The sequence below is a fragment of the Moorena producens 3L genome (genome assembly GCF_000211815.1).
GTDB classification, from domain to species: Bacteria; Cyanobacteriota; Cyanobacteriia; order Cyanobacteriales; family Coleofasciculaceae; genus Moorena; species Moorena producens.
This window is the reverse complement of record NZ_GL890940.1, coordinates 100,122-184,539: the sequence shown is the minus strand read 5'-3', so window position 1 is coordinate 184,539 and position 84,418 is coordinate 100,122. Positions and strand designations below refer to the sequence as shown.

71 protein-coding genes and 1 pseudogene are annotated in these 84,418 nt (G+C 42.5%); 36 read left to right on the top strand and 36 right to left on the bottom strand.

The genetic code is table 11. The features are described 5' to 3' along the window. Positions 1-268: 268 nt before the first annotated feature. Positions 269-469 (bottom strand): hypothetical protein, encoded by a 201-nt coding sequence (locus tag LYNGBM3L_RS20425; protein WP_008187318.1) that lies wholly within the window; start codon positions 467-469, stop codon positions 269-271. A gap of 530 nt (positions 470-999) precedes the next feature. Between LYNGBM3L_RS20425 and LYNGBM3L_RS20420 the strand changes: the two genes are divergently transcribed. From LYNGBM3L_RS20420 to LYNGBM3L_RS20350, 18 genes are all read left to right on the top strand, one after another. Continuing rightward, on the top strand, positions 1,000-1,995 hold the full coding sequence (locus LYNGBM3L_RS20420) for a M23 family metallopeptidase (protein ID WP_008187317.1): 996 nt from the start codon (positions 1,000-1,002) through the stop codon (positions 1,993-1,995). A gap of 252 nt (positions 1,996-2,247) precedes the next feature. After that, positions 2,248-5,496, top strand: a complete 3,249-nt coding sequence (locus tag LYNGBM3L_RS20415) for a CHAT domain-containing protein (RefSeq protein ID WP_008187316.1) — start codon at positions 2,248-2,250, stop codon at positions 5,494-5,496. Positions 5,497-5,507: 11 nt separating this feature from the next. Then, on the top strand, positions 5,508-5,864 hold the full coding sequence (locus LYNGBM3L_RS34135; protein ID WP_008187315.1) for a hypothetical protein: 357 nt from the start codon (positions 5,508-5,510) through the stop codon (positions 5,862-5,864). Next, positions 5,864-7,342 (top strand): hypothetical protein, encoded by a 1,479-nt coding sequence (locus tag LYNGBM3L_RS20405; protein WP_008187314.1) that lies wholly within the window; start codon positions 5,864-5,866, stop codon positions 7,340-7,342. The genes LYNGBM3L_RS34135 and LYNGBM3L_RS20405 overlap by 1 nt, the downstream gene beginning before the upstream one ends. Before the next feature lie 445 nt (positions 7,343-7,787). Further along, positions 7,788-8,951 (top strand): Na/Pi symporter, encoded by a 1,164-nt coding sequence (locus LYNGBM3L_RS20400; protein ID WP_044494057.1) that lies wholly within the window; start codon positions 7,788-7,790, stop codon positions 8,949-8,951. 237 nt (positions 8,952-9,188) lie between these two features. Next, positions 9,189-9,425, top strand: coding sequence for a hypothetical protein (locus LYNGBM3L_RS41295; RefSeq protein WP_143764226.1), 237 nt, complete (start codon positions 9,189-9,191; stop codon positions 9,423-9,425). A 762-nt stretch (positions 9,426-10,187) separates the two neighbouring features. Next, positions 10,188-10,325, top strand: coding sequence for a hypothetical protein (locus LYNGBM3L_RS45960; protein ID WP_008187310.1), 138 nt, complete (start codon positions 10,188-10,190; stop codon positions 10,323-10,325). Between the two features lie 220 nt (positions 10,326-10,545). Beyond that, positions 10,546-11,076, top strand: a complete 531-nt coding sequence (locus LYNGBM3L_RS20395; protein ID WP_131827138.1) for a hypothetical protein — start codon at positions 10,546-10,548, stop codon at positions 11,074-11,076. Positions 11,077-12,163: 1,087 nt separating this feature from the next. After that, entirely contained in the window at positions 12,164-13,777 is a 1,614-nt protein-coding gene (locus LYNGBM3L_RS20390) for an NAD(P)-binding domain-containing protein (RefSeq protein ID WP_008187305.1), read from the top strand. A gap of 37 nt (positions 13,778-13,814) precedes the next feature. Next, on the top strand, positions 13,815-14,684 hold the full coding sequence (locus LYNGBM3L_RS20385; RefSeq protein WP_008187303.1) for an amidohydrolase family protein: 870 nt from the start codon (positions 13,815-13,817) through the stop codon (positions 14,682-14,684). 95 nt (positions 14,685-14,779) lie between these two features. Beyond that, positions 14,780-16,123 (top strand): coproporphyrinogen-III oxidase family protein, encoded by a 1,344-nt coding sequence (locus LYNGBM3L_RS20380; RefSeq protein ID WP_081431896.1) that lies wholly within the window; start codon positions 14,780-14,782, stop codon positions 16,121-16,123. A gap of 24 nt (positions 16,124-16,147) precedes the next feature. Further along, positions 16,148-17,452 (top strand): ATP-grasp domain-containing protein, encoded by a 1,305-nt coding sequence (locus LYNGBM3L_RS20375; RefSeq protein WP_008187301.1) that lies wholly within the window; start codon positions 16,148-16,150, stop codon positions 17,450-17,452. Between the two features lies 1 nt (position 17,453). Next, entirely contained in the window at positions 17,454-18,911 is a 1,458-nt protein-coding gene (locus LYNGBM3L_RS34130; protein WP_008187300.1) for a pyridoxal phosphate-dependent decarboxylase family protein, read from the top strand. Positions 18,912-18,943: 32 nt separating this feature from the next. Next, a complete protein-coding gene (locus tag LYNGBM3L_RS20365; RefSeq protein WP_008187299.1) occupies positions 18,944-19,954 on the top strand; it encodes a methyltransferase in 1,011 nt (336 codons plus the stop codon). A 16-nt stretch (positions 19,955-19,970) separates the two neighbouring features. Continuing rightward, on the top strand, positions 19,971-20,966 hold the full coding sequence (locus tag LYNGBM3L_RS20360) for an SMP-30/gluconolactonase/LRE family protein (RefSeq protein ID WP_008187298.1): 996 nt from the start codon (positions 19,971-19,973) through the stop codon (positions 20,964-20,966). A 180-nt stretch (positions 20,967-21,146) separates the two neighbouring features. Next, positions 21,147-22,013 carry a DNA alkylation repair protein gene (locus LYNGBM3L_RS20355; protein ID WP_008187297.1) on the top strand — a complete coding sequence of 289 codons (867 nt, stop codon included), beginning with the start codon at positions 21,147-21,149 and terminating at the stop codon, positions 22,011-22,013. Positions 22,014-22,071: 58 nt separating this feature from the next. Continuing rightward, complete coding sequence (locus tag LYNGBM3L_RS43995; RefSeq protein ID WP_008187296.1) at positions 22,072-22,215, top strand: hypothetical protein; 144 nt, start codon at positions 22,072-22,074, stop codon at positions 22,213-22,215. Between the two features lie 379 nt (positions 22,216-22,594). Then, complete coding sequence (locus LYNGBM3L_RS20350; RefSeq protein ID WP_008187293.1) at positions 22,595-23,578, top strand: sulfite exporter TauE/SafE family protein; 984 nt, start codon at positions 22,595-22,597, stop codon at positions 23,576-23,578. Positions 23,579-23,621: 43 nt separating this feature from the next. On the opposite strand, the gene LYNGBM3L_RS20345 is transcribed toward LYNGBM3L_RS20350, so the two are convergent. Next, positions 23,622-24,197: a Uma2 family endonuclease gene (locus LYNGBM3L_RS20345; RefSeq protein ID WP_008187292.1), complete on the bottom strand. Its 576-nt coding sequence runs from the start codon at positions 24,195-24,197 to the stop codon at positions 23,622-23,624. Positions 24,198-24,634: 437 nt separating this feature from the next. Here LYNGBM3L_RS20345 and LYNGBM3L_RS20340 point away from each other — a divergent pair, with 437 nt between their 5' ends. Then, positions 24,635-26,830: a lytic transglycosylase domain-containing protein gene (locus LYNGBM3L_RS20340; RefSeq protein WP_008187291.1), complete on the top strand. Its 2,196-nt coding sequence runs from the start codon at positions 24,635-24,637 to the stop codon at positions 26,828-26,830. A gap of 305 nt (positions 26,831-27,135) precedes the next feature. On the opposite strand, the gene LYNGBM3L_RS20335 is transcribed toward LYNGBM3L_RS20340, so the two are convergent. Both LYNGBM3L_RS20335 and LYNGBM3L_RS20330 read right to left on the bottom strand, forming a co-directional pair. After that, positions 27,136-27,771 (bottom strand): hypothetical protein, encoded by a 636-nt coding sequence (locus LYNGBM3L_RS20335; protein ID WP_008187290.1) that lies wholly within the window; start codon positions 27,769-27,771, stop codon positions 27,136-27,138. 446 nt (positions 27,772-28,217) lie between these two features. After that, a complete protein-coding gene (locus LYNGBM3L_RS20330; protein WP_008187289.1) occupies positions 28,218-29,249 on the bottom strand; it encodes a bifunctional heptose 7-phosphate kinase/heptose 1-phosphate adenyltransferase in 1,032 nt (343 codons plus the stop codon). A 609-nt stretch (positions 29,250-29,858) separates the two neighbouring features. Here LYNGBM3L_RS20330 and LYNGBM3L_RS20325 point away from each other — a divergent pair. Together LYNGBM3L_RS20325 and LYNGBM3L_RS43990 are read left to right on the top strand one after the other, a co-directional pair. Then, positions 29,859-30,422: a PEP-CTERM sorting domain-containing protein gene (locus LYNGBM3L_RS20325; RefSeq protein WP_008187287.1), complete on the top strand. Its 564-nt coding sequence runs from the start codon at positions 29,859-29,861 to the stop codon at positions 30,420-30,422. Positions 30,423-30,469: 47 nt separating this feature from the next. After that, complete coding sequence (locus LYNGBM3L_RS43990; protein WP_154659863.1) at positions 30,470-30,616, top strand: hypothetical protein; 147 nt, start codon at positions 30,470-30,472, stop codon at positions 30,614-30,616. A gap of 261 nt (positions 30,617-30,877) precedes the next feature. Here LYNGBM3L_RS43990 and LYNGBM3L_RS20320 read toward each other — a convergent pair whose 3' ends face one another. From LYNGBM3L_RS20320 to LYNGBM3L_RS20300, 5 genes are all read right to left on the bottom strand, one after another. Next, complete coding sequence (locus tag LYNGBM3L_RS20320; protein WP_008187284.1) at positions 30,878-31,828, bottom strand: glycosyltransferase family 2 protein; 951 nt, start codon at positions 31,826-31,828, stop codon at positions 30,878-30,880. A gap of 94 nt (positions 31,829-31,922) precedes the next feature. Further along, positions 31,923-33,206: a pentapeptide repeat-containing protein gene (locus LYNGBM3L_RS20315; RefSeq protein ID WP_008187283.1), complete on the bottom strand. Its 1,284-nt coding sequence runs from the start codon at positions 33,204-33,206 to the stop codon at positions 31,923-31,925. A 285-nt stretch (positions 33,207-33,491) separates the two neighbouring features. Beyond that, the gene (locus tag LYNGBM3L_RS20310) at positions 33,492-34,118 is read right to left on the bottom strand and encodes an ABC transporter substrate-binding protein (protein WP_044494051.1); all 627 of its coding nucleotides are present in this window, start codon (positions 34,116-34,118) and stop codon (positions 33,492-33,494) included. Next, positions 34,033-35,523, bottom strand: coding sequence for an ABC transporter substrate-binding protein (locus LYNGBM3L_RS20305; protein ID WP_008187279.1), 1,491 nt, complete (start codon positions 35,521-35,523; stop codon positions 34,033-34,035). Before LYNGBM3L_RS20305 ends, LYNGBM3L_RS20310 begins: the two co-directional genes overlap by 86 nt. Positions 35,524-35,818: 295 nt before the next feature. Continuing rightward, positions 35,819-36,097, bottom strand: coding sequence for a hypothetical protein (locus LYNGBM3L_RS20300; protein ID WP_008187268.1), 279 nt, complete (start codon positions 36,095-36,097; stop codon positions 35,819-35,821). 1,039 nt (positions 36,098-37,136) lie between these two features. Here LYNGBM3L_RS20300 and LYNGBM3L_RS50850 point away from each other — a divergent pair. The 3 genes from LYNGBM3L_RS50850 to LYNGBM3L_RS20290 all read left to right on the top strand — a co-directional run bounded on the left by LYNGBM3L_RS50850 (position 37,137) and on the right by LYNGBM3L_RS20290 (position 38,301). Beyond that, a complete protein-coding gene (locus LYNGBM3L_RS50850; RefSeq protein ID WP_499881631.1) occupies positions 37,137-37,301 on the top strand; it encodes a hypothetical protein in 165 nt (54 codons plus the stop codon). A gap of 5 nt (positions 37,302-37,306) precedes the next feature. Further along, a complete protein-coding gene (locus LYNGBM3L_RS20295; protein WP_008187263.1) occupies positions 37,307-37,636 on the top strand; it encodes an efflux RND transporter periplasmic adaptor subunit in 330 nt (109 codons plus the stop codon). A gap of 92 nt (positions 37,637-37,728) precedes the next feature. After that, positions 37,729-38,301 (top strand): DUF1131 family protein, encoded by a 573-nt coding sequence (locus LYNGBM3L_RS20290; RefSeq protein ID WP_008187261.1) that lies wholly within the window; start codon positions 37,729-37,731, stop codon positions 38,299-38,301. 40 nt (positions 38,302-38,341) lie between these two features. Here LYNGBM3L_RS20290 and cimA read toward each other — a convergent pair whose 3' ends face one another. Next, positions 38,342-40,381, bottom strand: a complete 2,040-nt coding sequence (gene cimA, locus LYNGBM3L_RS47670; RefSeq protein WP_008187258.1) for a citramalate synthase — start codon at positions 40,379-40,381, stop codon at positions 38,342-38,344. 453 nt (positions 40,382-40,834) lie between these two features. Here cimA and LYNGBM3L_RS20280 point away from each other — a divergent pair, with 453 nt between their 5' ends. The 5 genes from LYNGBM3L_RS20280 to LYNGBM3L_RS20265 all read left to right on the top strand — a co-directional run bounded on the left by LYNGBM3L_RS20280 (position 40,835) and on the right by LYNGBM3L_RS20265 (position 42,716). Then, entirely contained in the window at positions 40,835-41,167 is a 333-nt protein-coding gene (locus LYNGBM3L_RS20280; RefSeq protein WP_008187257.1) for a 2Fe-2S iron-sulfur cluster-binding protein, read from the top strand. Between the two features lie 191 nt (positions 41,168-41,358). Next, the gene (locus LYNGBM3L_RS47665; RefSeq protein ID WP_008187254.1) at positions 41,359-41,517 is read left to right on the top strand and encodes a hypothetical protein; all 159 of its coding nucleotides are present in this window, start codon (positions 41,359-41,361) and stop codon (positions 41,515-41,517) included. Continuing rightward, complete coding sequence (locus LYNGBM3L_RS20275) at positions 41,514-41,711, top strand: hypothetical protein (protein ID WP_008187253.1); 198 nt, start codon at positions 41,514-41,516, stop codon at positions 41,709-41,711. Before LYNGBM3L_RS47665 ends, LYNGBM3L_RS20275 begins: the two co-directional genes overlap by 4 nt. A gap of 41 nt (positions 41,712-41,752) precedes the next feature. Further along, positions 41,753-41,968: a ParE family toxin-like protein gene (locus LYNGBM3L_RS20270; RefSeq protein WP_008187250.1), complete on the top strand. Its 216-nt coding sequence runs from the start codon at positions 41,753-41,755 to the stop codon at positions 41,966-41,968. A gap of 178 nt (positions 41,969-42,146) precedes the next feature. After that, entirely contained in the window at positions 42,147-42,716 is a 570-nt protein-coding gene (locus LYNGBM3L_RS20265; RefSeq protein ID WP_008187248.1) for a Uma2 family endonuclease, read from the top strand. Between the two features lie 319 nt (positions 42,717-43,035). Here LYNGBM3L_RS20265 and LYNGBM3L_RS20260 read toward each other — a convergent pair. Both LYNGBM3L_RS20260 and LYNGBM3L_RS50470 read right to left on the bottom strand, forming a co-directional pair. Continuing rightward, a pseudogene (locus tag LYNGBM3L_RS20260) lies at positions 43,036-43,781 on the bottom strand (Uma2 family endonuclease). Positions 43,782-44,262: 481 nt separating this feature from the next. After that, positions 44,263-49,059, bottom strand: a complete 4,797-nt coding sequence (locus tag LYNGBM3L_RS50470) for an SdrD B-like domain-containing protein (RefSeq protein ID WP_008187244.1) — start codon at positions 49,057-49,059, stop codon at positions 44,263-44,265. A 1,035-nt stretch (positions 49,060-50,094) separates the two neighbouring features. On the opposite strand from LYNGBM3L_RS50470, the gene LYNGBM3L_RS43985 reads away from it, so the two are divergent. Next, entirely contained in the window at positions 50,095-50,262 is a 168-nt protein-coding gene (locus LYNGBM3L_RS43985) for a hypothetical protein (RefSeq protein WP_008187239.1), read from the top strand. A gap of 14 nt (positions 50,263-50,276) precedes the next feature. Here the strand turns inward: LYNGBM3L_RS43985 and LYNGBM3L_RS43980 are convergent, their stop codons facing one another. From LYNGBM3L_RS43980 to LYNGBM3L_RS20240, 4 genes are all read right to left on the bottom strand, one after another. Next, positions 50,277-50,444: a hypothetical protein gene (locus tag LYNGBM3L_RS43980; protein ID WP_008187237.1), complete on the bottom strand. Its 168-nt coding sequence runs from the start codon at positions 50,442-50,444 to the stop codon at positions 50,277-50,279. Positions 50,445-51,077: 633 nt separating this feature from the next. Next, positions 51,078-51,584, bottom strand: a complete 507-nt coding sequence (locus LYNGBM3L_RS20250) for a DUF3172 domain-containing protein (protein WP_008187233.1) — start codon at positions 51,582-51,584, stop codon at positions 51,078-51,080. Positions 51,585-51,773: 189 nt separating this feature from the next. Further along, positions 51,774-52,832 (bottom strand): N-acetyltransferase DgcN family protein, encoded by a 1,059-nt coding sequence (locus LYNGBM3L_RS20245; protein WP_008187231.1) that lies wholly within the window; start codon positions 52,830-52,832, stop codon positions 51,774-51,776. After that, positions 52,816-53,931, bottom strand: coding sequence for a dipeptide epimerase (locus LYNGBM3L_RS20240; RefSeq protein ID WP_008187230.1), 1,116 nt, complete (start codon positions 53,929-53,931; stop codon positions 52,816-52,818). The genes LYNGBM3L_RS20245 and LYNGBM3L_RS20240 overlap by 17 nt, the downstream gene beginning before the upstream one ends. 444 nt (positions 53,932-54,375) lie before the next feature. Here LYNGBM3L_RS20240 and LYNGBM3L_RS20235 point away from each other — a divergent pair, with 444 nt between their 5' ends. Continuing rightward, positions 54,376-54,924, top strand: a complete 549-nt coding sequence (locus LYNGBM3L_RS20235) for an NUDIX hydrolase (RefSeq protein WP_008187228.1) — start codon at positions 54,376-54,378, stop codon at positions 54,922-54,924. 731 nt (positions 54,925-55,655) lie between these two features. After that, positions 55,656-56,960 carry an MFS transporter gene (locus LYNGBM3L_RS20230; protein ID WP_008187222.1) on the top strand — a complete coding sequence of 435 codons (1,305 nt, stop codon included), beginning with the start codon at positions 55,656-55,658 and terminating at the stop codon, positions 56,958-56,960. Between the two features lie 129 nt (positions 56,961-57,089). On the opposite strand, the gene LYNGBM3L_RS20225 is transcribed toward LYNGBM3L_RS20230, so the two are convergent. From LYNGBM3L_RS20225 to LYNGBM3L_RS20215, 3 genes are all read right to left on the bottom strand, one after another. After that, complete coding sequence (locus tag LYNGBM3L_RS20225) at positions 57,090-58,595, bottom strand: MBOAT family O-acyltransferase (protein ID WP_008187219.1); 1,506 nt, start codon at positions 58,593-58,595, stop codon at positions 57,090-57,092. A gap of 9 nt (positions 58,596-58,604) precedes the next feature. Next, entirely contained in the window at positions 58,605-59,735 is a 1,131-nt protein-coding gene (locus tag LYNGBM3L_RS20220) for a hypothetical protein (RefSeq protein WP_008187217.1), read from the bottom strand. Between the two features lie 807 nt (positions 59,736-60,542). After that, positions 60,543-61,622, bottom strand: a complete 1,080-nt coding sequence (locus tag LYNGBM3L_RS20215; RefSeq protein WP_008187212.1) for an LLM class flavin-dependent oxidoreductase — start codon at positions 61,620-61,622, stop codon at positions 60,543-60,545. Positions 61,623-62,091: 469 nt separating this feature from the next. Between LYNGBM3L_RS20215 and LYNGBM3L_RS20210 the strand changes: the two genes are divergently transcribed. Continuing rightward, the gene (locus LYNGBM3L_RS20210) at positions 62,092-63,087 is read left to right on the top strand and encodes a glycosyltransferase (RefSeq protein WP_008187209.1); all 996 of its coding nucleotides are present in this window, start codon (positions 62,092-62,094) and stop codon (positions 63,085-63,087) included. A 202-nt stretch (positions 63,088-63,289) separates the two neighbouring features. Next, positions 63,290-65,287, top strand: a complete 1,998-nt coding sequence (locus LYNGBM3L_RS20205; protein WP_008187207.1) for an ABC transporter ATP-binding protein — start codon at positions 63,290-63,292, stop codon at positions 65,285-65,287. Between the two features lie 300 nt (positions 65,288-65,587). Here LYNGBM3L_RS20205 and LYNGBM3L_RS20200 read toward each other — a convergent pair whose 3' ends face one another. After that, positions 65,588-66,253 carry a sulfotransferase family 2 domain-containing protein gene (locus LYNGBM3L_RS20200; protein ID WP_008187206.1) on the bottom strand — a complete coding sequence of 222 codons (666 nt, stop codon included), beginning with the start codon at positions 66,251-66,253 and terminating at the stop codon, positions 65,588-65,590. Between the two features lie 44 nt (positions 66,254-66,297). Beyond that, the gene (locus tag LYNGBM3L_RS20195) at positions 66,298-66,819 is read right to left on the bottom strand and encodes a class I SAM-dependent methyltransferase (RefSeq protein WP_008187204.1); all 522 of its coding nucleotides are present in this window, start codon (positions 66,817-66,819) and stop codon (positions 66,298-66,300) included. A gap of 34 nt (positions 66,820-66,853) precedes the next feature. Here LYNGBM3L_RS20195 and LYNGBM3L_RS45955 point away from each other — a divergent pair, with 34 nt between their 5' ends. Next, positions 66,854-67,069 carry a hypothetical protein gene (locus LYNGBM3L_RS45955; protein ID WP_131827137.1) on the top strand — a complete coding sequence of 72 codons (216 nt, stop codon included), beginning with the start codon at positions 66,854-66,856 and terminating at the stop codon, positions 67,067-67,069. 337 nt (positions 67,070-67,406) lie between these two features. Here LYNGBM3L_RS45955 and LYNGBM3L_RS20185 read toward each other — a convergent pair whose 3' ends face one another. From LYNGBM3L_RS20185 to LYNGBM3L_RS20130, 11 genes are all read right to left on the bottom strand, one after another. Then, entirely contained in the window at positions 67,407-67,721 is a 315-nt protein-coding gene (locus tag LYNGBM3L_RS20185; protein WP_008187200.1) for a hypothetical protein, read from the bottom strand. Between the two features lie 33 nt (positions 67,722-67,754). Further along, positions 67,755-68,708, bottom strand: coding sequence for an O-fucosyltransferase family protein (locus LYNGBM3L_RS20180; RefSeq protein ID WP_044494046.1), 954 nt, complete (start codon positions 68,706-68,708; stop codon positions 67,755-67,757). Between the two features lie 41 nt (positions 68,709-68,749). Beyond that, positions 68,750-69,478, bottom strand: coding sequence for a hypothetical protein (locus LYNGBM3L_RS20175; RefSeq protein ID WP_008187195.1), 729 nt, complete (start codon positions 69,476-69,478; stop codon positions 68,750-68,752). Positions 69,479-69,649: 171 nt separating this feature from the next. Then, complete coding sequence (locus tag LYNGBM3L_RS20170; protein ID WP_008187193.1) at positions 69,650-70,879, bottom strand: RNA-guided endonuclease InsQ/TnpB family protein; 1,230 nt, start codon at positions 70,877-70,879, stop codon at positions 69,650-69,652. Between the two features lie 996 nt (positions 70,880-71,875). Next, positions 71,876-74,185 (bottom strand): multicopper oxidase family protein, encoded by a 2,310-nt coding sequence (locus LYNGBM3L_RS20160; RefSeq protein WP_008187192.1) that lies wholly within the window; start codon positions 74,183-74,185, stop codon positions 71,876-71,878. Between the two features lie 439 nt (positions 74,186-74,624). Beyond that, entirely contained in the window at positions 74,625-75,218 is a 594-nt protein-coding gene (locus LYNGBM3L_RS20155; RefSeq protein ID WP_008187190.1) for an NADPH-dependent FMN reductase, read from the bottom strand. Positions 75,219-75,442: 224 nt separating this feature from the next. Next, positions 75,443-75,838 carry a hypothetical protein gene (locus tag LYNGBM3L_RS20150; protein ID WP_008187188.1) on the bottom strand — a complete coding sequence of 132 codons (396 nt, stop codon included), beginning with the start codon at positions 75,836-75,838 and terminating at the stop codon, positions 75,443-75,445. Positions 75,839-76,052: 214 nt separating this feature from the next. Continuing rightward, a complete protein-coding gene (locus LYNGBM3L_RS20145; protein ID WP_008187185.1) occupies positions 76,053-76,466 on the bottom strand; it encodes a hypothetical protein in 414 nt (137 codons plus the stop codon). A 445-nt stretch (positions 76,467-76,911) separates the two neighbouring features. Next, positions 76,912-77,697, bottom strand: coding sequence for an SDR family oxidoreductase (locus tag LYNGBM3L_RS20140; protein WP_008187183.1), 786 nt, complete (start codon positions 77,695-77,697; stop codon positions 76,912-76,914). A 499-nt stretch (positions 77,698-78,196) separates the two neighbouring features. Then, positions 78,197-79,318 carry an RNA-guided endonuclease IscB gene (gene iscB / locus LYNGBM3L_RS20135; protein ID WP_008187181.1) on the bottom strand — a complete coding sequence of 374 codons (1,122 nt, stop codon included), beginning with the start codon at positions 79,316-79,318 and terminating at the stop codon, positions 78,197-78,199. A gap of 220 nt (positions 79,319-79,538) precedes the next feature. Continuing rightward, the gene (locus LYNGBM3L_RS20130) at positions 79,539-80,219 is read right to left on the bottom strand and encodes a class I SAM-dependent methyltransferase (protein ID WP_008187180.1); all 681 of its coding nucleotides are present in this window, start codon (positions 80,217-80,219) and stop codon (positions 79,539-79,541) included. Between LYNGBM3L_RS20130 and LYNGBM3L_RS45950 the strand changes: the two genes are divergently transcribed. Further along, complete coding sequence (locus tag LYNGBM3L_RS45950; RefSeq protein ID WP_131827136.1) at positions 80,211-80,432, top strand: hypothetical protein; 222 nt, start codon at positions 80,211-80,213, stop codon at positions 80,430-80,432. The genes LYNGBM3L_RS20130 and LYNGBM3L_RS45950 overlap by 9 nt on opposite strands. A 134-nt stretch (positions 80,433-80,566) precedes the next feature. On the opposite strand, the gene LYNGBM3L_RS20120 is transcribed toward LYNGBM3L_RS45950, so the two are convergent. Genes LYNGBM3L_RS20120 through LYNGBM3L_RS20105 form a run of 4 tightly spaced genes read right to left on the bottom strand, consistent with a single transcriptional unit; the run spans position 80,567 to position 84,077 of the window. Beyond that, positions 80,567-81,391: a phosphate ABC transporter ATP-binding protein gene (locus LYNGBM3L_RS20120; protein ID WP_008187177.1), complete on the bottom strand. Its 825-nt coding sequence runs from the start codon at positions 81,389-81,391 to the stop codon at positions 80,567-80,569. 22 nt (positions 81,392-81,413) lie between these two features. After that, positions 81,414-82,352 (bottom strand): phosphate ABC transporter permease PstA, encoded by a 939-nt coding sequence (gene pstA / locus LYNGBM3L_RS20115; protein WP_008187175.1) that lies wholly within the window; start codon positions 82,350-82,352, stop codon positions 81,414-81,416. A 59-nt stretch (positions 82,353-82,411) separates the two neighbouring features. After that, complete coding sequence (pstC, locus tag LYNGBM3L_RS20110; RefSeq protein WP_044494041.1) at positions 82,412-83,290, bottom strand: phosphate ABC transporter permease subunit PstC; 879 nt, start codon at positions 83,288-83,290, stop codon at positions 82,412-82,414. Then, on the bottom strand, positions 83,247-84,077 hold the full coding sequence (locus tag LYNGBM3L_RS20105) for a phosphate ABC transporter substrate-binding protein (RefSeq protein ID WP_008187171.1): 831 nt from the start codon (positions 84,075-84,077) through the stop codon (positions 83,247-83,249). Before LYNGBM3L_RS20105 ends, pstC begins: the two co-directional genes overlap by 44 nt. Between the last annotated feature and the right edge of the window lie 341 nt (positions 84,078-84,418).

The following is an 84,418-nucleotide window of genomic DNA, read 5'->3' as shown; positions in this document are numbered from 1 at the left end:
TTCCCGATTCCCAATTCCCGATTCCCGATTCCCGATTCCCGATTCCCGATTCCCGATTCCCAATTCTCAATTCTTAATTCCCAATTCTAAATTCTAAATTCTTAATTTCCTAAAAAAATAGCCGTAGAAATACTATCCACGGCTATGTCAATCACATATGTCAGAAATTTCCGAAACCCAAGCCCCCGGGGGGAAAACCCCCAGAATTTTAGCGATGCAGCGCGGTCTTGGGGGTTTCCCCCATGAGCGACTGCATCAAGACAAGGTGTTATGGCAACAACCAATACTTGGTCATAGTAGTCATCACTTCACCTGGAATATCGGTCGGTTCTAGAGGCGTCCACTCCGCAATCTCCGCATAGCCTAGGGCATAAAGCATCTGCATACTATGGATTACTGATTGACGAGGACCTTTGAGAGTGTGCTGAGTAGGTTGTTTCTTGAAGTTGCGAGTAAAGTTGTCTGACATAGTGAAAAAGTTCAACTTGGTTTATATTGATTATTGTAATGATTATAAAATTATTTGTCAAGGTTTTTAAGAAAGTTTTTTTGGGAAGTTTTAGGGTTAATTAAAAAAGTTATTTGACCGATAATAGGCTAGATAATTTTATTTTTTAATATCATTTTTTTTGGTATAATAATTGTAAGCATTCAGCCGTCAGCCGTCAGCCGTCAGCTAAAGGCTCACGCTACGCGAACAGCTTTTTGGCACAGGCTTTGGCCAAAAAGCTGTGCGAACGACGCTGGGACTTCACTCAGATTAAACCAATGGTTACTTGTTGTCTTGATGCAATAGCGAGTGGGGAAACCCCCTGTTCCCTTGCTGCATCGCTTATTCAAAAGCTGTTCGCGTAGCGCTTAAGCTGAATACTTACTAATAATTTTACAGCTACAGCGGTTTACAATTTAATCAGGTACACAGGATTTTTTACCTACTCCCTACTCCCTACTCCCTACTCCCTGTTCCCTGTTCCCTGTTCCTTATTTAATGTTAAAATTATGTCCAACAATCCTAACTATGATGCTCTTAAGGCAGCAATGAAATCTTTGCACGACCAGACAGTATTTCCTGTGGCTGGTAAAGATTTCCGTCATATTGGATCGACGTTTATGTGTCGTACAGAAATCGATTCTGTCTCCTCAGACTTTCACCGTGGTATTGATATTGGAGAAATGGATGGTCAGGCTGGTGATGATGATATTATTGCTGCCTATGACGGGGTTTTTTGGGGATACCGGGAATACTCTGGTGCTGGTTTTACGGTGATGCTCAGTCATCAGTTTCCGACACCGTTTACTTACCATGGCAAAACAGTCAAGTATTTTTATACGTGGTATTGTCATCTCGACAAAGACAGCAGTTTGCCGATTGTTAGTGATTGGAAACAAGGAAAACATGGAGAAGCGATTAGTGCTGGTCAGTTAATCGGCAAAATGGGAAAAAGTGGAGAAACTAATGTGGTTCATTTGCATTTTGAGATTAGGATAGGTACTAATAATTCTTTAGAATATCAATTAGCAAATCCTCAGGTGACTCAATGGGGCTTCGATCCACATATTCACCCAATGCTACTCTACCAACCCCACGCTCCAGCTGCTTCACCATCGTTAACTCAGGTTGGTAGCTGTGTACCAGGAAATCCTGTGGTGCTGGAATATGCAATACACCGGGAGCAACCTCTGCTTAATCGAGTTGAAATTAAGATTATTGATCGTAGTACGGAAATGGCGGTTAAATCTCACGTTGTTGATTTAACTCTCCGGGAGGGAATGGATCCAACGAAAACCAAAAAATTGGATAACCTTGACCGGGATAAAACTCATTTTGAGTGTATTCCCTTTGGGTATCATCCAACAGTAAGTGAGTATAAGACGAAAATAATTATACCTGCTGAGTATATCGATAGTTACTTTGATTCTAATTATCAACTGAAGATTGAGGTATCTGATATTTGGGATTATAAAGTGGGTGAAATTTTGTCTCTTAGTGTTTAGGGAGCGGTGCGACCCGTGGCGAATTTAATTCGCCTACGGAAAGCGCACCGTAGGGAGTAGGGACTTCGGAGCAGTGTCAAGATATCCGAGGAGTGTTTGGTGTTACGATAAATTAAGATTGATTGTCATGATTTATTGATAAATGCTATAAATTATTAAATCTTGCTTCTTGCCTCTTGCCTCTTGGCTTTCCCTAAGAGATTCCGTTCACAACTCAAATAGAAATAGTATATTGACTGACCTGTCACTCCCATGAACGAAGAACGCCTCCAAGCCTATCGAAAGTTGATTGACCAACTACTCGCGGAGTCTAATGATCAAGAAGTCTCTCATATTTTGAATAGCTACCGGGATTTGGTTGATACGGGATTGCAGCAGACAATGCTGGCAGTGGCGGAAGATTTGCGAATCCAGGGCGATTTAGATAAGTCTAATTTTTTAATGAATATTGTAGGGGAGTTGATGGGGGTGCATCGCCACACATCTGATGCTCAACTCAACTTTCTCAGGCAGGTTCTGCAAGCAACTGAATACAGTAGTGTTGACCCGCAGGTAGTTTACCCATTACTGGCAGCAAATACAGACAAACTTAATGATAAGTTAGCAGAAAAATTGCGGGTTTGGGGAACAACTAGGCTGGCGGAAGCGGAAGCAGATGAAGCAAAAAATGTAGGATCAGTTATTGGAAATTTTAGCAGTATAATTCAGCAATTTCCTTTGGGGGACAAAGCCAGCAATATAGAAATTGCCATCACTGGCTATGAAATCGCACTAACTGTTTTCACCCGTGAAGCATTTCCCGAATATTGGGCAATGGCAAAAACTAATCTTGGTATTGCTTACCGTAACCGAATCAAAGGTCAGAAAGCACAGAATATAGAAGAAGCGATCGCTTGTTACCAACAAGCTCTTAGAGTTTATACCTTTGAGGCATTTCCTATTGATTGGGCAACGACACAAAATCATCTCGGTATTGCTTACGGTGACCGAATCAAATGTGAGAAAGCACAGAATATAGAAGAGGCCATCGCTTGTTACCAACAGGCTCTTAGAGTTTATACCTTTGAAGCATTTCCTATTGATTGGGCATCGACACAATATAATCTCGGTATTGCTTACCGTAACCGAATCAAAGGTGAGAAAGCACAGAATATAGAAGAAGCGATCGCTTGTTACCAAAAGGCTTTTAGAGTTTATACCTTTGAGGCATTTCCCGAAAAATGGGCAAGGACACAAAATAATCTCGGTAATGGTTACCGTAACCAAATCAAAGGTCAGAAAGTACAGAATATAGAAGAAGCGATCGCTTGTTACCAAAAGGCTTTTAGAGTTTATACCTTTGAGGCATTTCCCGAAAAATGGGCAAGGACACAAAATAATCTCGGTAATGGTTACCGTAACCAAATCAAAGGTCAGAAAGTACAGAATATAGAAGAAGCGATCGCTTGTTACCAACAAGCTTTTAGAGTTTATACCTTTGAGGCATTTCCCGAAAAATGGGCAACCACACAAAATAATCTCGGTATTGCTTACGTTTACCGAATCACAGGTGAGAAAGCACAGAATATAGAAGAAGCGATCGCTTGTTACCAACAGGCTCTTCGAGTTTATACCTTTGAGGCATTTCCTATTGATTGGGCAATAACTCAATATAATCTCGGTATTGCTTACGCTGACAGAATCAAAGGTGAGAAATCACAGAATATAGAAGAAGCGATCGCTTGTTACCAACAGGCTCTTCGAGTTTATACCTTTGAGGCATTTCCTATTGATTGGGCAACAACACAAAATAATCTCGGTAATGCTTACCGTAAAAGAATCACAGGAGAGAAAGCCGAAAATATCGAAAAAGCTTACACCACCTTTAAATCTGTCATAGAAACAGTTGACTCTTTGCGGAGTGAAATTCTTTCTGGTGATGAGACAAAACTTAAACACGCAGAAGAATGGAATGGAACTTATATAAACATGGTAGAAACTTGCCTAGACTTAACTAATATCACCGAAGCCATTGAATATGTTGAACGGAGCAAAACCCGCAATTTAGTTGACAAGATTCTCAGCCGTGACTTAAAAACCATCTTTCCTGTAGATGTTGCCACTCAACTAGAACAATACAGGGATGAAATAGCCATAGGTCAATATCAAATCCAGAATTGCAAAGCTGAAAATCTAAAAGTATTAGCACAACATCTCCAAGAATTGCGACAGCAGCGGAATGATTTACAAGGCCAATATTTACGTATCGGTTCTAGCTTTCAGTTTGATAAATTTCAGAACAATTTAGATGACCACACTGCCATTGTAGAATTTTACATTACACGGGATAAGCTGCTCACTTTCATCTTTACCCACCAAACTCAGCAGCCTATCGTTTGGGAATCTGATCCGAAAGACTTCAAAAAATTTCAAAAATGGGTAAATGGGTATCTCAGAGCCTACTACAACAAAAAATCCCATTGGCAACGTCGCCTGACTACCCGTCTACATTCCCTGGCGCAAATTCTGGACATTGATGAAATCATTCAGCAAATAACCCCAGAGTGCGATCGCTTAATTTTAATCCCCCATCAGTATTTACATTTGTTCCCCCTTCATGCTTTACCTATCAACAGTCAGCAGGGAGAAGGTAAATCTGAAATTCTGATGGATCGCTTTCCAGCAGGGGTAAGTTATGCCCCTAGCTGTCAATTACTGGAACTTGCTAAAACCAGAAAACGCCCGAACTTTACCCACCTGTTTGCCGTTCAAAACCCCACTGATGATTTAGTTTACACTAATATCGGAGTAGAAGTGATTAAAGGCTACTTCAATCCACCACCAGATACAGAAGTCCTCGTGGAAAAAGCTGCCACCAAAGCCGCCATAGATAGCAAGCCTCTCAACACTTACCACTGTGTCCATTTTAGCTGTCACGGTTACTTTAACTACGACAAACCACGTAAATCAGCTCTGATTTTGGCAGATGCCCACCTCAACCCTGCACCGGCTGAACTCAATCCAGAACAACATCTACCTTTGGATGACGGTGAAGTAATTGACTTAGACAAATGCCTCACCTTAGATGCAGTCTTTGCCCTGAAATTAGAACAGAAATTAGAACAATGTCGTCTTGTCACCCTCTCAGCTTGCGAAACAGGATTAATCGACTTCAAGAATAGCAGCGATGAATACATTGGTTTACCCAGTGGTTTCCTAGTTGCGGGTAGTCCAGCAGTAGTTAGTAGCCTGTGGAGAGTGAACGAGTTGTCTACAGCGTTGTTGATGATTAAATTTTATGAGAATCATCGAAAGATGATATCGTTGGCAGTTGCCCTCAACCAAGCGCAAATTTGGCTGCGGGATATCACAAAAGAAAAATTAGAGGAGTACATTGACAAGTTACCTTTGACTGTTGTTCAGCAATACATAATTAAGGCTAAGTTTCACAATTTTAATTCTACCGATAAACCCTTTAAGCAACCATTTCATTGGGCGGCATTCTGTGCAATTGGTCAATAGGAGTTAAGACTATGAAAGCTGAAAATTATCTATTTATATCTGCTTTTGAACAACTGCTGGACACCCAAGCTGAGTTGTTTAAAGACTCAGAAAAAAGGGAACTAGAAGCATTAATTACCTCATTACCAAATGATACTAAACAGCTAGCCGATGCGATCACTCGCTGGTGTATTTCTCACTCAGACATTAATAATGCTTTGATGGCTCTAATTGCTAGCAAACCAATCGTGGAGCAGGGACCTGGAGGCACTTTCCCCACTGATGAAACTAAAGCTGAAGACGAAAAAAACCAACGGGAAACCCTGATTAATGAGCTCCGCAAGAGTTATCCCCCAGAAACCCAAAAACCCAACACTCCCAAAGGCTGATGACTGACACCGCCTTGCCAATCAAAAACCCCAGCGTCACCCTTTATGCCTTCCATCTCTGGCAAGACTTAAGCCAAGAACTGGGACAGTTGCGACCGGATGCGGATCAGTTGTGGCAACACTGTGCTAATCTCAGCCAACCCCTAGCTATCCCAGAGCTGAAATCTTTACCTGAAAAATTACAATCCCCTGCAAGCCAAACAGCGATCACAAGCGATCACATAGACTTACTCCCAGGGAATGGTCGCTTAACATATACGCCACCATTGCAAATAGAAGGCTCTGCCCTAACAGTAGAGGTCTATCCCCGACAAATTCATGACACCTATGCCCTTGACCTAACCCTGTACTACCAAAATGTCACCGTTGCAGCCAGTCAATTTAGTCGGTTAAATCCCCAAGGGTGCCTCCTAGCCAGCAATATTCAACCTTCTTTAGGACAAACCTTGGTGCTCTATGGCGAACCAGTGGGCACTCCCGAGGAGGATAGAAAGTTAGCCGATGCCTGTGTGGATGGTTTTTTCCAGAGAACCGACCAAAAACCCCAATTTACTGCATCTGGGCAGTTATTTGGTAGCCCAATTTTTGCCTATGACAATGGTAAGGAGAAACCAACGGAGCAATGTCACCTTCTGGTCTGGTTAAACCGTCACCCAGAAACCTTAAAGCTGATTGAAAAGACGTCTTTGTCATTTTTCAATCTATTGTGCTGTCGCAGTAAAATCCTGTTTGCTTATCATGAATCTCGTTGGTGTTATCGCCAAACTAGAGGACTCTATGGGCAACTGGAACAAGAGGTTGAAGGCTTCAAGGAATTGCCAACAGAGCGAGAAACACGGCTAGAGCAACTGAAGCAAAAACTGACGGAGATGCCATCCAAGACCTTTGACTATGCTGGTTATCTGCGAGACATGGAGGATCACAAAACTGCGATCGCTACCAATGCCGCCAACTATGACACATGGTTGGAAAAAATCCGTGAATCTAGTCTCGAAGACGATAATATCGAGTTTTTAGCAGACTTCCTCAACCAAAGAACCAAGCTGTTTCAACGTCAGATTCAAACCAACCTCAATTATCTTAAACCCGGTCAGCAACTATTTGACCAGATGCTTGGTAGTATCCGAGGCATTGTAGAGATTGAGCAGGCAGAACGCGATCGCGCTTTGGAAAAAGCCCTGAGAGATAAGGAGAAGGCTGATCAAGCCCGAGAAAAAAGTTTAGAACGTTGGATTGCCTCTGTCGGTATTGGTTTAGGGGTTAGTGGTATTTCTTCCCAAACCGATGCTAAACCTCTAGAAGCGATTTTGATCAAACTAAACCCGAATGTATCGATAGAAAAATGCCCTAAAGCTGAACTCCAGTCTTGCTTGAGTTACATGTTCTGGTTTGTGCTATTTCATGTTTTGGTCGGTGTTGTATTTGGTGCGATCCCTGGGTTAATTGTGTATCGCATTATTCATCGGTTATCAAAATGATAAGGTTGTAGGGTGGGCAAAGACCGTTTAGTTCTTTTGATAATTCTAGATAATAGAACTTTGCACACCCTTTCTGTTGGTGGGCAAAAACCGTTTAGTTCTTTTGATAATTCTAGATAATAGAATTTTGCCCACCCTACTTTCTATTCCCTGTTCTGTTCTATTCCCTATTCCCTGTTCCCTTTGCTAAAGCTGATACGCGACACGCTGATAGCTGATAGCTTACCTATAATTTTATTATTTTGATAACGAATTTATAACTCAAAGTTAAACTTTGTGATATACGGTTAGCTCTGGAATCAAGTATACAGGCTTTCCTATGGTAGTGAGGTACAGCTTAATCGTGTTAAGAATGATTGCTTATTTATAAGCAATCGTTACAAACCATTGACCCCCCTAGCGTGTACCTCACCGGATTAGGAAAAGCTATAGCAGCACATGAATTATTAGTAACATTTCAGAGCAACCGATAGAAAGAAGCCAAGGGTCAAACCAAGGTAACAATATTCGGCAATGGATTAGTGTTATACTATTAGTATATCTGCTAATTGTAGCAGTTTGCATGATTGGTTCGGGTTTTAAATCCGCAACCGGATCACAAGCTAAAGAACTCTTTGCCTTTGCCACTAATCCTTTCTTAGGACTAATCGTTGGTACCGTTGCCACAGCATTAATTCAATCATCAAGTACCGTAACCTCAATTATTGTTGGTTTAGTGGCTGGAGGCTTACCGGTAACCACTGCTGTACCAATGGTGATGGGGGCAAATATCGGTACCAGTATTACCAATACCTTAGTGAGTTTAGGTCATATTGGGGATAAAACCGAATTTAAGCGAGCCTTTGCTGCGGCTACAATCCATGACTTTTTTAACTTACTTAGTGTAGTCATTTTTCTGCCCGTTGAGATTATCTTTCATCCCCTAGAGAAGATTGCCTATTTCTTAGCTCAAAATTTGGTAGGAGGCGGTTCTCTAAGTGTCAAGGATTTGAACTTTGTCAAGGCTGCTACTAAGCCAGTGGTGGGTTTGTTTAAAACAATAACTCACATTTTACCAGCGCCCTTTGACGGTATTGCTTTGATTATTTTAGGAATCGCGATGATTTTCTTGACCATTAGCTTTATTGGCAAACTGCTTAAAGTCCTAATGGTCGGTCGTGCCAAAGATATTCTTCATACAGCCATTGGTAAAGGGCCAATCGCGGGTATTGCTGCTGGTACCTTTATGACAGTTCTGGTTCAATCTTCCTCCACTACCACCAGCTTGATGGTACCCTTGGCCGGTGCAGGGCTATTTGGCCTAGCGCAAATCTATCCCTTCACCCTCGGTGCCAACATCGGCACTTGTATTACTGCCTTGCTAGCAGCGACCGCTGTTTCTGGCGCGGAAGCGGTTCCTGCCCTAGAAATTGCCATGGTTCACTTGCTCTACAACGTGCTTGGGGTGGTTATCATCTATGGCATTCCCTTCCTCTGTCGCTTGCCAATTGTCAGTGCAGAAACCCTCGCTGCTGTGGCTAGTGAAGGAAAAGCGATCGCATTTGCCTATATCATTGGCGTCTTTTTTGTGATTCCTGGCATCCTGCTTGGGGTTACAGTCCTGTTGTAATAGTCAAATGTTGGTGAGGGACTGACCACATAGCGTAAGCATTCAGCTATCAGCTATCAGCGTGTCGCGTATCAGCTTTGGGCCTGTGGCCACCGGAATTGAGGTGCGAACAGCTTTTGAATAAAATAAGCACCTCAATTCCCGTTAGCCATTCGCCAATGGCCAAGGCTGACCGCTGACCGCTGATGGCTGACCCCTGAATGCTTACCACAAAGCTAAAGGCGATGCAGCCAGGTCTTGGCAGAAATCCCTTCATCAAGGGCGCTGCATCGCTACCAACGTGCTACCCGCACCTCTATTTTTCCCGACTCCCGACTCCCGACTCCCGACTCCCGACTCCCGAAGATATCGTTAACTTTTGTTAAGTTTCGCATAAGTTCCCGAATTCGGTCTGATAAGTCAATAGCGGAACAAGTTAATTGTGCCGACTCGACCTACCTAGTTTTTTTTGAAAGGGTGTTCACACCTTTATGACTTATGATGCTGTTGAACTCTGATCAGATTTTCGATTATTTAGTTGAGCATGGTCTCTGCAGTCAGTCAGAGCAAGCTCTCACTAAGATTGAGCCCAAGGATTCAGCCTAGGGCTAACGGGCTACTTGAAAAGCTACCCTTGCCAGCTATCAGCTCTTGATAAAGCCCTAATCCCAAAAACCTACTCTACATCAGTTCAAGTCAAGTTCCCATACTTTAAACAGTTACAATGACTGACTATCTTGATTGATCAGCCGTTGTCTGACATGAGTTGATACCTGAGGGGGTGATCACAGTTTTGGTGTGTAAGTCCTGCTCGGGTACCCACAAGGGTACTGTCAAAACCTCAAAAAACAACGAAACTAGAGAAGTTGATTAAAGCTAGTCAGTTGGATAGTTCTCAACTACAGCAATGTAATGATTCAGCCTAGGGCTAACGGGCTAGTTGAAAAGCTACCCTTGCCAGCTATCAGCTCTTGATCAAGCCCTAATCCCAAAAACCTACTCTACATCAGTTCAAGTCAAGTTCGCATACTTTAAACAGTTACAATGACTGACTATCTTGATTGATCAGCCCTTGTCTTACATGAGTTGATATAGCACTACCCATTAAGGTGTTTGACATTTATAAAAGCTGAAACGCTGTTGTAGTCAACTTTTGCCTCTTGCCTCTTGCCAATGCCATTGCGCGTAGCGCTATACCTGAGGGGCTGATCGCTGAATACTTACTTGTCTGTTGGTTTCTATCCAGGAGTTAAGGTAATGCAGATCAAATGGAAACTAAACTTACTGGCCAAAATGGTAGTTTGGTTAGTCCCTGGGATTTTACTCAACTTCCTGGAAGTTGATGACCTAGCAGACTACCGTGAGTTTATTTTCCAAAGGGATGGGCGTTGCTGAATCTTCGCGCTGAATAGGAGTAGAGTGGGCATCCTGCCCGCCCGAAAATATATTGAAACTGGCAAGATGCCAGTTCCACGCAAGATGCCCATTCCACGGCCAGATGCCCATTCCACCTCACTCCTAAAATCATTCCATTGTTAAGCAACGCCTTGAGAGCTACCCCCATTTTCCAAATTGTCGATACAAAAGTTCCTTGATAATCATTGAGTGCGTAGTTATGTCATACCCAACAAATGTTCAGACAGGCATTCGCGACTATATGAATCAGATAAAAAGAATCAGGATAGCTCAAGCCAGTCCTAGTTCTCAGGAGGATCTCCAGAACTGGAAGTATTCTGCCAGTAACACTAAAAAGCATCAAGCTGATCAGGTAGCTACCAAGATTCTGAAAACCCGTGTTCTTAATGGACAAGGCATGCACCCAAGGAGATTTTGTCGCCGCTGGTTCGGACTAGAAGCCGTCAATCAATACGGACAGCGGTGCTACACAGAGTCAGATATCTTAATCCTCGAATCGGAGCATGGTTATCGGGAGAAATGCATCAACTTGATTGCCAGAGTATTAAAGATTAAAGCCAATACTATTCACCGCTGGGGAAAAGGAGTTGAGTTTGACAAAATCTCTCCAGATAAACGACAGCAGTACGAAATGTATCTTGGCTATGTTGACACCCTCAGGGTGCTCGCTACGAGCTTGGCTGGACTCGATGAAGGGTTATTGCTGAGACTTTTGGAGCGGGAACAATAGAGTAGCACTGGGTATCCGAACAGTATTGAGTCTCTTATAACCGGAATAGCTCATCATAATTATTACGTTAGGTCGATTTTTACAAGACTGTATGCAATACAGAAAAGCCTTGATTTATCTAACAGCCTGCTTTTACAATTCAAATTAGTTCAGCAAGGATAACTAGTTAGATATCGTCAGATCATAAAAGCTCTTTAGCTGAAGGTTTTTAAGCGTTTGTGAAGCACTTACCTTGGGTTATTTTACCCGCCACCCTGGTCTATCGCCGTCAAAATTTCGGCACCACTGCAAAACCCAGATACCTAAACCGGAGTAATGGATTTCCCTGATGCCGCTCTCGAAGGCGGGCAGAGGTGCGCCGGGGGGCTCAGTTTAATTTGTGGCAATTTGGCTCCATCAGAAAAAGAACTTAGTTTATAGTGATATTCACAACACCAAAAGCGTAGCTATGAAGCTTAAATTAGGTCACAAATCAATAGTGAATCCATATAGCAATTCTAAATAGATTGTGAACTATCACAGGGGCAATTTACCCGAAATATCAATGACTTTGGGTTTAGGGATTTTCACAAATCGTTCATAAAATCTATAGCCTTTTTAGGTCACTTTCGGAAACCAATAATATCAGCAAAATACTGAAACCTTTATTTCATATAGGTTTGAGTATTTATTTGATAAAAAAACTGAAAATTCAACTCCAAATTTTAAACCGAAAGCCCTGTCAAGCTTTCAGTTAATGCTTTCTAGCATAATAGCATTTCCTAGTAAGCGTGAGGTACATTTAAATTTTCTGGCTTGCTGCCCCCCTTATTAAGCAGTAGGCAGGATTCCTTTTCCCTTCTAAAACCAAGAATAAAAGTACCTCAATTAATTGATAACTGATCTTTGAAAAAAGAGAGATAGGTAAATCATTAAATGATTTTTAATTTTTACCCAAAAAATAACTTATTACCGCGTCAATTGAAATATACTACAATAGTAATACTTAGGGATATAAAAACTAGATTTTTTTTATTTGCATAAAAATCATAGTTATGGTTAGATGCGATTTTAAAAAAAATAGTTGATTATAGGAAAATTATTAGACATGAAAAATTGGTATGATTACTTAATAATTGGAGCTGGACCGGCTGGCTTACAAATGGGATATTTTCTTCAGCAAAGTAAAAGCCAATATATTGTTCTTGATAAAGCCGAAAGTGCCGCTTCATTTTTTAGAGTCTTGCCTCGTCGCCGAGAATTGATTTCATTTAATAAAGTTCACTCCATATTTGATGACCCGGAAATCTTACTGCGGTGGGACTGGAATTCACTCCTGACTGATGACTACAGTTTTCCTTTTCGGAATTTTAGCAAGCGTCTTTATCCGCTAGCTGACGAACTAGTCAATTACTTAGAGTCATTTGCTCACACCTACAATCTCAACATCCGCTACAACACAAATATCAGAGAAATCCGGCGAGATAACGATCGATTTTTTGAAATTTGTGACGCTCAGGGAACAATATACCAATGTCGGGTATTAATTGTAGCAACAGGATTTAGTAAGCCTTACATTCCTGATATTCCCGGCATTGAACTGACTGAAAACTACGAAACAGTGTCACTTGATTGTAATACCTTTACAGGGCAGCGTGTCCTGATTCTAGGAAAAGGAAACTCTGCTTTCGAGATAGCTGACATCGCTATGGAGACGGCAGCACAAGTCCATATTGCTAGTCCCAATTCACTGACACTGGCTTGGAAGTCTCGCCACCCTGGACATGTAAGAGCCAATCACACCAGATTACTAGATACCTACCAACTCAAGCTTCTCAATGGTACTCTTGACTGTCATGTCAACAATATTACCCAGAATGCTGATGGGACTTTTGTCGTCACAGTATCTTATGTCCATGCCGATGGAGAAGTTGAAGAGTTAGTCTATGACCGGGTAATCCGCTGTACTGGCTTCAGGTTTGATAATAGTCTCTACGCCCCAGAATGCCGACCTGATACCCTCTTAAATGGGAGGCTCCCTGAGATCACGCCCTATTGGGAGTCAACAAATGTTTCCGATCTGTTCTTTGCCGGAACTCTCATGCAAGGAAGGGATTTCAAGCGTTCTTCATCAGCATTCATTGATGGTTTTCGATATAATATTCGCTCCTTGTATCGATATCTTAAGGAACGATATGAAGGAATCAAAAGAGGAGAAAGAAAACTACAAGCAACACCAGTGACTATGAGAAAGGCTATTTTAGAAAGAGCCTGCCGAACTTCTGGTTTGTGGACTCAGTTTGGATATCTTTGTGATGTTTTTGTCGTTCACCCTACCCATGAAGTTACTTGGTATGAGGAGTTACCAATACAAGCCTTGCAGGAAGGTCAATTTTCTCGAGAATATCACTATTATTCCTTAACATTTGAATGGGGAGAATGGAACGGAGATGTTATGTCTATTGAGCGACATCCTAAATCGTCTCAAGCTTATACCAACGTATTCTTACACCCAATACTGCGTAGATACAGTTATGGAAAATTACTCAACGAACATCACATATTGGAAGACTTATTTGGCATATACTCTTCTTCTGGAGAAAGGGGTTCTGTTGTCAAGCGTTCAGGACGAAATATGAGACAATATCACCAGGAAGAACATGAAATCCCCCTGGAAAAATATTTTGAAACACAGTTATATCCAGAAGCAATTTCCGTTTAAATAAACCTAAGTAAATCTGAAATAAAATAGAAAAAAAATGAAGATTATTGACTTTCATGTCCACGCAGGAAAATTTGATATTTTGCGAGATGACATTCAAGAACTGTTGACCCGGAGACCGATGGAATCTAATGTCAACGTAGCCGAAGTATTTTCTGAACCAGAAATCCTAGAAAATTATCTAACTACCAATGGTATTAACCGTGCTGTCTTACTAGCGGAATGTGGTCCTGGAACCAATTACACGATTGACAGTAAAATGATTGCCGAATTTGCCAAAAATAAGGATATGTTTATTCCCTTTGGCAGCATCAATCCCAATTACCATGACACGGAAGATGAATTTTGGAAAAGTATCAAATTAGGGATAAAAGGGTTTAAGTTTTATCCAGCAGACCACAGCTTTAATGCTCTCAGAGACGATATGCAATTCGTCTATAAAATGTGTGAATCATTGGGGTTACCCGTAATGTTTCATACAGGTTTAACAGCCCAAAGAGACACAGAACAGAAATTTATTAAACCCCTTGATTTTCAGCCCATAGCAAAAAAATATCCCGATTTATTATTAATATTAGCTCATGGAGGAAAACCCTACTGGTATGACGAAGCTATGACTATGGCTTTGAGTTTTCCTAACGTCTACATAGATACTGCTTTGGTAGACCCCTTGTCTTTACAAGAAGTCTTTCCTGACCTAGAAAAAGTATCTCAAAAAATTATTTTTGGCTCAGACTGGCCGGTAGCTGGTAGTTACTCAGCCTTGCTAGACAAATACAAACAAGCCAATATTCCTGAGTCAATTATGTCTGCTATCTTTTATCAAAATGCAGAAAGGATATTGAAGGATGCTTTCAAAAAACAGGAAGATTCTGTCCCTGAAGCACTTCTAGCTCTGTCCGTCTAGGAAAAAAACTAAAAACAATCAAAAATTTGCTATTAATTTAAGCTGGTAGCTCAGCAATTACTGTCGTAACCACAATTATGAACTAGGAGAATTCAATGTATACAAAATTATACCCAATGACCTATTACTTCTATCCCTTGTTAGAAGATAAATTCACTGATAGCTCTCATCGGGATACTTTTCGGCAAATTTTGAACAGTCCGAAACCAGCAGCAACCGAAAATTTACTTTATCTCCACATTCCCTACTGTCACGATATGTGTCGGTTCTGCCCTTTTCATGTCCGAGTTGATAAGGGAAGCGAAATTTATGATCGCTATACAGAAGTTCTTTGTAAGGAAATGGAACTAGTAGCCAAGCTTCCTTATGTTTCAGATATGTCCTTCAAGGCGGTTTATTTTGGAGGTGGTTCTCCTTCTATATTTTCCGTCAATAACTTACGAAAAATATTTGCTCATCTCTCCAAGTGCTTTCAGATAGAGCCAAATGCTGAAATTTCTTTTGAAGGGGAACCAAAAACTCTTTCAGATCCAGCACGACTCGATTTACTTAAAGAATACAATGTTAAAAGAATTAGCTTTGGTCTCCAAACTTATGACGAAAGAATGCGAGAATTATTTAATATCGCTGCCACCCTCCAAGATGTAGATAATTGTACCAAAAATGCTCGGGAACGAGGGTTTGAAGACATTAATGTCGATATGATGTATGACTTGCCTGGGCAAGACATTACCGCTCTCAACTATGATTTAGCTCATCTCAAAGACCACGACTTCGATAGTCTAGATTACTATAACCTTCACTACTTCGCTTTTCCTAAAAAAATCAAAATGGGTATGAAAGATGGAACAATTCCGTCTAAACCTAGCCAACAAATGCACTTCGCTTTGCAGCAACAAGTGCGAACTACTCTCAAAGAGATGGGCTATTATGATGTTGCTGACCCCATCTTTGCGAAAAAACCTCAAGTCTGTGAATATTTCCGATTGATTTGGGGCGGTGGTAAAGGGGATCATTCCGCCGAGATGATTGCCTTGGGTTCATCAGCAAGAGGCTACGTCAATGGTTATTGCTACATGAATCTTGGTAATACTGAACAGTACCTTAAAACCGTTGAAGCGGGACAACTTCCCTTAGAAAAACTCTCCTTATCCCTACCTACACCAGAAAACCGAGGGGCTGCTTTCTTCGTCAAGTTCTTTGAAATTGATAAAGCTCATGAAAAAGCGATTCAGTCGATTCCCCAAAATGTCTGGGATTTTTGGCGGCAAAATGGGTTAATTTACGAAACTGCCCAAAGCTGGAAATTAAGTGAAGTAGGCAAGCTATGGACAACTAACATGATGCTCGATACCTTTGAACCTCATCAACGGGAAGCTGCCATGACTTCCTTGGGCTTTGTCGAAGACAGACCAGGGGTTCGGACTGGCAGTTTCTAAACCGGAATTTAAAGGAAGTTTGAGATGGAAAAAAGTAAGGTGCGAGTTGGTATTATTCATGCCTATCCCAATACTTATCTAATTAAGAGTCTACAAAAAGTTGGTTGTAAGCTTGTTCTATTCGTCCCCCAGCGACCTGCTTTTGACTGTAGCAATCTAGAGGCAGTGATCGAAGTTCCTCTACATGAACCTTCTGTGGTAGTGGAAAAAGTCGCGGATTACCATCAGCAAAAACCACTCGATGTACTCCTACCAGTTTATGAAGGAGCGACAGCAATTACAGCAAAAGCAGCTGAAGTATTGGGATTACCAGGGGTTAAATTCAGTGGCGCTCAAGCCAGTCGTAATAAATACCTCGCTTATCAAAGGTGGTCTGAACAGGGAATTCCTGTTCCTATTACTGTTCCTATTCGGGATCCTGATCAGGGATGGCAGGACATAGAAACCCATATTGGTTATCCTGCCATGATTAAATTGGCTGACTCTATGAATAGTCAAGGTGTTATTAAAGTAACCTCTAAAGACGACTATCTAGATGGGATACAACATCTTTTAAGGATGTTAGAAAGACCGGTAGATTTGGATTTACAAACTGACCGCAATCGATTAGCCTATGGAACCTCCCAAATCAAAATCATTGCCCAAGAATACTGTCCGGGAACTGAAGTAGCAGTTGATTGTATCGTCACTCAGGGCAAATCTCAGATTTTGGGAATTTTTGAAAAAGCCCCGGCTACAGGTCCCTACTTTGCCGAAAAGATGTCAATTTCTCCCACGTCTCTGAGCAAAGAAGAGGTAGAAAAAGTTAGTCAAATTGCAGCTGATGCTGTTTTGGCTTTAACTGCTGAGCAAAGTAGTGCTGGTCATGTGGAAATTCGGTTTACGAGGGAAGGACCCAAAGTATTAGAAGCTGGTCTCCGTCCGGGTGGTGCTTACACCGTTGCGGCAGTTGAATACCTAACAGGAATCAATCCCTATGTAGAACTTTTAAACGTTTTGCTAGGTAACGAACTCAGTGTTGTTCGCTCTAACGAAAAAGCGATTTTATATGGTGGAATAGTCATTCCTAAAAGTGGAGTTCTGACAAGTGTTCAGGGGTTAGACATATTCGAGAGCATATCAGAGTTATTGGATGTTAAAATCTTGAATCAACCAGGTGAACGAGTTTATTGTCTGCCAGAATCAGCTCAACCCCATTTTGCTTATTACCTAATTGGAGGAGTATCTAGAGAGGAGGTTTTAGACAAGCATCGTCTGATTCAGGAAAGTATTCGTCTTGAAATTTCTGATTTCCTGGCAGAAAATAAAACAATGGAGATGGCGTTGTAAAATGAAAACTGATAGCACAGAATTTACTATCAATGGTCCCAAGGAAGTTCAGTCAGATTTTCTTGAGAATGGGCTGAAAATTATCACATCCCTTGAAACAGCCTATACTCATCCAGAAAATCATCCAGTTTTATCAAGTCCCCTTGAATTAAAGCAGAGATGGCCTCAGCCTCAAAACCTGCCCCAAGATGGTTGTGACCTATCAGATATTGTAGACGAAGCCATTAAAACAATTTTTAGCGGCTACTGTAATGTTAGTCATCCTCAATACTATGGGTACATCTCTCCCAAACCTTTGCCTATCAGTGTGCTGGGAGATCTTTTAGCAGAGGGATTAAACCAAACACCAGGAGCGTGGCGTGCTGGTCCTGCTGCAACTGTGATTGAGGCAGAAACTTTATGTTGGCTCAGTCAGTTTATCGGCTATAAGCAAGATGTTGGTAAAGTTCCTAATGGAATATTCACCAGTGGTGGATCAATGGCTAATGCTAGCGCACTGAAACTTGCCCGCGATACTATTCTAGGTCGGGAGGTACAGGATGATGGTCTAGTAGACAGTAAGTTTAAACCCACTGTTTATATCTCACAAGAGGGTCACTTTTCCATTTGGAAAGCTCTAGATTTTTTAGGACTGGGAAGAACTTGTTTGCGTCGCATCGAAGTTGGAGAAGACGCACGGATCGATCTCAATAAGTTAGAAGAACAAATCCAAAAAGATCGTCAAAAGGGCTATAAACCGATTTGTTTGGTTGGCACCGCTGGAACCAGTGCAACCGCTTCAGTCGATCCTCTTGATTCTCTGGCTCAGGTAGCTAAAGATTATGACATGTGGTTTCATGTTGATGCTGCCGCTGGGGGAGTATTTGCGAATATTCCAGAAACCCGCCAACACTTCCAAGGGATGAATCTAGCTGACTCAGTAACCCTCGATCCTTGTAAGTGGTTATTTGTTCCTTTTGGTATTGGTTGTTTACTCACCAAAAATGGTTTAGAGTTACTAAAAAGCTTTCAAGCAACTAGCCACTATTGGGAAGACCTTTCTGAGCCAGATTTGTTCCAGATGGGATTGCCAGGAACTCGCCAGTGGCGATCTCTAGGGCTTTGGATGGCGTTTAAACATCTCGGTTATAACGGTTATAGCAAGTTGCTGAGAAATCTGCTTTCTGTTGCTTGCCATCTCGCCCAAGCTGTTAAAGAACACAGTAGTTTAGAACTCTTACAGGAACCAACTTTACCGGTCTGCTGTTTTCGCATCGGTAAATCAACTCAATCATTGCCACTGGATACAGTTAATCATCTTGTACAAAAATTAGTAGTAGAAAAAGGCCAGCATTATTTCACAATGCTAGATTGGCAAGAGCAAACATTTTTTCGGGTTTCTCTTAATAATTTTACAAGCAATAAGCATCACGTTAATAGCTTAATATCCGCGATAATGGAACAACTGAATCACTTATAAAATCATCAATAAAAGTAAAAGGTCTAACACCGATGATACCCATTGAAATTAAACGAGCCATGTATGGCTTCATGATGAGTCAGACACTTTTTGTGGGAGATGAACTGGGTATATTTGATTATATCGCTCAAGGAAAAGCTAAGACTATTTCTGAACTAGCAAAATTGGCAGATGTCCATCCTGATGCTCTCAAACGTTTAGTCTTAGGGGCAGTTTCAATTGGTTTGCTTGAATTTAAAGATGGAGAGTATAATATTCCAGAAGATTTGCAACCATTTTTAGCCAAAAATTCTTATCAATACTGTGGGGATGCTTTCTCACATTTTAGAGAAGTATCAGTTCGCACTTTTATCAATTTAAAAGAAGCACTCAAAGAAAATAGACCACAGTGGCAACCAATTTTTAATGATACTCAAGGGGAATCGCCTTTTACGGAATTATATAATGATCCAAAACGTCTTGAAAATTTTTTGGATAGTATGTGGGGCTTAGGTTATGCTCCAGCTCAAGAGCTAGTCCAAAAGTATCCTTTCAATCAACATAATGTTCTAGTCGATGTTGGAGGCGGAAGTGGTTCATTTGCCATTGCAGCCCTAGAAAGTTCCCCTAATCTTAAAGCCATTGTTTTTGATTTACCCAAGGTGCGCCAATATTTGGAAAACAAGGCAACTCAGCATAGAGTATCAGAAAGAATACAGTTTATTTCTGGTGACTTTTTTAAAAATGAATTACCGAAAGGTGATCTTTATGTATTAGGTTATATTCTTTCTGATTGGAATCAACAAGATGGAAATAAAATATTAAATAAAATTTATAATAGCTTGCCTAAAGGGGGGTTATTGATCATTTTAGAAAAGCTTTTTAGTGACGATAAAAATGGACCGCTAGAAACGGCTATGATGAATATTGCTATGCTATTAGAAACTTTTGGTCAACATTATTCTGGTTATGAGTATATCCAATGGCTACAAAAAATAGGCTTTCATGACTGTCAAATAATTCGCTCATATGGCGAAAAACATATGGTAATTGGTATTAAATAATTAAAAAACTAAAAAAATGTTAAAACTCAAAACAATATCATCATTAACGGTATTATTAATTGGCGTTGTTTCCCCACTAATTAATACTGAAAAAGCTAAAGCAGCTAGTTTTTCATCGAATTCATTTAATATTGAAACAATCACTACTGGACTTGCTACTCCCTATGCTGTCGCTATAGATAATGATAATCTAATTGTGACAGTTGATGGTGCATTGATTAAAATTGATCAGTCTGGAAATATTTCGACACTAACATCTTTAGCCCCCGGTGTCCCCTCTGATGCCATTGTCTTTGGTTCCGATTATGTTGTTATAGAACCAGCCGAGCCTCCTGCACCTACTTCTCTATTACGAGTTACACCGACTGGAGAGATTAGCGAAATCACGGAAAATACCAGCGATCCAATAGGATTTGGCGATCCCATTGGTTTAGCTATCCAAAATCAAGATTTAATTATTACTGATTTTAATCGTGTAAATAACGATCCTTTTATTGGCGATGGTCGTTTACTTCGATATTCTAACCAAATGAAAAACTTGTCAGTAATTGCCTCATCAAATCTTGGTGGTGCAGCAGAAGTTTTCGTAGATGGTGAAAATTTCTGGGTCACAGATTTTACGTTTGGACGTTTGTTATTTGTGACTGCCAATGGTGATGTTACAGAAATTGCAACGGAATTGGGACAACCTTTAGATATTGAATTTGATGGTCAATCTTTCTTAATTACTGACTTTGCTAATGGGTTCGATACTCCAGGAAAGGGAAGAATTTTAAGAGTATCCAAAACAGGGCAAGTAGAAACATTATTAAGTGATATTGGTAACCCATCAGGATTGGCTATTGATGGAGACGATCTTCTATTTACTGATATTGTTGATGGGAGAGTAGCAAGAATTGAGGGAATTTTAGCCACACAAAGTGTTCCTGAATCTTCTTCTAATACAACTTTAATTATTTTAGGAGTCATTAGTGGCTATACCCTTTTGAAACGCCAATCAAAAAATAATTAAGTAAGGTAACAGGATGTGGCTCCAACAAGCCACTATATTCCTATAACACATATCTTGCACGTTCTCAACAAGGCCTGGGTGGGCACTGCCCACCCTACTACTACAAAACATAAGGCTGTTCAAGCTATAATCTTTTCAATAATCTTGTGGTACAAGATATGAAAAAAGCAACTTTTTTTTATGCACACAGTTGAACTTGAAAGGCTAAAAGCGAGAAAAGGAGCAAGGAAGCGTTCTGAAATTCCTAATGAAGTTTTATCGGCACTCAATCACGGAAAAATTGAGACCGTCAATCTTGTCGAATGGTTAGCCATTGATATGCCTTTTCTGCTTCGGAATAGTCTTACAGAAATAGGTTGGGAAGAACAAATTGAAAACTTGTATAATCAGAGCTTGAAACTTCAAGACCAAGGCATTACCAAACGACTCAAAGGCATTGGCACAATACTCTTTCATGCTCTAGAAGAAGAAGAAAACCGAACAGAAATTTTTGAAACGTTGGCTAGTCATACTTCTGACATGGTTAGAGCTTGGGCTGCTTTTAGTATAGCCGCTGACCAAACTATCTCGTTACCCGAGAGGTTGGAAATAATGCGTAGGTTCGCCACTGATGGTAGTTTCTCTGTCAGAGAATGCGCTTGGGATGCTCTTCGCTCTTATCTTGTGGATGATTTAGCTTATAGCTTCGAGTTACTAACAGAGTGGGTTAAAGATGAAGACCCCAATATTCGACGCTGTGCGGTAGAAGCTACCCGTCCTCGTGGGGTTTGGTGTAAACATATTCCGACTTTGAAGAAAAACCCCGATCCAGGTTTGACCATATTAGAATTTGTTCGTTCAGACCCCAGTAATTATGTGCAGCGTTCGGTTGGTAACTGGTTGAATGATGCCAGCAAATCTAGTCCAGATTGGGTAATCAATACCTGTTTGCGGTGGCGAAAAGAATCTCCAACCAAGGAAACAAGTTGGATTATTAAACACGCTCTTAGGACTCTCAAAAAGCATAATACTTTATCCCAGAAGCTTCAATTAATAGCAATTAATTAGTCAAATGTGAACCTAATTAGCCAGTTGTAAACCCCTTATTATTAAGTAGGAATAGGTCATGGATTTATTGCTAAAATACATTTATACTTCAGAAGTATTAGACATATTTAACTCTCGTTTGAATCAGATTATTCAAGAGTCATTACAAGAAGAGCTACCAGAACTTGAAACTGACTTAATTGCAAATATTGCTGAACAATAGTCTACACTAATTATCAAGACATTAACTGAATCAATAAATAAAAAATATTTTGTCCCAAAGAGTGGGATGGTAATTGTGATATCATTGATTAAAGGATATTTAAAATCGACGTTTAAAATCAATTTTTTTATGTCTGTAAATAAGGCTTTGTTGGCAACGTTTTTCCTAACTATTAGGTGCCCTTTACCCATTAATAATTAAATTCGCCATGGCTCGCAGCTGAGGTACACAGGATTTTTTCCCTGCTCCCTCTTCCCCTCCTGGGAGGCCTTAGGGGTGGGTTTCTTATCTGTCTTCCCTGTTCCCTAAAACCAAATAATTTGTACCTCACCCAATTTAAAACTGCTAGATCGATAATAAAATAATCACAATTTTATTTATGAAAAATCTAAATTTTAAATCCCATCAAATAGCTCCAATGGCAGCAATTTTTACTGTCTGGCTAACCTATATGGTACATACCAATCAATGGGATTTATTTATCCAAAATTGGTTCATGTCCGTGACCATGATGTTTGCCTCTTTTATCGCTGGTGCTACAGCGGAGGGAGGTGGGGCTGTTGCTTTCCCCATTATGACCCTAATTTTTCAGATTGAACCAGAAGTAGCGCGTAATTTCAGTTTGGCGATTCAAAGTATTGGCATGACCTCAGCCACCTATCTGATTTTGACGAGAAAAATACCCATTCAAAAAAACTATTTATTATTATGTAGTTGGGGAGGAGTTGGCGGAGTTATTTTAGGAAGTTACTATATTGCTCCTCTGATTTCCCCTCCCTATGCCAAAATGTTCTTTGTTTCTCTATGGTTAAGTTTTGGCATAGCTCTTTTTTATTTAAATATGAACAGATCTCGCTCAGTTGTCGAGAAACTTCCACCTCTTTCATCAGGAGAAAGAAAACTTTTTATTTTTTTGGGCTTCCTAGGGGGAATAGTAGTTTCAATTGTGGGAAGTGGAATTGACATTTTAACTTTTTCAGTGGTGACAATTCGATATCGCCTGTCAGAAAAAGTTGCTACTCCTACAAGCGTCTGCCTCATGGCGGGAAATAGTATTGTAGGATTTGTTTGGCATCTTTTCTTTCTTCATGATTTTGGAATTCAAGAATTTCACTACTGGTTAGTTGGCATCCCTGTGGTTATTTTAGGTGCTCCCCTAGGAGCATATTTCATTAGCAATCGCTCTCGAAATTTTATTACTAATGTTCTCTATTTTATTTTGCTAGCTCAATTTATTGGAGCCTTATTAGTTATCCAACCAACTGGTGGTTTGGCTTGGTTTACTCTGAGTATTTTGATTGGTGGATTAATAGTATTCCTTAGTTTAGCTGTATTGGCTAAAAAAAATAGTATTATAGAATGACAAAATAAACTATAATTAAATAGCATAGGGTAGTTTAGGATGGTTACAAAAACACAATCTGGAGCTGCAACTCAAAACCAGGAAGCAAATGCGATCGCAGTATATCTCCAGGAAACAAAGTCTCGACTAGGGTAAGCTTGGCATTTTGTCGTCGATAAACCTCAAGTTTAGTAGTGCGCCAATCCACAATCCAGTATTCACGAACCCCGCGCACTGAATAGAGTTTCAGTTTGACTTCTCGGTCACGACGCTCGTTTTGACTTCCTGGTGATAAAGATTCTATGATCAGGTCTGGCGCTTCGGTTAAATGACCTGCTTGATCAAGCATCTCTGGCAAGCGATTCTTGTCGGAAACCCAGACAGCATCCGGTTCCACAGCATTTTCTTGGTCAAAAACAATACCTGGAACTAGAACAGCTTCACCATAACCCTTATCACTTAAAGACCAGGAATCAACGGCACTATATAGTCTTCCCACCACCTTGTTGTGATTCCAATGGGGGGATCTGGTCACAAGCAGGTCTCCATCAATAACTTCATATCTATGGCCGTCGTCTGTTAACAGATCTAGGTCTGCAGTGGTGAATCGAATCTGATTAATTGTGGTGGTGTCAGCCATGACTTCTTTTCAAGTTCAGTTTGACCCGGTAGGTAGAACAGGTATCTTGGTAAAACTGGCATCAGGCGTAGAACTGGCATCTTGCCAGTTTCCTGAAATAACAAAAATATAGGCAATCTTACCATAAATCGTCACAATTTAAAGGTAACCTAGTTCTAAGATATGGAATAGAGCGTGCTCAGGGTAAGAAAAATGTGCCTCATCAGGGTGATAAAAATATAGTTATCATAATAGTTATTATAATTATCTAGTTATTGCTGGCTTCGTGCTCTGTTAATTATGACCAAATCTGACCAACTTTGACTAAGTTCGGTTCCAGGTTCGTAGCCAAGAACTTTTTATAATGGTTCATAACTCAAGAGGGAAACCAGATTACCCTGGTTATGGGTCATATGCTGAGAGACTTTCAACTGCTGAACTTTGTTGGGTGAGGATTTATGTTAAAAGAGCGTAGACAGCAATTTCGGTTATTGGCTGGAGCCATAGTGTTATTGGTATCAGTGTGCCTGGGAGCAGTATTCTTAGGTGTCACCGTAGCAAATCAACTAGAGGAAAAGGAGGAAAACAAGACTGCTAGCCAAGGGTTAACGGAGTCAACAGGCAAATCCGCTGTAGCACGGCTGGTTTCTCTGCCACCCCAACAACGAGCAACTAACCTAGATGCCTTTGCCTCAGGTCCGAAGTCTCGGGAACAGTATCGCGCCCGTTATCTGTTGGCATCGGATTTAATTCAACAAAATCAGCCAGAACAAGCCCTAAAGCATCTCGAAGGGCTTGAGTCAGATTATCCGGTTTTAGCATCCCACGTTGCCCTCAAACGTGCTCAAGCTTACCAAGCCATGGGGGATAGGGAATCGGCTACAGGAGTTTGGCAAACTATCCTGAAAAAGTACCCCAACCAAGCAGTGGCAGCAGAAGCCCTTTATCATCTAGGCAAATCTAATCCCAAGCACTGGGACGATGCGATCGCAAAATTTCCTAGCCATCCCCGTACTCTAGAAATTGTTCGACAGCGCCTCAAAAACAATCCCAACCAACTCCCATTACTATTAATCTTAGCCAAGCACACTCCTAAAGCCTTAGGAATGCAGGAGATCCGAGACCGGATCGTTGACAAGTACCCTGAGCAACTCACCCCCGAAGACTGGGAAATGATTGGCACTGGTTACTGGGAAACCTGGAAATATGGCAAAGCTGGTAAAGCCTACGCCCAAGCCCCCCGCACTCCCCGCAATCTCTACCGGGCAGGTCGAGGACTTCATTTAGATACCAAAGCCAGCAAAGGCAAAATCTTTTATGAACAGTTAATCAGCGCCTATCCCAATGCTAAAGAAACCGGATTAGCCTTAAGGCGTCTTGCCAGTATCTCTAAGCGAACAGAAGCCTTAGCTTATCTGGATCAAGTCATCCAGAATTATCCCGATGAAGCTCCTCAAGCCTTGCTCGACAAAGCCAAAATCCTAGAAAAGCTCAACAGCAAAGTTTCTGCTGGCCAAGCTCGTAAGTCGGTACTAACCCAATATGGTAGTTCTGATGCTGCAGCTAATTATCGTTGGCAAATGGCTCAAAAAAAAGCAGCAAAGGGCAAGCTACAAGAAGCATGGCAATGGGCGCAACCGATTACCACCAAAAATCCCGATAGTGACATCGCTGCCCAAGCTGGCTTCTGGGTAGGTCGATGGGCAAGTCAGCTGGGGCGTCCTAATGATGCCAAAGCTGCCTTTGAGCATGTAATAGCTCGTTATCCAGAATCCTACTATGCATGGCGGTCGGCCAACTATTTAGGCTGGAATGTAGGGGACTTCACCTCCGTGCGCTACTTAATGCCCAAAGTTGTCAGACCCCAAGCTAGACCATTACTAAAAGACGGTTCTGCAACCCTAAAAGAACTGTACCAACTTGGTCAAGATTACGATGCTTGGGCTCTGTGGCAAGTGGAATTAGGAAATCGTAAGGAACTAAGTGTCTCAGAGCAATTTACTGATGGTTTATTGCGGCTAGGGATTGGGGATAATCTCAAAGGCATTAACCAAGTCTGGAGCCTAAAACGACGAGAGACTCCCCAAGAAAAAGCCGAATGGGCAGCACTGCGTGACGAACCAAAATACTGGCATGCTCTATTTCCCTTCCCTTTCCAAAATTCAATTCTTAACTGGTCTGGTCAACGGCAGCTTAATCCCTTACTAGTAACTGCCTTAATTCGCCAAGAGTCTAGATTTGAACCAGAAATCCGTTCCGTTGCTGGTGCCATGGGTTTAATGCAAGTGATGCCAGGAACAGGTAGTTGGGTTGCCCAAAAAATCCAGTTGAAACAATACAATCTTAAAAATCCTGATGACAACATTAAATTGGGGACATGGTATCTCAGCTTTACCCACCAACAGAACAGTAACAACTCTTTATTAGCCGTTGCCAGTTACAATGCTGGTCCCGGTAATGTCTCCAAATGGGTGAATAGATACGGTTTTAGTGACCCCGACGCCTTTATTGAAAAAATCCCCTTTCGAGAAACCAAAGGTTACGTGAAAACAGTGTTTGGTAATTATTGGAATTATTTGCGACTCTATAATCCTGATATTTCCCGGATGGTAGAAGCTCACGCTGCTAATAAATCCGTAGCATCATCTAATTAATTCTAGGGAGTCGGGAGCGGTGCGACCCGTGGCGAATTTAATTCGACGACTGTAAGCGCACCGAGGGAGTCGGGAGTCGGGAGTGATTGTAAGCTATCAGCTAATGCGCTACGCGCACGCGATCGCGTTCAGCTATCAGCTTAAGCGCTACGCGCACGCGATCGCGTTCAGCCATTAGCCCTAGGCCAAGCTACACCGAACAGCTTTTGAATAAAATAAACTGACGGCTGACTACTGACGGCTGACCGCTGACAGCTAAATGTTTACATCCACAAAACCTGAAACTATGAATACTACTGAAACAATTAAACCCGTTTTGAACAGTTCTTTAATAATGAACTAGTCCCCAAAGCAGCTAATCCTAATAAACCTAAAATTGATGTGGTTTCAGGAACAGGGGCGGGCTGAAGATCAAGACCTTGGCTAGCTGGTTGAAATAGACTGGTTACGTCTATACCATTAGCATCAATTGCCGAGGTAACGGTAACTACTAAGTCAGGCAATCCATCATTCTTAAACCCAGGCAGTACTTGGTCAGTTGTCCCAACTATCTCTAGGATAGAGTCTGGAGAAACTCCAATTGAATCACTACGTTGAAAAAGTGCTGTAGATATCCCCAAGGGTGGGTTTTCTACTGGGCTGAATGTAAACTCTGAAAAGGCAGCTTGATCTGCATCTGTCCTAAATCCTTCTAGAGTAACAAGCTCAGTAGAATCTTGTTGTACAAGAATGTCTAATGATTGTAAATTAGCGGTGAGACCGCTAGTATCTAACACGAAAGAGAAATCAATGGTGTCATCAACATTGACTTGAAGGTCATTGATGGCATCCTTGTCTAATTGTGACCCAGTCGGACTGAATGATACGGAGGCTCCATAAGCTGGAGTAACTGCGATCGCTCCCAGGAGTACTAAAGAAGCACTAATGTCAGTTAATTTCATCAGGATTGACCTAAAAAACTACTATCAATAGTTAATCAAACATTCCTGGATTTGATTTTGAAGAGTCAGTAAAGTTAGCTAAAAGATTAAATGATGAAAGTAAAAACTAATGATGAAAGAAAAAACTTAAGCATTCAGCCGTCAGCTGTCAGCTGTCAGCCTAATGCTTAAAATAAACCTCAGGAGAATTTAAAGGTGCGCTTTCCGCATCTAATTATTAAATTCGCCACGGGTCGCACCTAATAGTTCGAGATGAATCAGAGTTGAAAGTCTGAGGAAAATCCCATCTAACCATATGCCCTACGCACAGGCTAAGCGAACAGTAGTTAGGGGTCAGCCGTTGGCCATAGGCCTTTGGCTGATAGCTGAGGGCTGATAGCTGAGGGCTGATAGCTGAGGGCTGACGGCTGAACGCGATCGCGTGCGCGTAGCGCATATGCTTACGTTTATGCTTCAACCTCCAACAATCCCTGTAAAGCCTCTTTCATCTCATCCTGACTAGTAGTTGCTGTACCAAACTGACGCACCACAATGCTAGCGGCTAAATTACCCAAAACCGCTGCTTCCCAGTAGGAAGCCCCCAGACACAAGCTCAAGGTCAGGGCTGCTACCACCGTATCCCCAGCACCAGTTACATCAAATACATCGGTGCGATTAAACGCTGGGATATGCTCAACCTTACCATCACGAGCAAACAAACTCATCCCCTGTTCACCACGAGTAATCAGAATTTCTTCCCCTTGAGTCAGTGCCAACAAATCTCTACCAGCTCTCAACAAATCCTCAAAACTCTTAATCCCATACCCCACTGCTCGCTCCGCTTCTGGCAGATTAGGAGTAAAAACTCTAGCGCCATGATAACGCTCCAGATTCTTCTGAGTATCTACAATGGTGCGGTCGTGAGACAAAACGGCTTCAATCACTGGTGGTGTAAATACACCATCTCCGTAATCAGAACAAACCACAGCATCCACCTGACCTAAATGCTGTTGTATTTGTGCTGCCAACTCTAACTGCTTATCCCGGTCTGGCAATTCATCCGACTTGCGGTCTATTCGCACAATCTGCTGAGTCACCGACTGACGGGCATGACCAGCAATCCGGCTTTTGGTCACAGTTGGTCGGTCTGGATCAATCACGATCGTACTCGTATCAATCCCCACCTCCTCAAACATCGTCCGCAGCACTTGCCCTTGAGGATCCTTACTCAAAAACCCAGCTACCTTTACCTCTGCTCCCAGCTTAGCGAGATTATAAACAGCATTTGCCCCACCACCAGGAGTTTGACGAGTGGTTTCATGACGTATTATTAATACTGGAGCCTCTCGTGAAATTCGTTCCACTTCACCTGTGAGAAACTCATCAAGAGTTAAATCACCAACCACCAGTACCTTAGATTGCTTAAAACCATCAATTAGCTCAAACAAACGGGGAGCTGAAGCAGCTAGTTGAGTTTTGAAAGACGCAAATTCAATCATATAGCAAAGGGAACAGGGAGTAGGGAGTAGGGAGTAGGGAGTAGGGATAATAAAATTTAATGTACCTGATAACTCTGATAAACGCTAGAGTTTAGTATTAATTAGTTTCTCCTTACTGTTACTTGAAATACCAGCGATCAGGGTGTCGCGTATCAGCTATCAGCTTTTACCGAAACTTTCAATTCTCATTAATCTCGAACTATTAAATGCTCTCGTTTTGCCATTGCGCATTGCGCATTGCCCACGCTAAGCAAATGGCTGAAGGCTGAAGGCTGAAGGCTGACGGCTGAAGGCTGACGGATTAGTTTACCAGAATGTAGTTGGGATTTATCAACAAGTTTTCAAGTAACTACTTAGACATCAATTCTGTTAACTGTGTTAATAAATTTAAAGTTTATCAACCCCTTTTTGTTCCCTATTCCCTATTCCCTACTCCCTACCCCTATTGCTATAGTCTCAACCGTTATCCACAATGGTATTTTATAATTTTTAATTAAATTTTCTGTAAAGCTTCTGTAATGTTGGTCAACTATAATGACCCTTGGTATAGACTTAATTAGATGAGTGAAAAATCAGTAATATCAACAAATAAGAGACAGGTTTAAATTAATGTTTAAGGGACAAAGGATCTGCCAAAAATTAGCAATAATCACTACTGGTGCGGCTTTAAGCCTAGCAGTGATTGAAATTAATCCTGCCCAAGCTATTACTATTACCTATGAGTTTGGAACAGAAGAATTTTCTGGTAAGTTCAGCTATGATGACGCCAATGAAACCCGGAGGAAATTTTTTGCTTCTATACCGGATTTTCCAGTGATCGAGATAAGTTATCCGGTAGATAAGATTGAGTTTTTTTTCGACAATAGAACCTATACCAAGGCCGATTCTACTACAGAGCCTGTGTGGTTAATCTTCGAAGGAGCTGGAGCTGGCCAGCAATTACGTTGGAGTACAGAAGATTTTAGTTTTAGCCCTGCTACTGGTCCGGCTCCGAGTTTTCCAGAGTTTTTTACTGTGTTCGAGATAGATGGAGAATTTGTAGAGACAGCGAGTTTTGGGCTGGTTGAAGATGAACCAGCAAGTGTACCTGAACCTGGGACAGTTATAGGACTTAGTCTTTTAGGTTTAGGCTGGCTCTCAAAGAGAAAGATAGCATCTTCTCCAAGGGTATAAAAAAAACTGGCGTTGCTTAATAATGGAATGATTTTAAGAATAATGGAATGATTTTAAGAGTAGGTGCGCTTTCCAATGGGCGAGTAAATCGCCCTTGGGTCGCACCTGTGGAATGGGCATCTTGGTGGAACTGGCATCTTGCCAGTTTCATGCTTATTTTCGGGCGGGCAGGATGCCCACTCTACTCCTATTAATTATTTTCGGGCGGGCAGGATGCCCACTCTACTCCTATTAATTATTTTCGGGCGGGCAGGATGCCCACTCTACTCCTATTAATTATTTTCGGGCGGGCAGGATGCCCACTCTACTCCTATTAATTATTTTCGGGCGGGCAGGATGCCTACTCTACTCCTATTCATTCCTTGATTCAGCAACGCCAAAAAAAAAACATATGCTGAACGCGATCGCGTGCGCGTAGCGCATTAGCTGATAGCTGATTGCTGTCAGCTGATTCCTTACTTTGATCTTCCTTCTTCCACAAACCCCCTCACTTCTGATAAAACATACAATGGTCTGCCTTTAACTTCTTCATAAATCCGTCCTACATATTCCCCCAAAATACCAATAGATACTAACTGCACTGCTCCCAAAAAGAAAATTGCAATCATAATAGTGGCAAACCCAGTCACAGGAGAATTAGGTTCAAAAATCCGCCAGTAAAGCACTAACCCTGCCATCAATAGCGCTATCGCTGTTGCTAATAATCCCAAATAAGTAGCGATTCGCAATGGCACTTTAGAAAAAGAAACCAGTGCATCTACTGCTAGGGCTAAGGATTTACGAATGGTGTACTTGATATCACCAGCAAAGCGGGGGTCACGTACATAGGAAACAGAGGTTTGCCGCAACCCTACCCAAGAACGCAATCCCCGCACGTAACGGTTCCGTTCTGGCATGGCATTGAGTACATCAACCACCCGTCGATCCATTAAACAAAAGTCCCCCGTATCTATGGGAATCTCGACATTGGCCAGACGGCGCAGTAAGCGATAAAATAGGTAAGCCGGAAAGCGCTTTAACCAACTTTCACGACGTCTCTGGGTGCGCTGAGCATAAACAATTTGATAACCCTGCTGCCATTTTTCGACTAGCACTGGGATGATCTCTGGTGGGTCTTGTAAATCAGCATCTAGGACAATAATCCCTTGACCCCGCACAAAATTTAGACCGGCAGTGACAGCAATTTGATGACCAAAGTTACGGGAAAGACTTAGGTAACATACCCTTGGGTCTTTTTGATGAAGGTCTCGCATCAGCTCTAGAGAGCGATCGCAACTGCCATCATTCACTAGAATTAACTCCGCCTCCCCCAACTGATCCATTACTGTACTGATGCGTCGGTACAGTTCTAAAATACTGTTTTCCTCGTTATATACAGGAATAACCAGGGAATAGGTTGGGTTCATCGTTCTTCAACATTTTTGAATTAAGAATGTAGAATGCAGAATGTAGAATTCTACATTCGCGCATTCTACATTCTGCATTCTGACAGACGACCTTCTAACGCCCTAATTTATTAGGAATTCCCTGACAACCACCGGGGATTGTTTTTCTTGACTTTTCACCGCACCAAGCACAGCAATAGTAGTGCTGCTTTTCATCCATCCGCTGGACACCGGTGAAGTTAACATTTTCGACTACTGCACCGGTGTAAACTCCAGTGCGATAGTCAGGGGGATGGGTACGACTGCGGGGACTGGCAGTTTCTACTGAACCATAAAATAGGCGGACTCCCTTGAGGTCAGCACCAGTGAGGTTGGCTTCATATAAAACAGTGCGGGATAGATTCGCTTGCACTAAGTCACAGAAACTCAGATTCGCTCTGACCATATTAGCTTCACCGAGTTCTGTCCAACGCAAATCTGTACCACTCAGGTCTGATCCAGCTAACATTACATTCAGGTCAATAACTCTTATACCATAAACTCGGTCTTCTTGGTATCCTCCATACCCATCCAACATGGGGCGTCCTAAATGATTATCCCGTCTGAGGGGAGTTAGTAAACGGGCTTGGGACAAAAATCTGAGCACTTTGGCTTTCCCATGGGCATCCACACTACTGAGAATCGCAGCAGTTCTTCCTTCGCAAAATGCCCTCTCTTGGGGCCAATCTTCTAGCAATCCCTGATCATCTAAGGCTAGATCTGAAACTCCCTGAAAGTAAGCATCAATGGTTTGCTGCTGAGTAATCATATTTTGCTGGATGGTCAAGTCTTTGGAAATGACATATTGTCGCCAAGCAATGAATACTGCTAGGACGGCAATCAAAATCTGTCCCAAAGCACCAACCCACTCAGCCCATGACCCAAATTCATCCCATTTAATTTGAACTAACCAATTGCTGATGTTTTGGTAAACACCAAGAAATTTCAGTAAGCCACTTATTGCTGCTACCACTCCGATCGAGGCAATAACTTTGATTCTTTGTGGTGGTGGCAACAAATCAGTAAGCCATTGTTTGAGAACCGGTAAAATCACTGGCAGTGAAACCAGCAACGCCACAATAGCTCCGGATATCCCAATCCAGAGGTTATCAATCACTACCCCAAAAATCATGATAGCGATCGCACTGAGAATAATTAGGCTTAGGGAGCGATTGGCAGGACTAACTGATCCAATAGTTGGTTTATTGGGTAGGTTTGACAACGGCAGGGTAGATAAATGTTGCTCCTCTTGAGTTTGGGGAGGAGATGGTGGTGAATTACCATTGGCTGAGTTCTTGGCGGTACCGTTGTTACTATGTTCAGGCTGATTGGGTGGCACAGGCTCAGGCAAGTTAGTCATGGTATTCCCATCAAAATAAGCTCAAGGTCAAGCAACATTACAAAATAATACAGCTCTTAGACACTCGGATCGTTTTTTAGGTGATTTGCACCTCAACAGATTAGCAAATTTTCAAGTGAAATCCGGTAGACTTGACTTGTGTTAAATTTTATTTTGTACGTTATCTAAATCCAAGCGGGAGCAATAATAATCTGTAACTTTATATAGCGTTACTCATAGTTATCTGGGTTCCCAAGAGCATACTGCATTGCTACTCCCTACTCCCTACTCCCTACTCCCTACTCCCTACTCCCTACTCCCTACTCCCTCCAACCCAGAACTTTGTACCTCACCCGATGGAGAAGTGCTGTACCACAGATGAGCATTCCAGTTTGTATTGAAAGGGTTGGGCATCCGTTCCTGAATCCTAGTCGATTGTACTTGTAGTAACTGTGGCTGAGATTGGGTAAGAGGCACGACAGTCCATTCTTTGTTTTCCCTCAAGGTCTGTGCCAGGTCTTTTGAGTAAGGGAGCACCGCTGCAGTGACTTTATGGCCTAGCACCATATCGAGCAGCTGTTTGTGATCACAGATGACGGGAATGACAATTTGATCAAATCGTGGTGTGCCTTGCCAATAGTCTGGAAAAGCACTCAACTGGATGCCACTAGAACCGAAGGTCTCAACTTGGAATGGTCCAGTCCCAATCGGCTTTATCCCAAAGTGTTTTGTACCATAACAATGGCGCGGTACAATTCCCAAAGTTAAAAGTTGGGGATGAATAGGAGGTTTAGCTACCGGGCCTGGGTCGATTGCTAAGGGATGGGAATCCCTAGGCTCAATGGAATCAATTTCCCTGAGGGGATGGGATTGAGAGGGTAACCTTTGAGAGGCAGACTGTAATGTAAACGCAATGGTTTTTTGATCTACCACTTTTGATATCCCTGATGCTTGTCAAAACCAGTTTGCGCCAGGGTGAGTCAATTTTCCGTAGTACCTGATAAGTGAACTCAACATCAGCAACCGTTAGAGGGGTGCCATCGTGGAAACGTAGGTTGTCATGAAGCTGGAAATAAAGAATTTTAGTGATTTTGTCTACAGTTTCTAGCTTCCACTTGACAGCAAGATCGGGAACCAGCAACCCACGTAAGGAATTAAAACGACATAAACCCCGGAACACCAGACTCAATACATCTGCTGGTCCTAGGTTTGGGTTGAGCAAAGGGTCAAGGGTCTTAATCGGACGAAAATCAGCAATGGTAAGCTCTTGGCGCGATTTGACCCAAATCTTTTTGGTAAAGGTGCTGTTGCTTGGGTTGATATCGGCGAGTTGTTGTTGTGGATCAGCCGTGAAGCGGATCATATGGAAGCCAGCCTTAAACCTAAGTTGATGACGAATGCTGCTGTCTTGCGATCGCTGATTTGGTTGTAAGGTGCCATGGGGACTAAGGTCAGATAGATTATTAATAGTCCACTCAACTTGGAAAGAACCGGAAGGGCTACTTCCTTGATTAATTAGATCTGCTTCTAATGTAATTAAATCCCCTGCTACTGGTAATGGCGGATTTAGGATAATGTCACGCACCAATAAATCAATGGTAGTGGCTTCCCAAGGAAGAGTATTGGTCGTTTGACCATTAATCACAGCAAATAGCACACCAACACCCGTGACTTGGGGCATAATCACACTCAGGCGGGACTCACTCCAACTGATGATTTGGGCTGGCTGACCCTGAAACAAAACTAGAGCATCGGGTGAAGGCACAGAACCGAAATTACCCCCTTCAATCACCACACTACTCCCTGGCGGTGATTTGGCTGGTTTCACTTCAGTCAAAAATGGCAGTTGTCGCCACATCCGAATCCGTGCTTCTCGAAGATCAGTTTTGCGGCTAACTTCGGCGATCATTGCTGGGGTTTGGGTGTAGCGATCTAGGTCATCAACGGAGTAAATTGCGATCGCATTTAGTTGTTTGATCTCAGCATCAGTAATATCTGGTAACGTAGCCAGAGGACGGTTATCTACTGGTCGATCTAGGGGCTTACGTACCCCATGCAACTGACTCTGTAGTACTTGGGTAAAATCCAATTTGAGAACAGTACCACCATTTTCCTTGGGATCAACAACCGTCCGAAACCAAATTTCTCGATCTTGACCACGGCGCACTGTTACTTCCAAATCCAGGTTTAGCTGTTTGATAGCCAAAGACTTACCACGAGCATAGGATTTGAGGGAGAGAGTATCTTCCGCATAGTCAATTTCCGATGCGATCGCATCCACCAATTCTGCCAGCTGCCATTCTTGGTTATCCTCTGTTACTGACTCATCATTACTCATCGATCCGAAGTTCCCTCTTCTGACTTCCCTACTCCCATTAACCCCAAGGGCGAGGTACCTCCAGCTATCAGCCGTCAGCCGTCAGCTAATCAACGGGAGGTAGTAAACAAGCTGGGGGGTGCTGGTACGGCTGGTTGAAAATCCCTGCTCGTTTTACTGATCCGACCCCGTGCAGTTAAAGCGCCTGCTAGCACCTCAAGTAGCACCTCAAGTAGCGCATTAGCACCTCAAGTAGCACCTCAAGTAGCGCATTAGCATTAGGCTGAATGCTTATGTACATGCAATAGTTTACCCTTTACCTTTTCTCTTCAGTAGTGATAGTGATTCGGATACGACCTAATCTACCAACTGGCCGTGTTTCACGAGCTGATGGCATTGTAACTATCACTCTAGTTGACTTTTCTGGTAAAGACTGGGGGTCAGTTTGCAGGCGTAGATGGGCAGGAATTTCAACATCCACATCACTGACCTGTAACTTCAATGGTTCAGCACCCCGATCACTTGTTTCTTCCAATGTGTCAGTGATCTCTCGGAAAATCAATGTGATTAAATCTCCTAGTGTGATGTCAGCCATCAGCAAATCTTGGTGATTAGTAATTGAATTATAATCCTTTTTTATGCTTTGCGCTCTTGTAGAGTCTAGAAACAGAGACTTTATCAACAAACCCAGCGGTAATCAGGCTATACTGTTTCAGTAAGATTTAGTCCAGGTTTTTTTTAATCAACAGTAAAAAAACTATTTCAATACTGCTCTAGCATTTTTAGTTTATATGTAAACCTAGGATTGATATAAAAAGCAATGCAGCGCCTTAATACCGGGGTTTCCCCCAGTCGCACTTTGCATCAAGACTTCTTATCAGGGAACTTCGGATCACGGAAGAGTGTCAAGATATCCGAGGAATTTTTGGTTTTCTGATCAAGGGATGCAGCGATGCCAAAGGGGGTTGCCCCCAGTCGCGCTTTGCATCAAGACACAGGATTGGTTTTCATTATCTATTTAGAGGTTGTCTGAAAAGTCTCATTTGCTACATCCAAGCCCCCGTTGGTCCCCCAATTTTGGGGGACTTCTACCAGCAAATTGATTCTTGTTCCCCCCAGAATTGGGGGGCTAGGGGGGCAAAATTCAGTATCAAAAAACTTGGGAGATATCCTCTTAGAAATGCTATATCTAATTCTTGATATATAGCGCTATTCATATTCATGAGGTACACAGGATTTTTTCTATGTTCCCTATTATGAGTTACCTATTCTGAGATTCCCTATTACCTATTGCCTATTTCCTAAAATCAAAAAAATATCAGGGTAAACGCATCTAATTTGGTATAAATGGTAACAGACAAAAATATCATTAACTCCATTTTTTGGGTAAATTCCCATAAATCCCATCCTAAATCAGTTTTTTTGTTCAAAGTCAGCGGAAAATTCGTTGACTTTGAACAAAAATCAAAGTCGGATTTGCGTACGCAACCAGAATGTAGAGTACTCTCAAATCGACCTTGGATAACACGGCCAATAATTGAGAAGAAATTGGGCTTATTGATAATAACCAGGGTGATTCTATATTTTTTATACTATTGTTTACTTTTTAACTGTAAGTTTTGATACAAATTTAGATGCGTTTACCCTGGGTTGATCAGGCCATCACTACATGTTTATCACTACCGTCACCCTTTGAGGGACAGAAAACTTATCCAGCAAGAGTTTCCTCAATTCTGCCGGAACTGGACTCTAGCACCCGTACCTTAACCGTTGTCCTCACCCTGGACCCTCGGCAGTAAGGGAAGTGTCCCCTGGACAGGTAGCGAGGTGGAAATTAGCTGAAACTATTCCTACTGCTGGTTACTGGCTGCCCACCACCGCTCTAGTGCAAGGAGTACGTGGTTTGTGGTCTTGCTACGTCTTGGGGGAATTGGCTGAATCGGATCTTTCTGGTGCAACTCACGTCTTCAGTGTCAAACGGCGGGATGTGGAAATTTTGCAGACACAGAGTAACCGCATTCTGGTTCGTGGTACTCTCCGACCAGGGGATCAAGTCATCGTCGGCGGAACCCATCGCCTTGTCCCTGGACAACGGGTGCGCTCAAAAAGAGTTGCTGGGGTCAAAGTGCGATAGTAGTGTCTTGGGCTAAGTAGAACAAGTATTATTATTTAAGTTTAACCTTCTTGCTAATCTAATTAGTAGTTAAGATAAACTCTGTAACAAGATTGTATAGAAAAACACTGTTTACCCTAACCAGCATAGTCCTACTCACGAGTATCCTGGGCGCTTGCGCCAAGGAACCTTCCCCCCCTGAAACTAAGTCCAGTCTCAGGCTGACTCCAGAAGGTTTGGGTAAACTCAACAAAACTAGCAATTTTGATGCTGATACCATCAAGAGTGCTTTGCCCACTTATACCGTAAAAAAAGAAACCACCTCTGCTGAAGGGGAAACTTACGATATTTTCAGAGCCTACTGGCAAGATAGCCCGGTAGTGGAAATCGATGCCGACTCCTCCCAGCAGAAAATCGGCAGGATTGAAGTGCTAAGCGATCGCATCCCTGGTCCAAAGGATGTGAAAGTAGGAATAGCCTACTCAGACACTCCTGGACACGAGAAACTAGACTGCTTCCCAGGTGAGGAAGGGTCCACTGGGCAAGTTATTTGTTGGTTTGAGGAAAATGCCTCGATCATATACGTCTATCAACCCCTTAACTGGGAAGGACCTTATGATAAGTTGCCTCCCCTTGAGGTTCTGACCAAGGCTAAGCTAGATAGTCTACTTTGGGTAGCACGCTAGTGAGCAAATAGCAAATACTAATTACTAATTAGCGCTCTAATTACCGCTCTTTCAGGGCTGGGGAATGGCTCAATGGTGTTTTTGCTGAAGATTCCAACAGCAAACCATACTCAATGCCTTCCACCACAGCTTCATAGGACGCTTCGAGAATATTACTGGAAACCCCCACAGTTGTCCAGCGCTGTTCTCCATTGCTCGATTCCACTAGCACTCGTGTCTTAGCCGATGTGCCAGCAGCACCATCGAGAATCCGCACTTTGTAGTCAGTTAGATGGAAATCAGCAATCTCTGGGTAAAACTTCACCAAGGCTTTGCGCAAGGCGGCATCAAGGGCTGACACTGGTCCATTGCCTTCTGCTACTTCCAAAATATCCTGGTTGTTAACAGATACTTTAATGGTTGCCACAGAATTACTGTAGGGTTTACTGACCCCTTGTAGCATATCGCAATGTATCTGACAGCCTTTGAGTTCAAAGGGATGTTCTCGATATCCCAAAGCATCTCGCATCAACAAATCAAAACTGGCTTCCGCTGCTTCAAATTGATACCCTTCATTTTCCAGATCTTTGAGCCGTTCCAGGATTTCGCGACAGGCGGGGTCTTTTTTATCCAGGTCATGACCGAAACTACGGGCTTTTGCTAATACATTGCTCAATCCCGACTGGTCAGAAATTACGATCCGACGCTGGTTACCAATCTGTTCTGGCTGAATATGTTCATAGGTCAGAGGATTCTTTGCCACCGCTGACACATGGATGCCACCTTTGTGAGCAAAGGCTGAACGACCCACAAAGGCAGCATGGTCATTGGGAGCAAGATTGACAATCTCGCTAATTAAACGACTAGCTTGGGTCAGTCTGGCCAGCTGGTTATCTTCAATACAGCGTAACCCTAGCTTCAACTGTAAGTTAGGAATCACAGAACAGAGATTGGCATTACCACAACGTTCACCATAACCATTAATCGTTCCCTGAACCATACAGGCTCCCTCAGATACCGCAGCTAAGGCATTAGCAACCGCTGTATCTGAATCATTATGGGTATGGATTCCTAACATGGGTTGGAGGTTAGGCGGTTGAAGGTTAGCCGGTTGAAGGTTAGCCGGTTGAAGGTTAGCCGGTTGAAGGTTAGCAGGTTGTTCGCCTTTGGCGTTCCCGTAGGGTAGGTTAGTTTCGGTTCCAGGTTGAAGGTTCGCAGGTTGAAGGTTAGCAGGTTGTTCGCCTTTGGCGTTCCCGTAGGGTAGGTTAGTTTCGGTTGCAGGTTGCAGGTTAGCAGGTTGTTCGCCTTTGGCGTTCCCGCAGGGTAGGTTAGAACCTTCAACATTCAACCTTCCAACCTTCAACTCATTGTCAACATTCAACCTTCCAACCTTCAACTCATTGTCAACATTCAACCTTCCAACCTTCAACTCATTGTCAACATTCAACCTTCCAACGTTCAACTCATTTTCAACATTCAACCTTCCAACTTTCAACTCTTTAGCTACATCTCTAACAATCTGAGCAATTTCCTCGGGTAGGGTGCCACCGTTGGTGTCACACAGTACTAGCCATTCTGCACCCGCATCTCTAGCAGCTCTCAGGGTTTTGAGGGCATACTCTCGATTGGCTTTATAGCCATCAAACCAGTGTTCTGCATCGTAAATCACCCGACGCCCTTGACTACGGAGGTATTCTATGGTATCCCGAATCATGGCTAGGTTTTCCTCTAGGCTAGTTTTCAGCCCTTCGGTGACATGAAGATCCCAGGATTTACCAAAAATAGTCACCCAGCGCGTTCCTGCAGCTAAAATAGCTTGCAGCATCCGGTCTTCTGCAGCAATCATGTTTGGGCGTCGAGTTGAGCAAAAGGCTACTACTTCTGCTTGTTTGAGAGGTTCTTCTTTGAGCTTCCAGAAAAATTGCACATCTTTCGGATTTGCCCCTGGCCATCCTCCTTCAATGAAGGGAATACCTAACTCATCCAGTTGCCGAGCAATGCGTAACTTATCTTCTAGAGACAATGAGATTCCCTCACGCTGGGCACCATCCCGCAGCGTTGTATCGTAAATCCAGATCGGGTGAGAAGCTGTTGAACTCATGGGCAGTTAGAATAGTTGAGTTGATCGTAAAGAAATGTAAATTGTAGTTAAGGGTAAGCTTTGATGGACTAAAGCTTAGTCAAAGGCAAGGCACGCAGATAACCTTCCGACATTTACCCGCGCTTAGCAGTGTAGGAAGGTTACCGTACTCTTAACCCTTGATAGATCAAGGGTATCAAGCGATGCAGAGGTGCGACCCGTGGCGAATTTAATTCGCCGACGGAAAACGCACCATTACGGTCTTGGGGGTTTCCCCCATGAGCGACTGCATCAAGACAGAGGACTCGACCAAACTATCTAAAATCTAGATATTTATAAACGCAGCTTATCTAGAACCATCAAACAATAAGACCACCTTGGTGTATTGCCAGATTGGCTCTGTTAACAACATTAAACATAGCTGCATCCAATTGTATTAAAAAATAAGCTACAGATAAGGAGTAATCTTGAATAATGCCTAAAGTAACAGCACAAGGAAAAAGCTTTGAATCTGACCAGGGCAGTAATCTGCGCAAGGTCTTACTAGAGCATGGGGTTGCCCTATACAACGGCAACGCTAAAGTAATTAACTGTAGAGGATTAGGCAGCTGTGGTACCTGTGCGGTTGAGCTAGACGGGGAAGTATCCGAGCCAAATTGGAAAGATAAAGCTAGGCGATCGCTTCCGCCCCATTCTCCGACAGCAAATCGCCGCTTAGCCTGTCAGACTAAGGTTTTAGGTGATGTTTGTGTTACCAAATATGATGGCTTTTGGGGGCAAGGGGATCAAACTGTTTGGACCCCATAATCATGAAGTTGCTAATGGTGACTAGAACTTTGGTTGTCGTTCAAAGCTAGGGTGTGTCGTTAGTAGTGAATGTAAAATTATTTGTACTTAGGTAATTATTGTCATTTATGACTGCTATAGTTATCAGGGTAAGCGCCATGAAAATTGAGCCAAAATGTAATATAGGGCAAGGATTATGATAATATTAAGCCTTGATTATTAGCGCTATTGCAATTTATATTAATAGTGTTAAGAAGAATGCCGCATTATTGATTATTGCGTTTACCCTGCATCCCTTACCCAATTTGGCGTTATGGGATCTCACTATTATAATTATAGATGCAGTAGATAAAGGCGATGGCATTTTATGAGTGTTGCCGAAATCAAAGAAGCAGTAATGAAACTCTCTACGGGAGAGTTAACAGATCTGGTTCAATGGCTTGATGAATTCTATGAATCTCTATGGGATAAGCAAATTGAGGAAGACTTTGAATCTGGCAAGCTAGATCATCTAATTAAACAAGCAAGGCAAGAATTCAGAGAGGGGAAGTGCCAGGAAATTTAAAGCATTTCACTACTTCACAGTTTTGGTAATACTACCGTCAGTTGCCACAGGAAATTCAAGAATTAGCAGATAAAAACTATGAGTTGCTTAAGCAAGAACCCAAACATCCATCTTTGAAATTTAAAAAGATCAAAAGTTTGTGGTCGGTAAGAGTAGGTAGAAATTATAGAGCTTTAGGTTCTGATGAACCAGAGGGAGTTCTATGGTTCTGGATAGGCCCAAACAGCAAGTACGATGATATCTTAAAGCAAATATAGCTTTTGTAGTGCGATGGTTGTAGTGAATGAAAGATGCGTTCGCGTAGCGGCTCGTACCGAGCATCGCGTTTTGGAGAATGCGTTCGCGTAGCGGCTCGTACCGAGCATCGCTTTTTTGGTGAGCATGACTGGAACTGAATCCAGCAACAGTTAAAATCTAAGAAACAGGAGGTCATCAATGGTTGCTGTAAATCAAATTAGACAAACGTTAACCCTGGCGGAATTTTTAGAACTTCCTGAAACCAAACCTGCTACTGAATATGTCAATGGACAAATTAAACAAAAACCTATTCCTCAAGGAGAACATAGTACCTTACAAACTCGTCTTGCTACAGCGATTAATGAACTTATTTTACCGAAAAAAATTGCTCATGCTTTTACTGAATTAAGATGTACTTTTGGGGGACGTTCTATTGTTCCAGATATTACAGTATTTAGTTGGAATCGTATTCCGAAAACAGAAAAAGGAAGAATAGCCAATAAATTTGAGCTTTATCCTGATTGGGTAATCGAAATTCTTTCTCCTGAACAATCTGCGAATAAAGTTATCAAAAAAATTCTGTTTTGTCTGAACCAGAGAACAGAGTTAGGCTGGTTAATTGATCCTGAAGATGAATCAGTGATGATATTTCAACCGAATCAATTGCCAGAAATAAAATCAGATCAAGAAATTTTACCTGTGTTAGATAGTATTAAAGATTGGAAATTATCTGTTGCCGAAATGTTTAGTTGGTTAAGTGTTAAATAATTTTTGGTTGGCGTTTCTTTTTTCCATTGAACTGAGTAAGAGATCAAATATCAATGATCGTAAGCATATGCGCTACGCGCACGCTGCTTGAGGTGCCGTCAGCCGTGAGCTAAAAGCTCACGCTGCTTGAGGTGCCATCAGCCATTCCCATAGCGTGGCCTTTGGCAAAGGCGCATAAGCTGAAAGCTGTTCGCGTAGCGTGCGCGTAGCGCATAAGCTGATAGCTGATAGCTTACCAATGATCAATGACCAATTACCAATTACCCAAGCTTGAAAAGAGCAATCCTACCGGAATCGATATGATATTCCAGTTGAGGAATTATCCCTCTGGCTCGATGCCTGCTGCTCTTAGCTGCGCTGCCAATTGCTCAGCTCGTTGCCGTTCCTGTTCAGCTCGTTGCCGTTCCTGTTCAGCTCGTTGCTGTTCCTGGATGACCAACTCTGAACCCCACAGCAACAGTTCTCCTTGCTGATCCCACCAACGTAACCAGTAACCAGTTCGGTTTTCCCTAGTTCCTTGCCAGATACCCAGAAATAAGCTCATTTGATCAATCCAGTAACGGTTATTGGCATCGGGTGGTTCGAGTTGATAACGTCCTGAATCATCTAACCGATAGGCTTCTATTACTCCAGTGTCTGGCTCAAAAATTACATAGTTGGGAACCTGTAACACTTGCTCATAGTAAAACCACTTGCCCGGAGGATAGGTTGGCTTGTTGGAATACTCCCCAGCTTCAGTATCACAGAGAAATTCCATGACAATAGCAGGAATATCCCCTTGAAGTCTTGGGGTATAATTACGTTTAAGTTCTTCTCTTGACACCCGAATTGATGGCACATATCCCCAATCTGGGGCTTTTACCACGATTTTGCGATTCAAAGTGGCACAGATGCCATAATTGGTAGTAGTCAGGGCATTAGCTGGTAGTTTGCCAGCAATTTCCAAACTTTGTGTCAGAGCAGCAGCCAGGGAGGTTGATTGATATCATCCACTGGTTCGTCGTCAAGAAGGAAATCATCAGTTGACACTCCCCGCCCTGGAAGGACGGGGATTCTTGCTTCCACGGGGTGACTTGTTTAACCAGGCCGGAGCCAGAAAAAATAGAGGTCTCCTCTTCACAAGCGTACTTGGTCTATGACCCAGGTTTCGGTGTGCCCCACCGTACCTAATCTAGTTAACAAGTTAGATAAACTTTTTCTTGATCATAGGGTTTTCGTAGATATCCAAATCGTTAGATTTGATTATGCAATAAGCTTATCTCTTAGCTTATTTTTTACATCATCTACTTATTTTAAGATCATGTTTATCTAGACCATTAATTTTTTTTCGTTAGGCATCTATAATAACACGATGTTAGAAAACCGTCAAGTCTTAATTTCAAAAAAAACCGTCCTATAAGGACGGGGCGCGATTACCCAAATTTTTTGGTAACTTTTCCCAGGTAACTTGGTAAGTAGCTGTGCTAGCTATCATAATTAGTTCCTCTCGGAGCCTGCTCTTATTATCATAAGTTAGCGAATTCCAGAGAACTGACGGGGTAACAGTTTACTTCACTCGACCCCGGAATCGGATAAACCCATAGGAATTTGGCGGTTCTCCTGGTGCAGTAGCTTCGGGCACATCTCCGACTTCGACCACCACAACTCCATTTTGGTTGACAGATACATTACATCCTGCGGGCACTGAGGTCCCTGGTGAGTAATAGCGACCGCGATCGCTATCGGGGATATTAGTTAGATAGATATTCGGTTCAGCTGAACCACTGGTGGGTAAAGGATCGGTAGTCTCGAACAAGGCAATCCCGACATCACTAGCTGGGAAACCAGCAGTTTGATTGAAGGCATCCGGAATAAAAGTAGTTTCTGCCGGAACTCGGTCACAGATACGCAGGCTCTTAGCGTAATTGCTGCCATTGGAGAGGAAGTACACAGTATATTCCAACTCATCCCCTGGCATGACTGTGCCAGAGTTAATTAATCCCCGCAGATATACATTGGGATTAGGCCAGTTAGGGTCATTATCCTCAGGAGCGCGATCGCTTCCAACATGATTGTCAGTACCAGGACTATCAATACCATCAACAAAAGGTGAGCCAGATGTAGGTAACGATTCCCAAACATTACTGTCTTTGCGCTTAATAGCGGTAATACGTTTGACCAGTATCACGTTGGGGAGACTTTCAACATCAAACCCAAAGTTAATATCAGTCACAGCAGTAGTAGTCACCTCAATCGGTATATCATTAGAGGTTCCTAACATCAACTCATCTGGTATCTCAGTATCGTTGGTATCGACTTGCACAATGTATTTCCCTGGCTCTAAGCTGGTGAAGCTGTAATTCCCACTATTATCAGTATCAGTAGTGGCTTGTTCAGTATCACCAGCATCGATAACATCATTACTGTTAACGTCAAGGTATAGTACTACCCTAATGTTGGCAGGTAAAGTAGATTCACCATTGTCGAAACTATCGTTTTGGGGATTATCGTCTTGGTAGAGAGTACCCGATACTTCACCAGTAGATGTAACTGGAAGGGCAATCATCCCCACATCCAGGTCTCGTTTGTCTTCCGATGCACCCAGAGCAAAGACTTCGGTATATCCCGTAGTTGGGTCAGCATCAGAATCAATCGTGTCATCATTGCCCACATTTTGGAAACCAATCTCATAGCCAGATGGGGCAATAAACTCTAAGAAATAGTTTCCTGCTGCTAAACTAGAGAAGGAGTAGAAACCAGGATTGCCAGCCACATCGTTGGTAGTCACTGTAGTGGCGAGTAGACTATCATCCCCGCCACCCGGTTGACCATCGGCACCCGGGTTATAAAGGTTCACCGTCACACCATTGAGACCCAATTCACCAATGTTTTGGAGTCCATCACCATTATTATCAATCCAGACAAAATCCCCTAAGATCGGCTGAGGTACTATTCCTGCATCTACATCCTGGTTACTGTCTCCAGCATTCAAGGTAATGTTAGCCGTTTGTCCAGTAGCGTCAGCATCCGAGTCGAGAGTGTCATCACCCTGGTCTTGGGGAGAGAAAGCATGACCAGGGGGTGCAATGAACTTTAGATAATAGGTGCCTGGTGTCAAGTCCCGGAAGCGATAGAAACCAGGATTATCATTGAAGTCATTACTGGTTTGGGTCGAGTCGATCAGAGTGTTACCAGTATCATAGAGTTCAACAGTGACGCCATTGACACCAACTTCACCCCCATCTTGAGTACCATTGTCATCGGTATCCAACCAAACGAAATCACCTAAGCTAGCGGTAGTTGGGTCTACAGAGGTTAGTCCAGCATCGAAATCACGGGTGTCTGTAGTCTGGTTGACACTAAAGACGTTTGTCTGTCCAGTATTGGGATCAGCATCGGAGTCAGCGGTCTCATCACCACCCTGGTCTTGAGGAGAGAGATTTAGGTTGTCTGGGGGAATGAATTTAACGAAGTAATCTCCGGCTGGCACTTCCGAGAAAAGGTAAGCGCCATCATTACCGGTACCATCCGGAGCAGTTAAGGTAAAACCATAGAAACTATCGTCACTGGTACCAGGTTGACCATCACCCCCGTCTTGCCACAACTCAACCAGCACCCCATTGATACCTGGTTCACTATTATCTTGAATCCCATTACCGTTTTGGTCATCCCAGACCAAGTCTCCAATGATTGCAGGGGTGGGGGGTTGAATTTGAATTCCGACTTTGGGGGGTTCTGCGGGTAACAGGGTAGCTGCGGCACCGGATTGATCCGTTCGTGTAGAGACGAAAGCAAAGGAATTCCAGGCAATCTCGCCGTTGGTTGGTGCTCCAGCCGGTGCTCGCATCGGCCAGTTCAGCATCACCGACTCTAGGGGGTCGAGAACCAGGTTACCCAAGTTAAACCTCAGAGCGGTAACCGCACTGGGGTCACTGGGAAAGGTAGTACTCCAGTCATCGACGCAGCCACTAGGCCAATTGAGGTCTTGACCATCACTAGGATTGGGACGGCAAGGATTGGAGTTGGTGGTGTATTCAACAGTGACACCAGGAATCGCCACGGTAACCGGACCAGCGAGATTAGGACGCCATTGGGAACCCCTGGCTGAACTAGTATTGAGCACTTGAGTATCGCCGATGGCAGGCAACATATCGACTACAAGTATATTAGTCATCGGCACCGTGCCTTGATTGGTGATAGTGAGCTGGTAATCTACCTGTCCCCCCGGAACCGTGGTGCCACTAGTGGAGAAACTGGTATCGACCTCACCCTGAACTACCTTTTGTGAATCGAGGGTTGCGATCGCAGCTACTTCAACGTTTGCTGTTCTTCGACAAATAGTCTCATCGGTGATGCCATCCCCATCCACATCAACCGTATCCTGACTTCTGCGGTTACTACTGTTGCAATCGAACACACTATCGTTGGACATGATGAATAATTCATTAGTCAACGAACCTGTACTCACCCCCTGCTCAACTACTGTATCGACATAGATTCTGAGCCACTTATTCTCTGGTATTTGGGTTCCTGTAATTTGCCAACGCAGCAAGGTGCGACCGGTGCCGTTGTAGTTCGGAATCGCCTCGAAGTTGATCTCAGCGTTATCGGGCACAGTACTTGATCCCACACTATCAAACCTCCAGGCACCCCCATAGTCAAGCCCTGCTGGCAGTAAATCGGCAATAATGGGATTGACATAATCTGCGGTAGCGCTCGACTCGTTGCGAAACTGTAGCCGAAATTCTATGGTGTCACCAGGAGCATAGGGACCACTCTGAGTTTCGTCTCTTTTGTTTGGATTTACGATGGCTTGTAATGCCGAGATTTCTGTCTGTTGGCACTTTTCCAGGGGGTCTGTTGGTGAATTGGGCTTCCAAGTCAGTTGGGCACAGTTTTTGATCGTCTCCCCCATCGAGCGGTCAGGCTGAACCTCTACAAACAGTTTTGGTCGATTACTGCTTGCTGTAGCTTGAAAACCTACTGGTACATTGGTGTACTCGAACTCAACCCCTGTAATGTATTCCCCTGCTCCTAAGGTGATGTCCGTCCCAATGGTGAGGGTGGTGTTCTGAGGGTGTGAGGTACCGGCTGTCAAGGGGTTGAGATTAGTTTTGTAGCGGACAATCACATCCCCGGTGTAATTGTTGTATCTGCCTGTGCTAATTTTAGTGACCCGCACCTGATCTAAGAGGTTAATCCCATCGTCATTGACTTGATCTAGGTCGTCAGTGACTGTTAGAGTAGTCATCGGTACATTACCGGTATTTCTTGGGTCAAGCCGAAACTCAAATTCATTGCCAATAGCCACCTGACCCGAGAATGATTTAGAATTCAATGTGCCTTGATAGTTCGCGTCTGTAAAACCATGTTCAGCCTCACCATTTAAGTTCAACTCGGTGCCATCAATCAGTTCTCCTGTTGCGGTAGCTGGGTTAATCACAGTACTATTGGCACCAGTAGTGTTGAAGGTAGCACTAGGATACTCAACAGAGACTTGTGCGTTGAAACAATTTCTGCCACTCTGAATACTGAGGTTACCGACATTCCAAGTGACAACCCCGGAGTTATGGGTACCCCCATCGGTAGCACTAACAAAACTTGACCCAACCGGAAGAGTATCTTGCACAACTACATTTTGTAGGTTGATACCACTCTCAAGATTCTGGGCATGGCAAAGCTCAAGCTCATAGGTCACTGGTGAATCAAGAGCCGGATCACCATTGCTAGGAATCACCCGATTTTTCTCCAATGTCCACTTATTTAAAGCAGCGTTTGAATCGACATCAGAGGTAACCGTTAGAGCATTGGAGGTGGCATTCCCTGCATTAGCACTCGTCCCTTGGGCTTGGTTAATCGCTGGTGTATTGTCTACAGTCGTACCGGGGGGAAACTGGACTCGAATCTCCAAGTTGACAGGGGAACCTGCTGGAATCGGTGAATTATACTCAACGGTAGCCAGTCCTGTATCCTCGTCATAGTTGACAGTAGCAGGACGTCCAGGAAGGATGCTGACATTGTTAGAAGACCAATCAATTTGAGGAGGGAGTTGGTCAGTAATCACCACATCCTGGCAGTCCTCATCCCCACTACAGGAGACGCGGATGGTGTAGATAAATTCTTGTCCTGATGGAACTTCTGTCACGATCTGACCATCGGCATCATTAGCGACTTTTACCAACTGGAGTTGGGCATCAGCCCATACTGGAGTAGCGTAACCGGCGATCGCACTGACTAACATCACACTGCCAATCAGTGTATGGCGAGGAAACTGGGAAGGGAAAATTTTCCCTAGAGGATAGGGTAGGCTTTCTGAACCCACATTGGCTGCGATCGCTTGGAGATAGTTCAATAAAGATTTCATGACTGGCCGGGATGAATAATTGGAATCGGGAAATTAAGCTAAACACGTTTTTAAGAACAAATCGGGTATAGAGAGATTACTCAGAGGATATCTCCCAAGTTTTTTGATACTGAATTTTGCCCCCCTGACCCCCCAAGCGAGCAATCCCTCGCTTGGGGGGAACAAGAGTCAATTTGCTTCTAAAAGTCCCCCAGAATTGGGGGACCAACGGGGGCTTGGATGTAGCAAATGAGACTTCTCAGACAACCTCTCAGACGATAGGGAGTTAAATACAAATCAACTGAAACACCAATCAAGTTTAAGGGCGCACGGTGTGTGCCCCTAAACTTGATTGTGCTAAAGGCCAAGTGAAAACCCGCCATAGTTAGTCAGTCAATCTCCCGAGTGAGAACATATAGCGCTACGCGCAAGTCAGCAAGGTTCTTGGGTCAGAAGTCAAAGGTGCGCTTTCCGTTCTCCGTAGGAGACGCGGGGCGCGTTCGGCGAATTAAATTCGCCACGGGTCGCACCTAAAAGTAAGCGATTACTTACGTTTCGGAGTTATGGAATGTCAAACATCTTAATGGGTAGTGCTATAGCTTTTTATTTAATTAGTGTAATTTATTCAGCTAAGCGATCGCACCCTGATTTTCCGCTGGTTTTAACTCATCTAGTTAAACTCTTGTTATTGACCTAATCTAGGATTTCCTGATTTAAGCTGCTGTGGCCTCGATATAATTACTGAAATTTCAGCGGAAATTTAACAATTTTAAATAGGTGATATCCGTAAATTGCACATGATCATGTTTTGTGATCTGTTTCCTCAGTGCATCAAAAGTTGGACTGATTGCTGCCTGTGATCAGAACTTGCTTTTGCAACCTAGGAAATACAAGAAAAAGCTCAACTCGAACACCAACGAGCTGAACAACTCCCAGAACGGTTACGACAGCTGGGCATTAATCCCGATGAAATTTAACATAGGGTGTTGCTAACGCGCAACAATTATTCTCGTTATCTGTTGTCAGCTTGGGTTAAGGTTAAATGCAGCCTTACTAATGAATTTCTCATCCTTAACTGTTTCCCTTAAACCCGAAATTACCCTCACCCCTGTTGAGGGAAATATTGTGATCCAATCTTCAAGCCGTAAGCTGACATTTCATCAACCGGAACCGGGATTAAAAACTGCTCTAGATGCTCTGAAACAGGGAACCCACACCCCCTGACAAGGGTAGGTTTTTTACTTTGGAGATAGGTAATAGGTAATAGGTAATAGGTAATGGGTAATGGCTAATCGGTAATGGGTAATGGCTAATCGGTAATGGCTAATCGGTAATGGGGACCGGTCCCCTAACCCCTGTGAGCCGTCATCCCCTGAGCTTTCTCCCCTTGCGATCGCTATCCCCATGGTAGGGGATTATTACTTCGATTGTCCTGAGATTGATTGGGATGCGTTCGCGAAGCGGTTCCAAAGGAACATCGCGTTTACTATCTCTCGCTTCCCCTATCTCCATCAAGTCGAAGCAATTTATGTTAGCTTCTGTGGTAGCAAAAGCTTAACAACTGATGCACCCAAGGGCAAACAACCAAACACCCATGAATGCTTCCCCCACCTGCGTTCTCGTGGTGGGGGTGTCCGTCTTAATTACAAGGTTTTATCCCTCGCGACAGGCGGCATTCTCGCGCCTGTTGCCAGAACTTTTGCGCTTACTATTCCCCCAAGTCGTTGTCTTGATGCAATAGCGAGTGGGGGAAACCACGCCAGTTGCTCATGGGGGAAACCCCGAAGACCGCACTGGCTCCCCAAGACCGCGCTGCATCGCTTCCGCTATGGGGCTTGTATTATAAACTTTTACCTAGAGTCTGACGTATATAAACCGACTACAAAGGATTTACACCTCGTGCCTCTAGGTTGCTCAGAATCTTGTTCTGTCCTTTGCCGTACCGCTCAAGCTAAATTAACTATAACACAATAGGCAGTTCCTTGACCCCCACCTGCGTTCTCGTGGTGGGGGAATGCGTCACTCATCTTGTTCAACCTTTAAAACTGATCGGTTTCCCGTGGTCCGGTGGCACCACCTTGGTTGAGGAACAAGTTACCGGTTGCATCGTTTTGATAGATACAGCGGATTTCCGGTGAACCTTCAAGCACACCAGTGAAACCAAAAGTATTCATCCTGTTTTTGCATTCCCGTACCTGTTCCGATGAGATCAGCCTCCTCTGTTCTAGAATTGACCAGTTATTCCGACGTAAAACACACCCAGGTCGCATCTTGGGCTGAGTCACATACACATTAAAGGGATTGAGAGTCACGAAAACTTGCATATCTGTCACCATCGCACTGGCACCATACTGAATACAAAGCTCTGGGTTGGGTGCGCTGCGGTCAATCACTTCACGAGAGGCAACATTTTCTGGGTTGAGAGTGGCACCAGAGCTAAAAGCAATACCAACTCCAAGTCCCAAGACAAAAACCCCACCAAGAATCGCTAAGGTTGTGTAATTAAGTTCAGGTATCCCATTAGAACTGTTGGATTCACGTTTCATTGGATTGAATTAACGTTTGAATTAACGTTTAGAATTTGCTGGGTCAAGATTTCCTGGGAGTAGTTGCTACTTGCCCCCTTCTTTCAGTATGCCAGGTACGCCAAGATTAATCCGGAGATGGGGAGCTGGGAAGCTGGGAAACATTTTTATAGCGTTTATCATACTGACGAGGTACAGGATAGTTTTGTCTTAACCCGACTCATTATCACCAATTGCTGCTTTCAACAATACATCTGCTCCAAATCGCACGGCATCGGTACAAGGTAGGCCAGTCTCTGTTTGTACCTGTTCAATTGCCGACCGGGCAGCTTGATCATCCAAGTGGCCAGTATTAAGTGCGATCGCAATCACCTTGACCTGACCAAATGCCCCACCAGCACTAGCAACGGTCTCGTAAAGCTCAATCACCTTGGTTAATGGGGGAATCGACACATGGTCATGATTACGAACAGACTTCTGTCCGGCTCGATGCACCAATAGTAATCCCGTCGGCTGAGTTCCTCGAATTAGCGGTAGAGTAGCTGTAGAACCAGGATGCAACAGAGAACCTTGCCCTTCTACGATCAATAAGTCGTGGTCATTACCATAGCGCAATACCATTTGTTCCACAGCACCAGCCGCAAAGTCTACCCGAATCCCATCCAAGGGAATGCCATCCCCAGAAATCATAATGCCAGCTTGACCAGTTGCTAGGAACTTCGATGATATGCCCTGACGTTGGGCGCACAGATATAACTCTAGAGCTGCTGACATTTTGCCCACTGCCATATCTGTACCTACTGTCAAGATGCGCTGACAAGGTAGCGATCGCGCTTGAGCACTTGCTATGCCTAATCCCTTCGGTTCCCGACGAATATCCCAAATTACCTGACCGTCTTGCAGTAATTTCTGTAACTCTGGGTCAGATGCCATGGGAGTATGCAAACCATTGATAATCGATAACCCTGCTCCAACCCCTACTTTCACCTCCTGCCACCAAGGCTCTGGTAATGCTCCCCCAGATGGCGCAATACCAATGGCTAGGATATCCGGTTGATAAGCTAGGGCAGCAGACACAGAATCTACAATCGGGACATTAACCTTAATTCCAGTTAATTTAGACAAAGATTCCCCAGCACACTGGTGGTCAATCACTACCACAATCTCCGTTGGGCAATACCGTAACAGAGTCAGTCCGGTTTTGCCTTTTGAACCAAGAAACCCTTCATGGAGTAGAATCGCAATACGCCGATTAGTGGTTAAATTCACGGCGTTTCACCCCCAGTCCTGGTAAATTATTCGGTATCAAATGCCCATTTTGTAGGGTTGCCCCTAAGAAGGGGTCATCTACTAGGTTTAAGTGGCTGTCTAAATCTAGATAATCTGCCAGTGGTGAGAGATGAGAAGCTGCTGTATTGGCCAGAGTACTGTCAGAATAGCAACCAAACATCACCTGCAACCCACAAGCTTTTGCGGTATGCACCATCCGTATTGCCTCAGTTAAACCACCGGATTTCATTAGTTTGATGTTAATACCATGGACACAGTTTGCCAACGGCGGAATATCTTGGCTAGTCTTGCAACTTTCATCCACAAAAATTGGTAAAGGGGATTGCTTATACAACTGGGGTAAATCAACCTCTTTTCCAGGAGCGAGGGGTTGTTCCACATGCCTGACGCCCTGACTCGCCAGCCAGTTACACATCTCTATCCCTTCCTCCAAACTCCAACCTCCATTGGCATCTACACTCAACTCGGCTTCTGGTGCTTCATCTCGGATGGCCAGTAGCATCTGTTGATCAGCAGCAATCCCATCCGGGGAACCTAATTTAATTTTGAGTACATGAGCACCAGTAATGGGAATCCAGTCCTGGACCCGTTGCCTGGCCTTGTCTGGGTCACTAATGCCTACCGTAGAGGAAATTGGCACAATTCGGCGGCGGTTCAATCCCCACAGCCGCCAGAGGGGCAATCCCACCCGCTTCCCTAGCCAGTCATGTATTGCCAAATCAATGGACGCCCAAGCCGCTGATGGCACCTGTACCTCCTCCAAGACCCGTTCAATTTGTTGGTGTTCCCAAGGACTAAATGCCTCCAGCATCGGGATAACCACCTCTAGAGCTTCTAGCAGAATCTCAGTGGTTTGCTTATGGGGTGTAGGGGGCAGGAAACCCTCTGTGCCTGGATCTGACGAGCTACTGCTGAGGCTAGTTGCCTTTCCTAGGGAAAACGGAGACCCTTCGCCCCACGCTTCAATACCCTCCTGTTCTATCCTGACCCAGACATTGGTGGTTTCAGACGTGGTGCCACGACTGATGGTTAAAGGGAACCGCTTATGTACCGTGAAGGTTTCAACGCCAATACGCATTGTTTATTTAGTAATGGTTATTTGGTTGAAGGTTGTTCGCGTAGCGTGGCCAAAGGCCAAGATTATTTGGTTGAAGGTTGAAGGTTAGTTGGTTGAAGGTTGAAGGTTAGTTGGTTGTTCGCCTTTGGCGTTCCCGTAGGGTAGGTTTGAAAGTTATTTGGTTGTTCGCCTGAGGCTTCCCTTGTAGGGTAGCTTGTTCGCGTAGCGTGGCCTATTGGCCAAGGTTATACTCTACTAGGACGATGGTGAGGAATAGGTGTGCCCGATCATCTGCCGCCTATAAGGTGTAACCTATAACCTACAACCTACAACCTGTAACCTTCAACCTGTAACCTTCAACCTTCAACCTTCAACCTGTAACCTTAAACCTCTAAATCAACCGGTAACCTTAAACCTTTATCCTTCATACTTTAACTTATAGTTTTGTAATTATTCAGTAATTTAATGATTTCAATAAAGCCATGGAAAACCCTTAAATCAAAGTTGGTTTTTGACAACCAATGGTGTCGAGTCAGGCAAGATGAAGTGGAATTACCCAGTGGTCAAGTTGTTGATGACTACTTCATTAATGTTAGACCGGATATTGTGCTGATCATGGCAATTACATGCGATCGCAATGTTGTTTTTGTCCGTCAATATCGCCATGGAGTGGGAGAAATTTTATTGGAACTCCCTGGGGGTGGTTTCAACTCAATGGAAGAAGATAGTATAAAAGCAGCTGCTAGGGAATTAGAAGAAGAGACTGGTTATGTTTCCGAGCATATGGTTTCCTTAGCAACTTTATATGATAATCCGGTAAAAGATACCAATAAAATTAATTTAATTATGGCGCAAGAAGCTCAACCATCGGGTACTCAAAATCTAGATATTACCGAAGAGGTTGAAATTTTTTTGGTACCTGTAGACGAGGTTATGAAAAAAATTGAACAAGGAGAAATTTGTGTTTCTGGAACAATTGCTGCTTTGTTTTTAGGCTTGAAATTTTTGTCGTAAATTAGTAAGAATTAAGCTATCAGCTGTCTGCTGATAGCTTAATTCTTACTTGGGTGCAGCGCTATGGAATCACGAATCACCCAAATCCCTAAGAGTCTTCAGAGTCTGGTTCCATCGGCTTCCCTAAATCAAAAATAATAATAAATTCAGCATCGGGCATCAGTCGTTATAAGCTATGACTTATAGGTTCGCTCCCTAGAACCGGTGCAGGTTTTTAGCGATTGAGTGCTCACCAACCATTGACTGACAACGACATTTCCCAAATCCTGTTACCTAACCCCCCTGATCCGCATAACCATAGATTCCTGGCATACAAAGATTTGGTCGATTTTTATAAAGGGGTTGTGACAAACGGATTTGGTATGACAGCATGATTGAAAGATCTTGATCGGAAAAGTAGGACAGTTCCATATTGAGCTCACTTTGATAGTTTACGCGAGTTTCTGGCTGCCCTAATTTTCTCTGATCACAATGAATTAGCCCTGGGGCTAGGGCGTGTTTTCAAAGTTTTCCGCAAGATTTAGATCCCCCCCAGCCCCCCTTAAAAAGGGGGGAGCCATACTCAAAGTCCCCCTTTTAAGGGGACTTAGGGGATCTCCGAGTTTGAAAACACGCCCTAGGGGGGCTAAACCATACCCAGAATCAGCAACGCCAAATAAGCTGACGGCTGACGGCTGACGGCTGAATGCTTACGTTTTGTTACACAAAAGATGACAATGGTGTATAACTAGATGATAATTTTTCTGATCATCTGGATTGGACAATTTCTCTCCCTAGTAGGTTCTCGCTTAACTCAGTTTGCCTTCAATGTCTGGTTGTTTCAAGAAACCGGCTCAGTTACCCAGTTCGGCTTACTGGTTTTGTGTGGTAGCTTGCCTAGTCTACTCATTTCCCCAATCGCAGGGGGATTTGTAGACCGCTGGAGCCGTCGCTGGACGATGATTATCGCTGATTTTTGTGCTGGTCTTTGCACCTTAAGCATAGCTTGGTTATTCATCACAGGAAACCTAGAAATTTGGCACTTGTACATCATCGAAGCTCTTAGTTCTTGCTTCAGCACTTTTCAGGCTAATGCTTATGCTGCTGCCACTACTCTGCTAGTACCAAAAGAAAACCTACCTCGTGCCAGTGGCTTAACCAGTTTGGGGCGGGGTGTATCTAAACTGATTGCACCAGTTTTAGCAGGTATATTGCTGCCCATTGTTCACATCCCAGGCATCATTGTCATTGACTTTGCGACTTTATTTTGTGCCATTGTTCCCTTGATGGTAGTTACATTTCAGGAATTAAATAATCTAGATGAACAGACAGGGAACAAATCTTTTTGGAAGGAGGTTATCTTTGGCTGGAATTTTCTAACTACCAAACCTGGATTGCTAGCATTATTAATTTTATTTGCTAGCAATAACTTATTTACAGGAATATTTAATGTCCTTACTACTCCCCTAGTTTTATCTCTCACCTCCCCTACTGGTCTTGGGATTGTTTTATCCATTGGCAGTTCTGGAATAGTATTAGGTAGCCTGATGATGAGTATCTGGAAAGCTCAGGAGCATTACATCAAAACTATATTTGGCTTTACCCTCCTAGCAGGTCTTTTCATATTTTTGGCAGGTTTACGCCCTTCCCTGTCTCTATTCACGGTTTCTGACTTTTGTTTGTTAGCTATATATCCGGTTATTAGCGGTTTAGTGCAAGTCATGTTTCAAAAGAAAGTACCTCCAGAGATACAGGGAAGGGTTTTTGGTTTGAAAGATCCCATTGCTACTGTGGGTTTAACCCTTGGTTATGGGATCGCTGGCCCTCTAGACGATCTGATTTTTGAACCTCTGATGGCTCCTGATAGTATTTTAGCAGGAAATCTAGGAAAAATAATTGGCGTTGGCCAAGGTCGTGGAATTGGTCTTCTAGACATTGTTATCGGTTTAGTAGTAGTTGTTGGAACCATTGCGGCTTATCAGTATCCTCGCCTCAGATTACTGGAAGAGGAATTGCCCGATAGCATTCCTGACCAACCTTTGCCGAGCAAAAACTAATCACCAAAGCACAAGTATGATTCCACTCAAAAGAAGAAGTGATTTATCAAAAATGGCAGAATGAAATAGAATCTATCCCGATTTTCGGGGTTGCTGAACCAAAGAATGAATTGTCTGTTACTTTTAAACTTAGAATTGGAAGTAGATGAAAGGTTGATAAGCAACTCTAACCAAAGGTAAAATAGCTGAAACACAAAGTCCATAAATAGCCGCAAAACTCCAATTGGGAATTATACGCCACCAGTTACTAAACCAGTTTTTGTATGCTGCCCAATGTAGTAATACTAAAGGAATAAAGATCCATGCAGCTTGAAGTTCTAAGTTTTCAGTACCAGGAGAATTAAACAAGACAAAAGATTTGACAATAGTTAAGCCACTAAAAAAATCTTCACTGCGAAAAAAGATTCCAGAAGCACAAAACCAGTAAAACGTTAAAGGGACACCTAGAGCATTTCTAACAGGTAGTAATTTCTTGTAGGGAGATAGCCGTGTTGACCATTCTTTATGTACAGCTAAAGCTATACCATGTAATCCTCCCCAAACAACAAAGTGCCAAGCTGCACCATGCCATAGTCCCGTTACCAGCATAGTATAGATAAGATTACTATAAGAGAATATACTGGTTCTATCTTTTTTTTCCCGTCTTCTCATCAAAGGAATATAAAGATAGTCTCGGAACCAAATAGACATAGTAATATGCCAGCGTTTCCACAGTTCTGTGATGTTACTGGCAAAGTAAGGAAAGTTGAAGTTTAAAGGTAATTTATAGCCTAGTAAACCAGCAGATGCGATCGCCATATCTGAATATCCAGAAAAGTCGCAGTAAACTTGGATGCTCAAAGAGATTACACTTATCCAAGCACTCGCTACTGTATAAATCTCTGGATTAGCAAAATACTCATCGACTATAAGAGAAAGATTATCTGCAATACAGGCTTTCTTAAAATATCCTACCAGAAACAGCATCAAACAACTCCTAACCTCAACTTGACTAAATGTTTTCGGTGTCAATAACTGAGGTAAAAAGATGGCAGCACGAACAATAGGCCCAGCAACCAATTGGGGAAAAAAGCTGACAAACAAGGCAAAATCCCAAAAGTTTTTAGTTGGTTTGAGTTTACCTCGGTAAATATCTAAAGAGTAGCTGAGGGTTTGAAAGGTATAAAAGCTAATTCCTACAGGTAGAATAATTTGTAGAATGGGAAAACTTATAGGTAAGCCAAGTAAATTGAGAAAATTAGCCGCTGAATCAGTAAAAAAGTTATAATACTTAAAAAATCCTAAGATACTAAGATTGCCTATTAAACTCAATACTAGCCATAGTTGGCGTTGTCGGAAGTCTATAGGTTTTGACGCAAGGTTGTTCCAATCAAAGTTTTTTGTCCTATCAGTTTCCTTAGTTTCCCAATCTGGATTAGCATCATCAATTATAGGTCTTGATATCATCAAACCAATGATATAATCAATGATTGTGGAAGCCAACATTAAAGATAAGAAGCGCCAATTCCAAGCGGCATAAAAAATATAGCTACAAATGAGTAACCAAATTTTACGATGCTGGTGTTCGCTTAATGTCCAATAGATACAGAAAACTGTAAGGAAAAAAAATAGGAAGCGAAATTCGGTAAAAATCATTTCTAATTTTTATAAAGGATAGATTCCTGATTTTTCTGTTTCAAGATATTTAGTAAATTGTTCTGCCATAGAACGAGTAAATTCCCTTGCACCTCTGTCATTTAAGTGCACAAAATCCCATCTGTTGTCAACTTGATATAAAGTAGGGAAAGCTTCCGGATTGTTTAAAGCAAAAACTACTGATGTATTGCGGCTTTTATACAATTCCATTGCTGTTGTTTCTTCATATCCCACAGTTGGAGATATAAAAACAATGGGCTTAATTCCCTGTTCTTCGATCAGATCGCACATATTTTTGATAACTTTTAAAGTATAAGGTTTAAAGAGATTAATTGATGCAGTGTTCCTTTGCTTAAACTTATATATTTCTTTATCTACATTTTGATAATAATCATCTAAATTATTTAAAAGCTTTCGTCTAACATTGTCCCATTTGCTAGTATATTTAGCTAACCGATCTAAGGAAATATATCCAGATTCTTCTATCAATAATTGTTGTTTTGCAATCTTTAATGGGTTGGAGTGTAATACTTTTTGTTGCCAAAAATTAGAAAATCTACCCATCGATAAAATTCTATATAAGAAACTTTTTAAGTTGCCATAAGCAATAATAAATTTTAATCGGAGGGGATGTTTTTTTTCCAACATTATACGTAAAGCTAAGATGGTTTGCTTAGGAGTATGCCAATATATACTTCTGGCAGAACCTGAATTACGTAGTTTCTCATCCATAGCATCGGGGTATTCTATAAATAACCAGTTTAAATTAGCCGGTTTTAAAGCAATTATATCTCTTAAATAAAAGTCTATCTCTGCTACTGTTGCTCCACCAATTGCCCCATTAAAAGATTTAATTTCTCTGTTTTGCTCTGCCATTAATTTATCGAATAAATTAGGTACTATACCGTGTTCAGTTGTACTAGGACCGATAAAAATAGCATTATATTCATCTTTGTGTTCGGCAAAGTATTTTAGCTTAAGATTAACATTATTAGGAGAATTAAGAATGTTAGGATAAGGAAATATTATATTGGCAAGAACAAAAAATATTGTTAACGTAATTGTGAAAATAATACTGTAAGCAGTTGCTGTAAACAAATTATGATATTTACAATTTTTCCAGATACTAAATTGTGTCATAAATCATCATTTATTCTAAATTTATATGAAGCCATTATTCTGTGGAACGGTTTCAATTTTTGTTCTAATTTCGCTAATTGGTAAACAATTTTGTGATATTTCCTAGATTGAAATTATCGGCTACTTTATCTAATTGATACTCTTCCCTTTTCATTTGCCTCTATTATCTTTTTTCTAACATCTAATGAATATACTCTCATCCTCTCTTTTTCCTTTTATTCTACTCTCCTACTTACTGTACATCAAAAACCAGGAAATTGCTAAGCAGGTGCACAAAATTAATTACACAATTCAAAAATCTCCGTAATCCTTACACTGTAAGGGTTACGGAGATTTGTAGTCTGGTTGACTGACAAAACATTTCAGATCGACTGCTCAATAAGGGTTTCCGCACTCTCCAAGCGAACCCGGCGAAGCCCTTTAGTGGCAAAAGGCTTGAAGGCAAATGATCAAGCTTAAAATCTGAAGCCCAAAACGATCAATCCATAAGTGCATTTGCTGTAAGCCCTAGAACCCTTGTATATAGAGAGTTTCAGGGCTTCGCTCGTAAACTTTTGTCAGTCAACCAGGTTCATCAGCTCTCATGTATTTAGTAAATTGCTTGACACTTTCCATCTTCTTGATTGTAATTTGTGTTTAATTTTAGCAGTTTCCGGTTAATTTCAATACAATTAAAAAAAACTGGTTGTGATAGAAGCATTCAGTTATCAGCTAATGCACTACAGTAACAGCTTTTGAATAAACAGGTAAACTATCCGTTTAGTCTCTGTTACGGCAGGCTGATGGCTGGCATGATGTACTTCACGACTATATCTTTTCCATCTCCCTAACCAGGGGTAAAATTTCCTTACCAAAGTAGGTCATTGTTTCCAGTTCAGGCCAACCAGAAAAAATGAACTGAGAGCAGCCCATCTTTTTATATTCCATGATTGCTTCAGCAATATCAATCGGGCTTCCGACAAGGGCCATAGAAGACGGTCCATGGGCAGGTACAGCACCCTTCCATAACCAAGGGGTAAGCCAATTACCATCAGCTTCTTCTTGATAAGCAAATTTTATCGATTGGAAATCAGAGTTCTTAACAAATACTTCCTCAATCCATTGTTTGTTGCCAGTATTAATCAAAGAGTAAGCAGCTTCTATGGCTTCTTCACGAGTAGGTCTAGCAATTATAGAACCACGTAGACCCACCTCTATTCCTTGGTCAATTATGGTTTTAACACGTGGTCGCAGTTTATCTGGGGTATCGAAAAGAAGTAACCAACAATTACCTTGCTTTACAGCGAGTTCCTGTGCCGGAGGCGAACCGCCACCGATGTAAATTTCTGGGGAATTCCTCTCTGGTGCCACGAAAGGAGTACCTACTTGCCCTTCTTCAATATGGTAGTAGGTGCCTTTAAAAGTAAACCCGCCATTTTTTTGCCAAAACCCTTGACAAATCTCTAAAAACTCCTCGGCTCGCTGATAACGTTGATCGTGTTCGAGAAAATCACCATAGTAGCCTTGCTCTTTTTGGGAATGACCCATAATTACATTTAAGCTCACTCTGCCATTGCTTAAGGCAGAAAGCGTATTAATTTGTTGGACAAACAAGGTAGGTGAAATTGCTCCGGGTCGATAGGCAACCATAAATTTGATCCTTTCTGTTGCCATTGCTAAAGCAGTGGAAAGTAGAATTGGATCTGGTCTGTAATAGCCGAAGGCAGTCAACAGGGAATCAATACCAATTTCTTCGGCACGGCGGCAGAAGAAAAGATTATTCTCGATATCTGGTAAATTCACTTGTTGCTCAGGTGAATTACTTGCCTGGAGTTTAGCATCTTGTGAAACAACGCCTAACCTATTTGCTTGTGCGGCTAATCGCCAGTGGAATCTCAATGAGTTCATCTTCAAAAAAATCGGTAGTTTGGAAACTATTCAGCTTTAGCTACGGTCGGACAAATGTCTCGGCGACTTTAGTTGCAGTTCCTTTACGAGGCAGGGGAGTAACTGTTCCGTAGTTAGCCCTGGAAGCTACAACAATGAGTAAACTTTAGAATTATACGATTGATTGTCTATTATTGTTCCAGTTGACAAGATTTACTGCCACGTTTGATCATAGCGGTTTTTCTTGGCCTGAATAAGTATACATCAGTATACAGGATTTTTATGCTATTTATTTTACCAATGTGTGAGAGTTGAACCTCCTACTGGTCACTCTAGGACAGCCCGAACCTGGTTGACAACTTTTCTAGCAGTGCGGTAATATAAATGCTGCGGTTGCATCGACCGTGAATGCCTGTGGATGAGGTGTTGCTGACTAGGGGAGCCGTCGGATTGGCGACTTACTCAGTTGAACCAATAAGTAAACTTCAAAATGTCACAATTAGTGGCGCTTTGTATCAGTTTTATCAAGCAGAAAATGCGTATCTACCTATCGAGTAATCATCAATATCCAGCTAAATTGACTGGAACTGCATCTCAACATACCACAGACCTGCTGGCTAAAGGGTTGGGAGAACTAGGACATGATGTTTTCTACAATCTTGGAGAGAAGGAAATCCTAGAACCTTTGCCAGAAACCGTTAATCAGGTCAGGGAACGAAGGTTTGATGTTGATATTCTACAGCCTCAAGATGTTTCCCCATATGCTTCCTTTGATTCCTCTGGTAAGCCTTGGGTAAGAACATTCCAGGCTCCTTTTGGGAATCATGATGTTTCAGGTTTGTCAAAAGAGAATTGGATTTTTGTTTCACGCTCCCATGCCCAAAGCTATGGTTGCGATCGCTATGTTCACAATAGCATCGATCCGGCTGAATTCATCTATTCTGAAACCAAATCTGATTATTTCATTTTTTTGGTATGCGGTTTAGAAAGAGCCGTGTTGAAAGGATTTGGTCTCGCCTTGCTCTTAGTCCAAGAACTAGGTATCAAGCTGGTTGTGGCAGGTTCCAGTAAAAATGAGTTTTATCAACGTCAATTTGCTGCCATGTGCCGGGAGCAAGGGGTTGAATTTGTTGGTGAAATACGGGGACAACAGAAAGCCGAATTAATCGCTGGTGCTAAAGCACTCCTTGCCCCAACCCTGATCCACGAACCTTTTGGCTTAGTTGTTCCTGAAGCCTTAATTTCCGGAACTCCAGTAATTTGTAGCGATCGCGGAGCTTTTCGGGAAATAGTTTCACCTGATGTTGGCTTCATTTGTCGCAAACAGAACGAATATATTGCTGCTGTGGAGAAACTTAAAGAGATTTCGCCTCAAGCTTGTCGGGAAAAAGCCATGAAAGACTTTCATTATCTAACAATGGCGGCTAATTACGTTAAGGAATATGAAAAAGAAATATTATTTACCGAAAGTCAATCTGTCAATTAATTGCCCTAACAAGGAGAAACACAATTCAATAAATTGTTGAAGGGATATGCCAACTTTGGTCAGATGCTTCTTTAGAAGCAAGACTTGGTAATTATGCCTATGAACTGGTAAAAGCCGAATACTCTTGGTCAGCGGTGGGAGATAAGGTGGAGTCAGCAATTCGGAAATTGTTTTGAAACAAGGTTAATTATAAGGGAGCCTAATGAGTCAATCCAGCGAACAGATAACAGCTAATAACGAAAATAATAATCAAGATAATTCTGAAGAAGCGACAACAGCTAGTGAAAACAATAATAATGAGGAAACGACTAATCAAGATAACGAGGAAAAATTAATCGCTAAATTCAAGCAATCTATTACAGTTTTTATCCAAAGTATTCGTTTTTCCCTAGTTTTATTGTGGGCAACTGCACCAAAAGCAACGGCATTTGTAGTTATCGTTTTGTTGTTGCAAAGTTTAATTCCTGCTATCACAGTAGGAATTCAAAAACAAGTGGTGGACACGGTGGCTTCCCTAGTTCCGGGAGGAGACTATGACTTCAAAATAATTGCCATTCTTGTGTTGCTTTGGGTGGCAGCACTGTTCTTAGATAATCTGATCAGCCCTTGGGTTAACATTGCCTTTATGAAACTCTCAGATCAGCTCATGGCTAGTCTCAACCTGAAATTAATAGAGAAAGCTAATAGCTTTGCTGATATTAATAATTTTGAGAATCCGGAGTTTTACGATGAATTAGAAATGCTTCAAGGACAAGTAGGCCAGGAGCCAATCAGCCTTTTAAGGGTTTTTTCAACCAGTTTAAAAATACTGGTCACCCTCACAACTATGTTTGCTTTATTGTTTACTGTAGACTGGTGGATTCCCCTATTAATTTTACTAACATACCTACCGCAAACTTATGCTTCTTTAAAACTTGAGTCAGGGATTTGGGCAGCAATTTTTCATAAAAGTCCTCAAGCTCGCCGCATGAAGTATTACTCTGGATTGATGCTAACAGATACCTATGCTAAAGAGGTACGTCTTTTCGGACTGGAATCTTTGTTTAGTCAGCGTTATTTAGAAGCTTTTGAAGATAGGCATCAGCTAATTCATAATCTGCAAAGTAAACAAGCTTTGATTTTAAGTGCCCTGGGAATATTAAGTGTTTTGGGCAATGGATTTTGCTTTTGTTGGGTGATTCTGCAAGCTTTAGCTGGTAAATTAACTCCAGGAAGTATCTTGTTGTTAATTCAATCCCTTGGTTATGTTCAAAGTAATATCAACCAATTGCTCATGCTTTCAAGGATTATGCGAAGATCGATGTTGTTTATGGAGCTATTTTTCAAATTTATGGATTATCAATCTATTATGCCAATCTGTATTCCAGGGAAGCCCACACCTAAACCAATTAAGTCAGGTATTGTCTTTGATGATGTAGAGTTTGCTTATTCAGACGGCAGAATTGCTTTAAGCAACATTTCTTTGAGGTTAAATCCTGGTGAAACTGTCGCTATAGTGGGTGAAAATGGTGCTGGTAAAAGTACCTTAGTTAAGCTTTTAGCTCGCTTGTATGACCCAACTAAAGGAAATATTTTTGTAGATGAGGAAAATCTCAAAGATTTTAATATTGAACAATGGCGGCAGCAAATTGCTGTGGTATTTCAAGATTTTTGTCGCTATGCTCTCACCATTGGCGAAAATATTGCCTTGGGGGATACTTCAGCAATGGATGACTTAGAGAAATTAAAATGTGCCAGTGAAAAATCAGAAATTGCAGCTAAAGTGGAAAAGCTTCCAGAAGGATATGCAACGCTTTTAGGCAAGCAATTTAATGGTACTGAACTGTCTGGAGGAGAATGGCAAAAAATAGCGATCGCCCGCGCTTTTGTGCGGGAAAACGAAGCCCAAATCATGATCTTAGATGAGCCAACAGCAGCTCTAGACCCCCGCAGTGAATACGAAATATATAGTAGTTTTGCTGAATTAGTCAAGGGAAAGACTGCCATTCTAGTAACCCATAGACTAGCTTCTGTACGTCTAGCAGATCGAATTATGGTGCTGAAAGCTGGCAAGTTAGTTGAGGTGGGTACTCACGAAGAACTGTTACGGCAAAATGGAGAATATGCTACCCTTTGGAACATGCAAGCAAAGCAATATAAAATCGAGATGGAGAGCAACAGAGTTGAAAATTTAAACTCAGCATTACTGGTTAACCAGTAACATGACATAAAGAGAGCTAGTGTAAGTATTCAGCTAATGCGCTACGCGCACGCTACGCGAACAGCTATCAGCTATCAGCTATCAGCTATCAGCTATCAGCTAATGCGCTACCTCCCAGCGTCGTTCGCACAGCGTGGCCATTCGCGTAGCGTGGCCAACGGCCAAGGCCAAAGCCTGTGCCACGCACGCTACTTGAGGTGCTTTTGAATAAAACAAGTAAGCATTGCTTTAATCTCTGTTACGTCAGCTGACGGCTGACGGCACCTCAAGCAGCGTGCGCGTAGCGCATATGCTTACGAGCTAGTCACTGTTAAAGCTGTAGCCTAAGTATTCAAGATCTTCAGCATATAGTTCTCGAACAATTTCCACTGTTTCCTCGTCATAATAGTCACTATAGTGTTTTGTATCTTGACTATTGTTAACATGAGGTAGAGTTTTATTTTTTATACCTAGTAACTCACAAACTGCTGCAAAATCCTGCTTTAAATTTTCAAATCTGCCTATAAAATTACAATTATCTTTTGTTTTTCTCGGGATACCAAACAAATATTCCTGATTGTAGTCTAGGATGAAATCTACTTGTTTTTTTGAATGATATTGGTCAAAACCACTTAGCTGTTTTGGCTCTCCCTCTCTAATTAACTTGGCGTATTCATTAAAGCTCAGATTTCTCTGAGGTCTGTGGAAGTAAGTATTTGGCCTATTATCGGTATGTTTTATTACTCTTTCGCTATGTTTCCATATAGATACAAATCTATCAAATGGATTTCTAATAAACGTCAAGGTAAAGTAATCAGGATATAGGTTGAGCGTCTTAGCTAAACCATCCATCCTCATCGTGTATTCTAGTCCTGCTTCTTTTTGCCATCCCAATGCCTTTACTTCTTCTTTGAAAAAAACTTGCATAGACTTACCAGCACATTTTGGTATGTGTATGAAAATAAATTTATTATCGTGTGATATCATTACCTGCAACTTTCTTAGTTTCTTTAATTTATTGTTCTCTCAGATCAAGGAAAAGCTACTAGAACATCATTTTCTATTTTTCCATCTTCATAAATAAGCGAGTAATCACTATTTATTTTTTTAATTTTGTTGATGATGTTATCTTTAAGAACTGATTTACCCCAACCATCTTGGGAAAATAGACGTAGATCGTCAATTAATATGGTGTGTGTTTTGATTGGATGATTAGCGATCGCGTCAAGTTCTTCATATAGAGGACAAGACTTTTCTCCCTCATAACCAAGTATAGTATGAGCATCTAGCCAAAAAGTAATATTAGAATCTATGTTACTAATCACCTTTGGTAAACAATACAATGAGTCACCTAAAATTATTTCTACAGTTCCTCTATCGATTTCTGTCTTAAATCTTTGTACTGCATTATTATAAAACTCTTCGGCAACTTCAATACTATATATTTTTTGGAAACCTGATGCTAAAGCAAGAGCAATTCCGTCACCTTTATAGGTTCCTGTTTCAACAAATACAGGATTGATATACTTGGCTAAATCAAACTTAATTGGCATAATTTTAATCTCCTATAGGTTTTGTATTTGATTTGTGAACATAGGATTAATGGGAACAGCGGATCTGGGAACAGGTATAGCAGAAGTCAGAAGTCAGAAGTCAGAAGTCAGAAGTCAGAAGTCAGAAGTCAGAAGTCAGAAGTCAGAAGTCAGAAGTCAGAAGTCAAACTCTTGCGCTTACTTTGGGTGTGAGACTAATGTCGATGTCCTAACTGCCCTGGCGACTGCTATAATACAAAATTTTGCGTAGGGTGCGTTAGGGGGTTCCTCATTTTCCGCCTCGTAGCCAGGGTTAGGTTGCTGCCCGTAACGCACCACCGGGTCAAACAGAAGTCAGAAGTCAGAAGTCAGAAGTCAGAAGTCAGAAGTCAGAAGTCAGAAGTCAAACTCTTACGCTTACTTTGGGTGTGAGACTAATGTCGATGTCCTAACTGCCCTGGCGACTGCTATAATACAAAATTTTGCGTAGGGTGCGTTAGGGGGTTCCTCATTTTCCGCCTCGTAGCCAGGGTTAGGTTGCTGCCCGTAACGCACCACCGGGTCAAACAGAAGTCAGAAGTCAGAAGTCAGAAGTCAAACTCTTGCGCTTACTTTGGGTGTGAGACTAATGTCGATGTCCTAACTGCCCTGGCGACTGCTATAATACAAAATTTTGCGTAGGGTGCGTTAGGGGGTTCCTCATTTTCCGCCTCGTAGCCAGGGTTAGGTTGCTGCCCGTAACGCACCACCGGGTCAAACAGCTTTAATGAGATGCACCCGGGTGCGTTAGGGGGTTCCTCATTTTCCGCCTCGTAGCCAGGGTTAGGTTGCTGCCCGTAACGCACCACCGGGTCAAACAGCTTTAATGAGATGCACCAGGCGAATTTAATTCTTAATGGGTCAAGGGCACCGGTGTAGCTCATAGTTATGAAAAACCTTGTAAGCGTCAAGAATACTTACGGATAAACTAAAGGAATATTTCCCAGAGCGGCAGCATATTCACTAAAGCTTGAATAATAAGAGCCGAGAATTTTTTGGCATTTAGAAAGCAAATATAAATCTATCAGAGAATTTTCTACAGAAGTTTGGCGCTTTTGTGAATCATCGAAAGTTTGACAATAGCTAATTATTTGGTCTGGAAATTGCTCGGAGATTAACGTTTTTGTCCCTTCGTTATCTGTAGCTAAGAAAAAGTTAGAGCATCCATTAGCTATTTCTTTTTCTATAGCTCTGATAAACTTATCATCTGAAGAAAAGTGTGACTCTAATCCTCTAGACTTTAGGTGCTTCCATAGGTCTGTGCGTCTAATATGTATCCCAATCATGTCGTTTTGCCAATACTTTTCCACAAATTTTTCTATTTCCTGAAGCAAGTTATCTTTAAGTTTCATTTGCCTGACAAATTTTAAGTAATGTTTTCTAAATGTTTCATGATCTATACTATCCTCAAGATACCTCTGGTGAATTGAATGCCATTTGTGTTCAGTTACATACAAGATGTTGCAAGAATCTTCATTTCTCAACAATTTTAGGATTGATTGAGGAGATATAGTTTCACATACAGTTTCACAAATGTCTTCAAAATAACAGTTACAAGCTTCCTCTGGATGCCAGCACATCAGTAGGGGAATATCCCAAAAGTAGCTCAAACAAAGGTAGGCGCATAAAGCACGCAAGCGGTTGCAAAGACCGCCTATTGCTGCATAGAAAATAATTTTTTTATAGGGCGGTTGATTAATTGTGGCAATAGAGGCAGCTTGATAGACCGCTTCTCTAATATACTTAGCAGCATCTAATGTACTAACATTAGATGTCAAATCAATGCTTTTTTGGTAAGCCTGTAATGCCTCTGCTATTTTACCTTGCTCTTTTAATCGATCGCCTTGTTCAAAATAAAAATTATTTGTCATTTTTTTCGATTCAATTATCATAGCAAAGTAAATTATAGGTATTATAAATAGTCCAAGGCAGAGAGGATATGGCCAAACTTTTGGTTTAGAGTATCTATAGTTTCAGGTTTAAGATTATTTTTGAAATCTCCAGAAATCATTTTACGTCTGTGAGTATTGGGGTCTGCATTTTGGGGATTTACTTCATCAGATAATTGCTTAGACAAGCCGCTTATATCTTGTGAATAAAGTTGAAAAGGTTGAACAAACAAGGTTAACCAACTATCAAAATTATATACCATATCTTCATACTTGAGTAGGTTAACATTAGGATGACCAATAAAGTGATTTAGATATTTTTCATATCTGTCAAGGTACTCATCACTGAATGAAATAACAAACTTATCTATTCCCCAAGAAAGCCACTCGTCTCGCTTCGATTGATCGAACCCTTTGTGAATTTTTGTCCAAGAAAAGAACATTGAATTCAGACCATCTCTGGGGTCTCGTAGGTGTAGGTTTACAAAACAGCTATCTAAGTCTATCTCTAGGGGATAACGCATAGGGCCAATACACCCTGTATCTATAGAATTAAACTTAGCAAGGGCTTCCTGGCAAAAATTTTCCCTAGGTGGTCGAAAATAGAATAAACTATCACTTAACTGTTTATTATTGGGAGAATAGTAATTAATTTTAGCCAAAGCACTGGCTTCTATAGTTATTTGGTGCAAGAACATTGAAGCGGCTTTATGTACTGTAAAAACAGCTATTTTTGTGATTGGTTTAATCATTTAGACGATAATTTAACTGCTTATGAAAAGTGATAAACCCCTTTAATTTAAATCTTTTAAATTATTGATTAAATCATAATCCAGGCTAGAATTTGTTTTGATTTATTTTTTTATAAACTCCTCCACACTATCTGAAGCCGATGGGCATTAAGTGACTACTCCCACATCAAATCAAAGATTATGATGTGGGCTTCTCAAATTCACAAATGAGACTTGCTGTTCCTCAATATCCTGTATTGATTTACCGCAGCCATTGAGCGGCAGTCCAACCGCCAATAATCCACGATTCAAAATGTTGATACCACTGTTCCAATCACGTTCGCGCAGCGTCGGCTTCGCCGAATCGATTTTGATATTACAGCTCGAACAACAATGAACGCGATCGCTTAAACTTTTCTCGACCCTGGAACCGCAATTAAAACACTCAATGCTTGTACCTCGTGGGTTGACTTCCTGGACTAACAAACCGCGTTTGACCGCCACTGCTTGTAATATCTCCAAAAAAGCTCCCCAAGCTGCATCATTTATTGACTTTGCTAACCTAGTTCGAGCCAGCCCTTTGATGTTTAAATTTTCGTGAGAAATTAGGTCGTACTTACCGCACAACCAATGAGCCACCTGATAATGAAACTCTTTCCGACAACGAGTCAGATAAAGGTGCATTAAGGCTACTTTGTGCTTGGCTTTTTTCCAGTTATTAGAGCCCTTAACACGACGCGACATTACTTTTTGAGCTTTAGCCAGTCTGTCTTGAGCATTCCTATAAAACTGCGGGATAGGTACTGCTTCACCGTCAGACGTGGTCAAAAACTTCTCTAAGCCAACATCAATTCCGACGGCAGACTTGACAGAGCCAATAGGCAAAAGTTCGGGAACTGTATCATCTTTCATTGAGATACAGCCGTACCAGCCATCGGCCTTCTTGACAATAGTGCATTGCTTAAGGGTAAAGCCAATGGGTAATGACCGATGCATTACGACAGGTATTGATCCAATTCTGCTTAGTTTTAAAATCCCATCAGCCAGGTGTGCTCCCGCCTTTGAACTATTGATCCTAGGAAAAACGAATGATCGAAGTTCTCCCGCTTTCTTGAATCGAGGTCTACCACCACGTTTACCATTAGCGTCAGGCTTCCTCCATCTATCCCACGCTTTATTGAGTCGTTGCAAGTTGACTTGCTGAGTTTCTGCATAGATTTGCTTGTACTCAGGAAACAGTCGCTTAGTTTCCTTGAGAGCCGCTTGTTGAGTGTAATAGTTGACCACTTCTGGAATAACACCGATCGGCTCACTAATCAAGCTACATCTATCAATCGGTGAGCGAGTCCGATTGAGCCAATCAAGTCGTTGCCCTAGAGCATAGTTCCAGTGACGACGCAACAATTCAAGCCACCTTTCCATGATGGCTATCTGTTCGGGACTTGGTTTGATTTTGTAGCAGTACGTTAATATCACAATGCTATTGTACCACTTACGTTCGCGAAGCGTGGCCTCTGGCCAATCTGTTGAGAACTTCCAGACGCTGTCGGGCAATTCCCCTCCCGTTAAATCGGAGATTATAACGGGAGACCCCTTGCCCGTTTAATTGGGATATGGGTTTGGTAGTCCAGAAGAGGGCGCTGACACTCCACTGGACTGGGCTGGAAACACTTAGCTGCTCCATAAAATTGGTTCCTAAAAAAGATGATACATCAAAATTGGAAAGTTTCAAGTCAAGACTCATCCACAAAAAAATTCCCCGGCTTCTAGGCACCGGGTACATCTCACTGTCTTGATGGCAAGGGCGAGTGGGGGGAACCTCACAGGGGTAGGTTTTTTACAAAGGGGCGAGTAAGTACTTTTATTGTCAAGATCCAGAGCACGAGTGGGGGAAATATTGTCAAGATCCAGAGCGCGAGTGGGGGAAACCACGGCAGTTCCATCAAGACAATGATGATTAATAACGACAAATTAAGTACATTGTCAGCCATGCAAAGCGCGAGTGGGGGAAACCCCCTGTTCCGAAGCTGCATCGCTTTCTTATCCGCCACACCCGGTCACCCCACGCCCCACACCCCACACCTGAGGTCAAAGTAAAAACCTACCCTTATGAGGGGTTAGGGGTGGGTTCCTCTTCCCTCTTCCCTGCTCCCTGCTCCCTGCTCCCTGCTCCCTGCTCCCTAAAACCCAGAGATTTGTACCTCATGGGTATAAGACTTGCTATATATTAACAGACATCCGAAAAAAAACCTAGGGACTTTGGATCCAAAGTCCCTAGAATGCTGTAATCTCTGAAGATTTAGAGGTTAAGTAATCACCTCTCCAGAAATTAAATGTTTGCCCTTATTTTACAGGGGTTTCAACCTCATTTTTGGAGTTATCTATTTCCTACCTCCATTTCTTAGTCATTTACTTCTTCTACTGTTTATCTACTGTTGGCATAATACCTGCTTTCTCATACCCGTCTGGATTTACCACTTTGATATTATTCATCATGCCACGATCTTCATGTCCTAGTATATGGCAGTGATAAACAAATACACCAGTAATGAATGGATTTACAAAGGGAATACGAACTGTAGTTACGCTGTTTGCAGGTAAGTTAATTACATCTCGATATCCTTGGGGTTTTAGTTTATATTCTTTTCCTGGCTCACCATTAGGAAGAGGATCTTTTGCTTCTTGACAACTTTCTACGTCGTAGTTATTATACTTTCCATTAAAAGCATCTGCTGTAAGATCTTGAGCGAGCGTCACCTTAGTAACTACGAAATCAAGCTGGTGTATGTGGAAAACGTGGGCTAAAGTATCTGCATTGACCAAATGCCACTCTTCTAAATCTCCTGTCCGGGAAATTTTATCAATCCGGATTCCATCAAATAATTCTTTGATTTTGTTTGTATCAATTGCTTGGCTTATCTCGCCATCAACATGTGCTTCTGCTTCTGTCTCAAATCCTTTTAGAAAATACTTACTCCCACCTTCTCTGCTGAAATAGAAGTAACGTTTCTTGGTAAGTGGGTCTCTGTACATATCAGCCGGTGGAGTTATGCACCTTTTTTTTCCATCATTTTCTTTCCCATCGTAAGGAACCTGACTATCATACACAATTTTATTACCATTTTCATCAATTCTATAAGCATAATGATCATACTTATCTGGACAATTTTCTAGAGTGTCTGCCATTATTGCTTCAGAAGGTGGCAATATCTTGTCTTGATAATTTGGCGGTCCTTGGAGGTAAGTGTATAAATCACTACCGCCTGTGCATACTACCGACGATAGATTTAAATTATCATAGCAAACTTTGTCGCCCTCTACCTCAACAGTTGCTAACAATTGGCTTTTTCCGCCAGCCCACTTTTGACCTTCAGTCAAATTGGTGCTAAAGTCTGAAACAAGATAATATTCACTACTTACTTCACCTCCTACTACAAGAAGTTCGACCCGAGCAGCAGGTGGCAATAGAACTGAGTTAGTTTGGAATGGTTTTTCAACAACATCACCATCACGGGCCAAAACAATAAAATTTGCTTCCCCATTGGGTTCAGCAAAACTAGGAGTTTCTAGAACATAGTGACCATCTTGCCATTGCCTAGTACCTTTTTCTAGGGCAATGTTCATGTATTGATTGGAGCCTGAATTAGCAATGCGCCATAATTGAACCTCTCCAGGTCTAATTGTTATTTTAGGGTTGACTTGACCATTGAGAGTGAAACACTTCGGATTATTTCCATTTAAAACATTATTAAAATCCTTGAACATCATCACCTTTTGATTGACAGTAAAATCCTCAGGTTCATTGTCCGGAGTTATAACCACACCAATCAATCCTTGCGGGTTCCCTAGATTTAGAAAGTTGTAATAATCATCCATCCCCTTGATAATTATTCCACCGGAGAGACCACCCTGAACCTGTTGCTGGCTCATTGAGTGGGCGTGGGAATGGTACCAAAACAGTCCTGACTGATGAACGACTGGCATCTTGACTGTCATTTTGTACTCACTTATTGGACCACCATATTGAGGCTCCTGTGGATTATCTCCCGGATAATAACCGCCTTCAGTAGAACCAGGAGTTATATTAGAATGAACATCCACTAAAACATCATCAGAACCTAGTAAAGGTGATACGTTGAAGCCATGATAATGAAGGTTAGTGTATTGAGATTGGTTCTCTAAATTTTCTTTTGTTTGTGGTAGACTCCCCGCCAATGGAACTCTTACTGGTAAATTATTTGTCAGTTCTAGGTCAAAGGAGTTAAGAGTAACATTGCTGTTATCGAAAGTACCACTCTGAACAAATTCACCAGGAGATGTCACTATAGTTGGTGGGTTATAGGTTCCAACCATATTGCCAGGAGGACTTGTTGGATTATAGTCTGCTATTTCAATTTGTGCAGGTTTACCAGTATCTCTAACAATAGTTTTTCGATTGCCATCTTTGTCATAGAAAGTAGTCTTGTAGAGGTAGCCATCGTATTTATAACCATTGAGTCGAGTTCTATCTACATCCAGGTATAATTCGTCCTGAACTGCATTTAAAGTAACTCCCTGTCTAGGATATTGAGTATCCGTATCATTTGTGTATGCAAAGGGTGGATTTTTAAAATCAGGCTGACTTACCTCATTCAGGTAGTCTGAAGTTATTACTGAACATGAATCAACCAGATCAACAACATCCTCAGCCTCAGCGACAGCTTTCCCTGTAAAGGTACTGACAGCCATAAGCGTGCTCACTAAGAACACAATCAGTACCCTGCGTAGGAACAGGAATAAATGGTTCATAAATTCATTACCGAAAGAATAGTTCACAAAAGTGAGTATGACAGCCTGTCAGTATTGAAATCAAGTTTTTGTTATAAAAGTTTACATTAGCGGGAATCGGGAATCGGGAATCGGGAATCGGGAATCGGGAATCGGGAATCGGGAGTCGGGAGTCGGGAATCGGAACCCACCCCTAACCCCTCCCAGGAGGGGAACGGGAGTCGGGAGTCGGGAATCGGGAGTCGGGAGTCGGGAGTCGGGAGTCGGGATATTTAGCCAAATCGCGCTGATACAACAAAAAAATGACCGCTGTGAGCTATTATCTTCTCTTATCTTCTTTTATCTCTTCTTAGCTTCCCACAATTCCCACAATCCCCGCCCCCCACACTTTCCTTCTTTTTTACAAAGAAATGCACCCCTTTTGATTAACCATCGCCTCGGTATACCAAGCCAGTTCATTCATAAAAGATTCCAGCCTGGCTTTAAATCTCAAGTCAGACAAATTACCATTGTCATCAAATAATTCCTTCACCTTAGCAACAGGCAATTTATCTGGAATCGGTAACCCACCTAAAGCCAGGCAGACTAATCGTAACTGCGCCAAACAATCAAGTCCTCCAAATCTCCCAGAAGACACGGTACAAATACCAATAGGTTTATACTTTAAAGCCTGGGGTTCCAGATAATCCAGGGCATTTTTTAATACTCCAGGATAGCCATTTTTGTATTCAGGAGTAACCAGTAATATCCCATCTGCTTGACCCAGCTTGGCGCAAAACCGTAGGACATTATCAGGAGGATTTGAGCTATCCTGTAATCGCTCTTCTAACATGGGTAATTTATACTCACCCAGGTCAATCAGTTCAGTATCTATTCGGTCTTGCTCAATAAGTTCTCCTAAAATAAATTGCGCTACTTTGAGGCTTTCCCGACCAATGCGGCAACTCCCTAAAACCATAGGAATTTTTAGCTTGATTTTGCTTAATTCTTCCATTTTAAATTAGGGAGTATACTCCCATTATAACTATTCTAAGCTATCAGCTATCAGCTATCAGCTCTCAGCTCTCAGCTATCAGCTCTCAGCTTATGGGCTATGGGCACGCTACTTGAAGTACTTTTGAATAAAACAAGTAAGCATTAGTTTAATCTCTGTTACGTCAGCTGACGGCTGACCGCTGACGGCTGACGGCTGACGGCTGACCGCTGACCGCTGACCAACTATTCATCTACTTTGTAGTAAAACTCGCGACTGAGAAAATTAGGGCGTTCGCCATTCTTAAACTTGAGAAAAGTAGCAATAATGCACAAACCTTTATTAGTATTAGATGCTAATAATGCTTCCACTCCATCAAGATTGTATTGGGCACTGAAGCCTGTTTGACCGAGATTGTCTACATAGGTTGTTACCTCAATTTTGCCCCAATATTCTGGGGAATTACCACCATAAGCATCGATAAACACCTGCTCGCCCTGCTGAGTTATGGTAAATTTTTTAATCCACTCGGTTTGTTGATTAGAATTGATCCATGTACCGAGTATGGTACTTAAGTCAATTTGAGCATTGCCCTCGGCTTGAGAATTCTGAGTTTCACCGTAAACTTCCTGGGATTTCATCCTATTCACATCTCCTAAGATTGTTTTTGTCTCTTGGTAAGCATTCAGCCGTCAGCTGTCAGCCGTCAGCTTATTTTATTCAAGAGCTGATAGCTGTGAGCTGAGAGCTGATAGCTGAGAGCTGATAGCTGAGAGCTGATAGCTGAGAGCTGATAGCTGAATGCTTACGTCTCTTGTTTTTGGGGTTGACACCAGAAGACTATTACGTTCTTTACTAAAAACGGTGGAAAAATTCACGACCAAAGTGCTTAGGACGACCGCTACCATCTAAGTAGCGAGTATAGGATTGAATCACGATTATACCTAGTTTGTGATTGGAGACAAGAAGACTTTCTATTCCATCGAGACTATAAAGGGCATGGAATCCTGCTGCTATCAGGGGTGATTTACCAGCTCCGTAGGGTATAGCTTCCGCTTCTCCCCAATCAATTAACCCCCCATCACTAGCTCCATAAGCATTGATGATTAAACTACCATTGCGATCGCTCAGAATTACTTTCTTGATATAGTTAGTATCCCGTTTGGTATTAAACCATTCTCCCAGCAAAGATGAAAGATCTATAGAGTCATCCACAGATGGCCGTTCATCGGCTTTCATATATTTGGCAAATTGCTTGGTACTTTCCATAGTATTAATTGTGATTTGTGTTTAACAGGGAGCAGGGAGCAGGGAGCAGGGAGCAGGGAACATAGAAGAGGCAAGAGGCAAGAGGCAAGAGGCAAGAGGAACCCACCCCTAACCCCTCCCAGGAGGGGAAGGCAAGAGGCAAGCTAGCAAGAGGAACCCACCCCTAACCCCTCCCAGGAGGGGAAGGCAAGAGGCAAGAGGCAAGAGGCAAGAGGAACCCACCCCTAACCCCTCCCAGGAGGGGAAGGCAAGAGGCAAGAGGCAATAAATCCTAAGTTTTATTGGACAATAAAACCAGACCTCCTTTGTTTAATCTGAGTTACATCACAGCGTTGAAGCCTCTGCCACGGCTGAATGCTGACCGCTGACCGCTGACCGCTGACCGCTGACCGCTGACCGCTGACCGCTGACCGCTGACCGCTGACCGCTGACCGCTTACCCTTATCTAAAACAAACTTTTCACAAATCCCCCATCAACTTGAATACAGGTTCCTGTGATATAACTCGCTTTTTCCGAAGCCAGAAATACTGCTAAATTAGCGACTTCTTCTGCGGAAGCTGGGCGACGGAGGGGAACACTTTTCATCCATTGCTGGATCACTTGTTCCCGAGAACTACCCTGTCTTTTCGCCACTTCATCAGCCACTTCATAGAACTTATCCGTGACAGCAAAGGAAGGGCAGATACTATTAACCAGAATGTTATGCTGCCCCAATTCATTAGCAAGGGTTTTAGCATAAGCCACAACACTTGCTCGTTGGGAATGGGCAATCAGCATCCCTGGCTGTTTGGCGGCTACTGAAGTCACAAAAATTATCCTACCCCAAGACTGTTTTTTCATCAAAGGCAGCAACGCTTCAGCTATAGTCACCTGACTCATAAAGGTCAGATCGAATGATTGCTGCCAATCCTCCTGGTTTAGTTCATAGTGGCGCTTGTAGGGCATCCCACCCACGTTATTGACGACAATATCAATGGTGGAAAATTGATTGGTAATGCCCGTTAGCAATTGGGAGATACTCTCTTTTTGCTCAAGATCCACTGGGATAGGTGTAATGACTTGTCCCGTCTTGGCTTCTATGTCCTGGGCAGCCTTGAGTAAATTATCCTTATCTCTACTGCAAATTATCACTTGACACCCTTCAGCGGCCAAGCCCTCTGCGATCGCTCTACCCATGCCTCGACTCGATGCCGTCACTAAAGCGATTTTGCCTTTTAGTCCTAAATCCATAACTGAACTAATCCAGCATAATTACACCACTACGCAGCCCCCTAAATCCCCCAAGCGAGCAATCCCTCGCTCGGGGGGCTAGGGCGTGTTTTATTGCCTCGGAGATCCCCCGTTTCCCTTAAAAAAGGGGGACTTTGAGTATGGCTCCCCCCTTATTAAGGGGGGCTGGGGGGGATCATAATCTTGCGGAAAACTTTGAAAACACGCCCTAGGGGGGCAAAATTCAGTATCAAAAAACTTGGGAGATATCCTCTTAGTCATAGCTTACTTTTGACTTCTGACTTCTAACTTCTGTATGTAATAGGAGGACTATTTCCAGGTAATTCTTGGTATTTATCGGCAAAACCCATAAGTATAACCATCCTTTCTGTGAACTCTGAGTAAATTCTTGACGTGCAAGCTTATCGCCTTTTTTCCGGGAACCGTGTAATTAAAGGAGTTGCTTTTGCTTCTGGGATTAACCCTCCCAAACTCCCCCGTCAAAAGGTTTTTAGCTATATCACCACGCTTTCCAACCTTTGATGGGTTTCAATGGGTTATGTCTAATGGGGTAGCCATATTTATTGAGCGCAGCTTTTTGCCTGCCTCCCTGTCCTTTGCAGGTAACTAGTAGCGGTTGAGAGGTTCTCAACACCAAAGCTTCAACGTCTCCAACACAAGCTGCATCAATCCAATGCTGCTTGGGTAGTCCCAACTTAGTCCGGTTGTATTTGGTCTGAGCACCCGTGCCAGTAACCACAGGTTTTATTTCCTTGAGTACCTTTACTACTTTGTTCCGAGTTGTATTGACCGCTGCTGCATCTCTCAATGGCGAAAGCGCCTTGTTTTTGATTTTTTGTAGCAAGCCTGGTTTCTTTTTTAGGAATTCTTCAATAGGTCTATTGCCTTTTCGTTGATTACATTTTTCACAAGCTAGACAAAGATTGCTGACCCGTTCGCGTAGCGTCGGCTTTGCCGAATCACTCCCTCCTTTGGATTTTGGGTGAATGTGCTCAATCTGTAGGGGAATATTTGGCTTGCCACAATAGGCGCACTCCCTCCCCCACTTCTCAAGTAAATATTCCCTCACCTCATACCCGGCTAGTTCACCTTGTTGGTATTCCACCCCATTGATTTCAGGATCCTGCATTTTTTGAGTGTCAAACTTGACTATTTCAATCCAAATCTCATTGACTGGACAAAACTTAGTTAGTCGTCTTACCCAGGTTTCAATAGTCAAAACCCTGTGTTCTAGGCTGGGAGCAATCCAACCCTCTGGACGCTTACGATTAAGAAATCTTGGCTTCCTGTAACGGGTATTGCGATTACGCCTCCCACCCCTAACGGCACTTCTAGATTCTAGTTTTTTCTTGATCAATCCTCCTCTGTGTTCTAGCTCCATTCCCCAAATAACTTGGTCGTCCTGGACTAGAGCAAACCCAGTCACCTTACTGCCTGGATCTATTTTGATTTGACAAGGGGAGATAGTCGGATTTGCGATTGCAGCCTTGAGGATAATCGTGAATGGATACATCCTAAAAACCGCAGCTTTTCCTTTATCTAACAATCGACGCGCTTTCTTGGGGGATATGGGGTTTAATGGTTGTTTGTCTGTGTCAATAACTAATACATAATTCTGCATTTTTAGTGCGTCTCAAATCGGTAATGTTTTCCTCGACCATGTTGTAATGGCTTGTCGTGTCAACCACACATTTTGCCTTCACCTTAATGGTTGACGATAGAGCTGGGAGCTGGAGTTCACTCCCAGGTATCATGACCAAAACAACGTAGGAAATTAATCCTTGGTCTGCAACCTAGTTAGGTAAATTTCCGAGTCTTGCCGGAAATTACCAAGGCTTTTACTAGGTGACTTGCGCTTCTAAAATCAACCGTTCTTTGTCTCCTGTCAGGGGACGGTGATAGATAAAACTTTCGTTCTCAACGGCTTCAAAACCAGCGCTAAGTAACTCCGAACGCAAATAATCTGCCGAAAACCAATAAAAGTCTTTGACCCTTGGGTGAGGATGTACAGGAGCGTTGATCACCGCTGCATCATTAGAAATCAGCAGAATACCCTGGTTAGACACTAACCAATCTCGTAAACGACTGAAGAGCTTGGTTAAACCCACTCCTGGTTTATATAAGTGTCCAACTACCCCATCACAGTAAATTAAATCAAAATTTTTGTGTTCCGGTTCCCACTGATTTATATCAGCAAAAACCACGGTCAATCCTTTGTTTCGCGCAATTTCAATGGCATCTTCATTCACATCATTGGCTATGACGTTATACCCTTTTTTATGTAAATCACTTTCCACAAAAGCGTTACCCGTGCCAATACTCAAGATATTGCTTGTGAGTTTGTAGTTAACCAAAGATTCAATTTTTTTGGTAATGAATTCTCGGTAGTTGGTGTCGTAAATTGTTGGTGTGATCGAGTCTTTATAGGCGTTTCCTTCTTCCCAGATAGTGTAAATACTTTTACCTTGCTCCCGGAGCTGGGAATAGTAATTGTCTGTGGATAGCTGTAAATTTTGGTTCATCTTCCTTTGGGATTCTTAGTATGTGCTAGGCTTCCCGTAAGCATTCAGGCGTCAGCGGTCAGCGGTCAGCGGTCAGCGGTCAGCGGTCAGCGGTCAGCGGTCAGCGGTCAGCGGTCAGCGGTCAGCCGTCAGCTTAAAATAAACCTATGCAGGCCTATGGCCACGCTAAGGGAACGGGAGAATTTAATATTGATAGAGAAGCATGAGAATTGAAAGTCTGGGTAAAAGCCCATTGCCCATAAGCTGAGAGCTGAGAGCTGTGAGCTGATAGCTGAGAGCTGATTGCTGATTGCTGATTGCTGATTGCTGATAGCTGATTGCTGTGAGCTGAATACTTACGGATTCCCTTATCCACGCTGACCATTGATGTATTCTGCTGTAATGGGATGTTGGGGATTCTGGAAGATTTGCTGAGCTGGGCCAAATTCAATTAAGCGTCCACAGCCAGACTGAACCCAAAATAACCCCACATAGTCTGCAATCCGTCGAGCTTGAGCCAGGTTGTGGGTGACAATCACCACAGTGTATTTCCCCCGCAAACTAGCAATCAAGTCTTCGACAACCCCACTAGAAATGGGGTCTAGGGCACTACAAGGCTCATCCATCAAAATAATTTCTGGAGCCAAGGCGAGGGTACGGGCAATGCAAAGACGTTGTTTTTGGCCTCCAGAGAGGCGCAATGCCGAGGCTGTAAGCCTATCCTTGACTTCGTCCCAGAGCTTAACATTTGTGAGCACCCTCTCAACAATTCCATTAATTTTCCGACGCTCTATAATACCATGCTCTTTCAACGGAAAAGCAATATTTTTCCAGATTGAGAATGGGAAAGGATTTGGTTTCTGCAAAACCATACCAATCCGACGGCGGAGAGCGATAGTATCAGTTTTAGGGTGAAGAATATTTGAATCACCCAACCAAACATTACCATAAACTAGGCACTTGGGGATGAGATCGGTTAAGCGATTAAGACAATACAAAAAGCTGGTCTTGCCACAACCAGATGGGCCAATCAAGGCAGTGATAGAACCCTGGGGAATTGACAAAGTGATATCGTCTAGGGCCTGTTTAGAGCCATAGAATAAATTGAGCCGATCCGTGCATAGGGTAGGAAAGCCCCAGTTGTCCATAGGAGGAGAGATGACTGGTTTTGCCTGGGATGAAAACTGACTCATTAATGTTAGTTACGATACATTTTTACTCCTGAAGACTGCGATCATGCCATTGCTTCCCTAGGTAAATCGCTGTGGTATTGATCAACAGGATAACTATAACTAATATCACAGCCGAGGCATAGGCATTATCATCCCCGCCAGGGACATTCATGGATAGCTCATAAATATGCAACGACAAAGCCCTTCCAGAATCAAATAAAGAGGTAGGTGTGCGATCGACATAGCCACTGGTGTAAATCAACGCCGCTGTTTCAGCGATTACCCTCCCAATTCCCAAAATTAAGCCTGCTACTAAACTGGGAACAGCAGCAGGTAACAACAGATTTGTGAGGGTGCTAGTGCGTGAGATTCCCAAGGATGCAGCCCCCAAACGGTATTCTTCAGGAACAGCCCGCAGCCCTTCTTCAATAGAACGAATCAAGATCGGCAGCACCATACAGGCTAAGGTCAATCCTCCAGACAGGATAGAGAAGCCAAGACCAAGGGTAACACAGAAGAAGGCATTGCCAAACAAACCAAAGACAATCGAAGGAACTCCTGCCAACATATCCAAACTGCGTCGCACCAACCGACTAAATAAGTTATTGGTGGCGGTAAATTCAGCTAACAGGATGGCAGTTCCCAACCCCAGGGGCAGGGCTACTGCCAGGCAAACCCCTAAAATCAATGCCGTTGAAACCAATATGGAGGCAATACCTCCTTCGCGACCAGCATTTTCAGGGTCTGTGGTCAGGAATTCCCAAGATAAATGGCTAGATCCATACCAAACCAAATGCCCCAGAATTATCGCTAAACTAGCGGCGACGGACAAAGCAACGAACCAGACAATGATGCTCAACACTCGGTCTCGATAAGCAATCTTGCTCCGATGCCGATGATTGCGAGAGTCACTCAAAAATTTCCGTTTTTTAGAGCCTTTAGAAGGATGTGTTGCATGAGAGTGAGAAGAAAAGAGAGCCATGGAAGCTGACACTGCAATAACTCTGTAGTGGATGGTTACCCAACTCAGGGGCAATTATACTAGTAAATGTGTTTTTCTTCTGCGATCGCTTCTGCCAAGAGCGCCAGAAACAGACTAACTGCCAGCAACAACAATCCAGTTACAAACAGGGATGAACGATGATTGCCCAGGGCAAAAGCCATTTCCAAAGCAATGTTAGCGGGTAAGGTGCGAATCGGAGCGAACAGTGTATCTGGAATCTGAGGCACATTACCACAGACCATTAACACCAGCATCGTTTCCCCAAGGGCTCGTCCAATGCCTAGGATAATGCCAGTAAATACCCCCAGTCGCGCAGCCGGTAGCATGATGCCCAAAATCGTCCCCCAACGGGACAATCCTAGGGAAGCGGCTCCCTGCCAATAAACTTGGTTCATCTCTGCTAACGTCGCGTCCACGGTCAGGGCAATAGTAGGAATAATCAGTAGAGCTAACATTAGTACTCCTGCTAGTAAACTGGTTCCTGGTGGATGGAGGCGATTAATCAGTGGCACTAACACGACCAGTCCCCATAGTCCATAAATTACTCCCGGAAATCCCGCCATTAACTCCAGTAAGCGACGGTAGAAACTAGCGAGGAAAGGAGGAGCGTAATAGTGGCAGAACAAAGCCGACAAAATCCCAACGGGAGCCGCTAGCACTACTGCTCCTGTTACCACCAATAGGGTACCCACCAACATTGGGGTGAGGTTATAGAATCCTTGAGCGGGACTCCAGCTAGCATCGGTCAAAAAGGCTAATATCCCGATTTCATCAAGAATCGGTAAGGATTCAATGATCAAGAACCCTGTAATAATCACAACGAGTATACCTACCACAGAGGCAATTCCTCGTACAGTCCACCCTAAAAACCGATCAATTTTTCGGGGGCACAAATTTTTGTAGCCGAACGATATCATAATTTTCTTCACCCTGAACAAATGTGATGAACTGCTTTGCTAGTCCAGTGGGGTTTCCTTTTGTCACCAGAGTTAATTGCCGAAGCAAGGGAAAACTGCCATTAGCGACTGCTTCACTGGTTGCTTCAACGCCATCCAGTGCCAGAAGCTTGATGGATATACCCTCCTGCATACTATATTCCGCAGCACCAATGGAGACGTATCCAATAGCATTGGGATTACCTGCAACAGTTTTTATGCCTTGTTGATTATCCCCAATTACCACATCCGCCTTCACCTGTGAGTTATTCACTCCAAAGTATTCCAGAAATTTCTTTAGTGTTGAGTGTCCTTCTGCTCTGTGGACAAAGGTGATCGGGGCATCATTTTTATTTAAGCTTTGCCAATTTTTGATTTGACCAGTGCTGATGGCCTTAACCTGTTTCCTAGTGATTTCTGTTAAGGGGTTATCACCATGAACAATGATGCTAATTCCATCCCGTCCAAGCACAAAAACTTCCATCCCAACGGCTTCATCTTCTGTCAGAGTCCGAGAAACCATACCAATATCAGAAAGTCCTTGTTGCACATCTGCTAGTCCACGAGACGAACCACCCGTTTGTACATCAATACGAATCCCTGGATTTTGCTCTTCAAATCTTTTACCCAAAGCTGAAACTAAAGGAGCAACAGTACTTGCTCCTGTTAAGATTAGCTTTTGTTGCCCAGACCCAACCTCAGGAGATTGAGTACAACTCTGCAAATATAGGCACAGAAGCAGGATAAACGAACCTAGTCTAAATTTCATCAATTTGTTATTGAGTAGCAAGGTGTCAGACCAAGTAAATAATCATAAATTATAAGTTTACATCGGTGGTGGGTTAGCACCCAATATATCCCTGTCGGTGGGCAGTGCCGATTCAACCGATCAAAAGCGTTGGAATTGCTGTTATGCACTGCCCAGCCTAGGATAATTTACGATTAATTTTCTCGATAATATATCCCTGTCGGTGGGCAGTGCCGATTCAACCGATTAAAAGCGTTGGAATTGCTCTTAGGAACTGCCCACCCTACGATAATTTACTGTATTGATTATGCGATCGCGCTTTCCCACAGCGATCGCTAATTTCCCAGCTAAACCCCAACTGG

Coding starts and splice junctions, on each gene's coding strand:
- LYNGBM3L_RS20385 (WP_008187303.1), top strand. CDS start 13,815: ATGAAGATTATTGACTTTCATGTCCACGCAGGAAAATTTGATATTTTG.
- LYNGBM3L_RS20120 (WP_008187177.1), bottom strand. CDS start 81,391: ATGAGTCAGTTTTCATCCCAGGCAAAACCAGTCATCTCTCCTCCTATG.
- LYNGBM3L_RS34130 (WP_008187300.1), top strand. CDS start 17,454: ATGAAAACTGATAGCACAGAATTTACTATCAATGGTCCCAAGGAAGTT.
- LYNGBM3L_RS20315 (WP_008187283.1), bottom strand. CDS start 33,206: ATGACTAACTTGCCTGAGCCTGTGCCACCCAATCAGCCTGAACATAGT.
- LYNGBM3L_RS43995 (WP_008187296.1), top strand. CDS start 22,072: ATGGATTTATTGCTAAAATACATTTATACTTCAGAAGTATTAGACATA.
- LYNGBM3L_RS20250 (WP_008187233.1), bottom strand. CDS start 51,584: ATGAAACGTGAATCCAACAGTTCTAATGGGATACCTGAACTTAATTAC.
- LYNGBM3L_RS43980 (WP_008187237.1), bottom strand. CDS start 50,444: ATGGGGATAGCGATCGCAAGGGGAGAAAGCTCAGGGGATGACGGCTCA.
- LYNGBM3L_RS20230 (WP_008187222.1), top strand. CDS start 55,656: ATGATAATTTTTCTGATCATCTGGATTGGACAATTTCTCTCCCTAGTA.
- LYNGBM3L_RS20150 (WP_008187188.1), bottom strand. CDS start 75,838: ATGAAATCCCAGGAAGTTTACGGTGAAACTCAGAATTCTCAAGCCGAG.
- LYNGBM3L_RS45960 (WP_008187310.1), top strand. CDS start 10,188: ATGCAGATCAAATGGAAACTAAACTTACTGGCCAAAATGGTAGTTTGG.
- LYNGBM3L_RS20390 (WP_008187305.1), top strand. CDS start 12,164: ATGAAAAATTGGTATGATTACTTAATAATTGGAGCTGGACCGGCTGGC.
- LYNGBM3L_RS20155 (WP_008187190.1), bottom strand. CDS start 75,218: ATGGAAGAATTAAGCAAAATCAAGCTAAAAATTCCTATGGTTTTAGGG.
- LYNGBM3L_RS20145 (WP_008187185.1), bottom strand. CDS start 76,466: ATGGAAAGTACCAAGCAATTTGCCAAATATATGAAAGCCGATGAACGG.
- LYNGBM3L_RS20305 (WP_008187279.1), bottom strand. CDS start 35,523: ATGAGTAATGATGAGTCAGTAACAGAGGATAACCAAGAATGGCAGCTG.
- LYNGBM3L_RS20320 (WP_008187284.1), bottom strand. CDS start 31,828: ATGAACCCAACCTATTCCCTGGTTATTCCTGTATATAACGAGGAAAAC.
- LYNGBM3L_RS20330 (WP_008187289.1), bottom strand. CDS start 29,249: ATGATTGAATTTGCGTCTTTCAAAACTCAACTAGCTGCTTCAGCTCCC.
- LYNGBM3L_RS20185 (WP_008187200.1), bottom strand. CDS start 67,721: ATGAGCTACACCGGTGCCCTTGACCCATTAAGAATTAAATTCGCCTGG.
- LYNGBM3L_RS20350 (WP_008187293.1), top strand. CDS start 22,595: ATGAAAAATCTAAATTTTAAATCCCATCAAATAGCTCCAATGGCAGCA.
- LYNGBM3L_RS20265 (WP_008187248.1), top strand. CDS start 42,147: ATGGTTGCTGTAAATCAAATTAGACAAACGTTAACCCTGGCGGAATTT.
- LYNGBM3L_RS20130 (WP_008187180.1), bottom strand. CDS start 80,219: ATGAACCAAAATTTACAGCTATCCACAGACAATTACTATTCCCAGCTC.
- LYNGBM3L_RS20360 (WP_008187298.1), top strand. CDS start 19,971: ATGTTAAAACTCAAAACAATATCATCATTAACGGTATTATTAATTGGC.
- LYNGBM3L_RS20140 (WP_008187183.1), bottom strand. CDS start 77,697: ATGGATTTAGGACTAAAAGGCAAAATCGCTTTAGTGACGGCATCGAGT.
- LYNGBM3L_RS20405 (WP_008187314.1), top strand. CDS start 5,864: ATGACTGACACCGCCTTGCCAATCAAAAACCCCAGCGTCACCCTTTAT.
- LYNGBM3L_RS20325 (WP_008187287.1), top strand. CDS start 29,859: ATGTTTAAGGGACAAAGGATCTGCCAAAAATTAGCAATAATCACTACT.
- LYNGBM3L_RS20205 (WP_008187207.1), top strand. CDS start 63,290: ATGAGTCAATCCAGCGAACAGATAACAGCTAATAACGAAAATAATAAT.
- LYNGBM3L_RS20395 (WP_131827138.1), top strand. CDS start 10,546: ATGTCATACCCAACAAATGTTCAGACAGGCATTCGCGACTATATGAAT.
- LYNGBM3L_RS20200 (WP_008187206.1), bottom strand. CDS start 66,253: ATGATATCACACGATAATAAATTTATTTTCATACACATACCAAAATGT.
- LYNGBM3L_RS20195 (WP_008187204.1), bottom strand. CDS start 66,819: ATGCCAATTAAGTTTGATTTAGCCAAGTATATCAATCCTGTATTTGTT.
- pstC (WP_044494041.1), bottom strand. CDS start 83,290: ATGATATCGTTCGGCTACAAAAATTTGTGCCCCCGAAAAATTGATCGG.
- LYNGBM3L_RS20420 (WP_008187317.1), top strand. CDS start 1,000: ATGTCCAACAATCCTAACTATGATGCTCTTAAGGCAGCAATGAAATCT.
- LYNGBM3L_RS20210 (WP_008187209.1), top strand. CDS start 62,092: ATGTCACAATTAGTGGCGCTTTGTATCAGTTTTATCAAGCAGAAAATG.
- LYNGBM3L_RS20160 (WP_008187192.1), bottom strand. CDS start 74,185: ATGGCTGTCAGTACCTTTACAGGGAAAGCTGTCGCTGAGGCTGAGGAT.
- LYNGBM3L_RS20220 (WP_008187217.1), bottom strand. CDS start 59,735: ATGACACAATTTAGTATCTGGAAAAATTGTAAATATCATAATTTGTTT.
- LYNGBM3L_RS20280 (WP_008187257.1), top strand. CDS start 40,835: ATGCCTAAAGTAACAGCACAAGGAAAAAGCTTTGAATCTGACCAGGGC.
- iscB (WP_008187181.1), bottom strand. CDS start 79,318: ATGCAGAATTATGTATTAGTTATTGACACAGACAAACAACCATTAAAC.
- LYNGBM3L_RS50470 (WP_008187244.1), bottom strand. CDS start 49,059: ATGAAATCTTTATTGAACTATCTCCAAGCGATCGCAGCCAATGTGGGT.
- LYNGBM3L_RS20225 (WP_008187219.1), bottom strand. CDS start 58,595: ATGATTTTTACCGAATTTCGCTTCCTATTTTTTTTCCTTACAGTTTTC.
- LYNGBM3L_RS50850 (WP_499881631.1), top strand. CDS start 37,137: ATGCGTTTACCCTGGGTTGATCAGGCCATCACTACATGTTTATCACTA.
- LYNGBM3L_RS20240 (WP_008187230.1), bottom strand. CDS start 53,931: ATGCGTATTGGCGTTGAAACCTTCACGGTACATAAGCGGTTCCCTTTA.
- cimA (WP_008187258.1), bottom strand. CDS start 40,381: ATGAGTTCAACAGCTTCTCACCCGATCTGGATTTACGATACAACGCTG.
- LYNGBM3L_RS20380 (WP_081431896.1), top strand. CDS start 14,780: ATGTATACAAAATTATACCCAATGACCTATTACTTCTATCCCTTGTTA.
- LYNGBM3L_RS20180 (WP_044494046.1), bottom strand. CDS start 68,708: ATGACAAATAATTTTTATTTTGAACAAGGCGATCGATTAAAAGAGCAA.
- LYNGBM3L_RS20215 (WP_008187212.1), bottom strand. CDS start 61,622: ATGAACTCATTGAGATTCCACTGGCGATTAGCCGCACAAGCAAATAGG.
- LYNGBM3L_RS20415 (WP_008187316.1), top strand. CDS start 2,248: ATGAACGAAGAACGCCTCCAAGCCTATCGAAAGTTGATTGACCAACTA.
- LYNGBM3L_RS43985 (WP_008187239.1), top strand. CDS start 50,095: ATGAATTTCTCATCCTTAACTGTTTCCCTTAAACCCGAAATTACCCTC.
- LYNGBM3L_RS43990 (WP_154659863.1), top strand. CDS start 30,470: ATGATTTTAAGAGTAGGTGCGCTTTCCAATGGGCGAGTAAATCGCCCT.
- LYNGBM3L_RS20105 (WP_008187171.1), bottom strand. CDS start 84,077: ATGAAATTTAGACTAGGTTCGTTTATCCTGCTTCTGTGCCTATATTTG.
- LYNGBM3L_RS20355 (WP_008187297.1), top strand. CDS start 21,147: ATGCACACAGTTGAACTTGAAAGGCTAAAAGCGAGAAAAGGAGCAAGG.
- LYNGBM3L_RS20340 (WP_008187291.1), top strand. CDS start 24,635: ATGTTAAAAGAGCGTAGACAGCAATTTCGGTTATTGGCTGGAGCCATA.
- LYNGBM3L_RS20275 (WP_008187253.1), top strand. CDS start 41,514: ATGAGTGTTGCCGAAATCAAAGAAGCAGTAATGAAACTCTCTACGGGA.
- LYNGBM3L_RS20345 (WP_008187292.1), bottom strand. CDS start 24,197: ATGGCTGACACCACCACAATTAATCAGATTCGATTCACCACTGCAGAC.
- LYNGBM3L_RS20335 (WP_008187290.1), bottom strand. CDS start 27,771: ATGAAATTAACTGACATTAGTGCTTCTTTAGTACTCCTGGGAGCGATC.
- LYNGBM3L_RS20170 (WP_008187193.1), bottom strand. CDS start 70,879: ATGGAAAGGTGGCTTGAATTGTTGCGTCGTCACTGGAACTATGCTCTA.
- LYNGBM3L_RS20300 (WP_008187268.1), bottom strand. CDS start 36,097: ATGGCTGACATCACACTAGGAGATTTAATCACATTGATTTTCCGAGAG.
- LYNGBM3L_RS20375 (WP_008187301.1), top strand. CDS start 16,148: ATGGAAAAAAGTAAGGTGCGAGTTGGTATTATTCATGCCTATCCCAAT.
- LYNGBM3L_RS20175 (WP_008187195.1), bottom strand. CDS start 69,478: ATGATTAAACCAATCACAAAAATAGCTGTTTTTACAGTACATAAAGCC.
- pstA (WP_008187175.1), bottom strand. CDS start 82,352: ATGGCTCTCTTTTCTTCTCACTCTCATGCAACACATCCTTCTAAAGGC.
- LYNGBM3L_RS20365 (WP_008187299.1), top strand. CDS start 18,944: ATGATACCCATTGAAATTAAACGAGCCATGTATGGCTTCATGATGAGT.
- LYNGBM3L_RS34135 (WP_008187315.1), top strand. CDS start 5,508: ATGAAAGCTGAAAATTATCTATTTATATCTGCTTTTGAACAACTGCTG.
- LYNGBM3L_RS20425 (WP_008187318.1), bottom strand. CDS start 469: ATGTCAGACAACTTTACTCGCAACTTCAAGAAACAACCTACTCAGCAC.
- LYNGBM3L_RS20235 (WP_008187228.1), top strand. CDS start 54,376: ATGATTTCAATAAAGCCATGGAAAACCCTTAAATCAAAGTTGGTTTTT.